Below are 108409 nucleotides of genomic sequence, written 5' to 3'. Positions count from 1 at the left end.
CGAGCACGAGCCCACGCGCCTTCGCATCGGCCACGGTGGTGGCGGTGTCGCGCGGCAGCAGCGCAAAGTCGACGATGCCTTCGCCGTGGCGTTGCAGCAGCTGCCACCAGCGTTCGGTGGGCGACGGTTCGCGCCATGCGATCAGCTCGAAGTAGCTGCCATCGCCGAACACCACCAGCGCGTTGTGCGTGGCACGGCCCGGATGGTCGCCGCCACGCAGCACGTGGAAGCCCAGCGCGCCGTAGTCGGCGATGGTGCGTTCGAGGTCGTGCACTGCGATGACGATGTGATCGAGTTTCAATGGCATATGTTTTCTCCCGTAGATGGCCGGATCAGGAAGCAGTGCGCGCCGCGCCATCGCCGCCAAGGTAGGCATCGCGAATACGCGCATCGGCCAGCAGCTCGCGCGCCGGACCCGAGAGCACGATGCGCCCGGTCTGCAGCACATAGCCGTGGTGCGCAATCTGCAGCGCGAGGCTCGCGTTCTGCTCGACCATGAACACCGACACGCCCTGGCTGTTGATACGCGCGATGAGCTCCAGCACCTTGTCGACGTACAGCGGCGACAGGCCCATGGTCGGCTCGTCCATGCAGATGAGCTGCGGGCGGCCCATGAGCGCGCGCGCCATCGCCACCATCTGCTGCTCGCCACCCGAGAGCGTGCCGGCCTGGAACTCGATGCGCTCGGCCACGCGCGGAAACAGCTCCAGCATGCGTTCGAGGTCTTCGGCCACGGCCTTGCGGTCGCTGCGTGCGTAGGCGCCCATCAGCAGGTTTTCGCGCACGGTCATTGCGGGAAACAGGCGGCGCGCTTCGGGCACCGAGCCTATGCCGCGGCGGATGATCTGCGGCGTGCTCAGGCCGAGCGTCGATTCGCCGTTGAAATTGACTTCGCCCGAACGCGGCTTGAGCAGGCCGAGCACGATCTTCATGGTGGTCGACTTGCCGCTCGCGTTGCCGCCAAGCAGGCTGACGATCTGGCCCTTGCGCACTTCGATGTCGAGGTCGAAGTGGGCCTGGACGGGGCCGTAGAAGCTGTTGATCTTCCTGAGCTGGAGCAGCGGTTGCAGCGAACCGCTGGAAGCAGGCGCTGCAGCAGCGCGTTCGGGCAGCCCTTCATCCCTGCCCTCTCCCCAGAGGGGCGAAGGAGAAAGGCCGGTGCGCGCAACGGTGGCGATCATGCGGGCACCGCCTCTCCGACATGGCGATGGCCCAGGTACGCCTCGATCACCGCCGGGTCGTTGCGCACTTCGTCTGGCAGGCCTTCGGCGATCTTGCGGCCGTCGTCGAGCACGGCCACGCGGTCGGACAGCTGCATCACGAGATCGAGCTTGTGTTCGATCAACAGGATGGTCTGGCCCCGCGCCTTCAGGCCGCGAATGATCTCCAGCATCTCCGCCGTCTCGCTCTCGTTCATGCCGGCGGTGGGCTCGTCGAGCAGCAGCAGTCGCGGCTTGAGCGCCAGCGCGCGCGCAATCTCCACGCGGCGGCGGTTGGCGTACGAGAGGCTGTAGGCGGGATGGTCGATGCGCGGCGCAAGGCGTTCGCCGAAGAGCGCGATGATTTCGCGCGCCTCTTCGCGCAGCGCCTGCTCTTCGCGGCGCACGGCACCAGGCTGCACCAGCGCGAGTGCGAGTTCGGCCAACGCGCCCAGGCCCGGCACGCCGCCAACGCGCGGTTTCACGGCGCGCAGCCGCGTGTGCGCTCCGACCAGCACGTTGTCGAGCACCGAGAGGTTCGCGAACACACGCCCATGCTGGAAGGTGCGCGCCAGCCCGCGTTGAGCGAGCTGTTGTGCCGGCAGGCCGGTGATGTCCTGTCCGTCGAACAGCACCTGCCCCGCGTCGGGCCTGTCGAGGCCGGTGACGAGGTTGAACAGCGTGGTCTTGCCAGCGCCGTTCGGCCCGATCACGCTCAGCAGTTCGCCTTCGCCCACATGCAGGTCGACGGCATTGACGGCCGTGAGCCCGCCGAAGCGGCGCGTGAGGCCGCGTATCTCAAGCAGCGATGGCATCGGCTGCTTTCTTCGCCGCTTGCGCCTTCGAGTTGACCAGCTTCACCTCAGCGCGGATGGTCTGCGGATTGCGCAGCAGGTTGAGGATCGGGCAGTTGCGCTCCACCGCCTCAAACAGCGCGTCGATGTCTTCGCGGCTCGCGGGCGAATCGATGTGCACCGTGTAGCCGATCTCGTGCGGCCAGATCGGCGTGGTCTCGTGGCCCGGCTTGCCGCCGCGCGGATCGATGATGCCGGTCACTTCCACTTCGAGGCTTTCGAGCGGCACCTGCCGTTCGGCCGCCTGAATCAGGAAGATGTGCGTGACGCAGGTCCCGAGCACGCCCAGCTGCAGTTCGGGCGAGCTGGGGCCGAGGTTGTAGCCCGCGAAGTCCGGCGGGCTGTCGCTGATGATCTGGTGCTCGCGGATGCGCAGGCGGCGCACGCCGCTGCGGCCTTCTGCCTTCACGCTGGCCTTCAATTGCACAGGCTGCGCGGTGCCGCCCGAGACAGTGGCATTGCGTGCCAGCACGGCGGCGCGTTTCTCGGCGAGGTAGTCGTTGAGGTGGCTCATGTGATGTGTTCTTTTAGACAGTGCCCAGCAAACCCTGCGGGCGGAAGCGGATCAGCAGGAGAAGTGCGACGCCGTAGATCAGCATCCGGTACTCGGCCGTCACGCGGAACAGCTCCGGCAGGCTCACGAGCGCGACCGCGCCCAGCAGAGCGCCGCTGATGTTCCCGAGCCCGCCGAGGATCACCATCGTCAGCGCGAGGATCGAGATCTGCGAGCCGAAGGTCTCGTGGTTGATGTACGAGTACATGTGCGCGGTGAAGGCGCCGCTCACGCCGGCCGCGAAGCCGCCGAAGCCGAAGGCCAGCGCCTTGTAGCGGTCGGGGCTCACGCCGTAGGCGCGCGCGGCCACTTCATCTTCGCGCACCGCGCGGAAGGTGCGGCCCAGGTGCGAACGCAGCAGGCGCCATTGCAGCAGGGCCAGCAGCACCATCGCGCCGAACGATGCCCAGTAGACGGCCTCGTTCGACGATGCGTCACGCCCGAACAGCGAGAGCGGCGGAATGCCCGACACGCCGATAGGCCCGTGCGTGAGGCTTTCCCAGTTGAGGATGGTGAGCGCCACGATCTCCCCGATGCCGAGCGTGGCAATCGATACATAGTGGCCGCGCAGCCTGAAGGCCGGAAAGATCAGCGCGGTGCCGATCAGCGAAGTCAGGATGCCCGCGAGCACGATGCCCGTGCCCACCGGCAGGTGCAGGTCGAGCACCAGCAGCGACGATGCATACGCGCCGATGGCCAGCAGCCCCGCATGGCCCAGCGAGATCTGTCCGATGGTGCCGGCAACGAGCGTGAGGCTGAGTGCGAGCGCACCGTAGAGCCACGCGTTGGTGAGCGTCTGCAGCAGGTACGGCGATGGATCGAAGAGCGGCAGCGCCACCGCCGCTGCGAACAGCGCGAGCAGCAGAGATCGCGGTACATGCCACGGCTTGCTCGGCGCAATGAAGGTGCCCGTCAACGGCTCGGGCGGCAACGCACGCTTGCGTCCGAACAGCCCATTGGGCTTCCACACCAGGATGACCAGCAGCAGTGCGAAGGCAAAGAGGTTGCGGTACGGCGTGCCGAGGATCGCCACGCCATAGCTCTCGATCAGCCCCAGCAGCAGGCTGCCGACGATGGCGCCCGGCACGTTGCCCACGCCGCCAACCACGGTGGCCACCACGCCCTTGAGCGTGGCCTGGAAGCTCATCGCCGGACTGATGTTGTTGTAGTACATGCCCACCAGCAGGCCCGAAAGGCCGCCCAGCGCGGCGGCGATGGCGAACACGGTCTGGTTCACGCGGTCGACGTCCACGCCCATCTGTTGGGCCGCGTCGCGATCTTGCGCGGTGGCGCGCACGGCCCAGCCGAGTTTCGTGAAACGCAGGAAGCCGAACAGCACGGCCGCGCTCGCGATGCCGATGCCCGCGATCAGGATGTCGAGCGCGCCGATGGTGCCGGTGCCGATCTGCAGGCGCCAGTCGGGCAGCTGCGTGGGCAGCGAGCGCGGGTCGGGGCTGAACACCAGCTGCACGACGATGTCGAGCACGAAGCTGATGCCGATGGTGGCGAGCAGCGGCGCGATGCGCGCCGCGCCCTGCAGCGGGCGCAGGCCCACGCGTTCGATCAGCATGCCGAGCGCGCCCGAGCCGAGCACGACCAGCAGGATGGTCACGGGCAGCGGCGTGTGCAGAAAGGTGATCGACGCCCAGCCGATGTACGCGCCCACCGTGTACACCGAGCCGTGCGCGAAGTTGATGAGGTGCGAGACGCCGAAGATCAATGCGAGGCCGACCGCCAGCAACGCATAGATGTTGCCGATGATCAGGCCATTGACGGTGTAGTCGAAGAAGGAGGTAAAGCTCATGGTGTCTTGCTCCCTCTCCCGCTTGCGGGAGAGGGTTGGGGTGAGGGTGCAGCGGCCGATGCAAAGGGCTGATGTCCATCGAAGGCCCCCGCCCTCACCCTAGCCCTCTCCCGCAAGCGGGAGAGGGAACAACGCGAAAAGCCGCTCATTTCGTCGAAGCGATGGCCGCCTTCTCGTCGACCTGCGCCCACTTGCCATCCTTCACGACAAGGTTGACGCTCTTCACGCCAATGATCCGGCGCGTCTGCGCATCGAAGCTCGCCTTGCCGAAGATCACGCTGGGCACGTCCTTGATCTTGTAGAACGCGTCGCGCACGGCCTTGCGATCGGCCTTCGGGCCCGCCTGGCGCAGCGCTGCAGCCGCGTACACCACTGCGTCGTAGGCATAGGCGTTGAAGGCGTCGGGCTCCTTGCCGTACTTCGCGCGGAAGCTCTTCACGAAGTCCTGCACCTCGGCGCGCGGCTCCTCAGGGTAGAAGGCGGTGTTGGTGTAGATGCCGTTCACCGCAGCGCCACCGAGCTCGATGAACTTCGGCGAATACACCGAGCCCACCGCCGCGATGGGCTGCTTGAGACCCACGCTGCGCACCTGGCCTGCGATGAGCGCACCGTCGGGGTAGTAGGAGATGAGCACCAGCCCGTCGGGGTTGGCGTCGCGCACGCGCACCAGCGTCGAGCGGAAGTCTTTCTCGTCGGCCTGGTAGCCCTCGGCAATCGCGAGCTGCGCGCCGCGCTCCTGCGCGGCTTTCACGAGCACGTCCTTGCTGGTGCGGCCCCAGTCGGTGTTGAGGTAGAGCACTGCGATGCGCTTGAAGCCCAGCGTCTTCACCGCGAGCTCGGCGAGCAGCGGCTGCGCGTCGGCCTGGCTGACCGAGGGGCTCCAGATGAAGTCGCCGCCCTTGGTGAAGTCGGGGTGCGAGTTGGTGAAGCCCAGCTGCACCAGGCCCGCGCGCTGGTAGATGGGCGATGCGGCCATGGAGGCTGGGCTCGAGAAGTCGCCGAGCTCGATGAGCACGCGCTTGTCGTTCACCAGCTTCTGCGCAATGGCCACCGACTGGCGCGGATCGCTCTGGCTGTCCTCGAAGTTGTAGGCCAGCGGCCGGCCATGGATGCCGCCCTGTGCGTTGATGTGTTCGAGCGCGAGATCGAAACCCGCCTTCCACTGCGCGCCGTACTGCGCGTTCTGCCCGGTGAGCGGCCCGCTCACGCCGAACCACACGGGCTCGCCGGTGGCGGGCGCGGCCCAGGCCACGATGGGCGCGGCCAGCAGGGCCATGGAGAGAGCGGCCACATGACGCAGGAAGCGGTGGCGAGTAAGCAGCGGCATGATGTCGGACCCCGGAGATGAATGAAGGTGCAGGGCAATGATTCTTCGCCTGCGCCCACCGCCCGGGAACGAACAAAAACGGGGAGGCTTATGCGCTTTTCGAGCAAAGGGACAAGCGCCCGTGCACCCTCAGGCTGCGTTTAAGCTGCGCGCCACATGAAGCGACGACACCTCCTCCAGCTGCTGGCCGGCGTGCCTGCCATCACACTTCTGTCGGCCTGCGGCAAGCGCAAGGCCTCGGCCACCGCACTGAAATCCGATGCCCACGTGCTGGCCCTGGGCGACAGCCTGACCCATGGCTACGGTGCGCCGCCCGACGCAGCGTGGCCCGTGAAACTGGGCGAGCTCACGGGCTGGCAGGTCGAGAACGCGGGTGTCAACGGCGACACCTCTGAAGGTGCGCTGCAGCGCTTGCCGGGGCTGCTGAGTGGCCAGAGCTACGACGCGATCCTGATCGGCATCGGCGGCAACGACATGCTGCGCGGCGTATCGGCCACGGCCACGCGCGACAACCTCACCGAGCTGATCACCCAGGCGCGTGCGCACACGCCCTACGTCGCCGTGCTGGCCACGCCGGCGCCCGACGCGATGCGCGCGGCCGTCGGCTCGCTCAGCGATGCGCCGTTCTATGAAGAGGTGGCGAAGTCGCAGCAGGCGCTGCTGGTCGCCAATGTGTATTCGAGCGTGCTGTCGGATTCGTCGCTGCGCTCCGACCGCATCCACGCCAATGCACGAGGCTATGAAAAGGTCGCGCAGCTTCTGGCCGAGCAGCTCAAGGCTGCGGGCTGGCGTTGATCAGATCGACGTAAGCGCCCTGCACCAGCTGTTCGGTACTCACGCCCAGTTGCGTCATGAGTGCATGCGCCTCGACGATGCCGGCTTCGGCGGACTCGCCCTCTTCCAGCACCACTTCGAGTTCGAGGAATTCACCGAGGCCTTCGACGCGGTCGAGATGCACGCGCGTGCGGCCGACGAGGAACAGCCGGCGCTGCTTGCGCACGCGGCCGGCCTGGCCCCATGCGAGCGTGAGCGATTCGCGCAGCACGTCGGGCGTGCTGCAAGGCGTGATCAGGTAGAACGATTCCTTCGGAGCGCTGCTGTTGGCGCGGCGGTAGAAGATCAGCTCCGCACGGTCGGGCGCGAAGGTGCGCAGCTTGAGGCGGTCGGCGGTGTCGTTGCAGCGGAAGAAGGTGTCGTCTTGCGCGATCTCGATGGGGCCCTTGTCGGCCAGCGTTGCGGCGATGCCTGCTACGCGATCTACGCTGTCGATGCGGGCCTTGATCTCGATGTTTCTCGCCATGTAATTGGGTGCTGTTGTTCGGGGTGCGTGCGAATGACACCGGGTACTCCCCTCCGCGAATGTCCCCCGCCTTCGGCTCCTCCTTTATTTCGCTGCGGGGAGCACCCGATGCCATTCGCACATGGACGCCGCTGTCGTGCTGATCGATCAACCGCTGCGCTGGACGATCACGCCGATGGGGTGCCTTGCGCAGCGAAATAAAGGAGGAGGCCGAAGGCCGGGGGACATTCGCGGAGCAAGGCACCCCGTCGGCGTGATCGCGCCCCGATCAGGGCGCGTTGCCTTGCGGACCGACAGGCGGCGGTGCCGCGCGGCCGCTGGAACCGGGTGACAACTTGCGGCCAAAGGCCTCGCCCACGTTGCGCACCGGTCGGCTGGCTTTCTCCGACACGTTGTTCACGCCGCGTCGCGTGGCAGCGTCTGCACGGTTGACTCCGCGGCCCGCGGCGTTGGTGCCGCGCTGCACGCTGCCCACGACCTTGCCGCTGCGCGAGGGCGACTTGATGGTGTGGGCGCGTTGTGCCTGCGGCGGGTTGTCTGCGCTCTGGGCTTGTGCGCCGGCCGGCAGCCACAGCGCCGCAGCCATCGTCATGGCGAGCGAGGTTTGAAGGGTGTTGATCGGGAATTTCATGGGGCCTCCTTGGTGTTGGTGTCGTCTGCTTCGGCTTCTGCAGCGGCTGCGCGTGCCATGCGCTCGCTCTTCCAGTAGACGTCGTCGCCGCCGTTCATGCGGTTGAGAACGCGTGCAAGCACGAAGAGCAGGTCGCTGAGCCGGTTGAGGTACTGGCGCAAAGCGTCGTTGAGTTCGGCGGTGGCACCGAGCGCAACCACCGCACGTTCCGCGCGCCGCGCCACCGTGCGGCACACATGCGCGAGCGAGGCCGCACGCGTTCCTGCGGGCAGGATGAATTCGGCCAAGCGCGGCAGCGCGGCGTTGTGCTCGGCCAGCGCGTTGTCGAGCTGCAGCAGCGCATCGGCCTTCAGCAGCGTGAAACCCGGCATCGACAACTCGCCACCGAGGTTGAAGAGCTGGTGCTGCACATCGACCAGCAGCTCGCGAACGGGCTCTGGCATGGGCTCGCACAGCAGCACGCCGATGTGCGAGTTGAGTTCGTCCACGTCGCCCATCGCGTGCACGCGCAAGTGATCTTTGGGCACGCGCGTGTTGTCGCCGAGGCCGGTGGTGCCGTCGTCGCCGGTGCGGGTGGCGATCTGGGAAAGTCGGTTGCCCATGGAGGCTCCTGTTCTCTTACTGATCGACGGTCGATGCGTCGATCTTGCCCGCGAGCCATTGCAGGCCTGCAAGATGCTGCTGGTCGTGGCTGCAGAGGTAGTGGATGAGGCTGCGCATCGTGAGCGGGCCGTAGCCTTCGAACACTGCCGTGCGCGCGAGCTGCGCATCGCTCAGGCTGGAGATGATCTCCATGGTCTGCACGCGCGCCATTCGGAATTCGGCCAGCACTTTCGCTGCATCGGCCGCGCCGTAGTTGCGCTCGATGGCCAGCGGTTCGCTGTCGATGGAAGCGAGCGTCGGGTGCGTCTCCTGCAGCGTGCGGCGAAAGCGCACGTGGTAGCCCTCGATCTCGATGTCGCGCACATGGCAGAGCTGCTCGATGGCGGTGAAGGCCTCGCTGGGCACGCCCTCCCACGAGGGCGGCGCCCAATGCCTGAAAGCCGTGGGAATGGCCGCGTAGTGGGCCTCCAGTTGCGAGGGGAAGGCCGCGAGAGCGCTGAGGGTCGTGGGGTTCATGTTTTTTCCGAAGCGCATTATGGTGCTCGCTCCGTAAAATGGCCGATCACCCTCACCCGCCAGGAGACTCCCGATGAACGCCCCGACCCAAACCTCGCACCTGATGCCGGAGCTTCATCTGCGCGACGTCCCGGCCAGCCTGATCGACGGGCTGAAGGCGCGCTTCGGCGCCAACTGCTCCACGGCCATGGCGGTGCGCACACAGCACGGGCGCGACGAGTCTTCCTTCGACGCACCGCCCCCCTCCGCCGTGGTGTTCGCCGAGAGCACGCAGGACGTGGCCGATGCGGTGAAGCTCGCGAGCGAGCACAGCGTGCCGGTCATCCCCTTCGGCGTGGGCTCCTCGCTCGAAGGCCACCTGCTGGCGGTGCAGGGCGGCATCAGCATCGACGTGTCGCGCATGAACAAGGTGCTGTCGATCAATGCCGACGACCTCACTGTAACGGTGCAGCCCGGCGTCACGCGCAAGCAGCTCAACGAGGAGATCAAGAGCACGGGCCTGTTCTTCCCCATCGACCCCGGTGCAGACGCCTCCATCGGCGGCATGACGGCCACGCGCGCCAGCGGCACGAACGCGGTGCGCTACGGCACGATGCGCGAGAACGTGCTGGCGCTCGAAGTGGTGACGGCTGCCGGCGAGGTCATCCGCACCGGTACCCGCGCGAAAAAGTCGTCGGCTGGCTATGACCTCACGCGCCTCATGGTGGGCAGCGAAGGCACGCTGGGCGTGGTCACCGAGATCACGCTGCGCATCTACCCGCTGCCCGAGGCGGTATCGGCGGCGATCTGTTCGTTCCCGAGCATCGAAGCTGCGGTGCGCACGACCATCGAGACCATCCAGCTCGGCGTGCCGATCGCGCGCGTGGAACTGATCGACGTGAACACGGTGCGCATGGTGAACGCGTACGCCAAGCTCAACCTGCGCGAAGAGCCGATGCTGCTGATGGAATTCCACGGCTCGCCCGCCGGCGTGAAGGAACAGGCCGAGACGGTGCAGGAGCTTGCGAGCGGCCACGGCGGCAATGCCTTCGAATGGGCCAGCACGCCGGAGGAACGCACGCGCCTGTGGACCGCGCGGCACAACAGCTACTTCGCGGCGGTGCAGTCGCGCCCCGGCTGCCGCGTGATCTCGACCGACACCTGCGTGCCGATCTCGCGGCTGGCCGATTGCCTGCTTGACTCGGTGGCCGAGGCCGATGCGAGCGGCATTCCGTACTTTCTCGTCGGCCATGTGGGCGACGGCAATTTCCACTTCGGCTATCTGCTCGACCCGAACATTCCCGAAGAGCGCGTGAAGGCCGAAGAGTTGAATCATGCGCTGGTGAGCCGCGCGCTGGCGCTCGAAGGCACCTGCACCGGCGAGCACGGCGTGGGGCTGCACAAGATGGACTTCCTGCTCACCGAGGCGGGTGTGGGCGCGATCGACATGATGCGCACGATCAAGCGCGCGCTCGACCCGAAGAACATCATGAACCCGGGCAAGATCTTCAGCCTCTAATTTTCCGCGCTCAGGCACCCAATGAAAAAGCCCAGGGCTCTTGCGAGCCCTGGGCTTTTTGTTTTGACTCGGTGCAGCCGTAATCAGTTGCTGCGGCGGCGTGCCGGTGCCTTCTCCGCAGGCACATAGGTCTGCGACGGTGCAGCGCCGCCATCCACGCCCAGGCGTCCACCACCGCCGAGGCCTTGGCCACGAACCGTCTGCGCCTTGTAGTTGCGCAGCGAACGGACCATCTGGTTGAAGGCATCCATGAAGGCCGCGGCAATCACCTTGCCCTGCGCCGTGTTGGTGTAGCCACCTACGCCACCGCCACCGCTGCGACCGGCCAGCGCACCGAAGGCGCCGAAGTCGGTCTTGGAGGCGCTGCCTTCGGCGGCTGCAACCTGCACGCCAGAGCGGTTGTCGATGAGGGTCAGCAGTGCGCTGGCTTCCTTGGTCTGCATGCTGCCGCCGATGGCAGCGAGGGCACGGCCACGGCCACCGCCCACGAGGCCGCCGAGTGCGCCGCCGACACCGCCAGCATCGCTGTTGCTGAACACGATTTCGGGCGACAGGCCGTAGTCCGAAGCCACCATCTGGCCCCGGCCGAAGTTGCTGCCGCCGCGCATTTCACCCGACTGCTGCAGCGCGCGTTCACGCGTCATGGCGTTCATGCCGGCCGCGCCGCGCTCGACCACGATGAAGCAGTTCGATTGCTGCACCAGCAAGCGCAGCAGGTTGGCCGTGGGCGGCAGGCGGTATTCGCCGGTGAGGATGGTGTACCAGCCCGCATTCACGTTCTCGATCAGCGAGACGGTGCCGAGCGGCGATTCGCAGCGCTCGAGCTGGCTGCTCGCGTTGTCGGTGGCACCACCTGCGGCGCTGCCGGTGGCCATGGTCTTAGCCGACTGGCTGCCCATTTGCATGTCGGTCGTGGCGCAACCGGTGAGTAGAACTGCGCCGACGGCGATGGCCGCGAGCGGGAACTTGGTGAGCTGCATGGTGGACTCCCTCTGTTTGTTCAGAGATCTGGGATTGAAAAAACCAGCGGTCGAGGATACGCGCAAAGGATTGCAGGAATCAATCAAACGAACGCCAGCCCCCGAGTTCACAACACTAGGCCGTTCGGCGGATGCGCTCGATCAATCCGTTGAGTGCTTCGATGGAGCCGAAGTGAATGGCGAGCTCGCCGCTTTCCTCGATGCGACCGCCGCGCTTGCTGCGCTTCTTGATGCGCACCTCGACCTCGGCAGTGAGCAGGTCGGCCAGTTCTTCTTCCACGCGCTGCAGGTCGCGCGACTTCTCGCCGTCGTTGCCGCGGCGCGTTGGCGTGAGCGTGAACTCGGCCGCGAGCTTCTTCACCAGCGCCTCGGCTTCGCGCACCGACATCTTCTTGGCGGCGATCTGGTTGGCGGCCGTGATCTGCGTACCGCGGTCGAGCGACAGCAGCGCGCGGGCGTGGCCCATGTCGATGTCGCCGGCCATCAGCATCTGCTGCGCGGGCTCGGCGAGGTTCAGCAGGCGCAGCAGATTGCTGGCCGCGCTGCGCGAACGGCCCACGGCCTGTGCGGCCTGTTCGTGAGTGAGCCCAAACTCGTTCACCAGGCGTTGCAGGCCTTGGGCTTCTTCCAGCGGGTTGAGGTCTTCGCGCTGAATGTTCTCGATGAGCGACATCGCCGCGGCGGCTTCGTTGGGCACGTCGCGCACCAGCACCGGCACGCTGTCGAGGCCCGCGAGCCTGGCGGCGCGAAAGCGGCGTTCGCCCGCGATGATTTCGTACTCGGCGTTCTTGGCTTCAGCCGATTCGGCATCGAGCCGGCGGACCAGGATCGGCTGCATGATGCCCTGCGCCTTGATGCTCTCGGCCAGTTCGTAGAGCGCGCCTTCGTCCATGCGCGTGCGCGGCTGGTAGACGCCGGCGACCATCTGGTCGAGCATCAGCGTCGTCGGGTTCCTTTGCGCGCCGCCCTCTTCCGTGCCCGAGACGCCGCCGTTGCCGTTGTTGTCGGAGGAAGGCGCGGCCGTCGGGCCGAGCAGCGCTTCGAGGCCGCGGCCCAGGCCCTTGGGTTTCTTGGTCGCCATCAGTTCTTTTCTTTCGAGATTTCGTTCAGGAGTTTCCGGCCTTCGGGCCAGTCGCCCAGGCCGGATTCGGCATTCAGGTGGCCGCCCGGGCCGGCATCGATGAAGCGTGCGCCCCAGTCTTTGGCGAGTTGCCGCGAGCGCGCGGCTTCGCAGTACGGGTCGTCGTTGGCGGCGATCAGCACCGCCGGAAACGGCAGCGGCTTGCGTACGATTGGTGCCCAGCCGGGAATCAGCTGGCGCAGGTTGTCATTCTCGACGTCGCCGGGCGCGACCAGCAACGCGCCGCGCACCTTGTGCGTGTTGCGCGAATGCGCGGCCCATGCGGCGACGAGGATGCAGCCGAGACTGTGCGCCGCAAAAGCCACCGGGCCAGGCGAGGCCAGCACTTCTTCTTCGAGCCGGGCGGACCAGTCGCCGCGCAGCGGGCGCATCCACTCGTGCTGCTCGACGCGGTGATCGCCGTACACCGACTCCCAGCGGGTTTGCCAATGGCCGGGGCCGCTGTTCTGCCAACCGGGCAGCAGCAAGATGCAGGGGACTGTCATTTGCTACTAACTTGATAGCGCCTTGCCAAGAAACGGCAAGCGTCAGGCATTGTTTTCACTGGTGGAGTCGGATGCAGGTGCCGCTGCGGGCGCCATCACGTCATCGGGAATGGGCAGGTCCGGGGCAATGCGCGTGACCGGCGCGATCGGCGGCGCCACCGCGCCCGAAGCGAAGGCGCTCGCGGGCGGCATCTTGTCGACCAGCTCCTGGGCAAAGGCGATGAAAGCCAGGCTGCCACGGGCGGCCGGGTCGAACACGACGCCCGGCAGTCCATAGCTCGGCGCCTCGGCCAGCCGCACATTGCGCGGGATCACCGTGTCGAACACCTTGTCGCCGAAGTGGGACTTGAGCTGCTCGCTCACCTGCTGCTGCAGTGTGATGCGCGGATCGAACATCACGCGCAGCAGGCCGATGATCTGCAGGTTCTTGTTGAGGTTGGCGTGCACCTGCTTGATGGTGTTGACCAGGTCGGTCAGCCCTTCGAGCGCAAAGTACTCGCACTGCATCGGCACGATCACGCCATGGGCGGCGCACAGGCCATTGAGGGTCAGCAGGCTCAGGCTCGGTGGGCAGTCGATCAGCACGAAGTCGTACTCGGCGCCGACCGCGGCCAGCGCGGTGCGCAGGCGCTTTTCGCGGCGGTCGAGCGCGACCATTTCGACTTCGGCACCCGCCAGTTCGCGGTTGGCACCCAGCACGTCGTAGCCGCAACCGCCCTCCACCAACTTGTCGGCCTTGACCCGGGCTTCGGCCACAGAGGCCGATTCGAGCAGCACGTCGTACACCGTCAGCTCCAGCTGGCGCTTGTCGATGCCCGAACCCATGGTGGCATTGCCCTGCGGGTCGAGGTCGATCATCAGCACGCGCTGCCCGACCTTGGCCAGGCCGGCCGCGAGGTTGACGGTGGTGGTGGTCTTGCCGACGCCGCCCTTTTGGTTGGCAATGCAGAAAATCTTGGCCATGTCAGTACCGGAGGATCGATCAGCGCGAGATTGCGAGCTTGACGCCGAAGGCGATCAAAAAGATGCCGGCAAGCTTCTCGAGCGTGGCGGAAATGCGGGGATTCGCGCGGATGCGCTCGGCCAGAAAGTGCGTGAGCAGCGTCGAGGTCAGGCCGTACAGGAAGGTCAGCGCGGCAATCGTCACAGCCATCGCGCCGAAAGTGACCAGGCCCTGGTGGCGAGCCGGGTCGACGAACAGCGGGAAAAAGGCCATGTAGAACACGATCGCCTTGGGGTTCAGCAGCGTGATGGCGAAGGCCTGGCGCAGGAAATGGCTGGGCTTGATATCGAGGATGGGTGCCGAGCCGGGCTTGGCCAGCAGCATCTTGAGGCCCAGCCACGCCAGGTAGGCGGCGCCCAGCCACTGCACCGCCTTGAAAGCGGTCGGGTACGCGGCCAACACGGCCGACACGCCAGCCACCGCCGCCCACATCAGGCACTGGTCGCCAATGATCACGCCGATCGTCGCAGCCAGTCCGCCACGGATGCCGCCCTTGCTGGTCGAGGTAATCAGCGCCAGATTGCCCGGGCCGGGAATCAGAAGAAACAGGATGATGGCGGCGACGAATGCGCCGTAGTCAGCGATGCCGAACATGGGATTTGCCTCGAAAAAGCGAGCCGGGAAAGGGATCAGAGGGAGGCATCGAGTCTAAGCGAGCACACCGCCGCGAGGATCGTTCGGACACCGGCTTTTACCGGTGTCGCCGCTTCTTTTGCGGATTCGAGCGCCGATTCAGGCAGCTTCTTTGCGCGCCCAGACGATGCAACGTTCGGCATCCAGGCCGGGAACCGTCAGTTGTTCCACGTGAAACACTGCCACGCCTTTTGGCAAAGCAGCGAGTTCGTCGGTCGGCACCTTGCCCTTCATGGCCAACCAGACGCCACCGGGTGCGAGCAGGCTCATCGAGCCATTGAAGAAATCCGGCAGCGACGCGAAGGCGCGCGAGCTGATGACTTCGTAGCTGCCGACCAGCGATTCAACCCGGGCGTGCAGTCCGCGAAGGTTAGGGAGCTCCAGTTCGGCAGCCACTTGCTGGACAAAGGCAGCCTTCTTGGCGACCGCATCGAGGCAGCTCACCTCGAGATCAGGCCGCATGATGGCGATCACCACGCCGGGCAAGCCACCGCCGGAACCCACGTCCAGCAGCTTGCCCTTCCCTGCCCACTCGCGCTGCAGCGGCGCGACGGCCGCCAGACTGTCGAGCAGGTGGTGCGTCAGCACGCTGGCCGGATCGCGCAGTGCCGTGAGGTTGTAGACCTTGTTCCACTTGAGCATCAGCGTGCCGTAGGCCAGCAACTGTTCGCGCTGAAGGTCGGACAGCGCCACGCCCATGGCGGCTGCGCCCGCGCGCAGCGTATCGATCGGCGCCGTCATTCCGCAGACTGCGGCTCTGTGGCTGCTTCCGTGGTGGTGCTGGCGTCGCGGGCGAAGGCTTTGTGGCCACCCTTGCGCAGATGAATCATCAACAAGGAGATGGCGGCTGGCGTCACACCAGAGATGCGCGAGGCTAGGCCTAGGGTTTCCGGCCGATGCTTGTCCAGCTTCTGCCGCACCTCGAAGCTCAGCGCCTTGACTTGGCCGTAGTCGAAATCGGCCGGTAGCTTCAGGTTCTCGAAGTGCGCGGCGCGCTCCACCTCGTCGTGCTGGCGCTCGATGTAGCCGGAGTACTTGGCCGAAATCTCGATCTGCTCGATCTCGGTTTCGCTCAGCGCCGTCTGGGCGCCGTACTTGCCGCCGTCCAGCGACATCAGTGTTTCGTAGTTCACGTCGGGCCGGCGCAGCAGGTCGGCCAGGTTGTATTCGTGGTCGATGGCCTTGCCCAGCACCCGCTCCGACTCGGCGGCCGGCAGGTTGCGCGGGTTCACCCAGATCGACTTGAGCCGCTCTGTTTCACGTGAAACAGCGTCGCGCTTGCGGCTGAAAGCATCCCAGCGCACATCGTCCACCAGGCCCAACTTGCGCCCTGCTTCGGTCAGGCGCATGTCGGCGTTGTCCTCGCGCAGCTGCAAGCGGAACTCCGCGCGACTCGTGAACATGCGGTACGGCTCGGTCACGCCCTTGGTGATCAGGTCGTCGACCAGCACGCCGAGGTACGCCTCGTCGCGGCGCGGCAGCCAGGCATCTTCGCCACGGCATTGCAGCGCGGCATTGATGCCGGCGAACAAACCTTGGGCCGCGGCTTCTTCATAGCCGGTCGTACCGTTGATCTGCCCGGCAAAGAACAGACCCTTGACCGAGCGGGTCTCGAAGCTGCTCTTGAGCTCGCGCGGATCGAAGTAGTCGTACTCGATGGCATAGCCTGCCCGCAGGATGTGGGCGTTCTCCAGCCCCGGCATCGAGCGCACCAGCTGGTACTGGATGTCGAACGGCAGGCTGGTCGAGATCCCGTTCGGGTAGTACTCGTTGGTCGTCAGGCCTTCGGGCTCCAGAAAGATCTGGTGGCTTTCCTTGTCGGCAAAGCGGTTGATCTTGTCTTCCACGCTCGGGCAGTAGCGCGGACCCACGCCGTCGATCTTGCCGGTGAACATCGGGCTGCGGTCGAACCCCGAGCGGATGATTTCGTGCGTGCGCGCATTGGTGTGAGTAATCCAGCAGGGCATTTGCTGCGGATGCATGTCCGCCCGACCCATGAAGCTGAACACCGGCATCGGCCCTGCCCCACCGGGCATGCCGTCGCCGGGCTGTTCGGTGCATTTCGAAAAATCGATGCTGCGGCCGTCGAGCCGAGGCGGCGTGCCGGTCTTGAGCCGGCCTTGCGGCAGCTTCAGCTCCTTGAGCCGCGCCGACAGGCTGATCGCCGGCGGATCGCCCGCGCGCCCAGCCTGATAGTTGTCGAGGCCGACGTGGATGCGGCCATCGAGAAAAGTACCCGCCGTCAGCACCACGGTCCGCGCACGGAATGCAATGCCCACTTGAGTGACGGCGCCGACCACGCGATCGCCCTCCACCATCAGGTCGTCGACGGCTTGCTGGAACAGGCTCAGGTTCGGCTGGTTCTCCAGCCGATGGCGAATGGCGGCCTTGTACAGAACCCGGTCCGCCTGCGCGCGGGTGGCGCGCACGGCCGGGCCCTTGCTCGAATTGAGAATGCGGAACTGGATGCCGGCCTCATCGGTGGCAATCGCCATTGCGCCGCCAAGCGCGTCGACCTCCTTCACCAGGTGGCCCTTGCCGATACCGCCGATCGACGGATTGCAGCTCATCTGCCCCAGCGTCTCGATGTTGTGGGAGAGCAGCAGCGTCTTGGCGCCCATGCGCGCAGCGGCGAGCGCGGCTTCGGTGCCGGCATGGCCACCGCCGACGACGATCACGTCGAATTCTTCGGGGTACAGCATTTGAAATGGGGAGCGCACAACTGACGCGTGCGCGGCGCAAAAGGGGCACTGATTTTAATCGTCCAGGCCGATCTGCGCCCTTTGTGTGGACAAGCTAGAGGGCCATGCCAAATTACCCGCTAACGCCCATGGAAGCTCGATAGTTTGCTATATATTTTATAGCAAACTATCCGCATCAGCCCGTCGCTTCAGCCACGTTCACCACCTGCACCACCGGCACGGGCTTCTCGATGCCGACCAGCGCGCCAGTCGGCGGCGGCGCCTTCGACGGTTCAAGGCTTTCATCCTGCAGTTCGCGAACGACGAGCTTCTTGTCCGTCATGCGCACGTTGCCGAAGATCGTGCAGAAGGCCACGTCCTTCGCGTCGCGCCCCGTGCCCACGCGCACCAGCCGGTCGACCGGCGCCATGCGCGTCGGATCGAACAGCACCCACTGCCCGCCGAGCCAGGCTTCGAACACCGCGTGAAAATCCTGCGGCGGTTCGTCGAACCACACATAGCCCACCACCAGCCGCGCCGGAATGTTGAGCGCGCGGCAGAAGGTGATGCCCAGGTGCGCGAAGTCGCGGCACACGCCCGCGCGTTCCACGAACACTTCGCGCGCAGTCGTTGTCGAGTTGCTGCTGCCCGGCTCGTACGCGATGCTGTCGTGGACCCAGTCGACGATGGCCTGCACGCGACCGATGCCCGGCGGCAGGTCGCCGAAGAGTTGCTGGGCGCAGCGCGACATCAGGTCCGACTCGCAGTAGCGCGTCGGCATCATGTAGTGCAGCACCTCGTCGGGCACTTCGCTGACCGGCGCCTCGCGCAGATCGGTCGGCACCACCATGTGCGCGCGCTGCACGCTGGCCTTGTAGCGAATCTTCAGCGGCCCGGGCTTCGCGTCGAAACGGATGAAGCGGTTGCCGCTGCCCTCGTCGCAGAACACCTGCATCTCGGTCGGCGGTTCGATCTTCAGCTCCTCGCTGAGCACGGCTTGCGCACCCGAGCGCGCCGCCTCGATGTTGAGCAGCATGTGCGCTGGCGCGACGACCTCGTAGTCGAGCTGCGCGTCGACGTGGGAGATGTGCATCAGTCGAGCGCCTTCTTCACCGCGCCTACGCCAAGCGCGGCCAGCACAACGAACAGCACGGCCAGCACCAGGAACAGGCCGAACAGCAGCTTGGCGATGCCGGCGGCGCCAGCCGCCACGCCACCGAAGCCGAGCAGGCCGGCCACGAGGGAGACGACCGCAAAAATGATCGCGTACTTCAACATTCGGCTACTCCTTGCAGCAGGCCTTGCCCACCGTGCGACGCAGCTTAGGAAGCGACCTGCCCACGCCCGATAGTCGCCTCGCGCATGCAGCCGTAGGACAAAAACGCGAGGCCACCAAACCCGCTAGCATCCGCTGCGGTCTCCCACAACAATCAATCAACCTCGTCATCCATTGGAGTTTTTCGCATGAAGCTGTATTACTCGCCCGGCGCCTGTTCGCTCTCGCCCCACATCGCGCTGCACGAAGCAGGCATCGCCGTCGAACCCGTGCTGGCCAGCACCAAGAGCCACAAGCTGCAGGACGGCACCGACTACTACGGCATCAACCCGCTGGGCTACGTGCCGATGCTCGAGCTCGACGACGGCACCCGCCTGCGCGAAGGCCCGGCCATCCTGCAATACATCGCCGACCTCGCACCCACCAAGAACCTCGCGCCTGCCGCCGGCACCCTGCAGCGCTACCGCCTGCAGGAGTGGCTGACCTTCATCGGCACCGAAGTGCACAAGGGCTTCAGCCCGCTGTTCAACCCGAACATGCCCGAAGAAGCCAAGGGCATCTTCAAGGACAAGCTGAAGTCGCGCTTCCAGTGGCTCGACGGCGAACTGGCCAACAAGCAATACCTGATGGGCGACCACTTCAGCGTGGCCGACGGCTACCTGTTCACCGTCACCAACTGGACCAAGCCCACGGGCGTGGACATCTCCGGCTTCCCCAACGTCCAGGCCTGGCACGCACGCGTGGCCGCCCGCCCCGCAGTACAAGATGCAATGAAGGCCGAAGGCCTGCTGAAGTAAGCCGAAGCACGCGAAAGCGTGCAGAAGCATTGAAGCGGCCGGGTGCCCTCTAGGGGAAAACCCGGGTCGCTTCAGCCACAAGCCGCACGATGCGGCTTTTTTTTCGGGTCACGCTACGGGCAGAACTTCAGACGACCGAAGAAGGAACCCGCGCCATGCCCGAAACCCCTCCCCCCGTCGAACTGCGCGAAGAGATGCGCGGGCCCGTCATGTGGCTCACCATCGACCGCGAAGAGCGCCGCAACGCCATAAACGGCGCCGTGCTCGCCGGCCTGAGCGACGCCCTGGCCCGCGCCAACAACGACACCGCCGTGCGCGCCGTAGTCATCACCGGCGCCGGCACGCGCGCCTTCTGCGCCGGCGCCGACCTGCAGAGCGGCACCTCCTTCAAGTTCGACTACGCCGCGCCCTACCAGGGCTTCGCCAACCTGTTCCGCCAGGCCCGGCAATCGACCGTGCCGCTGATCGCACGCGTCAACGGCGCCTGCATGGCCGGCGGCATGGGGATCATGGCGATGTGCGACATGGCCGTGGCCAGCAGCCAGGCCGTGTTCGGCCTGCCCGAGGTGAAGGTCGGGCTCTTTCCCGCGCAGGTGCTCAGCGTGCTCGGCGGCCTGCTGCCGCGCCGCGTGCTGGCCGAGATGTGCATCACCGGCGAGCCCATCACCGCCGCGCAAGCGCTCGAACTGCGGCTAGTCAACCGCGTGAGCGACGATGTCGACGAAAGCGTCGACTGGCTGCTCGGCCGCATGCTCGACAAGTCGCCCGCCGCCATCCGCCGCGGCCTCTACACGATGAAGAAGATCGAGGCGATGGCCTTCGAGGAATCGATGGCGTTCACCGAAAGCCAGATCGGCCTGTTCGCACTCACCGAAGACGCCGCCGAAGGACAACTCGCCTTCCGCGAGAAGCGCAAACCGCAGTGGAGCGGACGATGAGCAGCAGCAACAACGAACGCATCGTCCGCATCGGCGGCGCCTCGGGCTTCTGGGGCGACAGCAGTGTGGGCGCGCCGCAGCTCGTGGGCAGCGGGCAGATCGACTACCTCGTGTTCGACTACCTCGCCGAACTCACCATGTCGATCCTTGCAGGTGCGCGGCTCAAGAAACCCGAGCTGGGCTACGCGACCGACTTCGTCTCCGTCGCGATGAAGGCCGTGCTGAAGGACGTCGTGAAACAAGGCATCCGCGTGGTGAGCAACGCTGGCGGCGTCAACCCGCAAGGCTGCGCCGATGCACTTGCAGCGCTGGCCGCCGAGCAGGGCATCGCATTGAAGATCGCAGTGGTGAGCGGCGACGACGTGTCCCCGCTGCTGCCGCAACTGCGCCAGGCACAACCACCTGTGCGCGAACTGCAGAGCGGCACCGCGCTGCCCGAACGCGTGCTCACCGCCAATGCGTATCTCGGCGCACGGCCGATACAGGCCGCGCTCGATGCGGGTGCGCAGGTCGTCATCATCGGCCGTTGTGTCGACTCCGCCGTCACGCTCGGCGTGCTCATGCACGAATTCAAATGGCAACCGGGCGACTTCGATCTGCTGGCGGCCGGCAGCCTCGCGGGCCACATCATCGAATGCGGTTGCCAGGCCACGGGCGGCCTGCACACCGACTGGGACACCGTGCCGGATTGGCCGAACATCGGCTACCCCATCGTCGAATGCAGCGCCGACGGCAGCTTCGTTGTCACCAAGCCGGCAGGCTCCGGCGGCAAGCTCACACCCGCCGTGGTGGGCGAGCAGATGCTCTACGAGATCGGCGACCCTGCGGCCTATCTGCTGCCCGACGTGGTGGCCGACTTCACGCAGGTACACATCGAGCAGGCCGGCGAGCACCGCGTGCGGGTGCATGGCGCGCGCGGCCGTGCGCCGACCGCAAGCTACAAGGTCAGCGCCACGTATGTCGATGGCTTCAAGACGGCGGCGCAGCTCACCATCGTGGGCTTCGAAGCGGTGGCCAAGGCGAAGCGCACGGGCGAAGCGATCCTCGCGCGCACGGGAGCGTTGTTCTCGCAATACGGCTTCGGCCCGTACAGCGGCACGCAGCTCGAAGTGCTGGGCGCGGAGTCGTGCTACGGCCCGCATGCTCAGGCATTGCAGACGCGCGAAGCAGTGTTGCGGCTCGCGGTGACGCATCCGCGCAAGGAGGCGCTGGAACTGTTCGCGCGCGAGGTCGCACCGGCGGGCACGTCGTGGGCGCCCGGCACCACGGGTGCGGGCGGTGGGCGCGCCTCGGTGTCGCCGTCGATCCGGCAATACGCGTTCCTGCTGGACAAGTCGCAGGTCGAGGCCACGGTGGCCATCGATGGAGAACGCATCGAAATTCCGCACACCGAAGTTTCCGCCATAGCCCAGGCCCCCATTCCATCGCCTGCCAGAGCCTCAGAAACGGGGACGGCACTCCCGGCGAGCACGGACAGCATCGAAGTTCCCCTCCTGCGCCTCGCCTGGGCCCGCAGCGGCGACAAGGGCGACACCTCGAACATCGGCATCATCGCACGCCACCCCGCCCTGCTGCCGCTGCTGCGCGAACAACTCACCGAAGCGCGCGTGGCCGAATGGCTCGCGCACCTGGTCAAAGGCCGCGTCACGCGCTACGAGGTGCCGGGCATCGACGCCTTCAACTTCGTCTGCGAGCAGGCGCTCGGCGGCGGCGGCATGGCCTCGCTGCGCAACGATCCGCTCGGCAAGGGCATGGGGCAGATCCTGCTCGCCGTGCCCATGCGCGTAAGCCCTGCGCTCCTGGCGTTGCTTGCCTAACACCAATCGGGACAACCGTGCGACAGCAGGGTTGAGGCCGGGGGCTTAGCCTTGCGCCTCTTTCAACTCTGCTTTCGATCGCACGATGTCCACCCTCTTCGACCCCGTCCAGGCCGGCGACCTGAAGCTCGCCAACCGCATCGTCATGGCGCCGCTCACGCGCAACCGCTCGCCGAATGCAGTCCCGCCCGACATCGCCGCCACCTACTACGCCCAGCGCGCCAGTGCCGGTCTGCTCATCACCGAGGCCACCGCCATCAGCCACCAGGGCCAGGGCTATGCCGACGTGCCCGGCCTCTACGGCACCGAGCAGCTCGACGCCTGGAAGCACGTGACCGACGCCGTGCACGCCAAGGGCGGCAAGATCGTCGTGCAGCTGTGGCACGTGGGCCGCGTCTCGCACACCGAACTGCAACCCGGTGGCGGCAAGCCCGTCGCCCCCTCGGCCATCACCGCCAAGACCAAGACCGTGCTCATCAAGGACGGCGTGCCGACCTTCGTCGAGACCTCCGAGCCACGCGCACTCGACGCAGGCGAACTGCCCGGCATCGTGCACGCCTATGCGGTGGCCGCTCGCAGCGCAGTCGAGACCGCCGGCTTCGACGGCGTGGAACTGCACGGCGCCAACGGCTACCTGCTCGACCAGTTCCTCAAGGACGGCAGCAACAAGCGCACCGACGACTACGGCGGCAGCATCGAGAACCGCGCCCGCCTGCTGCTCGAATCCGCGCGCGCCGTGGTCGATGCCGTCGGCGGCGGCAAGACCGGCATTCGCCTGTCGCCCGTGACGCCGGCCAACGACGTGCACGACAGCAACCCGCAGCCGCTGTTCACCTACGTGGTGAAGCAGCTCGCCACGCTCAACCTCGCCTACATCCACATCATCGAAGGCGCCACCGGTGGCCCGCGCGAAATCGAGGACCGCCCCTTCGACTACGAAGCGCTGAAGGCCGCCTACCGCGAAGCCGGCGGCAAGGGCGCATGGATGGTCAACAACGGCTACGACCGCCCGCTCGCCGAAGAAGCGCTGAAGGAAGGCGACGACCTCGTGGCCTTCGGCAAGCCCTTCATCTCGAACCCTGACCTCGTGCGCCGCCTGCGCGAGAACGCACCGCTCAACGAGCTCGACAAGGCCACCATGTACGGTGGCGGCGCGAAGGGCTACACGGACTACCCCGCACTGGCGTAATCCGGAAAAGGCCATGGCAAGATGCGGCGGACGCTTTGTGTCCGCCCTCAGGAGAGAAATGCCATGGCCCGCATCGAGCAACGACTGGCCGCGCTCGGCCTCGTTCTTCCACCGACAGTGACGCCGCCACCCGGCGTCGTTCTACCCTTCCAATTCGTGCGTATCGTCGGCCGACGTGCAGTGATCTCGGGCCACGGCCCGCTCAATGCAGACGGCACCATCGCCGCGCCGCTCGGCAAGCTGGGCCGCGAGGTGAGTGTCGAACAAGGCTATGCAGCGGCCCGCCTTACGGCACTGGCAATGCTCGGCAGCCTGCAACGCGCCCTTGGAGATCTCGACCGCATCACCGCGTGGACACGCGTGTTCGGCATGGCCGCTTCGGCGCCCGGCTTCGACAGGCAGCCAGCGGTGATCAACGGCTTCTCGGACCTCATCCTCGAACTCTTCGGACCCGACATCGGCGCGCACGCACGCAGTGCCGTGGGCATGGCCGAGCTGCCGTTCAACATCCCGGTCGAGATCGAAGGCGAAGTGGAATTCGACGCATGAAGACGTGGACCATCAGGCGCGCCACCGAGAGCGATGCAACATCCGTTGCTGCCTGCGCCGTCGAGGCCTTCCGCCACTACATCCCGCGCCTGGGCCTCACGCCGATTCCGATGACCAAGGACTACGGCGTGGCCATCGCGAACGCACAGGTCTGGGTCGCCACGCAACAAGACCAGACCGTCGCCGCACTGGTGCTCGACGTCACCGACGAAGGCTTCCTGATCGACGTGCTGCCGCAACACCAGGGCACCGGCGTGGGCCGCGCGCTGCTCGAACTCGCCGAGCAGGAAGCACTGCGGCAAGGCCACGACTCGATCTACCTCTTCACCAACGAGAAGATGACCGAGAACCGCGCGCTCTACGAACGCATCGGGTACGTCGAGTACAAGCGCCTCGCCTTCGCGGAGCGCACCCGCGTCTTCCTGCGCAAGCCATTGAAGTGAGCATCGCCATGCAGCTGGCCCGCATTCACCACGTCGCGATCATCTGCGCCGACTACGCGGTGTCGAAGCGCTTCTACACCGAGGTACTCGGCCTGCGCGTGATCGCCGAAAACTACCGCGCCGCGCGCGACTCGTACAAGCTCGACCTGGCACTGCCCGATGGCTCGCAGATCGAGCTCTTCTCTTTCCCCGATGCGCCCGCGCGCCTCACGCGGCCCGAGGCGCAGGGGCTGCGTCACCTGTCCTTCGAAGTGCAAGACGTGCAGGCCGCTGCAGACGAACTCGCATCGAAAGGCATCGCTGTCGAGCCATTGCGCATCGATGAATTCACGGGCCGCCGCTTCACCTTCTTCGCCGACCCCGACGACCTTCCGCTCGAGCTCTACGAAGCCGCGCCGCTCTAGGCCACTTCACCGAACGCCACGCTCACACGCAGGCCGGTGGGCTCCGCCGCTTCGAGCCGCAGCTCGGCACCCAGCAACTCCGCATAGCGCGACACGATCGACAGCCCCAGCCCCGAGCCCTGCCCAAGCTTCTCGCCCGCGGGCCCTTGCGCCCAGCGCTGCATGAGGGCGCGTTGCGCCTCGAGCGGAATGCCGGGCCCGTCGTCGATCACGCTCAGCGTGCGGCCCGCAAGCTCGACGGTGATGGTGCGCCCGCCATAGCGCAGCGCGTTGTCGATCAGGTTGTCGAGGATGCCTTCTACCAGCGCCTCATTGGCATGCACCACCACGCCGTCGTCGAGGCCGCGGGCGCCCAGGTCGACGCCGCGTGCATCGGCGCGCGCGAGGTGCCGCAGCACCGTCTGCTCGGCCAGCACGTCGAGCCGCACCGGCACGCGCTTGAGCTCGGTGCGTGCTTCCTCGGCCAGCGCCAGCGCCAGCAGCTGGTCGATCAGGTGGCTGGCGCGCGCCTGCCGTTCCGACACGCGCTCCAGCTGCTCGCGCCACACCGTCGTGTCCTGCTGTGCCAGGCCGTATTCGGCCAGCGCGCGAATGCCCGCCAGCGGCGTGCGCAGCTCGTGTGCCACGTTGCCCACGAACTCGCGCTGCGCCTGCACGCTGGCACCGAGCCGCTCGAACAGCGAGTTGACCGCATTGCCCAGGCGCTGGAGTTCGCGCGAAGTCTGCGCCACCGCCACCGGCGAGAGGTCGCGCACGTCGCGCCGGTCGAGCGCGCGCTGCAGGTCGCCGAGCGGACGCAGATCGCTGCGGATGCCGTACCAGAGCCAGATCGCGAGCAGGATCAGGAGCAGGATCTGCGGCGCCAGCGCATAGCCGAGCAGCTGCCGCACCAGCGCGGTCCGGCTCAGCGTGGTCTGCGCAATGATCACGCGGTAAGGCATGCTGATGTCGGGCTCGGCGTCATGCTCGAGCACCACCGCGCGCAGCGTGCTGCCTTCATAGTGGACGTCGGAGAAGCGGTAGCGCGAGCCGTCCACCGGCAGCGGCGCCTGCAGGCCCGATTGCCCCGAGATCAGCGAGCCGTCGAGCCGCTGCACCGCGAAGTACACCTTGTCGACCTGATCGAAGAGCACGGTGGCCACTTCACGCGGCGTCAGCAGCAGCTCTATGCCGCGTTCACCGGCTTGCACGTTGGCCGACAGCGCATAGGCATCGTCGAGCATGCCGCGGTCGAAGGCCTGCTCGGAAAAGTAGTTGGCAATGACCAGCGCGATGACGGCGCCGACCATCCACGTGAGCGCCAGCGGCACCAGCACGTTGCGCAGCACGCGCCGCGTGAGCGAGGGCGCGCGCACCACGGTCGCGGCCACGGGCTGCGGTTCTATCGGCTGCTGCTGCTCGGCCACGCGCGGATCAAACCTCGGCTTCGAGCAGGTACCCGATGCCGCGCAGCGTGCGGATGCTCGCGCCCGTGCCCTGCAGCTTCTTGCGCAGGCGGGAGATGAAGGCCTCGAGCGCGTTGTCGCCGAGTGATTCGTCGAAGCTCGACAGCTTGTCGGACAGCGCACGCTTGCTCACCGTGCGGCCCGGCGGACTCATGAGCTCCCACAGCACTTCGAATTCGCGCGCCGGCAGGTCGAGCGGACCGCTCGCCGTCGAGAAGCGGCGTGCCTTGCGGTCGAGCTTCAGCTGACCCAGCAGCACGATGTCTTCGGTGCCCTTGGCGCGGCGCACCAGTGCACGCAGGCGCGCTTCGACTTCGGCCAGGTCGAAGGGTTTGCCGAGGTAGTCGTCGGCGCCCGCATCGAGCCCGGCGATGCGCTCCTCGGTGCGGCCGCGCGCGGTGAGCACCAGCACAGGCGTGCGGTCGCCGCGCGCACGTGCCTGTCGCAGCGCGGTAAGGCCGCTCGCAAGGCCGCTGGTGGGGCTCGCGGTGGCGGGCAGGTTGAGGTCGAGCAGCACGGCATCGAAGGGCTGCACGCGCCACAGGTGATCGGCATCTTCGACGTTGGTCGACACGTCGACGCGATGGCCGGCATCCGCGAGGCTGCGCACCATCACATCGCGCAGAACGGCGTCATCTTCGACAAGCAGAATTCGCATGGTTATTGAGTGGTTGGGGGTGATCTGCCTTGCGAACGACGGGTCAGCGGCCGGTCAGTCGCTCCAAGCGATAAACGCAACATGAGCATACGACAGCAAGATGAAATACGGGCCATTTTCATGGCCGACGCCACACGATGAGCGCGCGTGAACCCTCCGATCTTTTGAGCCTGGTGCCTCCGGAGGTGCAACGCACCGCCGTGGTCCTGCTGCATGGTTTATGCAGCACGCCTGACGAGTTGCTGACCGTGCAGTCCGCCCTGCGCAGCCGCGGCTATTCGGTGCACCCGCTGTCGATCGAGGGTTACTCGTTCGACGCCAATGCGCCGCTGCAGCGCGCGGCGCCGTACGAACGCTGGCTCGACGAGATCCAGGCGCAGGTGAAGGCACTGCGCGCGCAGCACGACCGCGTGATGCTGGTCGGCATCTCCGCCGGCTCCTCGCTGGCCCTTGGCGCGGCCATCCGCTGCGGCAGCGAAGTCGATGCGCTGGTGCTCATGTCGACCACGCTGCGCTTCGACGGCTGGGCCATTCCGCGCACGCAGTTCCTGCTGCCGCTGGCCTTCTACACGCCGCTCGGCCGGCTCTGGCAATACCGCGAACGCCCGCCCTACGGCGTGAAGAACGAACGCGTGCGCGCCTGGATCGAGCGCGAGCTGCGCCACCGCAAGGTCTCGCGCGCCGGCAGCTCCGTCATCGGCGTGGGCCACCTGCGCGAGCACGACCGGCTCATCCGCCACGTGCGCCGCAACCTCAACAGCGTGCAATGCGACAACGTGCTCGCGCTGCACGCCCAGCAGGACGAGGTGGCCAGCGTGGCCAATCTCGACATCCTCGCGCGCGGCCTGCGCTGCCGCGCCTTCCGCACCGTCGTGGTCGCCAACAGCTACCACATGATCACAATCGACAACGATCGTCAACAGGTTGTGCGCGAAACAGTGTCGTTCGTCGACGCCGTGGCGCATGGCACGATGCCCGAGCATCCGCTGTACGCCTGACACCTTCGACAACGTTCGATCACGCCTGAAAGGAAAGCATTTCCATGTCTTCTTCCAACGCTTCTTCGCCCACCTTCAACAGCATCGCCGCGATCCTGGAGACCGACTTCCGCGTTGAGCGCTCGGCCATCTCGCAGGCCACCGCGCTGACCGACCTCGGCCTCGATTCGCTCGCGCTGATGGAATTCGTCTTCGCCGTCGAAGACGCCTTCCACCTGCGCATTCCCGAAGACCGCCTTGACCCGCGCGAAGCCGGCATCACGCTGCAGCGGCTGTGCGAGGTGATCGATGCGGAAAGCTCCGGCGCCGTTGCGGCCCAACCCGCCGAAGCCACTGCATGAGCAGCGGTGCAGCCCACGCCGTGCTCGCCGCTTCGGCCGCGCGCGCCGCCTCCGCGCCGGTGCGCGTGAGCGGCATCGGCTTCGTCACGCCCATCGGCCGCACTGTCGAAGCCTTCGACGAGGCATTGTTCGCGGGCCGCTCGGCCGTGCGCGCGCAGACGCTGGAGATCAAGGGCATGGACCCGATGCTGCTCGCCGTAGCTGCCTGCGACTTCGATTCGAACGGCGTGCGCAGCACATCGCGCCTGCCACTGGACCGAGGCACCGCCATGGCGCTGGCCGCCGCGCAGGACGCCGCGAGCGAAGCCAGGCTCGACCTCGACACCATCGACCGCGACCGCCTCGGCATCTTCTGGGGCAGCGGCCTCGCGGGCGCCGGCACCTTCGACAACACCACCAGCGCGCTCTACGGCGAACAACGCCGCATGCGCCCGACGACCGTGCTCACCGTGATGCCCAACGCCGCCGTGGCCGAGCTCGCGCTGCACTTCGGCGCGCGTGGCTCGGCCATTGCCTACGCCTGTGCCTGCGCCTCCTCGGCCGTGGCCATCGGCGAGGCGATGCGCGCCATTCGCGGCGGCTGGATCGACGTGGCCATCGTCGGCGGCCACGACGCCATGCTCACGCCCGGCGTGATGGCCAGCTGGCACGCCATGCGCGTGATGGCGCCACCACCGGCCGATGCGCCCTCTTCGGCCTGCCGCCCGTTCTCGGGCGACCGCGCGGGCTTTGCCATCGGCGAAGGCGCGGCCGCACTGGTGCTCGAATCCGAAGCGCATGCAGCCGCACGCGGCGCCGAAGCCGCGCCCTTCGTGCTCGCGGGCTACGCTACCAACTGCGACGGCACGCATATCACCAACCCCGATGCGCCGGGCCAAGTGCGTGCAATGCGCGCCGCACTGCGCGACGCAGGCATCGAGGCCTCCGACGTCGGCCACATCAACGCGCACGGCACGGCCACCTCCGCCGGCGATGCAGCCGAGGCCGCATCGATCCGCGAAGTGTTCGGCAACGGCACGCCCGTCAGCGCGACCAAGGCCATTCACGGCCACGTGCTCGGCGGCGGCGGTGCCATCGAGCTCATTGCAGCGCTGCGTGCACTGGCGCGCGAGACGCTGCCGCCCATTGCCAACCTGCAGACGCCCGACGCCGCATTCGACCTCGACTTCGTGCAGGTCGAGGCGCGCGAGGCCAAGGGCATCCGCTATGCGCTGTCCAACTCCTTCGCCTTTGGCGGCACCAACGCGGTCATCGTGGCCGGCCGCGCGTCCTGACGCTGAAGATTCGCTGAACCCTTCCTGAAAAACGAACGCGGTGCACCGGCTGGTTGTTTTCGTCGTGCCCGTGTTCGCGCTGCTCATGGCGTGCGAGTTCGCATGGGGTTGGCTCAAGCGGCGCAACACCTACCGCTTCAGCGACACGCTCGGCAGCCTGAGCCAGGGGCTGCTGAGCCAGGCACTGTCGGTGTGCACGCAGCTGTTCCAGATCGGCCTCTACGCGATGGTCTATCCGCTGGTCGCGATCTGGACGCGGCCCGGCTTCTGGGACAGCGTCATGGGTTGGATCGTCGCTGTGCTGCTGTTCGACTTCTTCGATTACTGGCTGCATCGCGCGGGACACGAATCGGCCGTGTTCTGGGCCGCGCACTCGGTGCACCACCAGAGCCAGCACTTCAATTTTTCCACTGCGCTGCGGCAGGAAAGCACCGTGGCCTTTCTGGGCTGGGCTTTCTACCTGCCGATGGCGGTGGTGGGCGTACCGCCCGAGCAGTTCGGCCTTGCGGGGCTGATCGTGCTGGTCTACCAGTTCTGGATCCACACCGAGCACATCGGCAAGCTCGGCTGGTTCGATCGCGTGTTCTCTTCACCGTCGAACCATCGCGTGCATCACGCGGTGAACGACGGCTATGTGGACCGCAACTACGGCGGCATGCTCGTGGTGTGGGACCGCATGTTCGGCACCTTCGCCGAAGAGAAAGAGCGCTGCGTCTACGGCACGCGCAAGGCACTCGCGAGCTTCGACCCGATGCGCGCGATCCTCGGTCCCTACTTGCCGCTGCTGCGGGACGCCTGGCACACGCGGCGCTGGCAAGACAAGATCGCCGTGTGGTTCAAGCCGCCGGGCTGGCGACCGGCCGACGTGGCGCAGCAGTTTCCCGATGCACCCTTTTCGCTGGAAGAAGCGATGCACATTCACGATCCGGCGCTGACGCGCCCGCAGGTGGCTTCGGCCTCGATTCATTTCGCGTGCTGGGTCGGCGTGACGCTGGCCTTTCTGTGGCGCGCCGACGACCTCGCTTTCCAGACGGGACTGGGATTGCTTGCGCTGGCCGTGGGCGGCTTCTGGTCTATTGGCGCTGTGCTCGACTCTCAACTGCGCCTGCGATGGGCCTGGTGCGCGCAGCTGGCCTTGCTGGGAATTTCGGCGGTACTGCTGACCTGAGCTTCGCTATGTATGCTCGGCGCTCTCATCGCACCGGGAACATTCGATCATGCACAGGCTGGCCACACCTGAAGACATCGACACCGTCTTCACCCTCTACATGCACGAGAAGGTCGTGCGCTTCCTCGGCTACGACCCGATGCCGCTCGAGGACTTCCGCGCTGTCTACCAGGCACTGCTCGACACCCGCTGCTTCTACGTCTACGAACGCGAAGGACGCATCGCGGGCTTCTATCGCGCCACGCGCTACCCGGGTCGTATTCAGCATGTGGCCGGCCTCGGCACGCTCGCAGTCGATCCCGCATTCCATGGCCAGGGCATTGCGCTCGCCATGGTCAGCGAAGCCATCGACGCACTGAAGACTGCTGGCGTCAAGCGCATCGAACTCTTCGCCGAAAGCGACAACGCGCCCGCGCTGCGCTTCTACGAGAAGTTGGGCTTCGAGCGCGAAGGCACGCTGCGCAAGTACTACAAGCGGGCCGGAGAAGAGAACTACGTCGACGAGTACGTGATGGCGCTGCTGTTCGACTGAAAAGGCATCGTCAAGGCTTCCAGCGCCGCAGCAGCAGCGCATTGGCCATTACGCTCACGCTCGACAGCGCCATGGCCGCACCGGCCACTACCGGGCTCAGCAAACCGAAGGCCGCCAGCGGGATGCCGGCCACGTTGTAGGCAAAGGCCCAGAACAGGTTCTGCCGGATCTTCGCGACCGTCCGTGCAGAGAGCTCGAAAGCCTGCGCCACCAGGGCGAGATCGCCGCGCATCAGCGTGATGCCGGCCGCTTCCATCGCCACGTCGGTCCCGCCGCCCGAAGGCGCCATCGCGATGCCCACATCGGCCGCGGCCAGCGCGGGCGCATCGTTCGCGCCGTCGCCTACCATCGCCACGATGTGCCCGTTCTTCCTCAATGCAGCGACCTGCGCCGCCTTGTCGGCCGGCAACACATCGGCACGCACGTCTTCGGCCGCGATGCCCAGCCGCGCCGCCATGGCCTGCGCCGCGCGCAGGTTGTCGCCCGAGATCATCACCACGCGCAGGCCCCGCGCTCTCAGAGTGCGAATGGCTTCGGCAGCCTGCGGCTTGGGTTCGTCGGCGAAGGCGAGCAATGCATGCACATGCGCGGCGCCGGCTTCGTCGAAACGCAGCAGAGCGGAGACTGTTGCGCCCTGCGACTGCAAATGATCGACTTCCGCAGCGTCGGGCATCGCGTCGAGTTCACGACACCAGCGCAGGCTAGCGATGGCCCAGTGCACGCCGTCGACTTCGCCACGCACACCGCGACCCGGCCACGCCTGCATCACACCCAGCACAGGCACCTGGACGTTGCGCTGCACCGCAGCGGCCAGCACAGCCTTGGCCAGCGGATGCTCGCTGCCGCTCTGCAGACTGGCGGCCGTCGCCAGCAATTGGTCTTCACTGGCATCGGAGCCTGCCACGGGCACCAGCGCAGTGAGCACCGGCCGGCCGATCGTCAGCGTGCCGGTCTTGTCGAATGCAACGGTATCGACGCGGTGCGCAATTTCCAGCGCACGCGCGTCCTTGATCAGGATGCCGTGCCGCGCCGCCACGCCCGTGCCCGCCATCACCGCGACAGGCGTTGCAAGGCCCAGCGCACACGGGCAGGCAATGACAAGCACCGCCACGGCATGGATCAGCGCGGTCTCGATGCCCGCACCCGCAATCAGCCAACCCGCCAGCGTGAAGAGCGCAATCACCAGCACCACCGGCACGAACACGGCCGCGACCTTGTCCACCAGCCGCTGGATCGGTGCCTTCGCGGCCTGCGCGTCTTCGACCAGCCGGATGATCCGCGCGAGCACGCTCTCGGCACCGACCGCGCTCACCTCGATGACCATGCGTCCGTCGCCGTTTACCGCCCCGCCGGTCAGTGCATCGCCCGGTCCTTTGGCCACGGGCAGCGGCTCGCCGGTGAGCATCGATTCATCGACTTCGGATTGCCCTTCGATCACCCGTGCATCGGCCGGCACTCGTTCGCCGGGCCGCACCGCGAGGCAGTCGCCCACCATCACCTCGGCCAGCGGCACATCGCTTTCCTTGCCGCGCGCGCCGACCAGGTGCGCCACTTCGGGCCGCAGCTGCTGCAACGCGCGGATCGCCGAGGTCGCCTGGCGCTTGGCGCGCGCTTCCAACCACTTGCCGAGCAGCACCAGCGTGATCACCACCGCCGAAGCCTCGAAGTACAGATGCGGCATCGCACCGTGGCCCGCATGTTCGCCGGTGGCCGCGCGCCACCAGAGCCAGAGCGACAGCCCGAAGGCCGCGCTGGTGCCGAGTGCCACCAGCAGATCCATGTTGCCGGTGCGCGCTTTTGCCGCATGCCAGCCCGCGCGATAGAAGCGCGCACCCAGCCAGAATTGCACCGGCGTTGCGAGCAGCAGTTGCAGCCATGGCGGCAGCATCCAGTCTTGCCCGAAAGGATCGCCGAGCATCGGCGCCAGCAATGGGATCGATAGCGCCAGGCCGACTGCGACCGGGCCGAAACCGTGCCATGGTGACAGCGCAGCTTCGTCGGCCGCAGTGCTCGCCGCGCGCGGCTCGTAGCCCGCGGCACGCACGGCTCGGCGCAGCAGGGCGTCCATGTCTTCGTTGCCGCCAGTCACCACGCGGGCCGATTCGGTCGCGAGATTCACGCTCACGTCCTGCACGCCCGGCACGTTTTTCAGCGCACGCTCGACGCGCATCACGCACGAGGCGCAAGTCATGCCGCCGACCGAGAGATCGAGCGTGGTGGTGCCGGGTATTTGTTGCTGCTGCAGAACTTTTTCCATGTGCCAAGGCTAAAGCCTCACACCGTGGCAAGGTCAAGCGGAGAAATTCAGTGCCCCTGCGCTGGACATTGACATCGTGAGAGGGTTCAAACTTGCGCCCTCTGTTCAGTTACTTCAATCACTTTCAAGGAGCTACCACGATGAGCCAGAAATTCCAGGTCACGGGCATGAGTTGCGGCCACTGCGTGAGCGCAGTACAGAACGCGGTGCAAACGGTGGACCCCGAAGCGCAGGTCACGGTCGATCTGGAAACGGGCCATGTCGACGTGTTGAGCGAACAGCCACGCAAGGACATCGTGGCCGCGATCGAGAACGCGGGCTACGCGGTTCAATGACGACGGGCCACGTCGCCATCGGCGAGGCGGCGCAGCGCTCCGGCGTGTCGGCCCGCATGGTCCGCCACTACGAAGGGCTGGGCCTGCTGCCGGCAGTGGCGCGCACCGAAAGCGGCTACCGCCAATATGGAGAAGCCGACATCCACACGCTGCGCTTCATCAAGCGCTCACGCGACCTGGGCTTCTCTATGGAAGAAATCGCGGAACTGGTCGGGCTGTGGAACAACCGTCGGCGCGCAAGCTCGAGCGTGAAGCGCATCGCCGAGAAACACCTCGGTGAACTGGAGCAGCGCATTGCCGACATGCAATCCATGCGCAACACGCTGGCCCACCTGGTTCATTGCTGCCACGGCGATTCGAGGCCGGACTGCCCGATCCTCGACGACCTGAGCAAGGTCTAGGCGCTCAAGCGCCCCGCACCAGCGACAGCACCTTGCCCGCATCCAGCGTGCGGGCCTTTTCCTGGATGGCCGGCAGGTACTGCGTCTGCAGGCTCTGCCCTTCCTTCACCACGCCCGAGAACGCGTCCTTCAGCATCTGCGTCGAGAGCGTGCGGCCGCCAGCGTAGTAGCGCTTGGCCACATGGCCCAGCGCATAGGTCGAGGCAAAGCTCATCCCCGAACTCACGGCCTGGTTGCCCAGCCCGCGCAGCAGGCCACCGCCGACCTTGCCGAGCAGGCCGCCGAGCAGCTTGCGCCCGGCCTGCTCCAGGTACTGCGAGGTCAGGCCCACGCCGACCGTGGCCAGGAAATCCTTGATATGGCCGCTGTCGAGCTGGTAGCCGTACGACTGGCCGATGCGGTAGACCAGCTTCATCTGCAGCGGAATGATTGCCATGGTCGAGAGCGTCTCGGGCAGCAGCTCCAGCGCGCCGTTGAGGATGGCGGCGTTGAGGATCGACTTGTCGAGCTCAGCCGTGTCCGGCGTGTTCGGTGCTGAGGGAGCCGCGACCGCGGTGCCGGCAGCGGCAGCAACAGGCACCGCCGCAATCTCTTCGGCCTGCTGCGAAAACGCAGCCGCCGAAGCATCCAGCCCCAGCGACGTGCGCACATCCGCCAGGAACATGCGCTCCGCCTCCGACTGCGTGCCGTCCGCATCGCACACGCACACCGCCATTTCGTAAGCCAACTGCCTCGACTCGGGGCTTTTCAGCTCCCCGGCCACTGAGGCCAGCGACACGCGCTTCATCAGCACGTCCTGGTAGAGCGTCGGCAGGTTCAGGCCGTCGGCCTGCGACAGGCCCTCCGCAATCCGCTTGATCTCGGCGCGTTCGCGCTCATGCTTTTCGCCATCGACAAAGGCAGCCAGCAAGCTCAGGGTCACGATCGACTTTGTTTCTGAAGGTGTCATGTTCAACATTTCGCAATATGAATGATCTCGTTCGGTCGCCGAAGGGGCCGGAAGGTTCCGGCGAGCTTCTCCCCACAAACCTTGAGTAACTCTGTGGATAACGTTGGTACTTCTGTGTAGCGGCGTTGCAAGTCATTGATTTAAAAGGGAAATCTACAGATCGCCCAAATTTTCAGCAATGAATTTCTCCGAGGAAAAACCGCCTTTCGCAGATTTTCCGGAAGGAGTCAAAGCACAACTCTGGGGACAGTTTTTGAACAAGCCATGGCTTATCCACAGGCCGGATCGGTTACCCAATGTTGTTCATGTGGCGGGTACAAACCGGAAGCGCAGCTGCGCACAGTGACAGAGCCATGACAAGTGCTTGTCACATAACGAAAAAAGCGGCATGTCCACAGAAGAGGGCAACCCTTATCTACTACTACTAATTTGAATAAGAAGAATAAGAAGACAGGGAAAGGGAAAGCTGCGCGCGAAAAAAAGCCGCGAACGGCCGCGCCGGTCGACGGCGCCTTTGAACAAAACCGGTCCTCCCGGCCCGCTCCCCTCGGTAACATTCGTGGATGAGCTTCAAACCCCGGATCCTGATCGCCGAAGACGAATCGGGCATCGCCGACACGCTGCAGTACGTCCTGAAGAGCGACGGATTCATCCCGGTCTGGTGCGCCACGGCCGAAGAAGCCATCGCCCAATTCGCGCAGGAACCGCCGGCGCTGGCCATCCTGGACATCGGATTGCCCGATCTCAACGGCTTCGAGCTCTTCAAGCGCCTCCAGGCGCTGAACCAGTCCATGGGCGGCCCGGAGGTGCCCATGGTGTTCCTGACGGCCCGCAGCGACGAAATAGACCGCGTGGTGGGCCTCGAACTGGGCGCTGACGACTACATCGCCAAGCCGTTCTCACCGCGTGAACTCGTCGCACGCGTGCGGACCATCCTGCGGCGCAGCGCCAGAAACGGCGCAGGAGCTCCCACAGTGGGTGCGGCTCCAAACCATGGGATACCCCATCAAATCCCGGTCCAGACGCCTCCAGCGAGCTCTCAGGCACCCGCAATGCCCTTCTCGCTCGACAACGAGCGCATGCAGATTCGTTATTACGGACGTCTGCTGGAACTCTCCCGCTACGAATACGGCCTGCTGAGACTGCTGGTGCAACGGCCCGGCCGCGTCTTCACACGCGACGAATTGCTCGAACTGGTCTGGGACGATTCCAGCGACAGCTTCGACCGGACGGTGGACGCGCACATCAAGACCCTGCGCGCCAAGCTCAAGGCGATAGCGCCAGACGTGGAGCCGATCCGCACGCTCCGCGGCACCGGCTACGCACTGAACGAAGAACTGCCCGCCAAGGCGTCGTGACCCGACGCACGCGGATCTTCATCGGCATCCTGCTGATCTACACGGCGGGCATCGCCTTCCTGCTGTACCGCGTTGTTTCCGACATCGATCCGCGCTACCGCGAATCGGCCGAGGAATCGCTGGTCGAAACTTCGCAGCTCGTGGCCAGCCTGGTCGAGCAGGACGTGATCGCCGGTGCCATCAACACGGCGCGGCTCGAGCCGCTGTTCCGCACGGTCTACGCGCGCGAGTTCTCTGCCCAGATCTACAACCTGCACAAGAGCCGCGTCGAACTGCGCGTGTACGTCACCGACCGCAATGGCCGCGTGATGTTCGATTCGCTCGGCAGGCATCTCGGCTCCGACTATTCGCAGTGGGCCGACGTGAGCCGCACGCTCGCCGGCCTGTACGGCGCGCGCACCTCGCGCGATGTCGACGGCGACCCGCGCACCTCGGTCATGTACGTTGGCGCGCCGATCCGCTGGAACAACGAAATCGTCGGCATGGTCAGCGTTGGCAAGCCTGTGCAGAGCTTCGGCCAGTTCGTGGAAGACGCACGCGTGCGCACCATCTGGGTGGGCGTCGGCTCGGCGCTCGCGCTGCTGCTGCTCACGCTCATCGTCTCGATCTGGCTGGTGCGGCCCTTCGGCCTGATTCGCGACTATTGGGCCTGGGTGCGCGCGCAGCGCAGCCTGAGCCTGGCGCGCATGGCGCGGCGCGCGGTCGACGGCGTGCGCACCGGCTTCAGCGAAATGCGCGACGCGCTCACCGGCCGCAACTACGTGGCCGACTACGTGCAGACTTTCACGCACGAAGTGAAGAGCCCGCTCTCGGCCATTCGCGGCGCGGCGGAGCTGCTGCAGGAGCCGTCGATGCCGCACGCCGAGCGTGAGCGTTTTCTGAAGAACATCGAACGCGAGACACAACGCATCCAGGAAATCGTCGACCGCATGATGGAGCTCACCGCGCTCGAAACGCGGCGCACGCTGGACCGCACCGAGCCGGTGGCGTTGGCTTCGCTGATCGAAGACATCGCCATCAGCGCACAGCCCGCGGCGGCCAAGCGCAACATCAAGCTGCTCGTGAACATCCGCGACGATGCCCGCACCGAAGGCGACCCCTTCCTGCTGCGCCGAGCGATCAGCAACCTGCTCGACAACGCCATCGATTTCTCACCGCGTGACAGCGAAGTGCTGCTCACGCTGGAAACGACCTCGAAGCTCGCCCGCGTGAGCGTGCGCGACCACGGCCCGGGCATTCCGGAGTACGCGCAGGAAAAAGTCTTCGAGAAGTTCTATTCGCTAGCCAGGCCGCACAGCCAGAAGAAAAGCACGGGGCTGGGGCTGGCCTTCGTGAAGGAGATCGCGGCATTGCACCGCGGCCGGATCGATCTGGGCAACGCGTCGCGCGGCGGTGCCGTGGCGACGCTCACGTTGCCATTGCTGTCACATCATTGAGGGCGCCCGATCAGCGCGCAATAGGCGCTGCGCGTCTCCGGACTCACGGCCCCGAGTGCCTGCAGATACTGCGTCTGGTGCTGCCCGATCATGCGAGCCGATGCCACCGTCTTCGACCGGCAGTACCAGTGGCAGGTGTGCTGCATCAGGAACAGCTCGGCCGACATGGTGAAAGCTTTCGATTTGGGCGTGCGTCCGGCTTCGTTGCGCATCACGCCGGCAACGCCGCGTGCATGGATGAGCAAAGCCTGGCGCACGTCGAAGGTCGAGCCCGGAAAGAACTGTGTGAACAGCGGAATGGCCACCGGCAGCTTGCTTACGCGCGTGGCGGGTTCGGGCATGCGAGAGAACTCGGCGGCGAAGCTGTCGAACTGGGCAGACAGCTTTTCCTCGGTGGCGTCGAGCAGGTGCCATATCTGCTGGCGGCGCTCGGCGTCGTCTTCGCCGAGGCAGCGCATGTAGCCGGAGGTGAGGCTCTCCATCAGCCTCTCGATCTGGTAGCGGCCGAGGTGGCTGGCCAGCAGCGCGATGCGCATGCGCTGTTCTCTGGACTTGAGGATGTAGAAGCCGGCGGCAAAGAGAGCCACCAGAGTAAGAATTTCCATGGATGCGTGGAGAAGAAAAAAAGAAGGCGGGAAGCAGCACCGAGTGTAGGCACCGCGACCCGCCTTCTCTTTTCAGCTTCGAGACACTTACCGGAAGAAATCGAGGATCTTGTTGCGTTCTTCCGGCACCGGCGGCGCTCCGATGGGCGCACCCGTAAGTTCTTCAGCCGGCGGTGGCGGCGCTTCGCTTTCCAGACCCAGACTCGCCACGTTGTGGCCCGGCGTGAAGTCGTCGAAGTACCACTCGCCGTCGACGTTCACCACGCCAGGCGGTTCTGCGGGCTGCGTCACGGGCACGCCCTGCAGCGCGGTCTGCATGTAGCCGATCCAGATCGGCAGGCTCAGGCTGCCGCCGGTTTCACCGCGCACGCCGAGCTGGCGCGGCGTGTCGTAGCCGATCCACGCGATGCCGACCATGGTCGGCTGGAAGCCAGCGAACCAGGTGTCGAAGGAATCGTTGGTGGTGCCGGTCTTGCCGTAGAGGTCGTCGCGCTTCAGGGCCTGGTGCGCCTTGAAGCCGGTGCCGTTCTTCACCACGCTCTGCAGCAGCGAATCCATGATGAAGGCGTTGCGCTGCGGAATGGCGCGACGCGCTTCGTCGAGCACCGGTGGCTCGGTCTCCATGATGACCTTGTCCTTCATGTCGGTGACGCGCGTGACCAGGTACGGATTGACGCGATAGCCGCCATTGGCGAACACCGAGTAGCCCACCGCCATCTGCATCGGCGTGACCGAGCCCGCGCCCAGGCCCATCGGCAGGTTGGCGGGATGCTTGTCCTTGTCGAAGCCGAACTTGGTGATCCAGTCTTGCGCATACGGCGTGCCGATCGACTGCAGCACGCGCAGCGTGACGAGGTTCTTCGATTTCATCAGCGCGGTGCGCAGCGGCATCGGACCTTCGTAGGTGCCTTCGAAGTTCTTCGGCTCCCACGGCTGGCCGCCGTTGGCACTGGCATCGAAGTACAGCGGCGCGTCGTTCACCACGGTTGCGGGCGTGAAGCCCTTTTCGAGCGCGGCCGAGTAGATGAAGGGCTTGAAGCTCGAGCCCGGCTGGCGCCAGGCCTGTGTCACGTGGTTGAACTTGTTCTTGCCGAAATCGAAACCGCCCACCAGCGCCTTGATGGCGCCGCTGCGCGGGTCCATGCCGATGAAGGCGCCTTCGACCTCGGGCAGCTGGGTGATCTCCCAGGTGTTCTTCGGCGTCTTCGCCACGCGGATCACCGCGCCGCGACGGATCTTGATATTCGGCGGCGCCTTTGCTGCGAGGCCCGACTGCGCGGGCTTCAGGCCATCGCCCGTGATCTGGATGGTTTCGCCGTTCGCGCGCACGGCGCTGATTTCTTTTGCGTTGGCGTCGAGCACCACGGCCGCGACCACGTCGCCGTTGTCCGGGTGTTCGGCCAATGCATCGTCCACGGCCTCGTCGATTTCCTTCTGCTCTGTGGGCAGGTCGACGAACCTTTCGGGGCCGCGGTAAGGTTGGCGCCGTTCGTAGTCCATGATGCCCTTGCGCAGCGACCTGTAGGCCGCGGCCTGGTCGGCCGCAACGAGCGAGGTGTAGACCTTCATGCCGCTGGTGTAGATGCTGTCGCCGTACTGCGCGTACATCATCTGGCGCACCGTCTCGGCCACGTACTCGGCATGCAGGCGGTTCGGGTCGGCAGCGTCGCGCAGGTGCAGTTCTTCCTTCTTGGCTTCTGCAGCCTGGTCGGCGGTGATGAAGCCGGTTTCCTGCATGCGATCGATCACGTAGAGCTGGCGTGCCCGCGCGCGGCGCGGATTGGCCACGGGGTTGTTGGCACCGGGCGCCTTCGGCAGGCCGGCCAGCATCGCGGCTTCAGCGATGGTGACGTTCTGCAGCGGCTTGCCGAAATACGTTTCGGAAGCAGCAGCAAAGCCGTAGGCGCGGTTGCCGAGGTAGATCTGGTTCAGGTAGATCTCGAGGATCTGGTCCTTGGTGAGCTGTCGTTCGAGCCGCAGCGCCAGCAGGATTTCGTAAGTCTTGCGACTCATCGTCCGCTCCGAGCTCAGATACACGTTGCGCGCCACCTGCATCGTGATGGTCGACGCGCCTTGCTTGCGGCCGCCCTTCAGGCTGGCGACCGCGGCGCGCAGGAAGCCTTTGTAGTCCACACCGCCGTGGTCGTAGAAGCGCGCGTCTTCAACGGCCAGTACGGCGTCTTTCATGACCTTCGGAATGTTGGCGAAGGGCGTGAGGTTGCGGCGCTCCTCACCGAACTCGCCGATCAGCTGGCCTTCGGTCGAGTACACGCGCAGCGGCAGCTTGGGGCGGTAGTCGGAAAGCTCAGACACATCGGGCAGCTTCGGATAGATGGCGACCACCGCGACGATGGCCGCGACCAGCACCACGAGCGCGCCGGAGCCGACCGCGATGGCACCCCAGCCGGCGACGCGCTTCCACGGCGCGCGGGGTTCGTTGGACGCCGCGTTGCCGTCGTCGGAAGGTTTGGAGCTTGAGCGTTTGAACATAAGAGTTGGCTGCTTACTGGCTAGCGAAAGGATTGGAGCCGCCGCGCGCTGCTGCGTTCCAGCATCGGGAGGTCAAGCGTGCCGTTTCGCGCAGCCTGCTGCGCGCAATGCATGGCATCGAAATACTTGTCGTGGTCGAAGGCGATCAGCAGCAGGTCCACGCCGGCGCCGAGGGCGCGAACGGTGGCATCGCAAAGACCGCGGTTGTAGGCTGCGCCCATCGTGAGATCGTCGGTGACGAGCAGGCCCTGGTAGCCCCATTCGCCTCGAATCACCCGCTGCACGATTTTGCGCGAGAAAGAGACCGGATATTCGGCGTCGAACTCTACAAGGATGACATGGCCCAGCATGATTGCGGCATCCGAATGTTTCGACACGTCTTGAAACGGCTTCCAGTCGTGCGCCGCAAGTTGGGCGACCGGCGTGCGCAGTTCGGCGGCGAAATGATGGGTGTCCTCGACCACGCCGCCCAGTCCGGGAAAGTGCTTCAGCGTGCCGCGAACGCCCGCAGATTCAAGGCCCAGCTCGTAAGCGAGCGCCACCTGCGCAGTGACAGCGGGGTCGGCCGAGATCGCGCGTTCGTCGATGCGGGTGTGAAAGTCCCAGTGGCCCGGCACGCGGCCGGGGCGCAGGTCGACCACCGGGCTGAAATTGAGTGTGATGCCAAGAGCCGCGAGCGCCTTGCCCTGCTGCGCGCCGTAGGCACGGGCGCGTTGCGTGAGTTCGTCGTCGGGCACGTCAGCATCGAGTAGCGAAGCGAGCGCGGGCTGGCGCTCGACCAGCGGAGACAGGCGCGAGACAGCGCCGCCTTCCTGGTCGGTCGCGACGATCAGCGGTGGCAGGCCGGCTTCGCGGCGCAATGCCTGCAGGCCTTCGATTTCATTGCGCAGTTCAGCGGCCGTTCGGCCCTTTACATTGCGGCCGGTTACGAAGATTCCGCCGATCAGGCCCTTCCTGGTTAGCTCGCGCAGGTTTTTCGCATCGTCGTACCCGACGATGAAATGCGTGCCCAACGCCTGCGCGAGCGGGCCCTCCGACGCATTCACTTCGGCACGGTGCTGGCGCGAGGCGGCTTCGTTGCACAGAGCAGTCAGCATGGCAGCGAATGCCAGGCCCAGCGCTACTGGACGCAAGTTGCCCCGTGCAAACCTCCAGGCGATTGCGATGCTGGTCACCAGCACGGCCAGCAGCAAAGGCAGTTCCCACGCGCGCATGAAGCGGAGGTGCGGGTCCTTCAGATGCCAGGCCCAGAACCACAGCGTGGCCAGGGCCAGCCAGCCCGATGCACTCGCGATGACCCGCAGCAGCCTCATGCCGCCTGCGCTTCCGGTGCCGGTTCCACGCGGCGCGAGAGCGCATACCAGTCGACCTTGCGCGTGACGAGCATCAGCGTGGCCAGCATGCCGAAGATCAGCAGTGCGCCGAGCAGCAGCGCGTTGCTTTCGGAAGCCAGCAGGCCGTAGAGCGCGCCATAGAGCAGCGCCACGAAGGCGCCGAAGGACAGGCCGCGCTGCCAGCCTCCCAGCACCGCGCTGAAGTAAACGGCCATCAGCGCAACGCTCGCCGTGGCGGCACCCGCATATGCCATCCAGAACGCGAACTTCTCCGACAGTGCAAGCAACAGCAGGAAGAACAGCGCGATCGACAGGCCGACCAGGCCGTACTGAATCGGATGCAGGCGCAGCTTGCGGAACAGCTCGAACATGAAGGCCACCATCAGCACGAGGCCGATGAACAGTGCGCCGTACTTGCCGGCACGCGTGCTCATCGAATACACGTTGATGGGCTGTGCGAGCGACACGTCGAAGGTCTGCGGCGGACCGATGTTCTGGCGCGCCTGGGTGGTGGCGGCTTCAGCGGCGTTGCCGCGACCCGAGAGACCCGCACGAACCTGCTCTCGAGCCGAAGTCACGAGCGACGACACGCGCCAGTGCGCGTCGAAGCCCTGCGGCGTCACGCTGCGCTCGGCCGCGAGAAAGCGACCGCCGAAGCTGGGGTGTGCCCAAGGCGAGGTCAGGTGCGCGGTCGTTTCTTCGGCGATGGGCGCGATGGAAAGCGTGTCCTGCCCGACCAGGCCGAGCTTCATTTCGAACGTGATCGGCGTGTTGGCCTGCCATGCATTGAGCGCCGCACCGGTGACTGGCGCATGGATGCCGTCTGCAAACCATGCACTGTCGGCCAGGCCCGGCACGCGCTGCTTGAAGCGCAGTGCCTCGCCGCCCATCGTCATCGCGGGCGAGCCGTCGAGGCCGCGAAGGTCGCTCACGTTGAAGGCGATGAAGGGCGCCTTGAATTCGATGTTCGAGTCGGACTCGCTGTGCGGCACGGCCTTCGGGTCGAAGGCCGTGAAGCCGCCAGTGAGCGTGGCGTTGAGCGTGTAGAACGGAATCTTGAAGATGCCGCGGTAGCGCTCCTGCGGCGCCATCGTGCCTTCGATGTGCAGCTTGTCGGGGAACACCACGTGGGCCATTTCCTTGCTGCGCGGCTCCTGGCCGATCACCTTGCCCTGCGCGTCGCGCAGCGGCTCCATCCAGCGCTCCACATACGGCACCAGCAGCAGCGGGCCGACCATCATCTGGCGGCCCGCGTAGGTGGCGGCGAGCTCGTCGGCCGCTTCGCGTTGGCTCTCGCCGCGGGCGCGGTTGATCGAGTCGATCTCGCCCAGCGGAATGCACAGGAGCAACAGCAGGAAGAACAGGCCGGCGACCTTGGCCAGCACAGAGCTCTGAAGGGCCTTCAACAACTGAAGCATGTTTTCTCTCCTCGTCTGTAGCGAAGCCGCGATGCTCGCCGCGCGATCCGAAGGCCGTGTGAAGCGTGCGTGCCGCTTCGCTTCACACAGACTTCACAGAGCCAGGCACGGGTGTTTTCGACTTCAAGAAGCCTTCCAACTGCCTTCTCGTGTGGTGCCGACAGTTGCGGCTGTGCAAGTTCGCACGGACAAGGACCCCCGCCATGGATGCCCACATCACCACCCCACGTCCCGGCCGCTGGCTCTGGCTCGCCACCGTGAGCCTGGCGACCGCGGGCTTCATCGCCATGGGCGTGCGCCCGGCGCATGCGCAGGAAGCGCCCGCCGGCCCGCGCTTGAAGACCGAGAGCCCGTATTTCTTCGTGAAGAGCGACGACCCCTCGGTCGACCGCCTGCCCCTGAAGGGCACCGAGGTCTCGGTGAAGATCTCGGGCGTGATCGCCGACGTGACGGTCACGCAGACCTACCGCAACGAAGGCCAGCGCGCCATCGAAGCGAAGTACGTCTTCCCAGGCTCGACCAAGGCCGCCGTGAGCGGCCTCAACGTGCGCCTGGCCGACCGGCTCATCACCGCGCAGATCCGCGAGAAGCAGCAGGCGCAGATCGAATACGACACCGCCAAGAAGGAAGGCAAGACCGCCGCGCTGCTCGAGCAGCACCTGCCCAACGTGTTCCAGATGAACGTCGCCAACATCCTGCCCGGCGACGACGTGAAGGTGGAGCTGCGCTACACCGAGCTGCTGGTGCCGCAGTCGGGCAACTACCAGTTCGTGTTCCCGACCGTGGTCGGGCCGCGCTACAACTCGCCGCAATCGGAGAACGCTCAGGCCAAGTGGGTCGCGCAGCCGACGCTGCCCGCGGGCGTGGCGCCGAGCACCAGCTTCAGGCTCAAGGCCAGCATCGACACGCCGATGGGCATCAAGGAAATCCGCTCAGTCACGCACACCATCGACGTGAAGAAGAGCGACGAAGACCAGCACGCCGACATCGCGCTCAAGGCCGACGGCCGCCCCGCCGACAACCGCGACTTCGTGCTCGACTACCGCCTGGCGGGCGAAAAAATCGAATCGGGCCTGATGCTCTACAAGGGCCAAGGCGAGAACGCGGAGAACTTCTTCCTCGCGATGGTCGAGCCGCCGAAGGCCGTGGTCGCCAGCGCCATCTCGCCGCGCGACTACATCTTCGTGGTAGACATCTCGGGCTCGATGCACGGCTTTCCGCTCGACACCGCGAAGACGGTGCTCGAACGCCTGATCGGCGGCCTGCGCCCGAGCGACACCTTCAACGTGCTGCTGTTCTCGGGCAGCAACAAGATGCTTTCGCCCAAGTCGGTGCCGGCCACGCGCGCCAACATCGAGCAGGCGCTTGCCACCATTCAGAACTACAGCGGCAGCGGCAGCACCGAACTCATTCCCGCGCTGAAGCGTGCGTATGCCGAGCCCAAGGAAGAGAACGTATCGCGCAGCATCGTGGTGGTGACCGACGGCTACGTGACGGTCGAGCGCGAAGCCTTCGAGCTGGTGCGCAACAACCTCTCGAAGGCCAACGTGTTCGCCTTCGGCATCGGCTCGTCGGTCAACCGCAGCCTGATGGAAGGCATTGCGCGCGCTGGCATGGGCGAGCCCTTCATCATCACAGACCCGGTGCAGGCGCCTGAGCAGGCCGCGCGCTTTCGCCGCATGGTCGAGTCGCCGGTGCTCACCAGTGTGAAGGCCACCTTCGGCGGGCTCGATGTGTACGACGTGGAACCACAGGCCCTGCCCGACGTGCTCGGCGAACGCCCGGTGATCGTGTTCGGCAAATGGCGCCCGGATTCGAATGGACAAGCAAAAGGCCGCGTGATCATCGAAGGCCAGAGCGCCAGCGACCCCTACCGCCAGGAAGTGCGCATCGACGACCGCACCCGCCAGGACACGGCCGCGCTGCGCACGCTGTGGGCCCGCCACCGCATCCAGAGCCTGAGCGACCAGGAAACGCTGGAAGGCGGCACGGCCTTCAAGGAACGCATCACCGAGCTTGGCCTGAAGTACAGCCTGCTCACGCAGTACACGAGCTTCATTGCCGTCGACAAGGTGGTGCGCAACGTGGCGCCGCAAGACAGCGTGGGCGTGAACCAGCCGCTGCCGATGCCGCAGGGCGTGAGCAATCTGGCGCTGGGCGCCGAAGTGCCGAGCACGCCCGAACCCGAATCGCTAGGCGCCATCGCCGTGGTGCTGTCGATGCTCGCGATGCTGCGCCGCCGTGCGCGCCGCAGCGATGCGCGTCGTTTTACTGCCTGAACAAAACAAAAAGAGAGAACAAAAATGTCTTTGGCAACGCTCGCCCACCGCCACCCGCGCATCGTGGATTGGGGCATCCACATCGATCGCACGCCGGCTGCCGGCTGGCTCGGGTTGCAGTTTCTTGCGCTGATGCCGACCTGGGTCTGGATGGTGCAGCGCATGCGCGACGGCTCCGACGATCCGATGGGCCTGCTGGCGCTGGTTGCCCTCGCGGCGCTGACCTGGAGCCGCCGGCATGAACTGCGCGCCTCACCGCGCCTGGGATGGCTCGCGCTGGCGGGCGCGGGCACTGTGCTCGCGACGCTGCTGCGCACAGGGCTCGGCTTTGTGCCCGCGCTGCCGCCGCTTGCGGCCGGGCTGGTGGCCGTGCTGGCGTTGGCCTGTGGGCTGCTGGCTTTCCTGCCGCGCCGCGTGGCGGCGTTTCCGGTGGCCGGGCTTGCGGTGCTTGCGTTGCCGCTGCTGTCGTCGCTGCAGTTCTACGCCGGCTATCCGCTGCGCGTGCTGACGGCCGAAGTCAGCCGCTGGCTGCTGGCGCCGGGTTTCGACGTGGCGCGCGAAGGCACGAGCCTGATGGTCGATGGCCGCCTGGTGATCGTCGATGCGCCCTGCTCGGGCGTGCAGATGGTGTGGCTCGGCTACTTCACGGCCTGCGCCGTCGCGCTGTGGGCGCGCCGCAGCGACCGCGCCTTCATGCGCCGCCTGCCGATGGTCGGCCTCTTCGTGCTGGCCGGGAACATCGTTCGCAACAGCGTGCTGATCGCCTTCGAAGGTGCCGGCCATCCGCTTGCGCCATGGGCGCACAACGCGCTGGGCCTGCTGGTGCTGGCCGTAGCGTGCGGCGCCATCGCCCGCCTCATGGTGCCGGCGCAGTCCGAACCCCAAGCTGCCGAACATCCCATTCCAGGCCTCATCACCACCCAAGGAAGCCGCCATGTCGACACCGTTCTTTGAACGCTGGTTTGCAAACCATTTCATCAATCGCATCGGCCACAAGACCGCCTTTGCGCTGGCGATGGTGCTGTGCGTGCTGTGGTCGGCAACCGCGGCCATGCGGGCACCGGCGGAACCGGTTGCTGCAGTGATGTCGCACGAATGGCCTAGCGAGTGGGATGGCGTTCCGTTGCGCCCGCTGGCCCTGAGCGACGTGGAACAGCGCTTTGCCGACCGCTTCCCCGGCGCCATCGGTCGCATGACCGACGGCACGCAGACCCTGGTGATGCGCGAGGTGGCGCAGCCCACGCGCATGCTGCACCCGGCCACCGACTGCTACCGCGCGCTGGGCTACCGCATCGAACAGGCGCGCCTGGAACGCGATGCGCAGGAGCGCATGTGGCGCTGTTTTGTTGCGCAACGGCACGGCGCGCAAAAAATCCGTGTTTGCGAGCGCATCGTCGATGCCCGGGGCACTGCTTTCACAGACACTTCAAGCTGGTACTGGGCAGCGGCCAGCGGCCAATCCCATGGGCCGTGGCAAGCTGTCACGGTGGCAAAACCGATCTGACGATCCGAGAACGTGCCTTGAAGAAGATCCTGCGATTCGTGCTCTATGGCCTGCTGGCCTTGGTCATTACAGCGTGTGTAGCTATCTTTTTGATAGTCAAGCTGGCGCTCGCGCCGGCTGCGGGTGAGTGGAGCACCACGGTGAAGGCGGGGCCATTGAATTTCGAGATCGGCATTCCGACCGCAGTGCGCGTGGCCACCTCGTCGTGGTTCGCGCCTTATCTCGACGGGCGCTCGCTCGACACCAGCTTCGGCACCGTGCGCTTCGCCTGGAAGCCGGCCGGCGAGTTGCTGGAGATGCAGTGCGCGCCCTGCAGCGCGGAGGTGCCGGCGCTCGGCACCCAACCGATCCGGGTCGAACGCCTGATTGCCACCGTGAAGCGCGACGGCAACACGCTCAACGGCACCTTCGAAGCCACGCCCCAGGGCACCGACACCACCCGGCTGCAAGGCAACTGGGACGGCAGGCTCGCGCCGAAGAACATCCATCTGAACGCCAGCGTGCAGGACGCGCCCATCGCGCGCTGGTACGCGGTGCTGGTGCCCACCCTGCCCGAGCTGCAGCGCGCGCGCATCGGCGGCACGCTGGCGCTGCGCGGCCAGTTCGTGCTGCCCGAGGCCACCTTCGCCGTGCAGCCCGTTATCAGCCAATTCACGGTCGAGGGCTTGGGCACCGAGGCCATGCTCAACGCGCGCACCAGCTGCGGCCCTTCGGCCAAGCTCGCCAACGACAGCTGGCTGGCGCGCGCCGTCATCGCCGCCGAAGACCAGCGCTTCTTCACCCACAGCGGCTACGACCTGACCGAGATCCTCGCGTCGATCGACAACAACCAGAAGCCCGGCCAGATCCGGCGCGGCGGCAGCACGCTCACGCAGCAGCTGGCCAAGCTGCTGGTGACGGGCAGCGACCGCACGGCCGAGCGCAAGCTGCGTGAGCTGCTCTACGCGGTAGAGATGGAGCAGACGCTGGGCAAGGCCCGCATCCTGCAGCTGTACCTGGACAACGCGCCCTGGGGCGGCAACATCTGCGGCGCCGAGGCCGCGGCGCGCCGCTACTTCAAGCGCAGCGCACGCACGCTCGAACCGGCGCAGGCCGTGTGGCTTGCCGCCATGCTGCACAAGCCGCAGGCCGTGCTCGAGCAATGGCGGCGCGATGGCCACATCGACGCCGACCGCATCAAGTGGGTTGCCGAGGGCATCCGCGGTATCAGCCGGAACCAGCGCGAAGCGCTGCTCAAGGGCGTGGCCGCGGCGAAGTTCACGGCGCCGGAGGCCACGCCATGAACACCACGACACTGAACGTCACCGACATCGAAGCCATCGAGCGCGCCACCATCGCGGCGGTCTCGCCCGACCTGACCGAGGAGCTCGACGGCTGGCTGCTGCCCTTTGCCGGCGGCACCGTGAAGCGTGCCAGATCGGCCGTGCCGCTGCATCGCAGCGCGGTCGATCACGCAACGCTGGACCGCATCGAAGACCGCTACGACAGCCGTCAGGTCGTGCCCGCGCTGCGGCTGGCCGACGCGCCCTGCTTCGACGGGCTGCGCACCGAGCTGGAGCGGCGGCACTACATCGGCGACAGCCCCACCTGCGTGCAGATCGGGTCGATGCAGCGCATGCGGCAGGTGGTCGCGCCGGGCGGTGCATTGGCCGATGTCGACCGCGCGCCCGACGACGCCTGGTCGGCGCTGTTCCTCGGCGAGGGCTTCGATCCGGTGGACGGCGCCCATCGCGTGCGGATGCTGTCGCGGGCCAAGGGCACGCTCTATGCCAGCGTGCGCGAAGGCGGCCGCACGCTGGCGGCCGGCGCAATGGCGTTCGGCCACGGCTGGGCCAGCGTGCACGGCATGCGGACCGACCAGGCGCAACGCGGGCGCGGCCTTGCGGGGCGCGTGCTCGCCGGGCTGGCGCAGGCCGCATCGGCGCGCGGCTTCGAGCGGGTGTTCCTGCAGGTCGACGCACACAACCACCCGGCGCTGTCGCTCTACCGCCGGGCCGGCTTCGAAACGCAGTGGAAGTACAGCTACTGGCAGCGCCAGCAGTGGCCTTGACGGGCGGGTGGCGCGGCAGGCGCGTTAGTGCCACCATGGACGCATGACGAATGCCAACCACCACGCCAACCACCCCACCGATCCCGTCGCCACGCCGCGTGGCATCGACCACATCGTGGCCGGTGTTTCCACCAGCGATGGCGACGGCGTGAAACTCACCCGCGTGCTGCAGCAGCCCCTGCAGAAGCGGCTTGACCCCTACCTGATGCTCGACGCCTTCGGCAGCGACAACCCGGGCGACTACATCGGCGGCTTCCCCAACCATCCGCACCGCGGCTTCGAGACCGTCACGTACATGATCGCGGGCCGCATGCGCCACCGCGACAGCGCGGGCCACGAAGGGCTGCTCGAGAACGGCGGCGTGCAGTGGATGACCGCCGGCCGCGGCCTCGTGCACAGCGAGCTGCCCGAGCAGGAAGAAGGCCTGATGGAAGGCTTTCAGCTGTGGCTCAACCTGCCTGCCAAAGACAAGATGCGCGAGCCCTGGTATCGCGACGTCCAGAGCGAAGAGATTCCCGAGTTCACCACCACCGGCGGCGCCCACGTGCGCGTGATCGCGGGTGCGAGCCACGGCATCGAGGGCGCGGTGCGGCGCGAGCACACCGAGCCGCTGTACCTCGACATCACGCTGCCGCCGGGTGCCGAGTTCGCGCAGCCGCTGCCGGACGATCACAACGCGCTGGTCTATGTGTTCCGCGAATCGCTGTGGATCGCGGGCAGCGAAATCCCGACGCGGCGCATGGCGATCCTGGCCAACGACGCGGGCAGCGACGGCGTGGTGCTGCGCGCCGGTGCAACCAACCACAGCCCGGCGCGCGCGCTGCTCATCGCCGGCAGGCCGCTGCACGAGCCCATCGTGCAATACGGTCCCTTCGTGATGAACACGCAAGAGCAGGTCAAGCAGGCGGTGCACGACTTCCAGAACGGCAAGCTGGGCTGATCGGGCCTGTAGTCGCCCACCTACCGAAAGTCGGCATCGGGCACGGGTCCCGGCCGCAGCAGGAGCCGCCTAGATTGCGGACATGCCCCCCACGATCCGGAAAGGACAGGCGCCCGACACGCTGCAACGCGCCCAGTTCCACGAACGCTTCATGCAGCCCTTCCAGGACCCGGCTTTCCAGGCCGAGACAGATTCGCTGCGGCGCATCGAGCTGATCGCATGGGAGGCCTACCAGCAAGGTCGCAAGGCGCCTGTCACTCGCAAGGCCGGGCCCGGCTACGCGGACCCCGAATACGAACTTTCCGTCGACTGGCTCGAAGCGAAGGCGCGTATCGACGCGGCACAGGCCGCGTGGAGCCAGCCGCAGACGCCTTCGCGCGTGCTGCTGGTCAACGGCTCGCCGCGCAACGACGGCACCTGCCCCGGCGAAATCTCCAAGACCTGGCGCCTGGCCGAGCTCGCGCGCGAGGTGCTGGATGGCCATGGCATCGAAACCGACCTGCTCGACCTGAGCCTGATCACCTCCGAATACGGCCTGCAGATCCACCCCTGCAAGGGCTGCGCCTCCACCGCCATGCCGCTGTGTCACTGGCCCTGCAGCTGCTACCCGAACCATTCGTTGCGCCAGACCGGCGACTGGATGAACGAGATCTACGAACGCTGGGTGTCCGCGCACGGCGTGATCCTGCTCACGCCCACGCACTGGTACCAGGCCACGAGCCCGCTGAAGCTCATGATCGACCGCCTAGTCTGTGCCGACGGCGGCAACCCCGACCCCACCAGCACGCACGGCAAGAAACCAGACGAAGCCAAGGCGCTTGAGCTGGAAGGCTGGGGCTATCCCAAGCACCTGGACGGCCGTGTTTATGGCGTGGTGGTGCACGGCGATGTGGCCGGCATCGAGAGCCTGCGGCGCAACCTCTGCGACTGGCTCGACTGGATGGGGCTGGTCGATGCCGGCACGCAGGCGCGGCTCGATCGCTACATCGGCTACTACGAGCCCTATGCCACCAGCCACGACGCGCTCGATGCCGACGCCGACGTGCAGGAAGAAGTGCGCAACGTGGCGCGCGCCGTTGCCCGGGCGGTCGATGACCTGCGCGCCGGCAGGCTGCAGGTGCCCGATCGCGGGCTGAAGCGGCCGCGGCCCAAGTAGGACGAGTGATCCAGGAAAAAAGTCACGCCGAGCGGCTGCTCTGGCGGTCGCGGTTCACCATTCTTTACGCAAGCTCACGCAGGGCTAACTGGCGCGACACAGAGCTCTTTCACACTTCGTCTCACCTGCTGCCCATCGGTGGCGGGCTTCTTCGAAAGGAAGCAACTCTCATGATTTCTCTTCGCCAACGCATCGTCTGGGCCAGCCTGCTGGGTTCGGCCGCCCTCGCCTCTTCGGGCGCCTTCGCTCAAGCGCCGGCCGCCGCTCCAGCCGCACCCGCCGCCGCGGTGGCCCAGGCCGACAACGCTGCCGCGCCCAAGGCGCAGCACAAGCGCATGGACCCCGCCAAGCGCATGGAGCGCATGCAGGAGCACCGCGCCAAGCGTCTTGCCGCCCTGAAGGAAAAGCTCAAGCTCACTTCGGCACAGGAAGGCGCATGGAGCTCCTTCACCACCGCGACGCAGCCGCCCGCCGGTCCGCGCCCGCACATGGACCGCGCCGAGTTCGCCAAGCTGACCACGCCGGAGCGCCTGGAACGCATGCAGACCCGCCAGGCCGAACGCAGCGCGATGTTCGCCAAGCGTGCCGACGCCACGAAGACCTTCTATGCCGCGCTGACGCCCGAGCAGCAGAAGACCTTCGACGCTGAGACCGCGCACTTCGGCGGCCCCCGTGGCCACGATGGCCATCGCGGTCATGACGGCCACCGCGGTGCACCGGCACCCGCCAAGGGCTGACCCCCGCCCCCGACGCGCCGGTGACGGCGCCGTCGAAGAAAAAGCCCGCAACGCTTCCGCGCTGCGGGCTTTTTCATTAACGGACTGACCTTGTCAATCCGGCGTGCCGGTGCCGGTCTTGTCCGTCGGGTTGGTCACCACGTTCGGGCGCTCGCCCTTCTGGCCGAACTGCGGCTTGACCTTGCGCCCTGTCTGGCTGACTTCCGCGCGAGACATCTCGCCGGTCGGCTGCGGCATGGCGTTGGGCTGGTGATTGATCATGGTGGTTGCCTCGCCCTTTGGCACCATCGTGGTGGCGTTGCTGCGGTTCTGCGCGCGGGCCTCGGCCTTCACCGCCTCGCGCGATGCGGGCATCGAGTTGTCGGGGCGCTGCGGCGGGTTGGCGACGCCGGCCGGCGTCATGGTGCTGGCCTCGCCGCCCACCGAGGCATCGGGCTGGGCGGGAATGGACGTGGTCTGGGCCAGGGCGATGCCTGCCGTGCCCAGCAGCGCGGCGAGAACCGTGGCGCGAAAAGTGACTTGCTTCATGACTTTCTCCTTGTGGCTTGTATCGATGTCGATGGATGAAAATGCGGGCTGCTTGTCTCGAGCCCTGAATTCACCGTAGGAGCGGTGAAATTCCTGCCGTGTGGGGGTGCGGCAGGCCTGCCTGTAGGAGCCGGCCGCCATGGGAGCCCGCCGCCACGCAGCGAAAGGGGCGAATGGGTCCCAAGAAGGTGGCGCGTTCCTACAGTCAGCGCGCGCAGGGCCACGTACAACCCGCACAACGATGTCTTCTTCGCCCATTCCCGACGCCGCGGCGGCCACGCCAGTCTTGCCGACCTCGCTCAAGGTCATGACGGTGAACACCCACAAGGGCTTCACCGCGCTCAATCGCAAGTTCATCCTGCCCGAGCTGCGCGATGCCGTGCGCACCGTGGGGGCCGACGTCGTGTTTCTGCAGGAAGTGCTGGGTACCCACTCGCGCCATTCGCGCAAGGTGAACAACTGGCCTGAGGCGCCGCATTACGAATTTCTGGCCGACACCATGTGGCCGCAGTTCGCCTACGGGCGCAACGCGGTGTACCCGAAAGGCCACCACGGCAACGCGGTGCTCTCGAAATTCCCGATCGTGCATTTCCGCAACCACGACGTGTCGGTGAGCGGTCCCGAGAAGCGCGGCCTGCTGCATTGCGTGCTGCGGCTGCCGGGCCGCGTCGTCGACGTGCACGTGATCTGCGCGCACCTCGGGCTGGCCGAGGGGCACCGGGAGCAGCAACTGGAGCTGCTGTGCCACATCGTGCGCGACGAGGTGCCGTCCGATGCGCCGCTGATCGTGGCGGGCGACTTCAACGACTGGCGCGGCCGCGCGCACGACATCCTGGAAAAAGGTGCCGCGCTGCGCGAGGTGTTCGTGCATGCCAACGGCCGCGCGGCCAGGACCTTCCCGGCGCGTTTCCCGGTGCTGCAGCTGGACCGCATCTACGTGCGCAATGCCGGCGTGCACGCGCCCGTGGTGCTGCCGCGCCGGCCGTGGTCGCACCTGTCGGACCACGCCCCGCTGGTGGCGGACATCGACCTGTGAGCGGGCAAGCCATGAGCAACAACAACCACTGGATCGGCGGCAACCGCATCGAACTGCTGGAGAACGGCGAGGAGTTTTTTCCGCGCGTGTTCGATGCCATCAGGCAGGCGCAGCGCGAGGTGATCGTCGAGACCTTCATCCTGTTCGAGGACAAGGTCGGCATGCAGCTTCATGCTGCCATGCGCGAAGCGGCGCAGCGCGGCGTGAAGATCGATGTGCTCATCGACGGCTTCGGCTCGCCCGATCTCTCGCGCGAGTTCATCGAGGGCCTGAGCGCGGCCGGCGTGAAGGTGCGGGTGTTCGACCCAGGGCAGCGCTTTTTAGGCCAGCGGCTCAATGTGTTCCGCCGCATGCACCGCAAGATCGTGGTGATCGACGGCGAGCGCGCCTTCGTCGGCGGCATCAACTATTCGGCGGACCACCTGCTCGACTTCGGCCCCAAGGCCAAGCAGGACTACGCGGTCGAGCTCGCGGGGCCGATCGTGGCGGAGGTTCATCAGTTCGTGCTGCGCGCCATCGCGCTCGGCGGCAAGGGCGCGGGCTGGTTCCGCCGCCGGCTGAAGCAGGCGCCGCGCGCCGGGCAAGTGCACGCCGGCGAGGCCGATGCCATGTTCGTCACGCGCGACAACCGGCGCCACACCAACGACATCGAGCGGCACTACCGCGCCGCGATCCGGGCGGCGCGCGAGCGCATCGTGATCGCCAATGCGTACTTCTTTCCGGGCTACCGCTTCATCAAGGAGCTGCGGCGCGCGGCACGGCGCGGCGTGGACGTGCGGCTCATCCTGCAGGGCGAGCCCGACATGCCGATCGTGAAGACCGCCGCGAGCATGCTGTACCACCACCTCATGCACGCCGGCGTGCGCATCTACGAGTACTGCGACCGTCCGCTGCACGGCAAGGTTGCGCTCATGGACGACAAGTGGAGCACCGTGGGCTCGAGCAACCTCGACCCGCTGAGCCTGTCGCTCAACCTAGAGGCCAACGTGATCGTGCGCGACGAAGCCTTCAACAAGGTGCTGTGGGAGCGCATGGACCAGCTGATGCAGCACAGCTGCAAGCAAGTGGAGGCGGCCGACCTCGCCAGCGAATGGAGCGGCTGGCGGCTGGTGCGCAGCTTCTTCGTCTTCCACATCCTGCGCTGGTATCCGGCCCTGTTGGGCCGCCTGCCGCGCCACGTGCCGCGCCTGACGCCGGCCGAGGCCACCGACCTTGCGAGCCGGCGCGACACCAGCCGCAGCAATCCGGCCGGCGGTGCGACGCAGACGGAAACCGCCTGAGCGGAAAGGCCGCATCGCAATGAGCACGATGGCACTCTCCCGCCACAGCTGGTGGCCCTGGGCCCGCCGCGCGGCGATGTGGGGCTTCTTCGCGCTGATCGCGTGGCTGCTCGTGCGGCAGGCGCGCACCATCGACTGGGAAGAGGTGCTCGACGCCATTCGCGCGCTGCCTCTCATCTTCCTGCTCGCGGCCGGCGCGCTGGCGGCCTGCAGCTTCGCGCTCTACAGCACGTACGACCTGCTGGGCCGGTACCTGACGCGGCACCGGCTCGGCACCGGCACGGTGATGGGCGTGACCTTCATCAGCTATGCCTTCAACCTCAACCTCGGTTCGCTGGTGGGCGGCGTGGCATTCCGCTACCGGCTCTATTCGCGCCTGGGGCTCGCGAACGACACCATCACGCGCGTGCTCGGCTTCAGCATGCTGACCAACTGGCTCGGCTACCTCGTGGTGGCCGGCGCGGCCTTCTGCTTCTGGCCGATGACGCTGCCGCCCGACTGGAAGATCGACAGCGGGGGCTTGCGCATCCTCGGCGCGGTGCTGCTGATGGCGGCACTGGCCTATCTGGTGCTGTGCGCCACGGCACAGGGGCGCACCTGGCGCGTGCGCGGCCATGCGTTCAAGGTGCCCGGGCTGTCGATGGCGCTGCTGCAACTGGCCATGTCGTGCACCAACTGGTCGCTGATGGGCGGCGTGATCTGGTTCCTGCTGCAGGGGCAGGTCGGCTACGCGCATGTGCTTGCTGTGCTGCTGGTGGCAGCGGTGGCCGGCGTTATCACGCACGTGCCGGCGGGGCTCGGCGTGCTCGAGGCGGTGTTCGTGGCGCTGCTTGCGCACGAGGTGCCACAAGCGAAGCTGCTCGGCGCGCTGCTGGCCTATCGCGGCCTGTATTACCTGCTGCCGCTGGTGGTGGCCACGCTGGGCTACCTGGTCACCGAAGCGAGGGCCAGGCGGCTGCGCGTGCCGGCGAGGCCAAGGCGCTAGAAGTGGTAGGTGTAGCGCAGCTTGACGAAGTTCTCGCCCGGGTTCGGCTTCTTGATGCCGCCATTCGAGAAGTGCTGCAAGCGCAGTGACAGTTCGTGCTCGCCCTGCTCGCCAAAGCTGCGTCCCACGCCGAGCACTTCGGTGAACTGGAAGGCGGTGCTGAAGCTGCGGTCGGGCGTCTTGTAGACGTGGTCCATCACGCTGCCGCCGACGCCGCCTTCGGCAAACCAGGGCGAGCTGCCGTGGTCGAAGCGGTAGCGCCAGGTGTAGATCGCGCCGATCTGCGCGTAGTCGTGCGGGCCGTCGCCCAGCGCGGGCGCGTGCCAGTTGCTCAGGAACACGTCCCAGTAGGTTGTGAGCGCGCCTTCCTGCACCGGCTGGCGCAGTGACCACGGGAAGGTCATGCCCACCGTGGCCGAGTTGGTGCTGCCCATTTCGCCGTGCGGGGCGCGGCCCCCTTCGACATAAATACCGCGTGCGCTGTCTTCGAACGCATGGGCCACTGTGCCCAGCAGGCTGAAAAGGCCCGCGAACACGGCAGCCCGCAGGGGCGCGGAAGCGTGGAATCTCATGATGCGACTTCTAGATGCATGAAGTGGAAATAAGTCGACATCATTAATTTCTGCCGCGTTCGATATTCGATCAGCACGTAATTTCCACATCGGAAAGTGGGACTTGATCAACAAAAATGCAGAGTCAGATTTGTTGCGCTGCAGCATTTGCAGCCGGCGAAGCCTATAGTGGTCCGACCCCCTACAACCGCCTTCGAGCGCACCGCCCCACATGTCGTCTCTTACCTCCGCCGCCCGTCTGGCCAATCCGCTCATGCAGTGGCTCGACTTGGCGCTCAAGACCAACGAGATGCTGCTGTCCTCCGGCTCGGTGATCCGCATCCGGACCGAGCGCATCGCCAAGGCCGGGCTCGCGCCCAGCGCGGCCGACCTGGCGGAATTCCAGCTCATGGGCGACGAGAAGCTCGCGGCCGCGAGCGAATCGGGCATTGCCATGGTGAAGCAGTGGCACCGCAGCCATTTCTCTCTCGCCAACCGCGTGCTTCAGCAATGGGTTCAGAGCACGACGGCTTTCTTCTCGCTCGCAGGCAGCGTCACGCCGGCCCAGGCGGCAGCGCATGGCGACGCATTCGTGCAGTCGGCAGCCGGCACGGTCAACGCCGCGAGCCAGTTCCCGGGCATTGCGGTACGCATAGCGCGCGAAGGCCTCAAGCCGATCCACGCAGCAGCCACCTCTAACGCCCGCCGGCTGGCTGAGCTGGAATCCTGACCGAGGAAGCCGGAAAGCCGCTCAGGGCTTCGCCGGCACCAGCGTCAGCAGCGTGATTTCAGAAGGCGCGCCAAAGCGCTTCGGCGGGCCCCAGTAGCCGGTGCCCCGGCTCACGTACACCCACATGTCGTGCAGGCGGTGCAGGCCCGCCGTAAAGGGCTGCTGCATCGGCACGAACAGGTTCCACGGGAAGAACTGGCCGCCGTGCGTGTGGCCCGACAGCTGCAGCTGGTAGCCGGCGGCTGCCGCCAGCACTGCGCTGCGCGGCTGGTGCGCGAGCAGCACGCGCGTGTGCACCAGCGGCGGCGCGTCGTGCAGCGCCAGGTGCGGATCGCTGGCATGCGCAGCGTCGAAGTGCCCGGCGGTGAAGTCGGTCACGCCGGCCAGCACCAGCGCGCTTTCGAACAGCTCTTCGTCGGTCTGCGCGCCGCGCACGTTGCGCGTCTGCAGCACCACGTGTTCATTGAGCAGCACCTTCAGGCCCAGCCGGCGCAGCTCGTCGATCCAGGCGTGCGCGCCTGCGTAGTACTCGTGGTTGCCCGTAACCACGAAGGTGCCGTGGCGCGCGCGCAGCCCGGCCAGCGGCGCGATGTGCTCGCGCAGTTCGGGCACCGTGCCGTCGACCAGATCGCCGGTGATCGCGATGGCGTCGGCGCCGAGGCGGTTCACCGCGTCGACGATGCGCTGGATGTAGGCGCTGCGAATCGTCGGCCCCACGTGGATGTCGCTGAGCTGCGCGATGGTGAAGCCTTCGAGCGCCTGCGGCAGGCCCTGGATGGGCACGTCCACCCGCTTCAGGCTGGCCGTGCGGCGCGCATTGAGGAAACCGATTGCCGACGTGGCCGTGGCCATCGCCAGCACCGCCAGCGCGCTCCATGGCTGCAGGGCGTTCCAGTGCACCTGCACGCCGCCCAGCGCGCTCGCGAGCCAGGCCAGCAGCAGGCCCGCGTCGCGCACCAGCGTCAGCACGAACATCGACGAGAACCAGCCCATGCTGATCAGGCCGACCCACTTGAGCACCTCGCCCGCCGAGGCATCGCGCCCGATGCGGCGCGATGCAAAGGGCAGCGGAATCGTCACCGCTGACACCACCAGCGCGAGCAACGCCAGCGGCCATGCGGGCGTGAGCATGGCCAGCGCGGGCAGCAGGCGCAGCGCTATATAGACATGCAACAGCGCGGTCAAAGCGCTCAGGGGACGGATCGGCATCGGGGCAATGGGGTCGGGCACTGCCCGGGATACACCACCTGCAAGGCGCATGCCGCGCATTCAAGATACCGGAAGGCGCCGCAATCGCTATTTTTTCTATAGCGCAAGGCGCCCGGATAGCAAGCGTTGTGGCCCAGTGGAGTTAACAAAGCAGGTGCCGGCCGGATGCGGTGCCGGCGCCCACTTTCGCCGCGCTACTGCACCGTGCGCGTGCTGGCCGAAGCCATGTCGGTGCCCGCCGGCCAGACGAAGGTCGCCTTGGTCGGCGCACCCTGCAGCACGTGCAGCGGCTGCTTCAGCACCTGGCTGCCGATCCGCGCCTCGACCTCGTAGTTGCCCGGGTCCAGGCGCGCCACCATGAACGGGCCGCCCGACACCACGTTGTCGAGCAGCGCGACGCCGCCGCTGTCGCGCACCGTCACGTGCACGTTGGCCGCGAATTCGGCGCCCTTGCTGTCCTTGACAGCGAACTCGAAGGTGGCGGGCCAGCGCGGCGATACCGTCTCCATCAGCTGGGCTTCGTCGCTGCCGATGCCGCCGCTCATGTACTCGACGCCGTGCGCCATGTAGATTGGCGGGTTCACCGCTGCCTGCGCCGACGAAAGCGCGCCGAGCAGAACGGCGCCGCAGAACACCGCGGCCGCCAGCGGCCGCATCGTGCGCGATGATGGAAAACGGGGGGTCATGATCTGAATCCTTTCCTGGTCGTCGTGGCGAGAAGCCACGGTGCCACTGTGCGGCGCGTGGCTTAGGAAAGGCTGACCGGCCCGGCAGGCCGGAGCGGCCGACCGCTCAGCGGGCGGCGGAAGATTGCGCGAGAGCCTGCGTCTGCGGCAACGATGGCGTCACCGAAGCCATGTCGAAATTCGACGGCCAGACGAACGACGTGCGCGCCGGCATGCCGGCAATCACCACCAGCGACTGCGTCAGCGTGAGACCGCCGAGCGTCACGTTCACGTCATAGGCGCCCGGATTGAGGCGCGCCAGCATGTAGGGGCCTTGCGACTGCACGTCCATCACGACCTGGCCGGTGTATTTCTGGCGCACCTCGATCAAGGCCTTGGCCGGAAAGCCGGCCACCTGCGCGCCTTTGCCGTCGCTCACGCCGAATTCGATGGTCGCGGCCCAGCGCGGCGACACCATTTCCATGAATGCGGCTTCATCCCTGGCGGCGCCACCGCACATGTATTCGATGCCCTGCGCCACCTGGATGGGCGGGTTCGAGAACGCGTGGGCCGAAGTCACGGCCCCGAGGAATGCTGCTGTACCGCCCAATACCAGCGCGGCCAGGGGCCGGCGGAGACGCGTAGGGTTCATTGCTGTGTGGTCCTCGATCTTGCGTGACGTGAAATCCGTCGAGGATTTTGCTTAGCAAGAGTCGGGCTAGATATAGCGTTTACGAGGAACGATCTTCGGATTGGAACTGAATGCTATTGTTTTCATAGCTGATGACGGCCGTGTGACGCGCGTGTAGGCTACTTTTATTAACAAACCCCACGGAAACCCTGATCCGTGCCTTTTCGCTGCGTTATGCGGCGTTTTGGCGTCTGAATCCGCAAACGTGCAGGGGTGCGCGCCTACAGCGGTGCATCGCGGCGCGCGATATGAACTGCTGAACGGACACAAGGAGCTTCAGCCATGACCCTCGAATCGACGATCCAGGAGTTCAAGAAAGTGGACGCCCAGCGGGCCGATTACCCGGGCGAGCACTTCGTGGTGCTGGGCGCGGGCGTATTGCTGCTGCTGGCGGCGGGCCGCAGCCGCTCGTTCCTGACGCGCATCGTGGCGGGCGCAGCGGGCGGTGCGTTGATCGGGCGCGCGGCCAGCGGCACCGGCGGAATCGCGAAGCTGGCGGGGGCGTTGCACAGCGGGGGCCTGGCATGGCCGCGGCGCTGAGCGGGCGGGCGGGAAGCGGTCTCGGGTCGCAACGCTATTGGGCGCCGTGCCTGGCGTTGGCGTTGCTGGCGGTGTTTCTCTTCTACGTGGCACTGACGGACTTGCTGAGGGAGCGCGCTGCGCGAGCGCCTGTCCAGGCGACCGTGGCCCCTGCGGTCGTTCAGCCGTCGCTGGCAACCGCTCGCTCCGGCGATGCGCTACCGGCGAGCACGGCCGCCCTGCCCGTTCGGGCACCCACCGCGCCGGCCGCGCCATCCGTCGCCTCCGATGTGTTGCCCGTAGCGGTAACGCCTGCCCGTTTTGCGGTGACCAAGTGCGTCACGTCTTCCGGCACGGCCGAATATTCAGACGGTCCCTGCGCCGAAGGATCGCAGGCCTCGACTCTGCATCTCCAATGACAAACGCCCGGCAGGACGTGTCCACGGCGCCCGAAGCTAAGGGGAAATCGCTTCGCAAAACTCCGTCGCGTTGGTCACGGTCGCCTGTCTTGGAAAGATCTCGCGCAACAGGAACTCGTTCACCTTGGCATCCGGATCGGCGCACGCGTCCGACAGGACGATGACCCGATAGTCGAGGTCGTGCGCCTCGCGAACCGTGGAAAGCACAACGCCACTGGTGTGTACGCCGGCGAGCACCAGGGTCTCGATGCCCGCGCGCTGCAGTTGGGCATGGAGGTCGGTCGTCGAGAAGGCGCCCACCCGCGTCTTGCGAACAATGATGTCGCCTGGCGCGACGCCCAAATCCGGATGGACGGCGGTCGATGGGGAGTCGAGATGCATATGGGCTCCCGCCGCTTTGACGCGCGCGCCCATGGCGCTGTGCGCGGGGAAGCGCTCGAGGTCGGCCGCATCGAAAGCCACGCGCACGAAGCCCACCTTCGCGCCTCGCGAGCGCATCAACTGCTGCGCCGGCATGACCTGCGCGGCAACCTCGTGAGCACGACCCAGCCGCTGGGCCAGGTCAAGCTCGCGGCCTTCGATTCGATGAACCGCAAGATGGCTGAGGTCGGCGCCAACGGTGCGCTGGCGTTCTGGAGCTACAACTACTTCGGCCAGCTCACGGGCCATCGCGACATCGGCGGCTTCATCTACAGCTACAGCTACGACAACGCCCGCCAGCTCACGCAGCAGACCAACTCACGCGGCCAGGACCTCCGCTACTCGTACGACAAGGCAGGCCAACTGCTGCGCATCCGCGAGCCCACCGTGCAGGGCGGGGTCACCTACCAGGACAACCAGATGGCCTACGATGCGCTGGGCCGCCTGCGCTGGGTGGCCGACACCAACGCGTACATCACCATCGACTACGACAAGGTCGGCAACCGCACGTACATCCACACCAAGCTGAACTACGGCGGAATGACCTCCCAGGGAATGCAGGTGGAGGCCGGCGAGGAGACAGACCGCTACTTCGCCTACGACAAGATGAATCGCCAGATCCTGGTCGATTCAGCCACCGCCGACGGCAGCGTGCTGGGCGCCGAGGGCCACAGGCTGAGCTACGACTGGAACGGCAACCGCACGCGCGACGAGCACGCGGGCATCCGCATCGTGCAGCAGCCCGACGACCAGTGGGCGGCCGTGGCCGGCAACATCGTCGAGGAGTACAGCTACGACAACCTCAACCGCCTGAGCACCACGGTGCGCAACGGCGCGCTGGTGGCGGCGCGCGGCTGTGAGGGCGACGCCAATGGCGGCCTTGTGAAGATCCGAGCGAAGCCCTAATTCACCCGAACCAGAATCTCCGACAGATTCAGAGTGGCCCCCGAGCCTTCCTCCAATAGACGCTCCGCATAGACTCCTGACGGACTCTCGGCATTCAGGTTTCTGCAGCTCAACAGACTGCCTCGTGCTTCAGGCTCCCGCCGCTGTATGAGCAACGACACGGCCAATCCTCCGTGGCTTTCCGGGTGCTGATCATCCAGACGCAATGCAGACTGAAAGCTCTGTTCCGCGACAGCAGGCCTTCCAAGGAATATCTGCGCCCAACCTAGTCCGCGCCAAGCCAGCCCGTAGCGAGGTGTAGCGGCGCGTCGCGCGCTCAAGGTCGGTGTTGGCACCCTCCATATTTCCGGTCAGAAGCTTGATGAGCCCTCTCGCTGCCCAGGTCCGTCCATCGTCTGCCCATCGGGAACAGGCTTCATCAACAAGCCTTCCCGCTTCAGCCAAAGATGCTCGGCTAGCCATTGCCATATGAGCAGCAGCCACCAGGCATTCCGCGGATGCGCTGCCATTGCCGCGGCGTCCCATCGCGATCCAACGCTTTGCCGATGCAAGATCGCCCCGCTCCCACATGGCCAGGCTCGCAACGCCAGCAACCTGGGGATCGAGTTGCCCGAGCGCATCCAACTGCGCCGCCCAGCGATGAAGCCGATCAGTCGCATGCGAACGATGCAGTGCCCTCACCCACAGGATCTCCGCAGTCCGAAATCCTTGAGGAAGAGCATTTGCGACTCCATCGACCTCAAGCAGCGGAGACAGCCATGCCACGCAGCCCGCATCGTCATTGCGCATGAAGGCGATCGAGCCCAACTTGTGGCGCACGATGGTCTGGAACAACCCGGCCGGCACGCCCTCGGCAAACAAGCCCTTGAGATGGGTTTCTGCCTCGTACCAGCGTTGCTGCGCAAGGTACCAGTCGCTTTTGCGCAGGGCCCAGGCATCGGCGTTCTCGCCCGCGCGGCCCGATCCCGCGCGAAGCTGGCGCTCAACCTCGTTCCAGTCAGCGCGACGAAGCGCGGCTGCGAACGCTTCGGCCGGATCGTCGGCTCGTAACGAAGAATCCTGGCTTTGCAAGGTGGCCAGAGAGTACGCGGTACCGGTGTTCATCAGACAAGTCATCCAGCGTTCCCGCAATTTGTTTAGTCGGCGCGCCGATGTCCCCTCGCGCGACTCCGCATCCTCCCGGCAAACGCCTTGCGGCGCGACAATGCGCGGATGAGCGGCAATGCCGCCTTTCTTGGCGCATTGCGCGTCACCGCACGGAGGTTGTTTGAGATGAAAAGCCCGGACCCGACTTCATTTGATGCCCTCATGTCCAACGGCATGAGGGCGAGCCAGGCCAACGACGGGGCGCAGGCCATCGAATGGTTTCAGAAAGCCAGCGCAGCCGAGCCGAGTGCCGGCTTGCCGCAGTTCCTGCTGGGCGCAGAGTTCGCCGCGCTCGGCGACATGAACCAGGCCGAGACCGCTTTCGCCAACGCAACACTGCTGGCCCCGGGTTTTCCGATGGCGCGCTATCAACTGGGGCTTCTGCAATTCAGTTCAGGCCGCGCAGGTGTGGCGCTGCTGACATGGCAGCCGCTGCTCGAGCTGCCCGAGGCCGATCCGCTACCGCACTTCGTCCAAGGCTTTGCTGCCTTGGCACAAGACCACTTTGATGAAGCCTTGCAGCACTACCGGCGAGGCCTGGAACTCAACACGACCAATGCCGCGCTATCGAGCGACATCGAGAAGGTCATCGCGGGCATCAACGCCTTGGGAGCCCATGCAGCGCCTCATGGCGAACAGCCTGCCGAGCCTGAGACAGAGGCAGAAGCGGAGTCCAGTAACCACGTGCTGCTGGCCAACTATCAGCAGCAAGGCCGCCCTCATTGATGTCGCGAAGGCTCCGTACGCCTTTCATAGCCGGTATGCCTGCCCATGATTGATCCGTCGACGCAATTGGCCGCGATGATTCGCGCCCAGTTCGCTGCGCAATTCCGGGCGCAAACGAAGGAGCGCCCGCTTGCCGGTCGGGAGGCCCAGCGCGATGTATATGCGGCACGGGGCGGCACCGAGCATTCGTCGGGAATGCAGGAAGGCGCAGCGAAAGAACTCGCGGGCGATCAGGCGCAGATCCAGCAGATGGTGGCGCTGCGGGTGCGCTCGCTTTCCCCGGACGATCCCCAGCGCCAACGCAAGGCGTTTCGGCTCTTCCTGGAGTCGGTGTTGATGCAGGCATTCGGCCGCGATCGGTTGGACGACCGCGGCTTCGACCAGATGGTCGATGCGGTGCTGCAACGCATGGAAAGCGATCCGCAGCTCCATGCGGCATTGCGCGAAGCGGGTGACCTGCTGCTTGCGGATGCCGGAGATCCAAGCACCGGCAAGGTGCCCTCGAATCGCTAGTGCTTGGCGTTGCCGCCGCCTGGCTCCGCTTCCGGTGCGGCGTCTATATCGGGTGACTTGAAGATGTCGCCCATGTCTTCGCCCAACGGCCCCACGCGCCCGCCGAGCAGGCGCCGCGCAAAGCGCTGCACGTCCTTGGCATCCTTCACTTCGCCACTCAACAAGGCCTGGGCATAGCGGCCCGACAAGTTGGCCTTGTCCAGGCGCAGGGCCAACTCGGCGTGCTCCTGCGCGGCTTGACGCTGCGACTGCATGGCCAGTACGACAGCCAGTCCGCCATGGCTTTCCGCAAAGTTGCGGTCGAGCGCGAGCGCCGTGTCGAAGCTGCTGCGCGCGCCTTCGAGGTCACCTTGCAGGATTTGCGTCCACCCCAGGCCATGCCAGGTGCCGATGTGTTGCGCCATGTAAGACACCGCCTTCACGAAAGCAGCGTGTGCCGCGGAAAGGTCGTTGGCGAGCAACGCAGCAAAACCACGTGTCGACCACGCGCGGCCATCGCCGGGTTGCCGCTGCAGGGCCGCATCGGCGAACTGAACGGCGCGGACCGCATCGCGTGCCGCCAGCGCAATCGAGGCCTGGGTCACCAGGCTCTCGACAGGATGCTCTGCCGGCGAACCTTCGCTGAGGCTGCCCGCCGACCAGCGTTGGGCCGCTGCGAAATCGGACGCGTCGATGGCAATCAGGCTTGCGATACCGGCTGCTTGTACATCGAGGCTGCCCTGCTGCTCGGCCTGTTGTGCCCAAGCCATCGCGCGATCAATCTGACCGTCGTGGTGCAGCGCTCTCAACCAGAGCTGCTGCAATGCGCGGGCTGCAATCATGGGGTGGTTGTCCGGGCCTTGCCCTGCTCTTCCATGCGATTCCAACGTCGGCGCCAGTCGTGCGATGCAGTCGGCGTAGCGGCCGCGCCTCAACTCGATGAACGCCAGGTTGTGGAGCAGCACCTCTGTGAAGCCCGGGGGTGGGGCTGGCGTGTTGGCCAGGGCTTCGAGAACCTCGAGAGCCTGGTCGTAACGCTGCTGCGCAAGCCAGAAATCGCCTTCGCGCAAACGCCACGCCAACGGCTCGTCCAACAGCGTCTGGCCGTGCTGCAGATGGAAGCGCGCGCGCTCCCATTCGCCGCACGACAGCGCGGTTTCGAATGCGTCGATCAGCAGCGCATTGTTGGAGGGGTCATCGCGCAGGAAGCCGTCGAGTCGGTCCAGGCGCTGGCGCGCGGCGGACAAAGGGGATGCGTTCGAATCGGTCATGGAAAGAAGAATGTAGGTTGCCGACCAGAGGAAAAATTGCGCGTCACCAGGACACGTCACAACGGGCGTCCTTGCCCAGCAGTTCACGCAGCCGCAGCAGGCCCTGGCGATGCAACTGCGAAACACGCCCGCGTGTCACGCCCATGATCTTGGCGATTTCGTCGAAGGGAATCTCCTGGAGGTAGTGGTGGCGTATCACCATCTTCTGCTGGTCGCTCAGCTGCCCCACGAGATCGCGCAGTACGGTGCGCAGCTGAATGATCTCGGTCTTGCGAAAGTAGCTCACCTCCGGCGAAGGCGCCTGGCCGTTGCCATCGAACGCTTCAGCGTCGACCATGCCCGTGTCTTCGAGCAGCACGCCCAAGGCAAGGCCGATGCCCACCTCGGCAAGGTATTTGAAGAGCTTGTCGGAGCTGCGCGAAGAGGCCGCGGCAGAGGCGCTGCTGTCCTGGCTTTTTTCGGAGGCTTGCGCGGCTGCTGCCTCCTTGACCGCTTCGAGGCGCTCCTGGCGCAGCCGCATGCTGACGCTGATCTGCTGGTTCTTCTCCGTCAGGCGCGTGAGCCCGTTGAGCACCGCACCTTGCACGCGCTTGGCCGCGAAGGTCTTGAACTGCGCGCCCTGCCCCGGTACGAAACGGTCCACTGCTTCGAGCAGGCCCATGCGGGCCAGCTGAAGGTAGTCGTCGAACTCCACGTCGTTATGGGTGCGCCGGCCATAGACGGTGGCGGCCACCATCCGCGCGTAGGGCAGATAGTGGCCAATCAATTGCTCCCTCGCCGCTTCGTCCTGGTCTTTGCGCCAACGAACCCATAGCGCGGCCGTCAGGTCCGGTGCCTCGGCCACCGCGTCGTCGGCCTTGGCCGACTCCGTCGGTGGCTCGAAAAACGGCTGGGGCGGCGTTGGCATTGCTGAAGAACTCAGGCGAGGCATGGTGTTCGGCAACGTCAGTGAAAGCTACCGACGAGGGCCTTGAGTACGAGGCTCCAGCCATCGACAAGGATGAACATGAGGATCTTGAGGGGAAGTGCGATGGTGGTGGGCGGCATCATCATCATGCCGAGCGCCATGAGGATGCTGGAAACGATCAGGTCGATCAAGAGGAACGGCAGGAAGATGACAAAGCCGATCTGGAACGCCGCGCGCAACTCCGAGAGCATGAAGGCCGGAATGAGCTGCAAGTTGCCGATGTCGTCCATCGACCGCGGCATGGGTGCCTTCGAAAGTTCCACCATCAACGCCAGGTCGGCCTCGCGCGTTTGCCGCACCATGAACTCGCGCAGCGGCGCAATGCCCTTGCCGTAGCCCTCTTCCATCGAGAGCTTGCCGGCCATGAAAGGCTCGAAGGCATCGTGATTGACCTTCTGCAACACCGGCGACATCGTGAAAAGCGTGAGGAACAGCGCCAGCCCGATCAGCACGGTGTTGGGCGGCGTCTCGTTCATGCCGATGGCGTGGCGCAGCATCGAAAGCACCACGATGATCCGCAGGAAGCTGGTAAGGCAGACCAGCAGCGCCGGAAGAATGGCCAGCACTGTGAGGCCGAGCACGACGCGCAGGGCCTGAGCGGTTTCTGTTGCTGGTGTGATGGGAGAGAGGGGCGATGACGGCGTCGTACTCGCGGCGGGCGCGGCTGCCTTGGGCCGGACCGGGCTCGTTGCAGCAGCCGGTGCTTTCGGTGTTGCAACAGGAGGAGCCGCGGCAGCAGGCACTTCCGGCGCGGGCAGCACAACGGTTGGTGGCGCAGCCAGCGGAACATTGCCGGGAGCCGTTTCCGAAGAGGTGTCTTCCTGCGGCTGCGACCACGCCTCTTTCACGGGCCAGCCCAGCATGGCAACGGCCAGCAATACCAGCGCCAGCAGCATGCGCCAGGGAAGTTTTACGCACAGCCCTGCTCCGTTGGTGCTGCGCGTCATTGCTGCCCCTCCTTCATGGAAGAGATCGGTTCCGGAACTTCGGGGGAAGACGGTGTTTCGGCCAGCAACTGGATGGACTGGTCCGTGCAGCCGAGCAACAGCCGTCTGCCGTTCCAGACCACCACATGCAGGCTGTGGCGCGGCGACAGCGGCATGCTCGACACGCGCTGGATCTCGTGTGACGGCACCGCGTCCAGCAAGCCACCGAGTTGCTTCCACCAGGCGCCCGTGGGGGCGCGGGCCGAGGTGATGGGTCGGGCGCGCCGACGTGCAACGACGACTGCAATTGCAATCAGGCCCATGGCGAGCACGATGGCAATCCACCCGACATCGTTCGCTGGCGTGGCTCCGTGACCAGGCTGTTCCCGTTTGACGGGGATGTTGGAAGGCAGGCTTCCGCTCTGCACCGACTCGGTCGTGCTGGTTCGTGGCGTTTCCTGCGCGGTGCCGGGCACGGCAAACAACATCCCTGCCGCCATGGCAAGGCCCGCAAGAAACAATCGGCAGGCGAACCCCGTCCGTATCTGCCGCAACACTGCGTTCATCCTTCAGGATCCCGACGCCAGGCCCAGTGCAACAGGCAGCTCAGTGATGCGCACTGCAAAGTGGCCGTCGACTGCCACCAGTTGGCCGCGCGCCACTACCTTGCCTTCTATGGTGAGGTCCACCGGCTGGTCGAACGCGCGGTCCAGGCGCAGCACCTGGTGTTCCTTGGCGCCCAGCAACTCGCCGACCGAGATCGTGGCCTCGCCCACGCACACCTGCAGCTTGGCCTTGATCTGGTGCAGCGGATTCCAGTCTTTCAGGATCGGCGTATCGACCGATCGGTCGACTGCGTCGCCTTCCGGCCCGGCATGCAGATCGGGTAGCGCGATGATTTGCGCGGTGGGCAGTCCGGCGCCTTGCTGGGCGCGGGTACGTGTTTCGCCGCGGCTCTCGGCCGCGGTGCTTGATGCGCCGGCGCGGTTGTCGGCGACGATGCCTTCCAGGGCTTTCGTCATGATGTGTTTTCCTTCAATGGTGAACGTTCGAAATTCGGGGGGCCAGCTCGACTGCAAGACGGCCTTCGCTTTGTCCCAGCCAACCCTGGCACACAGGCATGCCATCGGCGGCAACGACCAGCGCGGGCGCATCGAGCAAATGGGTGAGCGGCACGATGTCGTCGAGCCGCAGTTCCTGGAGTTGTCCCAGGTTCAATTCGGCGCCGTCAAGCACCACGCGCAGGGCCAGGGGCTCTGCGGCCAGGGCCTGATCCAGGCGCTCTTTCGGCAGCTTTTGCGTTGGCGGCACAGGCGCAGATTTGGTGGTGGCCTCGCTGCCCAGGAGTGCCGTCACCACGTCGTGCGGCAAGCCGAGGCGCCAGACTCCACCGCACCATGTCCAGCGCACACAGAGAACGCCCGACCAAGGGTCGGCAGGTGCATGCGTGCCGTGCGTGCCTTTGGGCTGTTGCGGTTCGAGGGCAAAGCCGGGCCACAGCGCGTCCAGGCGTCGGAGCCAGTCGGCCCACGCCGCCCGCACCACGGCGGGCGCAATCGTTGGCGCAGCGGGAGCCGAAGAGGCCGAGGCCATGTCGAACGCGAACATGCGGTCGCCGATTGCCTGCAAGGCCGACTGGGTGCCATCTCGGCCACTGCGCGACAGCATGTCGAGCACCAGTGCCGCGGCGCGACGCGATGCCTCGGCGAACGACCAGCAGGCGGTTTCGTCGGAGGTCATTGCCACTGTGCCGTCCGGTTCGGCTACTTCGACGTCGACCGGTGTCGTCGCGGTCCCGCGTTCAGGCAGCCACTCGGCGCACCAGTCGCGGTACACGGCGGCAAGGCGCGCGCGCACGGCCTCCTTTTGCGCGGCTTGCCAGCTGCGCAGCGGACGCGCCCTGAGCACCGACTCGGCGGGGTCGAGCAGCGCCGATGTTGCCGCGCTGAAAACAGGAGACGCGCTCATTTGCTCTTCATCGAGAACAGTTCCTGCAGCATGTCGTTGGCGGTGGAGATCACCTGCGAGCTGGCCTGGTAGCCGCGCTGCATGATCACCAGGTCGCTGAACTCCTGCGACAGGTCGACGTTGGAAATCTCGATCTGGCCCGCGCGCACTGTGCCGAATGCGCCCTCGCCGGCCTTCCCAAAGTGCCAAGCATTCTTGTTGAGTATCTCGAACTGGTTGTTGCCCAACGCACCGACTGCATCGGGCGAATCGAAACGGGCGAGTGCCAAGCGTGCACCTTTGACGGTCTGGCCGTTCGAGTAGGCAATTCGGAGCACTCCACCCCCATCGAATGCGGTGCTGCTCAATGAGCCTGGTCCGACGCCATCTTGCGAAGCCACTTTGAACTCGGTCGTGGTGCTTCCTTGCGCAAAATTCGTGACGTCCGTGCTGAAGTCCAAGGTCAAGGCCATGGTTCGCTGACCAGCCGGCGTGTACGCAACTTGCATCAGGGAGGTTTCGGCCGTGGGCTTACCGCCAACAAAGACTACATCTGAGCTTCCCAGGACGATCGTGCCGTCCAGGAGTTCGGCCTTCATGGTGTTGGAGGTGTTGGCCACGGCCGACATTCTGAGCGTCAAGGTATGGGGGTTGCCCATCTCGTCCAGCACCTGCACCGGGCCGTTGAACGGCTGCGTCGCGGTGTTGGACAGGTTGCCGGCAAATTTGATACGAGACGTCGGCCTGCCCTGATTCAGCATTTGGCCCGCCAGGCCGATCTCGACGAGGTTGCCGCTATCGTCCATGCCCATCACTTTCTCGCCGTTGGCCCGGCTCACCAGAACCCCGTTGTCGTCGAACTTGAACTGTCCCGCCCGGGTGTAGGTGGTCTTCCCCTCCGCATCCTGCAGGATGAACAATCCTTGCCCATCCACTGCCATGTCGAGGTCGTTGCCCGTCTGGCGTAGCTCGCCCTGCTTGAACGACATGGCCGTGCCGGTGGTGTTCAGCCCGAAGCCGACCTGATCGTAGTTCTGGCTGGCATTGCCACCGCTCAGGTTGCCGCCGGTATAGAACATGTCGGCAAACTGGAGGCTGGAGCTCTTGAAGCCCGGCGTGTTGATGTTGGCCGTGTTGTTGGCAATCACACGCAGGCCGCGCGAATAGCCGAGCAAGCCGGTCATGCCGACGTAGATGGATTCAAGCATGGGACGTCCTTTGCGAATTCAGGTCGGGCCGCTGGGGGCCAAGCTGCATGGCGGTCACCGCACGGATACCAGTTGGCTGAGGGAAATGTCGCTCAGCGTCGCGCCCGCCGCCGTGCGCACCGTGAGCAATGGCGAGTCGCCGGACAGCGAGAGCGCGCTCACCGTTCCCGTGACGTTGCCGCTCGAGGTCGTGATGTCGACCGTCTTGCCGATCAGGCCGACCGACTGCAGCGCTGCCTGGTTGGTGATCAGCGTGGCGATCTTGTTGTTGAGCTGCTGCGTCTGCTCCAGGCTCGTGAACTGGGCCATCTGCGCCATGAACTGCTGGTTGTCCATGGGCTTGAGCGGATCCTGGTAGGTCAGCTGAGTCAGGAGGATCTTGAGAAAGTCCTCCATGCCCAGGCTGTTCGCCTGCAGGTTGGTAGTGCCGGAACTGCCGATTGCATCGATGGCCATCACGCCCCCTTTGATTGAAGTGAGTCGAACACGTTTGTAGGGCGGCGCTCGCCGCCCGGAATGGATGTGGCGCTGTCGGCCGCCACGGCGGTGCCGTCACGCCAGACCAGGCGGCCGTTGCACACGACCTGGTGCAGACGTTGGCCGCGTGCTTGCTGCATGTCGCGCTGGAGGTCCGACACGATGCGCGGCAGCATGGCGGCCAGCGCATCGTCGTCGGCGCGCATGGCGATCCACACGGCCTGGCCTTCGGGCATGGCCTCCTCGTGCAGGCGCAACGGTGCCTGGGCTTCAGTGCTCGGCGAGGTTTGCGAGCGAGGCTCCGCGACCGCATCGGCCTGGGTGTCCGCTGTGCCATCGGGCATGGTTTCGACCGCGTGTTGCACCGGACCGCCTGCGCGCCGGATTTGCGCGTCTGCCGGGGCGCGCGCTTCGGGCGCAGCCTCCACAAGCGCAGCCGCGCGCATTCCCGCGAAGGCATGTGCCGGTGCACCCGACGCCCGTGCCGGACCTTCGGACACCGAGGACTCGACCATCGGCATGCCCGCTGTGAGCGATGCGCCAGGCAACGCAGGCACGCCTGGAACATTGACACCAATAGGGCCAACGACGTCCGGTGTCGCCGCGCGCGCGGCATGGCGAGGCGGAGCCGAGGGCGCGGGGCTTGGTGCGGGGACGGTGCTGCCCGGGCGGGCCGTGACGGGCGGCTTGAACCACGTCGCCATCTGCGCGCGTTCCATCTCCCGCTGCCAGGCAACCTGCTGCCGGGCCTCATCGTTCGGCGCGGCGAGCGAGCCTCGGCGCGCGAGCGGAGTTGCCGCGCTCGGCGTGGTGGCCGATGTGTCGCCGGTGCTCATCGCGGCGCTTCCATGGCGCGGTTGCGCCCTGTGGCTGAGCGGGCGAGCCAGTCGCGATCTTGCTCGTTGCTGTTGCGCTGGCGAACTTCGTCGGCGAACTTCGTCAAGGCGTCCTCCTTGTGTTGTGTCATTCCGTCCTGACGTAGTTGAAGCGCCATGCATTCCTTCTTCAGCCGGTCTTTTTCGGCGAGTTGCTCTTGCCGCAGAGCGTCCAGCTGCTTCCGTTGGTCGCGCAAGTGCATCAGGAAGCCAAGCGCATGCCGATGGGTACGAGGGTCCATGCGCTGCTGTAGTGCCTGGCCCGCATTGCGCGCCTGCTCGTCGTGCGCGGCCTGCACGCTGTCGATACGTGCCTCGGTGTCGCGCAGGGCTTGCTGCGCGCGCGCGAACGCCGACATCAGCTTGTCCAGGCGCCATTGCTGTCGCTGACGCACCGGCTCGAGCGCATAGACGAAACCACGCACATCGACGTCGCGCGCCGCCAAGGAGGGCTTTTCGTTGGGTGCGATGTTCATGGCTTGCGTGCGGCCGGCGTCACGGCCGTTGAAGTTGCCGGAGCCAGAGCTGGGGCGGGGTTGGGGCTGAGGATGTCGCGCAACCCTTGAACCGCTTCCGTTCGGGACACACCGCCGGTGCTCTGCCGAAGCCACGACTGCAAGCCGGCTTCGAGGTCGATTGCCCGGTCGAGCTCGGGGCTGTTGCCTTTTTCATAGGCGCCGATGTCGATCATCTGCCGGTTGCGCTCCAGCACCGCCAGTTGCTGCACCGCGGAGACCGCCAGCGCACGCTCCTCCTTGCTGGCCAGCTCGGGCATGAGTCGGCTCACGCTCTTGAGCACGTCAATGGCGGGGTAGTGCCCGCGGTGTGCCAGGTGCCGCGAGAGCACTACGTGGCCGTCGAGGATGGCGCGCAACGCGTCCGACACGGGCTCGTTGAGGTCGTCCCCCTCCACCAGCACGGTGAGCAGCGCGGTGATCGAGCCGCCGCCCGGCGCGGTGCCGCAGCGTTCGCACAGTTCCGGCAGCTCGGCAAAAACCGACGGCGTATAGCCGCGGGCCGTGGGCGGCTCTCCGGCCGACAGACCAACTTCGCGCCGTGCCATCGCGAAGCGCGTGATCGAGTCCATGGTGAGCAGCACATGGTGGCCTTCGTCGCGAAAGAACTCGGCGATGGCCAACGCGGCATAGGCAGCGCGCAAGCGCGCCAGCGCCGGCTGGTCAGACGTGGCGACCACGACCACCGAGCGTGCCAGCCCCTCGGGCCCGAGTTGCTTCTCGATGAACTCCCGCACTTCGCGCCCCCGCTCGCCGACGAGGGCGATGACGTTGAGGCCGGCCTGCGCGCCGTCGTCCGCCTGCGTCTTGACGTGCCTGGCCAACAGACCGAGCAAGGTGCTCTTTCCGACGCCGCTGCCAGCGAAGATGCCAATACGCTGCCCCCGACCCAGAGTGAGCAGGCCGTCGATGGCGCGGATGCCGGTTTCGAGGACGTGATCGATGGGCGGGCGCTTCATCGGGTTGATCGGAGCGGCCTTGAGCGGCTTGCGCGCATGTGTCGGCGGCCGGGGCTTGCCATCCAGAGGATTGCCGAATCCATCGACCACGCGGCCGAGCAACGCGTTGCCGACGCCGATCTGGGACTCGGCACCGAGCGCCTGCACTTCGCAGCCGACGGCAATGCCTTCGACCGACCCGTAGGGCATCAGGGTGACGCGGCCCTGCTTCAGCCCGACCACCTCCGCGAGCACGCCGGCCGGCGCCGCACCATCGGAGGCGCCATGCGTCCTGACCATGATTCGGCAGAGTTCGCCCACCGCCGCATCGGGGCCGAGCGCGTCGATGGCCAGCCCCTGCATTTCCTTGACCCAGCCGATGCGTCGATGCAAGTCGGCACCCCGTACGGCCTGGCGGTAGATGTCCAGTGTGCTCACATCACACTCCCTGGAGTCGGACCGCTGCACGAGTTTGCAGCAACAGTTCGCGCAAGGCGCTCAACTGTGTCTCGAAGCGGGCGTCAAGCCCGCCTTCGGGCGATTGCAGGATGCAGCCGCCCAACGCCACCTCGGTGCTGGCGATCCATTGCACGTCGGGGCCACCCGGCAAGCCCTGCTCCGGCCCTTGGCTCTTCTGAAGCATTGCCAGGTCTTCGGGGTGCATGTGGATTGCCGTCAACTGCCGGCTGCGCAGCTTTTCCATCGCCTGTGCCAGTTGTGCCCGCAGCGCCTTGGGCTGGGCGACGCTCTCACCGAGCGTGCTGCAGATCACCTCGAAGCACAAGGCGAGCATGTCGTCTTCCGCGGCTGCCAGCCGCGCATCGAGCTTCGCTGGCAAGGAGGCGATCAAGCCATCGAGAACCTGCACTCGCGCCTGGTAACCGGCCTGGGCCTGTTGCTTCAGTTCATGCGTCATGCGCTCGGCTCTGTCTTCCAGGTCACGCGCAGCCTTGTCGGCTGCCTGCGCCGCCAGTTGGCGAGCTTCCTCGTCGCCGCGTGCGCGGCCTTCGATGCTTCCCTTGGCAAAGCCCTCTTCATAGCCCCGTCGGCGGGCCTCGTCTTCCGCCTGGGCAAGTTCGGAGTGGACCTGCGGCGCCTGCCTGCGCGAATCGCTCTGTGCTGCAACGTTCGTGTCCCACACTGACGCGCGTGATGCAGACCTCGGCCCTGTGGGCAGTTGCACCAGGCCAGGACCGGCGATCGGCACGGCGCGGGATGCACGACCGTCCCGCGTATGAGGGCGCGTCAAGGCAACCTGTCCCTGCATCACCACGTCACGCAGCACGATAGCCGGTGTGCGAGATTCGGCATCCGCAGCAGTGGGTCCGTTGCCGGAAGGGGGCAAAGCGTTCACCGGCTTGCTCCCCGCCGTGCACCCTGAATGGCGTTGACAAGCGAATGCCGCAGCTTGCGCCAGCGCGAAGACGACGGCCCGTCGGCCGACGGGCGCCCACGTAGCCGGGCAGCCACCATGGAAATCAATGCCGCGCGCAGGCCGGGCGGGGTTTGAGATGCGGGAGTCGTGGCGGCAAGGTGGGCCTCGATCTTGCGCCGCTGCACGGGTTCCATGGCCTGCAGCAAAGCCTCGCGCCAGGGCCAATCGGCAAGACTCAGCAACTCGGCGACGAGGCCAGCGGGCTCGGTGCGAAAGATGTCGGCAAGCGTGGGCACTTGCTCGACATCGAGCGCATGGAGCATCGCCTCGTCCGACGTCGCGGCCGGACGCGGCGTGCCGACGACGATCTCATAAGCAGGCGCGGCGAGCTCATCGCCCGAGGTGGCGGCATCGATCAGCGCTGGATCTCTTTCGATGCCCAGCGCTTCCAGTTCCTCCAGGAGCGGCGCGAGCTCGGCGCGCTCCTGTTGCGGCAACGCGTCGAGCATCCAGCTTCGGTCGGCCGGCGCCATCGCATGCAGCAGCAGTGCCGCGTGGCGGACACCACGCGGCTCGGATTGGCGAGGCATGGGCATCATCAGTTGCCCCTGCGGATACCCGCGGCGCCGAGCGGTGGGGCAACGGGCATGCCTGGTGCCACGTTGCCAACGGAAGAGAGCGTGCCGGGAGCGGGTTCGCGCATCCAGTCGCGTACCTTTCGCAATGCAGCCGCGCGCTCTGCTTCCGACAGAGGTGCGCGGCCTGATTGCGTGCCTCGCGAGACGGCGCCGCGGCGGCTCGCTCGGAAGAGCAGCGCGGCCAGCACGGCAAGCAGAAGGCCTCCCAGCAGCAGTTGCGGCCACGAGAGAGGTGCCTTGCCGAGTGCGTGTGCGTCGACGGCATCGGTTTGGTTCTCCGTGGCAATTGCTGTCTCGGACCCGCTCGCAAGCGTACCGACCTCAGGTGCCTGGATAGCGCCGCCCGCCAGCGACTGCACGACCACTGCATCACCACGGTCGGGCGAAGCGCCCACCGCCGCCGCAATCACCTTTCGCAGTTGATCTTCCTGCGTTGCATCGAGGGCCTTGCGCACCACCGCGACGACCTGGATGCGTCGGATGGAGCCCGGTTGACTGACGACTTGCTCGACGCGACGGCCGACGGCGTACTCGACGTCGCGCTGTGCGCTTCCGCTGCGCGAGCTTCCGGCGTCGCTGACCTTGGTGTCGAGCGCCGCGCCGTTGTCGCGAAGAACCTCGCGCTCGCGTACCACCACCCCGGTGGCCTGCAGGCCGGTGCGCGATGCCGCGGGCAGCACGTCTTCGGTGGTGGTGCGGATCTGGTCCATGTTCAGCGTCACGTCCACGCTGGCAAGGGCCTGTCCCGCGCCGAAGCTGCGATCGAGCACGGCTGTCACCTTGCGCGAGAGGTAGGTCTCGGTGTCGCGCTTGAGTTCCAGCCTGGCGCTGTTCACTTCGGCGTCGGCGTTGCTGCCCTCCGCACGGGTCAATGCAACGCCGTGGCCATCGACGATCGTGACGTCCTGCGTGGCCATGCCGGGGACTGCGGCGGCCACCAGGCGCTGGACGCCGACCACCTGCTCCGCGCGCAGTGCCTGGCCCTGCCGCATGGTGAGGGTGATGGAGGCCTTGGCCTTCGACGTCGCCTGCTTGAACAATCCCTGCTCTGGTAGTGCTAGCAGCACGCGAACTTCGCGGACTTCCGAGAGCGACTGAATGGTGCGGGTGAGTTCGCCCTGCAGCGCGCGCTGGTAGTTGATCTTCTGCGCGAACTCCGTCATGCCGAAGTCGGTGTTGTTGAACAGCTCGAGCCCGACCGCGCCTTGCAGCGGCAGCTCCTTGCCCATCAGCTTGATGCGGGTGGCGTGCACCGTTGCCTTGTCGACCAGGATCGAGGTACCGCTGTCGCCGAGGCGGTAGGGGATCTTGAGCCGCTCGAGCTCGGTCGTCATCGCCTGCGCGTCCTGCGGCTTCAAGTCGGTGAACAGCGCCTGGTACTCCGTGTGGAACACCCACCATGCCAGGCCGGCCGTCACCAGCAGGATGACAACCGCCCCGCTAATGAAGCCGGCGCGCGCGCGCTGCGTGAGTCCTTGCCAGAAATTCATATCGGCATCTTCATGATGTCTTGGTAGGCCTCAAGCAGGCGGTTGCGCACCTGCATCATCAGCTGGAAGGAGACACGGCTTTCTTCCAGATTGATCATGATCTGGTGCAGGTTCTGGGCATCGCCCATCGCGAGCTTCTGCAGGTCGACCTGGCTGCCGATCAACTGGCCGTTGATCTGGGAGAGACCATCGGATACCAACTGGCCGAACGAGCCAATCGCAGGCTCTGACGCGATGGCGGATGGCGCGGCGCCTTGCAGCGACTGCGCGTTGACTGCCGCCACCATGGACTGCGACTGTTGCGACAGCGAGGACAGCGCTTCAACGGGAAGGAAGGCACTCATGCGTTGCTACCGATGTCGAGCGCCCTGAGTGCCAGGGTGCGGGCCGTGTTCATCGCCGACACATTGGCCTCATAGGCACGGGTGGCACTCATCATGCTGACCATTTCGGTCGCGGTATCGATGCTCGCGTAAGCCACGAAGCCGCGCTCGTTGGCAAGCGGGTGGCCCGGCTCATACACCAGCCGTGGCGCGACATTGGCGGGAACGATGCGTGCCAGGGGAGCGCCCTGCGAAGCGGCGTCCGAGCCTTCCAGCCCCTGGCTGACCAGAGCACCGAAGCCGCCGGAAGTGCCACCAGCCAGGTCTCCAACCGCCGAACGAGCCTCTGCCACCACGCGCAGCGGCTGGTAGCTGGCGCCGCCCACGCCCTGCACCGTGTTGGCATTGGCCAGATTGAGCGCTGCAACGTCGACACGCATGCGTTCGATGTTCATGCCGGCCGCGCTGACGGCAAAGGATTGCATGTAGTTCATGGTTACTTCCTGCCGTCGCCGGCAGCCATTGAAAGAATTGCGAAATGACGCGACAAGCCTTTGACGAGCGCCTGGTACTGCACTGCGTTGCGGGCCATGTCGGCGGCCTCCATGTCGAGCTGCACCGGCATGGGTACGCCCTGGCTGTCCACCACGGCTTCGATGCGAGGGCGGACCTGGCTCAAGGCGAACGCATCTGCCCGGCCGCTCTGTTCCATGCTGCGGCGCGCGTCGACGAGTTGCTCCTCGAAACTCACGCGCTGCGGCACGTACCCGATCGCGTTGGCATTGGCGATGTTGGTTGCGATCGCCTGCTGCCGCAGGCTCGCGGCGTCCAGCGCCAAGGCAAGCGCCGATCGGGTCACGGCTTCGATTCCGTCTGTCATGTCAGTCTCCGCAAGCTTTCAGGAGGGGTGGATTGGTGTGTTGTTGTGGCGCTGCCGGGGTGCACTGTTACTGGACGACCAGCTCACCGTGCAGCGCGCCCGCGGCCTTGACTGCGCGCAGGATCGAGATCACGTCGCGCGTGCTGGTCTTGAGCCGTGCCAGCGACTGCACGAGGTCGGACACTGTGTTCGAGCCGGTCACGAAGCCGGTGCCGCTCTGCTCGTCGACGTCGACGCGCGTGTTGGTCACGATGGCGGTGCGGATGTCGGGGCCGCCGTTCCAGATGTTGAGCGGCTGCGAGGCTGTGTTCTGGCTGGAAATCGCGATCTTGATGTCGCCGTGCGAGATCGCCACCTTCGAGATGCGCACGTCGCCGCCCGACACCACGGTGCCGGTGCGCTCGTTGATGACCACCTTGGCGCGGCGGTCGGGTTCGACCATCACGTTCTCGATACGCGTGAACAGACTCACCAGCTCACCACGCTGTGCCGGTGGCACGGCAATCTCGATGCCCGAGGCATCCTTTGCCTTGGCCAGGCCGCCGCCCAGTTGGCTGTTGATGGCTGCTGCGACCCGGCTGGCAGTGGTGTAGTCGGGCTCCGAGAGCACGAAGGTGACGCTTTGCTGCTCGTCGAGCATTGCCGCGTTGACGCCTACTTCAACCGTGGCGCCGTTGGGCACGGAACCAGTCGTTGGGTGGTTCTTCTGCACGACATTGCCATTCGCGTCGTAGCGATAGCCGCCCACGGAAAGACCCCCCTGCGCCAGCGCATAGACCCGGCCGTTGGCTCCTTTCAGTGGTGTGATCAGCAGCGTGCCACCTACCAGGCTGCGGGCATCGCCGGCCGAACTCACGGTGACGTCGAGGGTGTCGCCTTCGCGGGCGAAGGTCGGCAGGCTCGCGCTGACCATCACGATGGCGACGTTGCGGCTCTGCACCGCTTCGGGTGCGATCGTCAGGTTGAACTGCGACAGCACATTGGCAAGGGATTGGCGGGTGGTGCGGTTCGCTGGTGAGTCGCCAGTACCTGCCAGGCCGGTCACGATGCCGGTACCGAACAGCGCGTTGTCGCGCCAACCCTTGAGCTTGCCGAGGTCCTTGACGCGAATGGCGTCAGCCGCGTGCGCGGTACTGAAGCCGACGAACAGGAACGCCAAGGCCAACGCGCGGCACAGCGACAGGTTTGAAATCATGCGGTGCATCACAGCCCCAGCCAATCGAGAATTCGCCGCCATCCGCTGCGGCGCGCGCGGTCGGATACGTCGCCTTCGCCCACGTAGGTGATGCGGGCGTCGGCCAGTCGTGTCGACAGGACCACGTTGCCGTCGGAGATGTCCTGGGGGCGCACGCGTCCTTCCAGGTTGACCTTCTGCAGCTCGTCGTTGACGGTGAGCAGTTGTTCGCCGGCCACGCGCAGTTCACCGTTGGCGAGTACCTGCTGCACAGTCACGGTGAGCGTGGCCAGCAGCTTGTTGGCCCGCTGGGTACGGCCGCCGCCATCGAACTCACCGGTCACACCGATGCCGAGCTGGCCCACCACCTTGTTGCCGGTGTGCGTGACTGAGCCCGTGATGTCGTTGCCGCGCCGCGTGCCGGTGTTGGCGCTGGTAGAGGCTGACGAGTTCTCGAAGACCTGGATGGTGAGCGAGTCGCCAACGCGGAATGCCTTGTTGTCTGCCGTAAGCGGGCGGAAACTGCCTTCCTGGTAGAGGCTTTCGGCCGCAACCGGTACTGCAGCGGACAGTGCCAGGGCAAGCGCAAGGACGTACCTGCGGGCACGCCCCTTTGGGATGGAAGCTCTCATGGTTGCACCTCGACCTGTCCGGGGCCGGTCACGCGCGCCAATACCTCGCCGCTCGATCCTGGCACCTTGACACGCACGAGTTGCCCTTCACGGCCGTCCTGCAGCACTTCGACCCTGCTTTCCACCGACACATCGCCGCTGCGCGCGAGCAGGTGCGCGGTGTTGCCGCGGGTGACGGCGGGCATGGCCTCGAGGTGTGCGCTGGTCAGCACTTCGCCCGGGCGCAATGGCCGTCGCAGGCGCTGGCTGCCGTCGGCCAGCCCGCTCCCATTCCTGGCATTGGCAGCCACGGGCGTGCCTTGCCGGAGGGTGGTGAGATCGACCTCACGGGCTTCCATCGTGCCGCGCAGCACGACCGGATCGACGTTCACCCCGCGCTCGACGCCGGTGGTGGCAACCGCGAGCGGTGCCCAGGCGCCAACCTCGAAGGTCACGGCCGTGGTCCGTACGAAGCGGTCGCCGACCCAGGCGTCGACCCACACCAGCATGCGCCGGGTCGGCTGCGCTTGCCCGGCGAGCGGGCGCACTCGCAAGGTTGGCGTACCGGGCGGCAAGAAAATGTCGCGTGCGGTGGAAACCGGCTCGACTTCGGCGCGCACGCTTCGCTGAGACAACCAGTTCAGCAGCGCCGAGCGCGCTGCATTAACCACCGTTTCACCGGACAGCTGCTGCGCGGCGCTTTCGATCTCGGTCTCGCCGGCGCCGCTCCATCGGATGGCAGGCTGCTGCACGCGCAAGGCGCTGTCCACCGTCTGCAGGCCGCTGCGCGCCTCGACCCACCGTACGATGGTTTCACGGTCCAGCAGGGCTGATGATCCAGGTTTGGGCGCCGGACCAAGCGGAAGGGCCATCAACCGGCGCAGCGTTGGAAGATCGCGAGCGGTCAGGAAGGCGACGTCGCCCAGGCGAACGTTGCTCTGATCGACCGTGACCTGCGGGCGCAATTCGATCGAGACCAGTGGGTCGGGTGCGGACTGCCCGGCGGTGGCCGTTGGTGGCGCGAAGACGGTTGCACACAGGGCCAACATGGTGGCCTGCACGCTGCTACTTGCGCAGGCCATTGATCATTCCCAGCATCTCGTCCGATGCCTGCATGACCTTCACGTTGGCCTCGTACACCCGCTGGGCCACCATGAGGCTCACCATCTCTTCGGTCAGCTTGACGTTCGATCCCTCCAGAAAACCCTGAGCCAGGCTGCCCATGCCGTCTTCCGCCGCCTTGCCGGAGATTGCCTCGCCTGAATTGGGACTCACGCGATACAGGTTGTCACCCTGTGCCATAAGCCCCGCCGGACTCGTGAAACGCACCAGCTCCAGTTGACCCACTTCGACCGGCGTGGCCTGCCCCGCGACTTGGACATGCACGCGTCCATCACTGGCGATCTGCATGTTCTGCGCGTTGTCAGGAATGGCAAGGTTGGGTTTGAGCGGAAAGCCGCCCGACGTAGCCAGCAGGCCGTCGCGGTTGATCTTGAATGTGCCGCCGCGCGTGTAGGCGCTCGAGCCGTCGGGCATCGTCACCTCGAGGAAACCTTCGCCCTGGATCGCGATGTCGAAGGCCGACTCGGTCTTCTTGAGATCACCCATGTCGAACAGCTTCGAGGTGGAGGCGATCCCCACGCCGGCCCCCAGGCGGCTGCCGCCGCCGAGGAGGCCTGCCTCCTCTTGCGTTGGCACCATGCGGCCGGCCTCCTGCACCATGAGGTCGGTGAAGCTGATCTTGCTTTTCTTGAACCCGGTGGTGTTGACGTTGGCCAGGTTGTTGGCAATGGTGTCGACGTTCAGTTGCTGGGCTTGCATGCCAGTGGCACTGATGTAGAGGGCATCGAACATGGTGTGTCCCTGTTGAAGAATGAGGGGGGAGAGATGAGGCTCTTACGACAGGTCGCCGAGCTTGCGGACGGCGCCGCCGATCATTTCGTCGTAGCCGAGTGCGACTCGCTGCATCGACTCGAAATGGCGCATCGACTGGATCAACTGCACCATCTCCTGCATCGAACTGACATTCGAGTTCTCGAGAAAGCCTTGGCGCAGCTGTACTTCGCTGTCGGTGAGTTGCGAGGGGATCTGATCGGTGCTCATGAGGCCGTCGCCCATGCGCCGAAGATCCTTGGCGTTGTCGAACCGGACCACCTTCAGCTGTGCGACCGGCGCGGTCTCCGTGCCACCGCCGGGCTTGGATTCAAACACCTGTCCCGTCGCGTCGATCACGGGGTTGGGGCGTGAAAGCACGATCTCTCCTCCCACGCCCATGACGGGATTGCCTTGTGCCGTGACCAGCCGGCCACGCGCATCGAGCTGCCAGCTGCCCTGGCGCGTATAGGCCAGCCCTGCTTCAGTGGATATTTCGAAGAACCCTGGCGTGGTCAGGGCGACGTCCAGGCTCTGGCCGGTCGACTTCAGGGTGCCGGGGCGTGCATCTGTCTGGATCAGAAGCATGCCAGCAACGCCGGCGGCACCCGACGGCTCGGCCTGCGGCGATAGTCTGGCACCCAGCATCGCGTCGGAGAAAGCGGCGGCATTCGACGGCAGCGACGTCGCGACTTCTCGCTTGTATCCCGGCGTCGTGGCGTTGGCCATGTTCATGCTGATGCGCTCAAGGCGCGCCATGTCCTGTTGCATGCTTTGCAAGCTGATGGCGAGTACATCGGTCATAGGGTCTCCCGGAATCTCAGAGCTGGACGACGCTGAAGGACTTCAGCTCGATCGTGTGCGGTACTTCGGACATGGAGAGCACGCGCAAATGCGGCATCACACGCTCCGACAGCGAGCGAACATGGCGCCGCAGTTCGGGCGCGCACAGCAGCACGGGCAGCAGGTTGCTTTTCATCATGCGTTCGGCTTGCTGTACCAGCCGCTTCATCAATTGCTCGGTGAGGCGAGGATCGAGCACAAAGGGCTGGGCGCCCCCGGATTCGGTGGCGAGATGGACGCTTTGCATGAACTGGCTTTCGATGGCAGGGTCGAGCGTCAGGACCTGCAGTGAAGTGGCTTCGCCGAGAAGTCCCTGGCAGATGGCGTGTCCCAGGCGCTGGCGAACGATCTCGGTCAGTTGATTGGCGTCGCGGGTGGTGCGTCCGGCATCGGCGAGCGTTTCCAGGATCGCTTCCACGTGGCGGATGGAAACCTTCTCCTTGAGCAGGTTCTGCAACACCTTCTGCACGTCGCTGGACGACAGGACGGTCGGAATCAGTTCCTCGACGAGCCCCGGCTGGCTCTGCCGGACGCGGGCGAGCAACCTGTCGACTTCGGCACGCGTGAGCAGCGTCGCCGATTCGCGGCGGAGCATTTCTGTGAGGTGCGTCATGAAAACCGTGGGAGCGTCGACCAATGTGTACTTGGCATGGCTTGCCGCATCGCGCTGGCTTTCTTCGATCCACAGGGCTGGCAGGCCATAAGTTGGGTCGCGCGTGGGCTCGCCCGGAATGGACTTGGTGTCGCCGGCCGGGTGAATGGCCAGCAATCTGTCGGCACGTGCTTCTCCTTTGCCGACGAGCACGCCGTCCAGGTGAATTTCGTAGCGGTCAGCCGACAGGCGGGCGGAGTCCTTGAAGCGCACGCGCGGCAGCACGAGGCCGAACTCCTGCGCATGCTGCTTGCGGAAGGTGGAGATGCGCTCCATGAAGACGCTGCCGGGCTGGTTGATCACGGGCACCCAGTTGGCGCCGAGATAGATCTCGATCGGCTCCACCTGGAGCAGGCTGTAGGGATCGTCGCTTGCCGGCTGGGAAGCGCCGTCGGCCACGGATGCATCGCCAGCTGCAGTTGTGCCGGGGGACTGGCCGGAGGCGGCCTCTGCAGCCTTTGATTTCGCGGTGCGGTAGAGCATCGTGGCAGCCAGAAGGAAGCACACGGTGAGCGCCAATGTGGGGAGCGCGGGAATACCCGGCAACAGCAGCAATCCGCCCAGCGCCATGGCCACGAGCAGGAGCGTCTTCGGAAATGAGCTCACCTGTCGCAGCGCTTCGCGGCTCAGGTTCGCATCGGAGGCCGAGCGGGTCACGATGATGCCGGTGCCCACGGCGATGACGAGCGCGGGCACCTGAGTCACGATGCCGTCCCCGATGGTCAGCAGCGTGTAGGTCTGCAGGGCCTGGCCCCAGGGCATTCCATGCTGCATCACGCCGATCACGAGGCCGCCGATGATGTTGATGAGCAGGATGATGATGCCCGCGATCGCGTCGCCCTTGACGAACTTGCTGGCACCGTCCATCGCACCGTAGAAGCCGGCCTCCTTCTCGAGGTTCTTGCGCCGGCGCTGGGCCTCCGCCTGATCGATGAAACCCATGTTGAGGTCTGCGTCGATGCTCATCTGCTGTCCCGGCATGCTGTCCAACGTGAAGCGCGCGGCCACCTCCGAGACGCGTTGCGCGCCGCTGGTCACCACCACGTACTGCACCACGATCAGAATCAGGAACACGATGAGGCCGATGACGTAGTTGCCGCCCACTACGAATGCGCCGATGGCACCGATCACGCGCCCCGCGTCGCCGTCGGACAGGATCAACCTGGTGGCCGCCACGTTGAGCGAGAGGCGAAACAGCGTTGCGATCAGCAGCAAGGACGGAAAGGTCGAGAACTCCACCGGCCTGGCCATGTAAAAGGTCAGGAGCAGAACCAGGAACGCGAAGCTGAAGTTGCTCAGGATCAGGAAGTCGAGCAGCCCGCTGGGAATGGGGGCGAACAGCACGACCAGCACGCCGAGCACGAGCAGCACCAGCGCAATGTCGCTGTGCTTGCCGAGGACGCGAGCCAGTGCGTTCACGACGCGGCTCCCGTCGCCGGGCGAGCCGGCTGCCGCTGCTCGCGCATCGCGAAGACCCAGACGATGATCCGAGCCACCTGTGCATAAAGCTCGGGAGGCACGGGGTGATCGACCGGGAGCTCCTTGTAGATGCGCCTCGCCAATGCCGGGTTCTGCACGACCGGTATGCGATGGCGCGCCGCTATCTCGCGCATGGCGGCCGCCATGTGCCCGGCGCCCTTGGCCAGCAATTGCGGCGAGGCCATGCGTCCGTGGTCGTACTTCAATGCCACCGCCAGATGGGTGGGATTGGTGATCACAACGTCGGCGTTGCGTGTCTGACGCAGGGCCTGGCTGCGCTTGAGCATCTCGCGTCGGAGTTCTCGCAACCGCGAACGGATTCGCGGGTCGCCTTCGCGGTGCTTGGCCTCGTCTTTCTGCTCGCGCTGGCTCATGCGCATCTTCTTGGCGAACTCACGCCGCGTGTACATCAGGTCGACCAGAGCGATCAAGCCTAGAACCAGTGCCATCTTGAGTCCGATGCTGGCGAGGTCGTCCAGCAGGACGTGCAGGTAGCCGATGGCAGACAAGGAGGCCAGCGCGTAGAACTGGCTTGTCAGTGCCTTGAGTCCAAGGACGGCGACCAGGGTCAACAGCGCCAGTTTGACGAGTGCGCGCGCGGCATCGAACAGAACGCGCATCGAGAACAGCTTCTTCAGCCCATTGACCGGGTTGATACGGTCGAAGTCGATCTTCACTGGATCGAAGGAGAGGATCGGGCCGGTCTGCATCATGTTGCCGATGACAGCCGAAAGCATCACCGCGGCGAAGAAGGGAGCACATAGCGCGAGCATGGCGCGCACCGCACGCTCAATCATCGGCCAGAGGCCGGCACCGGAAGCATCCATGCGTCCGGCTTGAATGAGCAGCGCCTGATCGAAACGGAACTGATTCGATACGGTGGAGAACCCGCGCCAGGTCAGGTAGACAACGGCGACGGCGAAAACGACTGCCGCGACGACGTCCGTGCTCTTTGCGGTTTGCCCTCGCTCGCGCGCTTTCTGGAGCTTGTAGGGTGTGGCCGCTTCGTTGCGATCAAGGTCCTGTTCAGCCATCAGCGCCCCCGTTCCTGCGACGCAGGAGCGGCAACGAAGATGCCCTCCCAAGTGGAGGCAATGCTGGCGTAGGTGCGTGTCATGACGCCACCAATACCCATGAACCACAGCGACAACGCCACCAGGCCGGCGATGATTTTCACGGGGATGCCCATCGTGAACATGTTCATCTGAGGCAAGTTCCGGCCGATAACGCCCAAGGCGAACTCGACGAGCAATATGCAGAAGACAACAGGTGCGGCCAACGCGAACCCCAGGCTAAAGAGCCCGGCGGCTTGCTTCATCACGGGTGCGACCGAATCTGATATCGACCACGCCGCGCCGACAGGAAAGCGATCCAGGCTGTAACTGATGCCGCGCAACAGGGCGTGATGTCCATTGACCAGGAAGAACATCAATACGGCGAGATAGCCGAACGCCGAGGTCAGAATGGGAACCGGACGTTTGGTGACTGGGTCGACGATTTGCGCGATACCGAAGCCGAGTTGCACATCCAGCAATTGGCCGGCAACGGAAAACGCGCCAAACGCCAGCAGGATGCCAAGGCCCAGCATGGCACCCAATGCAAGTTCGGACATGGCGGCCACCACCAAGGCATCCCACCCCATCCATGGAGCCGGATGAGCTGGTAGACCTGCTGCCAGTGCCAACGACAGTCCAACTACCAGCAGGGTCCGAATGGAAGCTGGCAAGGGCATGGCATAGAAGACGGGGGTCATGAGCAAGGTGGCTGCAACCCGCAAGGCGAGCAAGCCAACAAAGACCATCCAGGTCGAGTCAAACGGCAACACATTCAATTCGGTCCCTCGATTCAGAACATCGACGGGATGCCGCTCCAGAGTTGGACCGTGAATTGAGTGAGCTTGCGAAGCATCCAGGGGCCCGCAAGGATCATCACGGCGCCAGCTGTGAAGAGCTTGGGAACAAATGTCAGCGACATTTCCTGGACTTGAGTGACCACTTGAAGCACGCTGATCACGATGCCAACCAGCATGGTCAGCCCCAGCAAAGGGAGGCAAACCAAGAGACCTGTCCAAAACAAGTCGGACATCATCTTTAGTGCTAGATCCGCGTGCATCATCCCCCCTGTTATTCGCCCGTACTTCAGAAAAATTGACTAACTGAGTTCGGGCAGCGGAGTGTACCGTTGACTAACAAATTGGAACAATGGTAAGAAATATGATACTTATGTATTAAATAAATTCTACTGTTCGTATTTAAGTGCTAATTTGCTATTGAGGTGAAGCGGTCAAGGCATAAAAAGTGAGGATTAATTCACAAGGTAGGGACGCACAGTTCTTGGATTTTTTCTTCATCCCTAGCTGAGCGCAGAAGAGATTCGTTGTCTTTCGGAAACACCGCTTAGGCTGCCCCGAGGCCAAGGCGGTCGTTCATGCGATCAAGAAGCTCGGCTAAGGCGAAATCGCTTCGCAAAACTCCATCGTGGTGGCCACGGTCGCCTGTCTTGGAAAGATCTCGCGCAGCAGGAACTCGTTCACCTTGGCATCCGGATCGGCGCACGCGTCCGACAGGACGATGACCCGATAGTCGAGGTCGTGCGCTTCGCGAACCGTGGAAAGCACAACGCCACTGGTGTGTACGCCGGCGAGCACCAGGGTTTCGATGCCCGCGTGCTGCAATTGGGCATGGAGGTCGGTCGTTGAGAAGGCGCCCACCCGCGTCTTGCGAACAATGATGTCGCCCGGCGCGACGCCCAAATCCGGATGGACGGCGGTCGATGGGGAGTCGAGATGCATATGGGCTCCCGCCGCTTTGACGCGCGCGCCCATGACGCTGTGCGCGGGAAAGCGCGTCAGGTCGGCCGCATCGAAAGCCACGCGCACGAAGCCCACCTTCGCGCCTCGCAAGCGCATCAGCTCCTGTACCGGCATGACCTTCGCGAACAGCGGCGCCGGATCAGGAAGGAAGCCGAGGATGCCGGGCTGGTAGTCCATGATCAGCAGCGCCGATCGCTGGATGTCTGCGGTTGAAAGCCTGTTCATGACACTCACACTGCCCAGACCTAGATGTAGAGACGCTCGAGCGCATCCCATTGGGGCTTGCCGACGAGGCGCTGGCGCTCGGCGAAAGGGGTTACCAGCGCGGGATCTTCCTCCAGGCGCTTGTCGTCGCGCAGGGCGGTGAGCGCTTTCTGCATGCCGACCACAGCGCCCTGCAATGCGGCGTTGGCGTAAAGCACGAAGCCGTAGCCTAGCGCGCCCAACTCCTGCGCACCGAAGGTCGGCGTCTTGCCGCCGATCACCATGTTCATGAGCTGGGGCTTGTTCAGCCGCTGGGGCAGCGCACGCACTTCGTCGGCCAGCGTCACGGCTTCCACAAACAGGATGTCGGCGCCGGCCTCGCTGAACTTCTGAGCGCGCTCGATGGCGGCCTCGAAGCCGTGCACGGCGGCCGCATCGGTGCGGGCCATGACGAGCAGGTCGCTGTCTTGCCGGGCGTCGACAGCGGCCTTGATCTTGCCGAGCATCTCGTCGGTGTCGATCACCGCCTTGCCCGAGAAGTGGCCGCAGCGCTTGGGGCTGACCTGGTCTTCGAGCTGGATGCAATCGGCCCCTGCCCGCTCGAGCACGCGCACGGTGTGGCGCACGTTGAGCGCATTGCCGAAGCCGGTGTCGGCATCGACCAGCAGCGGCAGGTTCACCGCATCGCGGATGCGCGCCGTGTGCTCGGCGATCTCGTGCAGGCCCATGAAGGCCTGGTCGGGCAGGCCAAGGTACATGTTGGTGACGCCCGCGCCGGTGATGTAGATCGCCTCGAAGCCGAGGTCTTCGACCACGCGCGCCGACATCGCGTTGAACGCGCCTGGCACCAGCACGCCACGGCGCGCATCGGCCAGCCGGCGCAGGGTTTTCTTCGGAGATTCGTTGGACGTGCTCATTGGGTTCTCAGTCTTCCTTCATGCCAGTGGCCTTCACGACGCTACCGAGCCTTGCGCGCTCTTCGTCGACGAACTTGGTGAAGCTCGCACGCGTGCCGCCGATGGGCTCGATGCCCATGTCCTTCAGGCGCTTGGCTGTCTCCGGCGATTTCATGGCCGCATCGATCGCAGCAGCCATCTTGTCGAGGATGGCGTCTGGCGTGCCGCGCGGCGCATGCACGCCGGCCCAGTGCGCGATGCGGATCTCGGGGAATCCCTCTTCAGTTGCCGTCGGCAGCTCGGGGTAGGCCGAGATGCGCTGCGTCCATGTGCCCGCCAGCGCCTTCAGCTTGCCGCTCTTGATGTACGGCAGCACCACGATGCTGGCCTCCGACGTCGCCTCGACCTGGTTGCCGAGCACTGCGGTGATCGACTCCGAGCCGCTCTTGTAGGGCACCACGTCGAGCTTGCTGCCGTACTTGGTTTCGAGAATGCCTTCGACGAAATGCGGCGTGCTGCCCGTGCCCGCCGTGGCCCAGTGAAAGCCGTTGCCGGCCTTCTTCGACGCGGCAACGAACTCCTTCAGGTCCTTGTACGGCGCATTGGCCGGCACCACCACCACCGAGGGCGCCAGCGCGATCATGGCCACCGGCACCAGTGCGTCGTCTTTGTACGGCATGTTCTTCTTGATCATGCTGTTCGACACCACGCCGGCCGCGCTCACCAGGAAGGTGTAGCCGTCGGGCGCGCTCTTGGCGACCACGTCGGCGCCGAGGATCGCGCCCGCGCCGGGCTTGTTGTCGATGATCACCGGCTGGCCGAGCTGCTTCGACGCCCCTTCGGCCGCGGCGCGCGCCATCAGGTCGTTGGCACCGCCCGCAGAGAACGGCACGACGAGCCGGATCGGCTTGGTGGGCCACGTTTGTGCCTGGACGCTCAGAGGTAGCGTGCAAGCCAGGGCGGCGGCGGTTGCGCATGTCACTGCAGAAAGGCGACGGAAGTTCACGGTTGGCTCCTGGTTATTTGGGAAGACAAGACCACGGGAGGTCTTGTCCAGGGTGCGCAAGCGCTATGCCACAGACCTGATTGGCAAGTCGTTGGATATAAGTCATTGATTTAAAAGGAATTTATGACTTTCCTCGGCAGCTTTTTCATGCGTGATGTTTCAAATTCATTTCACATTTGAAACCATAAAATTCGTCGAATGAATGCACTCGTCCTGCCACCTGCCCATTCGCCCGCCGTGCCTCGCCGGCCTCGCATCGTGGCCGTAGCTCGCCACCGACTGGGCCGCGTGCTGGTACGACTGGTACCCGAGGTGGCGGCGCAGGCGCAGATCGAACTGGTAGGTCTTGCCTTCGACGAGGCCGTCGAAGCGGTGCGTGAGCTGCATGCGCGCGCACCGGTCGACGCGGTGGTGGCGGCAGGTGCCAGCGGCGAATGGCTGCGCCAGCATCTGGACATCCCGGTGGCCATGGTGGAGGTACGCGGCTTCGACCTGATGCGTGCGCTGGCGGCCGCGCGCGCCCTCTCGCCCCGGGTGGGACTGGTGTCGTTCGACGGTCCCTCAGAGCATCTGGCGCAACTCGACGCCCTGTTCGGCATGGGCATCGCCCAGTTCAGCTATCGGGGCGCCGACGACGCTCCCGCCTGCGTGGAGGCGTTGCGCGCGGCTGGCGTCCAGGCAGTGGTTGCGCCTGGCCTGGTCTCCGACCTGGCCGAGCAAGCCGGCATTGCCAGCGTGCTGATGTACTCGGACGATGCCGTGCGCCAGGCGCTGCAAGACGCCATCCATCTCGCGCGCCACAGCCTTGCCGAACGGGCGCGCCACGAACGGCTGAACACCGTCCTCGGCCAGTTGCAGGACGGCGTGGTCGCGGTGGACTTGCAGCAGCGCATCGAGGCGCTGAACCCGGTCATGGCGGAACTGCTGGGTGCCTCTGTCCAGGAACTGGCGGGCCGCGTGCTGGGCGAGGTGGAGCCCGTGCTGGACCTCGGCGCCACGCTGCGCCTGCGCGAGGCCCCGGCCGAGGAGGTGCTGCAGATCGGCATGCGTACGCTGGTGGTTCGGCGCGCGCCCGTCATGGAAGGCGGCGAGGTCACGGGGGCGCTGCTCGTGTGCCGCGACCCGGCGGTGATCCAGCGCGCGGACCGCCACCTGCGCGCCAACCAGCGGCAGCGGGGCGCACCCACGCGATACCGGCTTGAAGCATTCACAGGCGACAGCCCTCTGGCGCAACGCGTGCGCGAGCTTGCCGCGCAATGCGCCTCGAGCGAGGCCACGGTCCTCATCGTCGGGGAGAGCGGCACCGGCAAAGAGCTTGTGGCGCAGGGCATTCATACCGCCAGCCGGCGAGCGACGCAGCCGTTCCTGGCCGTGAACTGCGCCGCTCTGGGCGAGAGCCTGCTGGAGAGCGAGCTGTTCGGCTACGAGGAAGGTGCCTTCACTGGTGCGCGGCGCGGCGGCAAGACAGGTCTGGTCGAGGCCGCCCACACGGGCACTCTGTTTCTCGACGAGATCGGCGACATGCCCCTGGCGCTGCAGACCCGGCTGCTGCGCGTGCTGCAGGAGCGGGAGGTGCTTCGCCTCGGGGCGACCGCTGCCGTTCCGGTGGACCTGCGCGTGATCGCGGCCACCCATGCCGACCTCGCATTACAGGTGGAGCGCGGCCTCTTCCGGCGCGACCTGTACTACCGGCTCGCGGTGTTGCGCATCGAGATGCCGCCTCTGCGCGATCGCGGAGCCGACATCGCGCTCATGGCTGCCGAACTGATGGCTCGCCGCGCCGGCAGGGCTGGCGTACCGGCAGTGCAGGCATCGGCCTGGCTCGCCGCTTTGCTGGAGCTGGCCGCGGGCTACGGTTGGCCTGGCAATGTGCGCGAGTTGGAGAACCTGGTCGAGCGCCTGCTGGCATGCCACAGCTACCTGGCGCCCGCCGGCAACCTGGACCGGGCCCGCCTGCTGGAGGTATTTCCCGAATGCACCCAAGCTCGCCCGGCGCCCGTGCGAGAGCGCCTGCTGAAGGGCGCACGGCGCGCCGCCGAACTCCGTCGCGTGCGCGAGGTGCTTCAATCGGTGCAGGGCGACCAGGCCAAGGCCTGCGTCGTCCTCGGCATCAGCCGCGCCACGCTGTGGCGGCGGCTGCGCGACGAAGAGTCGGCGAAGGACCCCGGTCCCGCGCCAAAGAAAACGCGCGCCTAGCGGCTTACACGTCGATATTCGCCGCCCGCAACGCGTTCTGCTCGATGAACTCGCGGCGCGGCTCCACCTCGTCGCCCATCAGCATCGTGAACACGCGATCGGCCTCGATCGCATCGTCGATCTGCACGCGCAGCAGGCGGCGCACGGTCGGGTCCATCGTGGTTTCCCACAGCTGCTCGGGGTTCATCTCGCCCAGGCCCTTGTAGCGCTGGCGCGAGGTGGCGCGCTCGGCTTCGCCGATGAGCCACTTCATGGCTTGGCGGAAGTCGTCGACCTTTTCTTCCTTGGCGCGTTCGCCTTCGCCGCGCTTCACCAGCGCGCCTTCGGGGCTCAGCAGGCCTCGGAAGGTGTTGGCGGCTTCGGCGAGCGCGGCGTAGTCGGCGCCGTGCACGAAGTCTTGCGTGATCACGCTGCTCTTGATGTTGCCGTGGTGGCGACGGCTGATGCGCAGCAGCGGCTTGTCGGTGCGCGCGTCGAACTCGTTGCTCACCTCGGCCGGAATGCCGGTGGTGTTGAGCTCGCGCAGCTTGGCTTGCAGCGCGACGGCCGAGGCCTCGGCGGCGGGCGTGGTGTCGAGGTCGAGCGCCACGCCGTCAGCGATGGCGCGCAGCGCCTCGGCGTCCATGAAGTTGCGCAGGCGCGCGATCACGGCCTCGGCCACCTGGTGCTTGCGCGCCAGCTCGCCCAGGGTGTCGCCGCTCAGCGTGGTGGAGTTGGCGCCGCCTGTCTGCAGGCTCGCATCTTTCAGCGCCACCTTGAGCAGGAAGGCGTCGAGCGCGGGGCCGTCCTTCAGGTACTGCTCTTCTTTGCCGACCTTCACCTTGTACAGCGGCGGCTGCGCGATGTAGATGTGGCCGCGCTCGACCAGCTCGGGCATCTGGCGATAGAAGAAGGTGAGCAGCAGCGTGCGGATGTGGGCGCCGTCGACGTCGGCGTCGGTCATGATGATGATGCGGTGGTAGCGCAGCTTGGCGACGTTGAAGTCGTCCGCGCCGCCGCCCGCCGTGGTCGCGCCGGCGCGGCCGATGCCGGTACCCAGCGCGGTGATCATCGTGAGAATTTCGTTGCTGGTGAGCAGCTTCTCGTAGCGAGCCTTCTCGACGTTCAGGATCTTGCCGCGCAGCGGCAGGATGGCCTGGAACTTCCGGTCGCGGCCCTGCTTGGCGGAGCCGCCGGCGGAGTCGCCCTCCACCAGGTAGACCTCGCACAGCGCCGGATCTTTTTCCTGGCAGTCGGCCAGCTTGCCGGGCAGGCCCATGCCGTCGAGCACGCCCTTGCGGCGCGTCATTTCGCGGGCCTTGCGGGCGGCTTCGCGGGCGCGGGCGGCCTCGACGATCTTGCCGCAGATGATCTTGGCGTCGTTCGGGCGTTCCTGCAGGTAGTCGGTGAGCAGCTTGCCGACGATGTCTTCCACCGGCGCGCGCACTTCGCTGGACACCAGCTTGTCCTTGGTCTGGCTCGAGAACTTGGGCTCGGGCACCTTCACGCTCAGCACGCAGCACAGGCCTTCGCGCATGTCGTCGCCGGTGACTTCGACCTTCGCCTTCTTCGCGAACTCGTTCTCTTCGATGTACTTGTTGATGACGCGGGTCATCGCGGCGCGCAGGCCGGTGAGGTGGGTGCCGCCGTCACGCTGCGGGATGTTGTTGGTGAAGCACAGCACCTGCTCGTTGTAGCCGCTGTTCCACTGCATCGCCACTTCGACGCCGATGTGCGTGCCGGGGATGCCGCCATAGGTGTCGGCCGGGCGCTCGCCTTCGGCATAGAACGAGTTCGGATGCAGGACGGTCTTGCCCTTGTTGATGAACTCCACGAAGCCGCGTACGCCGCCGGCGCCGGAGAAGTCGTCTTCCTTGCCGGTGCGCTCGTCCTTCAGGCGGATGCGCACGCCGTTGTTCAGGAAGCTCAGTTCGCGCAGGCGCTTGCTGAGGATCTCGTAGTGGAAGTCCGAGTTCTCCTTGAAGATCTGGGTGTCGGGCAGAAAGTGCACCTCGGTGCCGCGCTTGTCGGTGTCACCGATGATCTTCATGGGCGAGACTTCGACGCCGTTCACCGTCTCGAGCAGACGGTTCTGCACGAAGCCGCGGCTGAATTCGAGTTCGTGGATCTTGCCTTCGCGGCGCACCACCAGGCGCAGCATCACGCTCAGCGCGTTCACGCAGCTCACGCCCACGCCGTGCAGGCCGCCCGAGACCTTGTAGCTGTTCTGGTTGAACTTGCCGCCGGCGTGCAGTTCGGTGAGGGCGATTTCGGCAGCCGAGCGCTTGGGCTCGTGCTTGTCGTCCATCTTCACGCCGGTGGGGATGCCGCGGCCGTTGTCGGTAACGCTGATCGAGTTGTCGCTGTGGATGGTCACGACGATGTCGTCGCAATGGCCAGCCAGGGCCTCGTCGATGGAGTTGTCGACGACTTCGAACACCAGGTGATGCAGGCCGGTGCCGTCGGAGGTGTCGCCGATGTACATGCCGGGGCGCTTGCGCACGGCTTCAAGCCCTTCGAGGATCGTGATGGAGCCTTCGCCGTAGCTGGTGTCGGGGGCCACGGTGTCGATCTCGGGGATGTAGACGGGCTCGGTGTGGGGCACGTCGGGCTTGTTTTCTTCAGCACTCATTCGGATATTCCTCTAACTCTCACGGCAACCGGGCGGTACGCTGTTCCATACTGGAAATACCGCGGAACCGGCTTTGCCGGGCCGCTGGTATTGCCCCCTGCAAGGGGGTTGGCGGCCACACGAAGTGGGCAAGCCTGGGGGTGAATCAAGCTCTTTCTAGATACGCATCGGCATCACGACGTACTTGAAAGATGCGTTCTCGGGGATGGTTAACAAGGCCGAGCTGTTGGAGTCGGCAAGGTCCAGCTTGACCATGTCCTGGTCCATGTTCGACAGCGCGTCGATCAGGTAGGTCACGTTGAAGCCGATTTCGATGGCGTCGCCGCCGTAGTCGATGTCGAGCTCATCTTGCGCTTCTTCCTGCTCGGCATTGTTCGATGCGATGCGCAGCGTGCCCGGCTCGATGTTCAGGCGCACGCCCTTGAACTTCTCGCTGGTCAGGATGGCGGTGCGCTGCAGGCTGGCCAGGAGCGGCGCGCGGCCCAGCGTGACGGTGTTCTTGTGGTTCTTCGGGATGACGCGGTTGTAGTCGGGGAACTTGCCTTCGACCAGCTTGGTGACGAACTCCATGCCGCCGAAGCTGAACTTGGCCTGGTTGTTCGCAAACTGCATCTCGATGGCGCCTTCGGCGTCGGACAGCAGGCGCTGCATTTCGAGCACGGTCTTGCGCGGCAGGATGACTTCCTGGCGCGGCACTTCGACGTCGAGCGTGGCCGACGAGAACGCCAGGCGGTGGCCGTCGGTGGCCACCAGGCTCAGCTGCTTGCCTTCGGCGACGAACAGGATGCCGTTCAGGTAGTAGCGGATGTCGTGCACGGCCATGGCGAACGACACCTGCGAGAGCAGGTCTTTCAGCGTCTTTTGCGGCACGCTGAACACGGGGCCGAAATTGGCGGCTTCCTGCACCAGCGGAAAGTCTTCGGCGGGCAGCGACTGCAGCGTGAAGCGGCTCTTGCCGCCCTTGAGCACCAGCTTGCTCGCGCTCGATTCGAGGCTCACGGTCTGGTCGGCCGGCATGGTGCGCAGGATGTCGATCAGCTTGCGCGCGCCGATGGTGGTGGTGAAGTTGCCTTCGTCGCCGCCGAGTTCGGCAGTGGTGCGGATCTGGATTTCGAGGTCGCTGGTGGTCAGCTGCAGCTGGCCGCCGGTCTTGCGGATCAGCACGTTCGCCAGGATCGGCAAGGTGTGACGCCGCTCCACGATGCCCGCCACCGACTGCAGCGCGGCGAGGACCTTGTCTTGGTTTGCCTTCAAAACGATCATGTCTTCTTCCTCTTCTCTATCTCTTTGAATCAGCTTGTAAGACGCCATTCTCCGCTGTCGCGAGGGGCACCCTTGATGACATTCGGCGGTCAGCCCTTGAGCGTCTGTTCGAGCACGTGGAGCTGCTGGTTGAGCTCGGTGAGCTGCTGGCGCTCGCCCGAGATCTTGCGCACCGCGTGCAGCACCGTCGTGTGATCGCGCCCACCGAACAGCTCGCCGATTTCCGGCAGGCTTTTCTGCGTGAGCTCCTTGGCCAGGTACATCGCGATCTGCCGCGGCCGCGCAATGCTGGCCGGGCGTTTCTTGCTGTACATGTCGGCGACCTTGATCTTGTAGTAGTCGGCCACCGTCTTCTGGATATTCTCGACGGAGATCTGCCGATTCTGGATCGACAGCAGGTCGCGCAGCGCCTCGCGCGCCAGGGCGATCGAGATCTCCTTCTGGTTGAAGCGCGAGTACGCCAGGATCTTGCGCAGCGCGCCTTCGAGCTCGCGCACGTTCGAGCGCACGTTCTTGGCGACGAAGAAGGCCACTTCTTCCGGCATTTCGGCCGATTCGGCGCGCGCCTTGTTGATCAGGATGGCCACGCGCATTTCGAGCTCGGGCGGCTCGATGGCGACCGTCAGGCCCGAGTCGAAGCGCGAAACCAGCCGCTCGTGGATGTCCGCCAGCCCCTTCGGATAGGTGTCGCTGGTCATCACGATGTGCGACTTCTTGGCGAGCAGGGCCTCGAACGCATTGAAGAATTCTTCCTGCGTCCGGTCCTTGTTGGCGAAGAACTGCACATCGTCGATCAGCAACAGATCGAGCGAGTGGTAGCGCTCCTTGAACTCATCGAAAGTCTTGCGCTGATAGGCTTTGACCACATCCGAGACGAATTGCTCGGCATGGATGTAGAGAACTTTGGAATCTGGCTTGTCGGCCAGCAGCCGGTTACCCACAGCGTGCATCAGGTGGGTCTTGCCCAGGCCGACGCCGCCGTAGATGAAAAGCGGGTTGTAAAGATGGCCCGGCATGCCGGCCACGTGCATAGCCGCGGCGCGCGCCATGCGGTTGGCCGTGCCCTCGACCAGGGTGTCGAAAGTGAGGCCGGAATTCAGGCGGTTCTTGAAGCCGGCCGCGGCCGGCTCCTCGCCCGGACCGGCCACGTCGCGGGGCACGTCCGTTTCGGTCATGACAGCCATGGGTGCAGAGCGCACGGGCACTTCGCGAGGAGCGAGTGCTAACTCGATGGCAACCGGTTGGCCGTACATCTTCTCGGCCATGGCGGCGATCTTGCCGGCGTACTGGGCCCGGATCCAGTCGAGCTTGAAGCGGTTGGCGACGAACACCGTCATGCGCGACAGGTCGTCGGCGACCTGCGCTGTCAGGGGCTTGATCCAGGTGTTGAACTGCTGCTCGGACAGCTCCTGCGCGAGCTGGTCGACGCAGGCCTGCCAGAGGCTTTCGCCGATGCCGTCAGTCGACATGGGCGCTTGAAAAAGTGATGAGACCCTCGGGCATTTTTGGTATAGGTATTGTGGATATTCTCTGCTGGAAGGCGCTCGGCATTCTAACTTGTCAAAACCTTATCCACACGCTGGCCGACATGTCGAAAGGCCCGCAAATCTGCTCAAAGATTGTTCCGGCGGCCAATGTTTGCGATAATTGCGGGTTTCCCTGAAAACCTCATTGCGTCTTTCGGGGGCCATCCGAAACACGCTCCCCAGCGCCCGCAGGTTTTTTCATGCGGAAATCAGGGAATCTGGAACCATCATGAAACGCACATACCAAGCATCCAAAGTCCGCCGCGCCCGTACCCACGGCTTCCTGGTCCGCATGAAGACCCGCGGCGGCCGTGCCGTCATCAACGCACGCCGCGCCAAGGGCCGCAAGCGCCTGGCCGTCTGACGGCAGACCACCTGCCGTTGCCAGCAGCCGACACGTCAGCGCAGGCTCCCGCAGCCAGCGCTTCCGGCCCGACCGGCAATGACGTGCACAGCCCGGCTTCCATGCAGCGGCTCAAGACCCGCGCGCAATTCCAGGCCGTCCTCGCAGGTGCCACCGTGGCGCGCACTGCTCATTTCGCATTGCATCGCTGTGCGCTCGATCTCGCATCGAGCGCACAGCCGTTGTTCGCGTCCGACGACGTCTGGCTGGGTGCCATGGTGCCCAAGCGCTGGGCGCGTCGCGCTGTCACGCGCAATGCCATCAAGCGTCAGATTTACGCCGTGAGTGCTGCTACCGGCGTTGCCTTGCCGCGTGCTGCGCACGTGGTGCGCCTGCGCGCCGGTTTCGACCGCAAGGAATTCGTGAGCGCCACCTCGGACAAGCTCAAGGCCGCCGTGCGCGCCGAGCTCCAGCAACTGCTGGCGCGGGCTGCGCGCACCCCAGCGGCGCCTGCGGCTCCCTCCTCTTCGCCATGAAACGCCTGCTGATCGGCCTCGTGAAGGCCTACCGCCTGCTGCTGAGCCCTTGGCTCGGCCAGTCGTGCCGCTTCACGCCGACCTGCTCCGTGTATTCGATCGAGGCGCTCGAGGTGCATGGCGCGCTCAAGGGCAGCTACCTGACTCTGCACCGCATCGCGCGCTGCCAGCCCTGGTGCCAGGGCGGCCACGATCCGGTTCCACCGAAATCTCAGCGTCGCACTGACAAGTCAGGATCGCTGTTTTCGTCTCTTCTCTCCTCCGACAAGAAGTCTTCGTCATGAACGATATCCGCCGCACGATACTGTGGGTGATTTTTGGGTTCTCGCTGGTGCTGCTGTGGGACCAATGGCAGGTCTTCAACGGCAACAAGCCGACCTTCCTGCCGTCGACCAAGCCGGCCGCCACGGCTGCCGCTCCAGCCAACGCACCTGCAGCCAACAACGGCGTGCCGACCGCATCCGGCACCAGCGGCAACGCGGGCGCCGTGCCCACGCAAGCCGCCGCGGCCGCGCCGCGCGAGCAGGTCAACGTGACCACCGACCTGTTCAAGGCAACGATCGACAGCGAAGGCGCCACGGTCAACCAGCTTGAACTGCTGAAGTACGACGAAGCCGACCGCACCAAGCACGTGGTGCTGTTCGAAAACGGCTCGCCCGCCACCCGCTACGTCGCGCAGACCGGCCTGCTGAACCAGGTCGACACCGGTGACCGCTTCCCCAACCACCTGACGCCGATGACGCCGAAGGCCGGTCCGCGCGAGATGGCCGATGGCCAGAACACGCTCGAAGTGGGCTTCGAAAGCGCCCCGGTCGGCGGCCTGAAGTACATCAAGACCTACGTGTTCCACCGCGGCGACTACGTCATCGGCGTACGCCATGAAGTGGTCAACGTAAGCGACCAGCCGCGCGACGCCCAGCTCTACATGCAGCTGCTGCGCCACGGCACCGTGGCCGCCGGCACCATGTTCGGCACCAACACGTTCACCGGTCCGGCCGCGTACACCAACGAGAAGAAGTTCCACAAGCTCGACTTCAAGGACATTGCCAAGGGCAAGATCGAACCACCGCCACCGGCCAACGACGGCTGGATCGCGATGGTGCAGCATTACTTCGCGTCGGCGTGGCTGCTCAAGGGCGACCCGGCCAGCGAACAGCTGCGCCGCGAGTTCCGCGTGAAGGACCTGGGCGACAACCTCTTCACCGTGGCCATGGTGGCCACGCTGCCGAAGATCGCCCCGGGTGCCACGCTGGTCGTGAACAGTGCGTTGTTCGCCGGCCCCGAGGAAGAAAAGAAGCTCGAAGCCATCGCCCCGGGCCTGGACCTGGTGAAGGACTACGGCATCTTCGCGATCATCTCCAAGCCGCTGTACTGGCTGCTCACCCAGCTGCACGGCATCCTGGGCAACTGGGGCTGGTCGATCGTCGCGCTGGTGGTGCTGCTGAAGGCGGCCTTCTACTGGCTCAACGCCAAGGCCTACGCCAGCATGGCCAAGATGAAGGCCATCAATCCGAAGATCATGGAAATGCGCGAGCGGCTGAAGGACAAGCCGCAAGAAATGCAGCAAGAAATGATGCGGATCTACAAGACCGAAAAGGTCAATCCAATGGGCGGCTGCTTCCCCATCGTGATCCAGATCCCGGTGTTCATCGCGCTCTACTGGGTGCTGCTGTCGTCGGTCGAAATGCGCCACGCACCGTGGATCGGCTGGATCACCGACCTGTCGGCACCGGACCCCTGGTACATCCTGCCGGTCGTGATGACGGCCACTTCGCTGTTCCAGACCTGGCTCAACCCGACGCCGCCCGATCCGATGCAGGCCAAGCTGATGTGGATCATGCCGCTCGCGTTCAGCGTAATGTTCATCTTCTTCCCGGCCGGCCTGGTGCTGTACTGGATCACGAACAACGTGCTGTCGATCGCGCAGCAGTGGTTCATCAACAAGCGCCTGGGCGTGCTGGGCAAGTAAGCCCCGCAAGCACCTCCGCCACCGCAAAGGGCCGCATCCGCGGCCCTTTTCCTTTTTGCTGAAAGAATCCGCCCCATGCTCGCCCGCACCACCGATCCCATCGTTGCCATCGCCACTGCCTCGGGGCGCGGGGCGGTTGGTATCGTGCGGGTTTCGGGCGCAAAGCTGGCGCCGTTGATCGAAGCCCTCTGCGGCCGCGCGCTCAAGCCGCGCGAGGCCACCTACCTGCCGTTCCGCGATGCGGACGGCGAGCCGGTCGACCACGGCCTGGCCATTCACTTCCCTTCGCCGAACTCCTTCACCGGCGAGGACGTGCTCGAACTCCAGGCCCACGGCGGCGCGGTCGTGCTGCAGCTGCTGCTGGCGCGCTGCCTCGAAGCCGCGTCCGAAACCGACCCCGTCACCGGACGCCCGCGCCTGCCGGGCTTGCGGGTGGCCGAGCCCGGCGAGTTCAGCCAGCGGGCGTTTCTCAACGGCAAGATCGATCTGGCGCAGGCCGAGGCCATCGCCGACTTGATCGACGCCAGCACCGAGGCCGCCGCGCGCAGCGCCGGGCGTTCGCTGTCGGGCGCTTTCTCGCGCGAGATCCACACGCTGCGCGATGCGCTGATCCACCTGCGCATGCTGGTGGAGGCCACGCTCGACTTTCCGGAAGAGGAAATCGACTTCCTGCAGAAGGCCGATGCCACCGGGCAGCTGGCAAGGCTGCAGTCGCAACTCGCTGCCGTGCAGCAGCGCGCGCGCCAGGGTGCGTTGCTGCGCGAAGGCATCAAGGTCGTGATCGCGGGCCAGCCCAACGCGGGCAAGAGCTCGCTGCTCAACGCGCTGGCCGGCGCCGAGCTGGCCATCGTGAGCGCGGTGCCGGGCACCACGCGCGACGTGGTTTCGCAAACCATCCAGATCCACGGCGTGCCGCTGCACGTGGCCGACACCGCCGGCCTGCGCGAGAGCAGCGACGAGGTCGAGCAGATCGGCGTGGCGCGCGCCTGGGGCCAGATCGAAAGCGCCGATGCCGTGCTGTTCCTGCACGACCTGACGCGCGCGCACCTGGGCGACTACGCCGCCGCCGACGCGGAGATCCTGGCCGGCCTGCGGCAGAAGCTGCCCGCGAGCGTGCCGGTGCTCGATGTCTGGAACAAGCAGGACGCGGCGCCCGCTACCCACCCCGAACAAGGCATTGCTCTGTCCGCCAAAACCGGCCTGGGCATCGAGGCCCTGCGCGAACAGTTGCTGGCCATGGCTGGCTGGCAGGCCGTGCCCGAGGGCGTGTACCTCGCGCGGGCGCGCCACGTGCAGGCGCTGGTCCGGGTCGAAACGCACCTGGCGCTGGCCGCCAGCCACCTGGCGGCACAGGCCCAGCTGCTCGATCTGCTGGCCGAAGAACTGCGGCTGGCGCAGAACGCCCTGAACGAGATCACCGGCGAATTCGGCGCGGACGACCTGCTGGGGGTCATCTTTTCGCGCTTCTGCATTGGTAAATAACTACAGGCGGCCTGAAAAACGTAAACAGTTGTAGCCGAATCTCGCGGCCATCGCGGATACTTCGGCTCACATGCGGGGGCCGAAGTAAACATGTCTATCCAGAACCTGAGCCGCGCCATCGCGGAGAACATGAACATCGACGCGTTCGCGTTGACGTTCAATGTCCAGCAGTGGGAAACGCTGGCGGGCTATCTGCAGCCCATCGATACCGGCGTCGGCGACGTGCTGATCGAGCAGGGCACGCCGGACCGCTCGGTGTTCTTCGTCGAGAGCGGCGCCATCAGCGTGCATCGCGTCAGCAGCAAGGAGCAGATGAAGCTTGCCGTGCTCACGCCCGGCTCGGTGGTCGGCGAAGGCTCGTTCTTCTCCCGGCAGCCGCATTCGGCCAACGTGGTGATCACTGGCGCGGGCCGCGTGTGGCGGCTCACGGCGATCCGTTTTGCGGAAATGTCGAACCGCCAGCCCAACATGGCGCTGGAGATCGCGATGGCGCTCGGCGCCGTGATCGCCAAGCGCATGGCGCATCGCTCCAAGCGCGTTGCCGTGACCTGACGAAACCCCGATCGCCCGCCGCCGGATCGTCGACCAGCCAGCCAGTTTTTCGTTCTGGACCCCGAGAGTAGAGAGTAGTCAGCAAGTAAGCCATGGCCTTGATATGTCCGGTCTGCAGCACGGAAAACCGTGACGGCGCGAATTTCTGCAGGAGTTGCGGCGTCAAGCTGTCCGCCGCGGGAGACCGGATTCCGCCGCCCCCCAGCCCCGAACGCGAATGGGCCACCACCGCCCCCGCCCAGTTGCGCGCGCCCACCATTCCGGCACCGCTGTTCGATCCGGAGGAGCCACCGCCACCCGCGCGCGCCTCGTTCTTCAGCAGGACGCCCGCCGCGCGGCAGAACGACGAGCATGAACAGACCGTGTTCATGGTGCACGACGACGGATTGCCGCATTCGTCCGCGCCGCCCGTCGCACCGCCGGGGCTGGAATCGACCTGGGCCCCGCAGCACGAAATGAAGAAGAGAAGCCGGGCCAAGGTCCGGCAGTCTGTGTCGGTCGACCGCCCGCCACGCAAGCGCGTGATCCTGCTGTGGCTCGGTCTGCTGGTGGTCGCGGTGGCGATGATCGTCGCGGGCTGGTACGGCTACGGAACGCGCAAGGCACCCGCCGCCGAAGGGGCTGCGCCGGCCGTCGAGGCTCCCGCGGCCCCGCCGCTGCCGCCGCCGACCGAGTCGTCACCGCCTGCAGCGCCCTCGGCGCCAGCGGACCCCCAGCCCGTCGAGCCAGCCGAGACACCGCCTGCCGCGGAAGCCGCACCGGCGCTCAAGCCCGTTGCCAAGCCGCGCAAGCAGGCGCCCGCCTCCGTGCAGCAGCCGTCGAACGCGCCTGAACCCGCTGCCCCGGTCGCCGCTCCCGCCCCGCCGCCGGCACCTGCCGCTCCGGCCGAGCCGCAGGCCATGTGCGGCGACCGCAACTTCATCGCCAAGGCCCAGTGCATGGCGGCCCAGTGCCTGAAGCCCGAGTTCAAGGCCCATGCACAGTGTGAAGCGGTACGCCGCCAGCAGCGCCTCGAAGAAGAAAAGCGCAACCCGAGCCTGATCAACTGATCCGTCGGGACCGAAGCGAAGGCTGCCGGATCGTCAGCCTTTTTGCAGCCGCTCCACGGCCATCGCCAGCGCGGCGGGCTTGCCAGACAGCACCAGCGTGTCGCCGTCCGACAGCACCGGGTTGTCGGCCAGCGCGCGCGGCTGGCCGTCTTGCCGGCGCAGGCTGGCGACGCGCACGCCCAGCGTGTGCAGCGCCATCTGTTCCAGCGTCTGGCCGACCGCGCGCGCGCCGGCATTGAGGGTGAAGCTGTTGAGGCGCTCGTGGTCGATCTCGTCGGCGTTGTCGTCGTCGGCGCCGTGGAAGTAGCCGCGCAGCAGGTTGTAGCGGGCATCGCGCTGGTCCTGCACCACGCGGATCACGCGCCGCATCGGCACGCCGACCAGCGCCAGCGCATGGCTTGCGAGCATCAGCGAACCTTCGATGGCCTCGGGCACCACCTCCGTGGCGCCTGCTGCCTGCAGCTTTTCGAGGTCGTGATCGTCCTGCGTGCGCACGATGACTGGCACGTGCGGCGCATGGGCGCGCGTGTTGGCCAGCACCTTCATCGCGCCCGGCACGTCGAGATAAGTGACGACCACGGCGCTGGCGCGTGCGAGGCCCGCGGCCATCAGGGCCTGCAGCCGGGCCGCATCGCCGAACACCACCGAGTCGCCGGCGGCGGCGGCCTGGCGCACGCGGTCGGGGTCGAGGTCGAGCGCCATGTACGGGATGCCCTCGCGCTCGAGGATGCGTGCCAGGTTCTGGCCGCAACGCCCGTAGCCGCAGATGATCACGTGCTGCGCGGTGTTGATGGTCTTGCGCGCGATGCTCGTCATCTGCAGCGATTGCTGCAGCCAGTCGCTGGCCACGAGCTTTCGCACGATGGCGTTGCTGTACATGATGATGAAAGGCGTGGCCAGCATCGACAGCACCATCGACGCCAGCACCGGGTTGGCCAGCCACGGCGGCAGCAGGCTGCGCTCTTGCGCCAGCGTCAGCAGCACGAAGCCGAATTCGCCCGCCTGCGCAAGGTAGAGGCCGGTGCGCAGCGACACGCCCGAGGTGGCGCCGAGCACCCGCGCCAGCACCGTCACCAGCCCCAGCTTGAACGCCAGCGGCACCAGCAGCAGCACGCCCACCAGCAGCCAGCGCTCGACCACGATGTGCCAGTCGAGCGACATGCCCACCGTGATGAAGAACAGCCCCAGCAGCACGTCGTGGAAGGGCCGGATGTCGGTCTCGACCTGGTGCTTGTATTCGGTTTCCGACACCAGCATGCCCGCGATGAACGCGCCCAGCGCCAGGCTCAGGCCGGCCAGCTCGGTGAGCCAGGCAAGGCCCAGCGTGATCAGCAGCACGTTCAGGATGAAGAGCTCTTCGCTGCGCCGCCGCGCCACCAGCGTGAGCCACCAGCGCATGATGCGCGGGCCGCCGTAGAGCAGCACGCCGATCAAAAAGCTCGCCTTCAGCAGCGCCAGGCCCAGCGCCTTGGCCAGTGCCTCGGGTGGCGCGCCCAATGCGGGGATCAGCACCAGCAGCGGCACCACGGCCAAGTCTTGAAACAACAGCACGCCCATCACGCGCTTGCCGTGTTCGCTCTCGAGCTCGAGCCGCTCGGCCATCAGCTTGACCACGATGGCCGTGCTGCTCATGGTGAGCGCGCCCGACAGCGCCAGCGCAGTCTGCCAGCCCAACTGCCATGTCGGGGGCAGCAGCAGCCGCGCGATCAGCAGCGCGCCGACCGTGGCGATGGACATCGTCAGCAGCACCTGCAGCAGGCCGAGCCCGAACACGTGCTTTCGCATTGCGCGCAGCTTGGGCAGGCTGAACTCCAGCCCGATCACGAACATGAGGAACACCACGCCGAATTCGCCCAGGTGCTGGATGCCTTCGGTGTTCTGCGCCAGCGCGAAGGCGTGCGGCCCGATCAGCACGCCGGCCGACAGATAGCCCAGCATCGGCGGCAGCTTGAGGGAGCGGCACGCCACCACGCCGATCACCGCGGCCAGGAGATACAACAGCGTGAGATCGAACGAAGACATAGGCGCCGATGCTAGAGCAATGTCCGTGCCCCGGGCTTCCCCGGGCCATGTGATCCCGGGTGCCGGCCGGCCCGTAAAATCCGGCGATGAGCTCCCGCCCCGTTCCGGCCCCAGTGGTCGACCCCGAAGCCATCCTCGCTCGGGCACGCCTGACCTTCGACATCGAAGCCGAAGCCGTCACCGGTCTGAAAGACCGCGTCGGCCTGAGCTTTGTCGATGCCGTGCGCAAGATCCTCGAAGTGCGCGGCCGTGTGGTCGTGATGGGCATGGGCAAGAGCGGCCACGTCGGCCGCAAGATCGCCGCCACCCTCGCCTCCACCGGCACGCCCGCGATGTTCGTGCACCCGGCCGAAGCCAGCCACGGCGACCTCGGCATGATCAAGGCGGTCGACCTGGTGCTGGCCATTTCCAACAGCGGCGAGGTCGACGAGCTCACCGTCATCCTGCCGGTCGTCAAGCGCCAGGGCGTGCCCCTGATCGCCATGACAGGCCGCCCTGAATCCACCCTCGCCCGCCATGCCGACATCGTGATCGACGCGGGCGTGTCCAAGGAAGCCTGTCCGCTCAACCTCGCGCCCACCGCGAGCACCACCGCCCAGATGGCAATGGGCGATGCGCTGGCCGTGGCGCTGCTCGACGCGCGCGGCTTCGGCTCGGAAGACTTCGCGCGCTCGCACCCGGGCGGCGCGCTCGGGCGCAAGCTGCTCACCCACGTAAGCGACGTCATGCGCTCAGGCGACGAAGTGCCGCGCGTGCCGCCGTCGGCCAACATCAGCGAGCTGATGCGCGCGATGAGCATCAAGGGCTTCGGCGCCGCCGCGGTGATCGAGCCCGACGGCCGCGCCTCGGGCATCTTCACCGACGGCGATCTGCGCCGGCTGATCGAAGCGGGGGCCGACTTGCGCACACCCAAGGCGGTCGACGTGATGCACCGCGACCCGCGCACCATCCGCGCCGATGCGCTGGCGGTGGAAGCCGCCGAGCTGATGGAGCAATGCGGCATCACCCGCCTGTTCGTGATCGACGGCGCGGGGGTGATCGTCGGCGCGATCAACACCAACGACCTGATGCGCGCGAAGGTCATCTGATGCCGCTCGAGTTCCAGGCCGAGACCTTGCTCGCCGCGCAGGACGTGCGCATTGTTTTCTTCGACATCGACGGCGTGCTGACCGACGGCGGCGTGTACTTCACCGAGCACGGCGAAACGCTCAAGCGCTTCAGCATCCTCGACGGCTACGGCCTGAAGCTGCTGCGCAAGGCCGGCATCGTGCCGGCCGTGATCACCGGACGCGATTCCAAGCCGCTGCGCGTGCGGCTCGAGGCGCTGGGTATCGAGCACGTGCGCTACGGCACCGAAGACAAGCTGCCCGCTGCACAGGCCATGCTCGACCAGCTCGGCTATACGTGGGCGCAGGCCGCGGCCATCGGCGACGACTGGCCCGACCTCCCGGTGCTCACGCGCGTCGGTTTCGCGGCGGCGCCAGCCAATGCCCATGCGGAAGTGCGCGGCATCGTGCGCTACGTGACCCAGGCGCGTGGCGGCGAAGGCGCGGCGCGCGAGTTCTGCGACCTGCTGCTCACGGCTTGCGGCCAATACCGCGCGATGCTCGATGCTGCCCGAGGCCCGACCACATGAACAACGCGAAACGCGCATGGGGCATGGTGCGCGACGTCCTCGACCGCGCCACGATCTACCTGCCGATCATCCTCACGGCCGCCGTCGCGCTCGGCACCTACTGGCTGGTGCGCAACGCGCCCAAGCTGCTGGAGCCCACGGCCAAGGTCGCGCCCACGCATGAGCCCGATTACTTCATGCGCGACTTCGTCATCAAGAATTTCCTGCCCAATGGCGACCTGCGCAGCGAGCTGCACGGAGTCGAAGGCCGGCACTACCCCGACACCGACACAATCGAGATCGACAAGGTGCGCATGCGCAGCGTGTCGCCCGAGGGCCTGGTGACGCGCGGGTCGGCCGACCGCGGCCTGTCGAACTCCGACGGCAGCGAGGTGCAGCTGTTCGGCAATGCGATCGTCATCCGCGATCCTTCGGTGGGACCGAACGGCAAGCCTGCGCCGCGCCTCGAGTTTCGCGGCGACTTCCTGCACGCCTACGTCGACACGGAACGCGTCACGTCGAACAAGCCGGTCACGCTCATTCGCGGCACCGACCAGTTCACCGGCGATACGCTCGACTACGACAACCTGAGCGGCGTGGCCAACCTGAACGGTCGGGTGCGCGGCGTGCTGATTCCGTCGGCGGCTCCGGCCGCTCCTGCCAAGCGCTGAAGAAGACATCTCCTGCATGACCACGTCCCCGCTTGTCTTCATCACCGGCGCATCGAGCGGCATCGGCCAGGCGCTGGCCGCGAGCTTCTACGACGCGGGCTATCGCCTGGCGCTGGTCGCTAGGCGCACGGCGGAAATCGAAGCGTGGGCGAATGCCCGCCAGCTGAGCGCAGACCGCTACCGGATCTACAGCGCTGACGTGGCGCAGACCGACAGCATCGTCGCCGCCGGCAACGCCTGCATCGCGCAGCAGGGGCTGCCCGACGTGGTGATCGCCAATGCCGGCATCAGCGTTGGCATCGACACAGCCGAGCGCTCCGACCTCGACGTGCTGGCGCAGACCTTTGCCACCAACAACGTCGGCTTGACCGCCACCTTCCACCCGTTCGTGCGGGCGATGGTGCAGCGCGGCAGCGGGCGGCTGGTGGGCATCGGCAGTGTGGCGTCCATCCGCGGATTGCCGGGGCATGGCGCGTACTGCGCCAGCAAGGCCGGCGTAGTGGCGTACTGCGAGAGCCTGCGCGGCGAACTGTTCAATAGCGGCGTCAAGGTCGTCACCCTCTGCCCGGGCTACATCGACACGCCGCTCACGCAGGGCAACCGGTA

The 108409-nt window shown here is 66.0% G+C and carries 114 protein-coding genes (2 of these 114 cut by a window edge); 46 read left to right on the top strand and 68 right to left on the bottom strand.

Going from position 1 to position 108409, the window contains the following annotated elements:
• From ACSFBF_RS19620 to ACSFBF_RS19595, 6 genes are all read right to left on the bottom strand, one after another.
• Positions 1–307, bottom strand: partial view of a VOC family protein gene (locus ACSFBF_RS19620; RefSeq protein WP_435469815.1) — the 5' end (the start) only. The gene continues 596 nt to the left of window position 1, outside the view; only the first 307 of its 903 coding nucleotides appear in the window; the start codon lies at positions 305–307; the stop codon falls past the left edge of the window.
• Positions 308–332: 25 nt separating this feature from the next.
• On the bottom strand, positions 333–1181 hold the full coding sequence (locus ACSFBF_RS19615; RefSeq protein ID WP_435469813.1) for an ABC transporter ATP-binding protein: 849 nt from the start codon (positions 1179–1181) through the stop codon (positions 333–335).
• Positions 1178–2014, bottom strand: a complete 837-nt coding sequence (locus ACSFBF_RS19610) for an ABC transporter ATP-binding protein (RefSeq protein WP_435469811.1) — start codon at positions 2012–2014, stop codon at positions 1178–1180. The genes ACSFBF_RS19615 and ACSFBF_RS19610 overlap by 4 nt, the downstream gene beginning before the upstream one ends.
• Positions 1998–2567 carry an OsmC family protein gene (locus tag ACSFBF_RS19605; protein WP_435469809.1) on the bottom strand — a complete coding sequence of 190 codons (570 nt, stop codon included), beginning with the start codon at positions 2565–2567 and terminating at the stop codon, positions 1998–2000. The genes ACSFBF_RS19610 and ACSFBF_RS19605 overlap by 17 nt, the downstream gene beginning before the upstream one ends.
• 13 nt (positions 2568–2580) lie before the next feature.
• Positions 2581–4410, bottom strand: coding sequence for an ABC transporter permease (locus ACSFBF_RS19600; protein ID WP_435469807.1), 1830 nt, complete (start codon positions 4408–4410; stop codon positions 2581–2583).
• Between the two features lie 145 nt (positions 4411–4555).
• Positions 4556–5737, bottom strand: coding sequence for an ABC transporter substrate-binding protein (locus tag ACSFBF_RS19595; RefSeq protein WP_435469805.1), 1182 nt, complete (start codon positions 5735–5737; stop codon positions 4556–4558).
• A gap of 156 nt (positions 5738–5893) precedes the next feature.
• On the opposite strand from ACSFBF_RS19595, the gene ACSFBF_RS19590 reads away from it, so the two are divergent.
• Positions 5894–6532, top strand: coding sequence for a GDSL-type esterase/lipase family protein (locus ACSFBF_RS19590; protein WP_435469803.1), 639 nt, complete (start codon positions 5894–5896; stop codon positions 6530–6532).
• Here ACSFBF_RS19590 and ACSFBF_RS19585 read toward each other — a convergent pair.
• The 4 genes from ACSFBF_RS19585 to ACSFBF_RS19570 form a co-directional block, all read right to left on the bottom strand.
• Positions 6510–7037 (bottom strand): class IV adenylate cyclase, encoded by a 528-nt coding sequence (locus ACSFBF_RS19585; RefSeq protein WP_435469801.1) that lies wholly within the window; start codon positions 7035–7037, stop codon positions 6510–6512. The two genes, ACSFBF_RS19590 and ACSFBF_RS19585, sit on opposite strands and share 23 nt — an antisense overlap.
• Positions 7038–7305: 268 nt before the next feature.
• Entirely contained in the window at positions 7306–7668 is a 363-nt protein-coding gene (locus tag ACSFBF_RS19580; RefSeq protein WP_435469799.1) for a hypothetical protein, read from the bottom strand.
• Positions 7665–8270, bottom strand: coding sequence for a cob(I)yrinic acid a,c-diamide adenosyltransferase (locus ACSFBF_RS19575; RefSeq protein WP_093174702.1), 606 nt, complete (start codon positions 8268–8270; stop codon positions 7665–7667). The genes ACSFBF_RS19580 and ACSFBF_RS19575 overlap by 4 nt, the downstream gene beginning before the upstream one ends.
• 16 nt (positions 8271–8286) lie before the next feature.
• Complete coding sequence (locus ACSFBF_RS19570; RefSeq protein WP_435469796.1) at positions 8287–8787, bottom strand: DinB family protein; 501 nt, start codon at positions 8785–8787, stop codon at positions 8287–8289.
• A 73-nt stretch (positions 8788–8860) separates the two neighbouring features.
• On the opposite strand from ACSFBF_RS19570, the gene ACSFBF_RS19565 reads away from it, so the two are divergent.
• Complete coding sequence (locus ACSFBF_RS19565) at positions 8861–10285, top strand: FAD-binding oxidoreductase (RefSeq protein ID WP_435469794.1); 1425 nt, start codon at positions 8861–8863, stop codon at positions 10283–10285.
• Positions 10286–10368: 83 nt separating this feature from the next.
• Here ACSFBF_RS19565 and ACSFBF_RS19560 read toward each other — a convergent pair whose 3' ends face one another.
• The 9 genes from ACSFBF_RS19560 to ACSFBF_RS19520 all read right to left on the bottom strand — a co-directional run bounded on the left by ACSFBF_RS19560 (position 10369) and on the right by ACSFBF_RS19520 (position 18486).
• Positions 10369–11265 carry a CsgG/HfaB family protein gene (locus tag ACSFBF_RS19560; protein ID WP_435469792.1) on the bottom strand — a complete coding sequence of 299 codons (897 nt, stop codon included), beginning with the start codon at positions 11263–11265 and terminating at the stop codon, positions 10369–10371.
• A 115-nt stretch (positions 11266–11380) separates the two neighbouring features.
• Complete coding sequence (locus ACSFBF_RS19555) at positions 11381–12346, bottom strand: ParB/RepB/Spo0J family partition protein (protein ID WP_435469790.1); 966 nt, start codon at positions 12344–12346, stop codon at positions 11381–11383.
• The gene (locus ACSFBF_RS19550) at positions 12346–12891 is read right to left on the bottom strand and encodes an RBBP9/YdeN family alpha/beta hydrolase (protein WP_435469788.1); all 546 of its coding nucleotides are present in this window, start codon (positions 12889–12891) and stop codon (positions 12346–12348) included. Before ACSFBF_RS19550 ends, ACSFBF_RS19555 begins: the two co-directional genes overlap by 1 nt.
• Positions 12892–12933: 42 nt before the next feature.
• Complete coding sequence (locus ACSFBF_RS19545; RefSeq protein ID WP_435469786.1) at positions 12934–13854, bottom strand: ParA family protein; 921 nt, start codon at positions 13852–13854, stop codon at positions 12934–12936.
• Positions 13855–13873: 19 nt separating this feature from the next.
• Positions 13874–14488 (bottom strand): LysE family transporter, encoded by a 615-nt coding sequence (locus tag ACSFBF_RS19540; RefSeq protein ID WP_435469784.1) that lies wholly within the window; start codon positions 14486–14488, stop codon positions 13874–13876.
• Between the two features lie 138 nt (positions 14489–14626).
• Positions 14627–15268, bottom strand: coding sequence for a 16S rRNA (guanine(527)-N(7))-methyltransferase RsmG (gene rsmG, locus ACSFBF_RS19535; protein WP_435469782.1), 642 nt, complete (start codon positions 15266–15268; stop codon positions 14627–14629).
• The gene (gene mnmG, locus ACSFBF_RS19530; protein WP_435469780.1) at positions 15265–17229 is read right to left on the bottom strand and encodes a tRNA uridine-5-carboxymethylaminomethyl(34) synthesis enzyme MnmG; all 1965 of its coding nucleotides are present in this window, start codon (positions 17227–17229) and stop codon (positions 15265–15267) included. The genes rsmG and mnmG overlap by 4 nt, the downstream gene beginning before the upstream one ends.
• 175 nt (positions 17230–17404) lie before the next feature.
• Complete coding sequence (locus ACSFBF_RS19525; RefSeq protein WP_435469778.1) at positions 17405–18301, bottom strand: transglutaminase-like domain-containing protein; 897 nt, start codon at positions 18299–18301, stop codon at positions 17405–17407.
• Positions 18301–18486 (bottom strand): DUF1328 family protein, encoded by a 186-nt coding sequence (locus ACSFBF_RS19520; protein ID WP_206176433.1) that lies wholly within the window; start codon positions 18484–18486, stop codon positions 18301–18303. Before ACSFBF_RS19520 ends, ACSFBF_RS19525 begins: the two co-directional genes overlap by 1 nt.
• Positions 18487–18672: 186 nt before the next feature.
• On the opposite strand from ACSFBF_RS19520, the gene gstA reads away from it, so the two are divergent.
• From gstA to gloA2, 7 genes are all read left to right on the top strand, one after another.
• Entirely contained in the window at positions 18673–19281 is a 609-nt protein-coding gene (gene gstA, locus ACSFBF_RS19515; RefSeq protein WP_435469776.1) for a glutathione transferase GstA, read from the top strand.
• 155 nt (positions 19282–19436) lie between these two features.
• On the top strand, positions 19437–20219 hold the full coding sequence (locus tag ACSFBF_RS19510) for an enoyl-CoA hydratase/isomerase family protein (protein WP_435469774.1): 783 nt from the start codon (positions 19437–19439) through the stop codon (positions 20217–20219).
• On the top strand, positions 20216–22036 hold the full coding sequence (locus tag ACSFBF_RS19505) for an acyclic terpene utilization AtuA family protein (protein ID WP_435469772.1): 1821 nt from the start codon (positions 20216–20218) through the stop codon (positions 22034–22036). The genes ACSFBF_RS19510 and ACSFBF_RS19505 overlap by 4 nt, the downstream gene beginning before the upstream one ends.
• An 85-nt stretch (positions 22037–22121) precedes the next feature.
• Positions 22122–23225 carry an alkene reductase gene (locus ACSFBF_RS19500; protein WP_435469770.1) on the top strand — a complete coding sequence of 368 codons (1104 nt, stop codon included), beginning with the start codon at positions 22122–22124 and terminating at the stop codon, positions 23223–23225.
• 63 nt (positions 23226–23288) lie between these two features.
• Complete coding sequence (locus tag ACSFBF_RS19495; RefSeq protein WP_435469768.1) at positions 23289–23774, top strand: RidA family protein; 486 nt, start codon at positions 23289–23291, stop codon at positions 23772–23774.
• Positions 23771–24217: a GNAT family N-acetyltransferase gene (locus ACSFBF_RS19490; RefSeq protein ID WP_435469766.1), complete on the top strand. Its 447-nt coding sequence runs from the start codon at positions 23771–23773 to the stop codon at positions 24215–24217. Before ACSFBF_RS19495 ends, ACSFBF_RS19490 begins: the two co-directional genes overlap by 4 nt.
• An 8-nt stretch (positions 24218–24225) precedes the next feature.
• A complete protein-coding gene (gene gloA2, locus ACSFBF_RS19485) occupies positions 24226–24621 on the top strand; it encodes an SMU1112c/YaeR family gloxylase I-like metalloprotein (protein ID WP_435470065.1) in 396 nt (131 codons plus the stop codon).
• Here gloA2 and ACSFBF_RS19480 read toward each other — a convergent pair.
• Both ACSFBF_RS19480 and ACSFBF_RS19475 read right to left on the bottom strand, forming a co-directional pair.
• Positions 24618–26027 (bottom strand): sensor histidine kinase, encoded by a 1410-nt coding sequence (locus ACSFBF_RS19480; RefSeq protein ID WP_435469764.1) that lies wholly within the window; start codon positions 26025–26027, stop codon positions 24618–24620. The genes gloA2 and ACSFBF_RS19480 overlap by 4 nt on opposite strands.
• Positions 26028–26034: 7 nt before the next feature.
• On the bottom strand, positions 26035–26724 hold the full coding sequence (locus tag ACSFBF_RS19475) for a response regulator transcription factor (RefSeq protein ID WP_093057118.1): 690 nt from the start codon (positions 26722–26724) through the stop codon (positions 26035–26037).
• 137 nt (positions 26725–26861) lie between these two features.
• Between ACSFBF_RS19475 and ACSFBF_RS19470 the strand changes: the two genes are divergently transcribed.
• The 5 genes from ACSFBF_RS19470 to ACSFBF_RS19450 are packed head-to-tail and all read left to right on the top strand — an operon-like array spanning position 26862 to position 31037.
• A complete protein-coding gene (locus ACSFBF_RS19470; RefSeq protein WP_435469762.1) occupies positions 26862–27722 on the top strand; it encodes an alpha/beta hydrolase in 861 nt (286 codons plus the stop codon).
• 44 nt (positions 27723–27766) lie between these two features.
• Positions 27767–28063, top strand: a complete 297-nt coding sequence (locus tag ACSFBF_RS19465; protein ID WP_435469760.1) for a phosphopantetheine-binding protein — start codon at positions 27767–27769, stop codon at positions 28061–28063.
• Entirely contained in the window at positions 28060–29337 is a 1278-nt protein-coding gene (locus ACSFBF_RS19460; protein ID WP_435469757.1) for a beta-ketoacyl-[acyl-carrier-protein] synthase family protein, read from the top strand. Before ACSFBF_RS19465 ends, ACSFBF_RS19460 begins: the two co-directional genes overlap by 4 nt.
• Before the next feature lie 40 nt (positions 29338–29377).
• Entirely contained in the window at positions 29378–30505 is a 1128-nt protein-coding gene (locus tag ACSFBF_RS19455) for a sterol desaturase family protein (protein WP_435469755.1), read from the top strand.
• Between the two features lie 49 nt (positions 30506–30554).
• Positions 30555–31037: a GNAT family N-acetyltransferase gene (locus ACSFBF_RS19450; protein ID WP_435469753.1), complete on the top strand. Its 483-nt coding sequence runs from the start codon at positions 30555–30557 to the stop codon at positions 31035–31037.
• Positions 31038–31047: 10 nt separating this feature from the next.
• Here the strand turns inward: ACSFBF_RS19450 and ACSFBF_RS19445 are convergent, their stop codons facing one another.
• A complete protein-coding gene (locus tag ACSFBF_RS19445; RefSeq protein ID WP_435469751.1) occupies positions 31048–33294 on the bottom strand; it encodes a heavy metal translocating P-type ATPase in 2247 nt (748 codons plus the stop codon).
• 140 nt (positions 33295–33434) lie between these two features.
• Between ACSFBF_RS19445 and ACSFBF_RS19440 the strand changes: the two genes are divergently transcribed.
• Together ACSFBF_RS19440 and cueR are read left to right on the top strand one after the other, a co-directional pair.
• Positions 33435–33629, top strand: coding sequence for a heavy-metal-associated domain-containing protein (locus ACSFBF_RS19440; RefSeq protein WP_007833622.1), 195 nt, complete (start codon positions 33435–33437; stop codon positions 33627–33629).
• Positions 33626–34030, top strand: coding sequence for a Cu(I)-responsive transcriptional regulator (cueR, locus tag ACSFBF_RS19435; RefSeq protein WP_435469749.1), 405 nt, complete (start codon positions 33626–33628; stop codon positions 34028–34030). The genes ACSFBF_RS19440 and cueR overlap by 4 nt, the downstream gene beginning before the upstream one ends.
• Positions 34031–34034: 4 nt before the next feature.
• Here cueR and ACSFBF_RS19430 read toward each other — a convergent pair whose 3' ends face one another.
• Complete coding sequence (locus ACSFBF_RS19430; RefSeq protein ID WP_435469747.1) at positions 34035–34979, bottom strand: YcjF family protein; 945 nt, start codon at positions 34977–34979, stop codon at positions 34035–34037.
• A gap of 563 nt (positions 34980–35542) precedes the next feature.
• On the opposite strand from ACSFBF_RS19430, the gene creB reads away from it, so the two are divergent.
• Both creB and creC read left to right on the top strand, forming a co-directional pair.
• Positions 35543–36337: a two-component system response regulator CreB gene (gene creB / locus ACSFBF_RS19425; protein ID WP_435469745.1), complete on the top strand. Its 795-nt coding sequence runs from the start codon at positions 35543–35545 to the stop codon at positions 36335–36337.
• Entirely contained in the window at positions 36334–37773 is a 1440-nt protein-coding gene (gene creC, locus ACSFBF_RS19420; RefSeq protein ID WP_435469743.1) for a two-component system sensor histidine kinase CreC, read from the top strand. The genes creB and creC overlap by 4 nt, the downstream gene beginning before the upstream one ends.
• On the opposite strand, the gene ACSFBF_RS19415 is transcribed toward creC, so the two are convergent.
• From ACSFBF_RS19415 to creD, 4 genes are all read right to left on the bottom strand, one after another.
• A complete protein-coding gene (locus ACSFBF_RS19415; RefSeq protein WP_093057128.1) occupies positions 37767–38378 on the bottom strand; it encodes a hypothetical protein in 612 nt (203 codons plus the stop codon). The two genes, creC and ACSFBF_RS19415, sit on opposite strands and share 7 nt — an antisense overlap.
• 87 nt (positions 38379–38465) lie before the next feature.
• A complete protein-coding gene (locus tag ACSFBF_RS19410) occupies positions 38466–40868 on the bottom strand; it encodes a penicillin-binding protein 1A (RefSeq protein ID WP_435469741.1) in 2403 nt (800 codons plus the stop codon).
• A gap of 20 nt (positions 40869–40888) precedes the next feature.
• Positions 40889–42181: a glycoside hydrolase family 3 N-terminal domain-containing protein gene (locus ACSFBF_RS19405; RefSeq protein WP_435469739.1), complete on the bottom strand. Its 1293-nt coding sequence runs from the start codon at positions 42179–42181 to the stop codon at positions 40889–40891.
• Complete coding sequence (gene creD, locus ACSFBF_RS19400; RefSeq protein WP_435469737.1) at positions 42178–43620, bottom strand: cell envelope integrity protein CreD; 1443 nt, start codon at positions 43618–43620, stop codon at positions 42178–42180. Before creD ends, ACSFBF_RS19405 begins: the two co-directional genes overlap by 4 nt.
• 203 nt (positions 43621–43823) lie before the next feature.
• Here creD and ACSFBF_RS19395 point away from each other — a divergent pair, with 203 nt between their 5' ends.
• The 8 genes from ACSFBF_RS19395 (at position 43824) to ACSFBF_RS19360 (ending at position 52286) form a co-directional block, all read left to right on the top strand.
• Entirely contained in the window at positions 43824–45899 is a 2076-nt protein-coding gene (locus tag ACSFBF_RS19395) for a VIT and vWA domain-containing protein (RefSeq protein ID WP_435469735.1), read from the top strand.
• A 24-nt stretch (positions 45900–45923) separates the two neighbouring features.
• Complete coding sequence (gene xrtQ, locus ACSFBF_RS19390) at positions 45924–46853, top strand: exosortase Q (protein ID WP_435469733.1); 930 nt, start codon at positions 45924–45926, stop codon at positions 46851–46853.
• Entirely contained in the window at positions 46834–47403 is a 570-nt protein-coding gene (locus tag ACSFBF_RS19385) for a hypothetical protein (protein WP_093057134.1), read from the top strand. The genes xrtQ and ACSFBF_RS19385 overlap by 20 nt, the downstream gene beginning before the upstream one ends.
• Positions 47404–47420: 17 nt before the next feature.
• Positions 47421–48686, top strand: a complete 1266-nt coding sequence (locus tag ACSFBF_RS19380) for a biosynthetic peptidoglycan transglycosylase (protein ID WP_435469731.1) — start codon at positions 47421–47423, stop codon at positions 48684–48686.
• The gene (locus tag ACSFBF_RS19375) at positions 48683–49453 is read left to right on the top strand and encodes a GNAT family N-acetyltransferase (protein WP_435469729.1); all 771 of its coding nucleotides are present in this window, start codon (positions 48683–48685) and stop codon (positions 49451–49453) included. The genes ACSFBF_RS19380 and ACSFBF_RS19375 overlap by 4 nt, the downstream gene beginning before the upstream one ends.
• Before the next feature lie 43 nt (positions 49454–49496).
• Positions 49497–50393, top strand: a complete 897-nt coding sequence (locus ACSFBF_RS19370) for a pirin family protein (protein ID WP_435469727.1) — start codon at positions 49497–49499, stop codon at positions 50391–50393.
• A gap of 82 nt (positions 50394–50475) precedes the next feature.
• Entirely contained in the window at positions 50476–51549 is a 1074-nt protein-coding gene (locus ACSFBF_RS19365; protein ID WP_435469725.1) for a flavodoxin family protein, read from the top strand.
• A gap of 170 nt (positions 51550–51719) precedes the next feature.
• The gene (locus ACSFBF_RS19360; RefSeq protein WP_435469723.1) at positions 51720–52286 is read left to right on the top strand and encodes a Spy/CpxP family protein refolding chaperone; all 567 of its coding nucleotides are present in this window, start codon (positions 51720–51722) and stop codon (positions 52284–52286) included.
• Positions 52287–52379: 93 nt separating this feature from the next.
• Here the strand turns inward: ACSFBF_RS19360 and ACSFBF_RS19355 are convergent, their stop codons facing one another.
• Positions 52380–52814, bottom strand: coding sequence for a serine/threonine protein kinase (locus ACSFBF_RS19355; protein ID WP_435469721.1), 435 nt, complete (start codon positions 52812–52814; stop codon positions 52380–52382).
• 241 nt (positions 52815–53055) lie between these two features.
• Here ACSFBF_RS19355 and ACSFBF_RS19350 point away from each other — a divergent pair, with 241 nt between their 5' ends.
• The 3 genes from ACSFBF_RS19350 to ACSFBF_RS19340 are packed head-to-tail and all read left to right on the top strand — an operon-like array spanning position 53056 to position 56115.
• Entirely contained in the window at positions 53056–53850 is a 795-nt protein-coding gene (locus ACSFBF_RS19350; RefSeq protein WP_435469719.1) for an endonuclease/exonuclease/phosphatase family protein, read from the top strand.
• 11 nt (positions 53851–53861) lie between these two features.
• Positions 53862–55130 carry a cardiolipin synthase ClsB gene (gene clsB / locus ACSFBF_RS19345; RefSeq protein WP_435469717.1) on the top strand — a complete coding sequence of 423 codons (1269 nt, stop codon included), beginning with the start codon at positions 53862–53864 and terminating at the stop codon, positions 55128–55130.
• A 19-nt stretch (positions 55131–55149) separates the two neighbouring features.
• The gene (locus tag ACSFBF_RS19340) at positions 55150–56115 is read left to right on the top strand and encodes a lysylphosphatidylglycerol synthase domain-containing protein (protein ID WP_435469715.1); all 966 of its coding nucleotides are present in this window, start codon (positions 55150–55152) and stop codon (positions 56113–56115) included.
• Here ACSFBF_RS19340 and ACSFBF_RS19335 read toward each other — a convergent pair.
• Positions 56112–56687, bottom strand: a complete 576-nt coding sequence (locus tag ACSFBF_RS19335; protein WP_435469713.1) for an acyloxyacyl hydrolase — start codon at positions 56685–56687, stop codon at positions 56112–56114. The two genes, ACSFBF_RS19340 and ACSFBF_RS19335, sit on opposite strands and share 4 nt — an antisense overlap.
• A 211-nt stretch (positions 56688–56898) precedes the next feature.
• Here ACSFBF_RS19335 and ACSFBF_RS19330 point away from each other — a divergent pair, with 211 nt between their 5' ends.
• The gene (locus ACSFBF_RS19330; RefSeq protein ID WP_093057143.1) at positions 56899–57396 is read left to right on the top strand and encodes a polyhydroxyalkanoate granule-associated phasin; all 498 of its coding nucleotides are present in this window, start codon (positions 56899–56901) and stop codon (positions 57394–57396) included.
• A 21-nt stretch (positions 57397–57417) separates the two neighbouring features.
• On the opposite strand, the gene ACSFBF_RS19325 is transcribed toward ACSFBF_RS19330, so the two are convergent.
• From ACSFBF_RS19325 to ACSFBF_RS19315, 3 genes are all read right to left on the bottom strand, one after another.
• Entirely contained in the window at positions 57418–58665 is a 1248-nt protein-coding gene (locus ACSFBF_RS19325; protein WP_435469709.1) for a metallophosphoesterase, read from the bottom strand.
• A gap of 134 nt (positions 58666–58799) precedes the next feature.
• Entirely contained in the window at positions 58800–59291 is a 492-nt protein-coding gene (locus tag ACSFBF_RS19320) for a hypothetical protein (RefSeq protein WP_435469707.1), read from the bottom strand.
• Positions 59292–59397: 106 nt separating this feature from the next.
• On the bottom strand, positions 59398–59922 hold the full coding sequence (locus tag ACSFBF_RS19315; protein ID WP_435469705.1) for a hypothetical protein: 525 nt from the start codon (positions 59920–59922) through the stop codon (positions 59398–59400).
• 321 nt (positions 59923–60243) lie between these two features.
• Here ACSFBF_RS19315 and ACSFBF_RS19310 point away from each other — a divergent pair, with 321 nt between their 5' ends.
• Positions 60244–60501 (top strand): hypothetical protein, encoded by a 258-nt coding sequence (locus ACSFBF_RS19310; RefSeq protein ID WP_435469703.1) that lies wholly within the window; start codon positions 60244–60246, stop codon positions 60499–60501.
• 434 nt (positions 60502–60935) lie between these two features.
• Here ACSFBF_RS19310 and ACSFBF_RS19305 read toward each other — a convergent pair whose 3' ends face one another.
• Complete coding sequence (locus tag ACSFBF_RS19305; RefSeq protein WP_435469701.1) at positions 60936–61415, bottom strand: cysteine hydrolase family protein; 480 nt, start codon at positions 61413–61415, stop codon at positions 60936–60938.
• Positions 61416–61433: 18 nt separating this feature from the next.
• Here ACSFBF_RS19305 and ACSFBF_RS19300 point away from each other — a divergent pair, with 18 nt between their 5' ends.
• A complete protein-coding gene (locus tag ACSFBF_RS19300; RefSeq protein WP_435469699.1) occupies positions 61434–62225 on the top strand; it encodes a hypothetical protein in 792 nt (263 codons plus the stop codon).
• Here ACSFBF_RS19300 and ACSFBF_RS19295 read toward each other — a convergent pair.
• Positions 62222–62479 carry a hypothetical protein gene (locus ACSFBF_RS19295; RefSeq protein WP_435470063.1) on the bottom strand — a complete coding sequence of 86 codons (258 nt, stop codon included), beginning with the start codon at positions 62477–62479 and terminating at the stop codon, positions 62222–62224. The two genes, ACSFBF_RS19300 and ACSFBF_RS19295, sit on opposite strands and share 4 nt — an antisense overlap.
• On the bottom strand, positions 62418–63329 hold the full coding sequence (locus ACSFBF_RS19290) for a hypothetical protein (protein ID WP_435470077.1): 912 nt from the start codon (positions 63327–63329) through the stop codon (positions 62418–62420). Before ACSFBF_RS19290 ends, ACSFBF_RS19295 begins: the two co-directional genes overlap by 62 nt.
• A 108-nt stretch (positions 63330–63437) precedes the next feature.
• Here ACSFBF_RS19290 and ACSFBF_RS19285 point away from each other — a divergent pair, with 108 nt between their 5' ends.
• Together ACSFBF_RS19285 and ACSFBF_RS19280 are read left to right on the top strand one after the other, a co-directional pair.
• Complete coding sequence (locus ACSFBF_RS19285; RefSeq protein ID WP_435469698.1) at positions 63438–64097, top strand: tetratricopeptide repeat protein; 660 nt, start codon at positions 63438–63440, stop codon at positions 64095–64097.
• Positions 64098–64142: 45 nt separating this feature from the next.
• Positions 64143–64610, top strand: a complete 468-nt coding sequence (locus tag ACSFBF_RS19280; protein ID WP_435469696.1) for a hypothetical protein — start codon at positions 64143–64145, stop codon at positions 64608–64610.
• Here the strand turns inward: ACSFBF_RS19280 and ACSFBF_RS19275 are convergent.
• From ACSFBF_RS19275 to ACSFBF_RS19135, 29 genes are all read right to left on the bottom strand, one after another.
• Complete coding sequence (locus ACSFBF_RS19275; RefSeq protein WP_435469694.1) at positions 64607–65947, bottom strand: tetratricopeptide repeat protein; 1341 nt, start codon at positions 65945–65947, stop codon at positions 64607–64609. The genes ACSFBF_RS19280 and ACSFBF_RS19275 overlap by 4 nt on opposite strands.
• On the bottom strand, positions 65904–66767 hold the full coding sequence (locus ACSFBF_RS19270) for a sigma-70 family RNA polymerase sigma factor (RefSeq protein WP_435469692.1): 864 nt from the start codon (positions 66765–66767) through the stop codon (positions 65904–65906). Before ACSFBF_RS19270 ends, ACSFBF_RS19275 begins: the two co-directional genes overlap by 44 nt.
• 38 nt (positions 66768–66805) lie before the next feature.
• Complete coding sequence (fliP, locus tag ACSFBF_RS19265; RefSeq protein WP_435469690.1) at positions 66806–67774, bottom strand: flagellar type III secretion system pore protein FliP; 969 nt, start codon at positions 67772–67774, stop codon at positions 66806–66808.
• Entirely contained in the window at positions 67771–68319 is a 549-nt protein-coding gene (locus tag ACSFBF_RS19260; protein WP_435469688.1) for a flagellar biosynthetic protein FliO, read from the bottom strand. Before ACSFBF_RS19260 ends, fliP begins: the two co-directional genes overlap by 4 nt.
• Before the next feature lie 3 nt (positions 68320–68322).
• Entirely contained in the window at positions 68323–68775 is a 453-nt protein-coding gene (locus tag ACSFBF_RS19255) for a FliM/FliN family flagellar motor switch protein (protein WP_435469686.1), read from the bottom strand.
• 13 nt (positions 68776–68788) lie between these two features.
• Positions 68789–69721, bottom strand: coding sequence for a FliM/FliN family flagellar motor C-terminal domain-containing protein (locus ACSFBF_RS19250; RefSeq protein ID WP_435469684.1), 933 nt, complete (start codon positions 69719–69721; stop codon positions 68789–68791).
• Positions 69718–70908 carry a flagellar hook protein FlgE gene (locus ACSFBF_RS19245; protein WP_435469682.1) on the bottom strand — a complete coding sequence of 397 codons (1191 nt, stop codon included), beginning with the start codon at positions 70906–70908 and terminating at the stop codon, positions 69718–69720. Before ACSFBF_RS19245 ends, ACSFBF_RS19250 begins: the two co-directional genes overlap by 4 nt.
• 54 nt (positions 70909–70962) lie before the next feature.
• The gene (locus tag ACSFBF_RS19240) at positions 70963–71364 is read right to left on the bottom strand and encodes a flagellar hook capping FlgD N-terminal domain-containing protein (RefSeq protein ID WP_435469680.1); all 402 of its coding nucleotides are present in this window, start codon (positions 71362–71364) and stop codon (positions 70963–70965) included.
• Positions 71364–72221 carry a hypothetical protein gene (locus ACSFBF_RS19235; RefSeq protein WP_435469678.1) on the bottom strand — a complete coding sequence of 286 codons (858 nt, stop codon included), beginning with the start codon at positions 72219–72221 and terminating at the stop codon, positions 71364–71366. Before ACSFBF_RS19235 ends, ACSFBF_RS19240 begins: the two co-directional genes overlap by 1 nt.
• A complete protein-coding gene (locus ACSFBF_RS19230; RefSeq protein WP_435469676.1) occupies positions 72218–72736 on the bottom strand; it encodes a hypothetical protein in 519 nt (172 codons plus the stop codon). Before ACSFBF_RS19230 ends, ACSFBF_RS19235 begins: the two co-directional genes overlap by 4 nt.
• Positions 72733–74151, bottom strand: coding sequence for a FliI/YscN family ATPase (locus tag ACSFBF_RS19225; RefSeq protein WP_435469674.1), 1419 nt, complete (start codon positions 74149–74151; stop codon positions 72733–72735). The genes ACSFBF_RS19230 and ACSFBF_RS19225 overlap by 4 nt, the downstream gene beginning before the upstream one ends.
• A 1-nt stretch (position 74152) precedes the next feature.
• Positions 74153–75067: a FliH/SctL family protein gene (locus ACSFBF_RS19220; RefSeq protein ID WP_435469672.1), complete on the bottom strand. Its 915-nt coding sequence runs from the start codon at positions 75065–75067 to the stop codon at positions 74153–74155.
• Positions 75064–75678, bottom strand: a complete 615-nt coding sequence (locus ACSFBF_RS19215; protein WP_435469670.1) for a hypothetical protein — start codon at positions 75676–75678, stop codon at positions 75064–75066. The genes ACSFBF_RS19220 and ACSFBF_RS19215 overlap by 4 nt, the downstream gene beginning before the upstream one ends.
• Positions 75679–75686: 8 nt before the next feature.
• Positions 75687–77216 carry a flagellar basal-body MS-ring/collar protein FliF gene (gene fliF / locus ACSFBF_RS19210; protein ID WP_435469668.1) on the bottom strand — a complete coding sequence of 510 codons (1530 nt, stop codon included), beginning with the start codon at positions 77214–77216 and terminating at the stop codon, positions 75687–75689.
• Entirely contained in the window at positions 77213–77560 is a 348-nt protein-coding gene (gene fliE, locus ACSFBF_RS19205) for a flagellar hook-basal body complex protein FliE (RefSeq protein ID WP_435469666.1), read from the bottom strand. Before fliE ends, fliF begins: the two co-directional genes overlap by 4 nt.
• Positions 77557–78033 (bottom strand): flagellar basal body rod protein FlgC, encoded by a 477-nt coding sequence (gene flgC / locus ACSFBF_RS19200; protein ID WP_435469664.1) that lies wholly within the window; start codon positions 78031–78033, stop codon positions 77557–77559. Before flgC ends, fliE begins: the two co-directional genes overlap by 4 nt.
• Before the next feature lie 2 nt (positions 78034–78035).
• Positions 78036–78419 carry a flagellar basal body rod protein FlgB gene (locus ACSFBF_RS19195; protein WP_435469662.1) on the bottom strand — a complete coding sequence of 128 codons (384 nt, stop codon included), beginning with the start codon at positions 78417–78419 and terminating at the stop codon, positions 78036–78038.
• A gap of 67 nt (positions 78420–78486) precedes the next feature.
• Positions 78487–79614: a flagellar basal body P-ring protein FlgI gene (locus ACSFBF_RS19190; protein WP_435469660.1), complete on the bottom strand. Its 1128-nt coding sequence runs from the start codon at positions 79612–79614 to the stop codon at positions 78487–78489.
• A gap of 8 nt (positions 79615–79622) precedes the next feature.
• Positions 79623–80225 (bottom strand): flagellar basal body L-ring protein FlgH, encoded by a 603-nt coding sequence (locus ACSFBF_RS19185; RefSeq protein ID WP_435469658.1) that lies wholly within the window; start codon positions 80223–80225, stop codon positions 79623–79625.
• Positions 80222–81265: a flagellar basal body P-ring formation chaperone FlgA gene (gene flgA, locus ACSFBF_RS19180; RefSeq protein WP_435469656.1), complete on the bottom strand. Its 1044-nt coding sequence runs from the start codon at positions 81263–81265 to the stop codon at positions 80222–80224. The genes ACSFBF_RS19185 and flgA overlap by 4 nt, the downstream gene beginning before the upstream one ends.
• Positions 81266–81269: 4 nt before the next feature.
• Positions 81270–82058: a flagellar basal-body rod protein FlgG gene (flgG, locus tag ACSFBF_RS19175; protein WP_435469654.1), complete on the bottom strand. Its 789-nt coding sequence runs from the start codon at positions 82056–82058 to the stop codon at positions 81270–81272.
• 42 nt (positions 82059–82100) lie between these two features.
• Positions 82101–82880, bottom strand: coding sequence for a flagellar hook-basal body protein (locus ACSFBF_RS19170; protein WP_435469652.1), 780 nt, complete (start codon positions 82878–82880; stop codon positions 82101–82103).
• Between the two features lie 16 nt (positions 82881–82896).
• The gene (flhA, locus tag ACSFBF_RS19165) at positions 82897–84990 is read right to left on the bottom strand and encodes a flagellar biosynthesis protein FlhA (protein ID WP_435469650.1); all 2094 of its coding nucleotides are present in this window, start codon (positions 84988–84990) and stop codon (positions 82897–82899) included.
• Entirely contained in the window at positions 84987–86084 is a 1098-nt protein-coding gene (locus ACSFBF_RS19160) for an EscU/YscU/HrcU family type III secretion system export apparatus switch protein (RefSeq protein WP_435469648.1), read from the bottom strand. The genes flhA and ACSFBF_RS19160 overlap by 4 nt, the downstream gene beginning before the upstream one ends.
• Positions 86084–86875 carry a flagellar biosynthetic protein FliR gene (locus ACSFBF_RS19155; protein ID WP_435470061.1) on the bottom strand — a complete coding sequence of 264 codons (792 nt, stop codon included), beginning with the start codon at positions 86873–86875 and terminating at the stop codon, positions 86084–86086. The genes ACSFBF_RS19160 and ACSFBF_RS19155 overlap by 1 nt, the downstream gene beginning before the upstream one ends.
• Before the next feature lie 20 nt (positions 86876–86895).
• A complete protein-coding gene (locus tag ACSFBF_RS19150; protein WP_435469646.1) occupies positions 86896–87135 on the bottom strand; it encodes a flagellar biosynthetic protein FliQ in 240 nt (79 codons plus the stop codon).
• 361 nt (positions 87136–87496) lie between these two features.
• Complete coding sequence (locus ACSFBF_RS19145) at positions 87497–88087, bottom strand: cysteine hydrolase family protein (RefSeq protein WP_435469644.1); 591 nt, start codon at positions 88085–88087, stop codon at positions 87497–87499.
• A 20-nt stretch (positions 88088–88107) separates the two neighbouring features.
• On the bottom strand, positions 88108–88983 hold the full coding sequence (locus ACSFBF_RS19140) for an isocitrate lyase/PEP mutase family protein (protein ID WP_435469642.1): 876 nt from the start codon (positions 88981–88983) through the stop codon (positions 88108–88110).
• A gap of 7 nt (positions 88984–88990) precedes the next feature.
• A complete protein-coding gene (locus ACSFBF_RS19135; protein WP_435470059.1) occupies positions 88991–89944 on the bottom strand; it encodes a tripartite tricarboxylate transporter substrate binding protein in 954 nt (317 codons plus the stop codon).
• Positions 89945–90166: 222 nt separating this feature from the next.
• On the opposite strand from ACSFBF_RS19135, the gene prpR reads away from it, so the two are divergent.
• Positions 90167–92164 carry a propionate catabolism operon regulatory protein PrpR gene (gene prpR / locus ACSFBF_RS19130; protein WP_435469640.1) on the top strand — a complete coding sequence of 666 codons (1998 nt, stop codon included), beginning with the start codon at positions 90167–90169 and terminating at the stop codon, positions 92162–92164.
• Between the two features lie 4 nt (positions 92165–92168).
• Here the strand turns inward: prpR and gyrB are convergent, their stop codons facing one another.
• The 3 genes from gyrB to dnaA all read right to left on the bottom strand — a co-directional run bounded on the left by gyrB (position 92169) and on the right by dnaA (position 97507).
• On the bottom strand, positions 92169–94775 hold the full coding sequence (gene gyrB, locus ACSFBF_RS19125; protein WP_097197559.1) for a DNA topoisomerase (ATP-hydrolyzing) subunit B: 2607 nt from the start codon (positions 94773–94775) through the stop codon (positions 92169–92171).
• Between the two features lie 156 nt (positions 94776–94931).
• A complete protein-coding gene (gene dnaN / locus ACSFBF_RS19120) occupies positions 94932–96038 on the bottom strand; it encodes a DNA polymerase III subunit beta (protein WP_093054972.1) in 1107 nt (368 codons plus the stop codon).
• Between the two features lie 89 nt (positions 96039–96127).
• Positions 96128–97507, bottom strand: a complete 1380-nt coding sequence (dnaA, locus tag ACSFBF_RS19115) for a chromosomal replication initiator protein DnaA (protein ID WP_435469638.1) — start codon at positions 97505–97507, stop codon at positions 96128–96130.
• Positions 97508–97793: 286 nt separating this feature from the next.
• On the opposite strand from dnaA, the gene rpmH reads away from it, so the two are divergent.
• From rpmH to ACSFBF_RS19080, 7 genes are all read left to right on the top strand, one after another.
• The gene (rpmH, locus tag ACSFBF_RS19110) at positions 97794–97928 is read left to right on the top strand and encodes a 50S ribosomal protein L34 (protein ID WP_007834827.1); all 135 of its coding nucleotides are present in this window, start codon (positions 97794–97796) and stop codon (positions 97926–97928) included.
• Positions 97929–98029: 101 nt separating this feature from the next.
• Positions 98030–98443 (top strand): ribonuclease P protein component, encoded by a 414-nt coding sequence (locus ACSFBF_RS19105; protein ID WP_435470057.1) that lies wholly within the window; start codon positions 98030–98032, stop codon positions 98441–98443.
• On the top strand, positions 98440–98727 hold the full coding sequence (yidD, locus tag ACSFBF_RS19100) for a membrane protein insertion efficiency factor YidD (RefSeq protein ID WP_093054976.1): 288 nt from the start codon (positions 98440–98442) through the stop codon (positions 98725–98727). The genes ACSFBF_RS19105 and yidD overlap by 4 nt, the downstream gene beginning before the upstream one ends.
• The gene (yidC, locus tag ACSFBF_RS19095) at positions 98724–100412 is read left to right on the top strand and encodes a membrane protein insertase YidC (protein WP_435469635.1); all 1689 of its coding nucleotides are present in this window, start codon (positions 98724–98726) and stop codon (positions 100410–100412) included. The genes yidD and yidC overlap by 4 nt, the downstream gene beginning before the upstream one ends.
• Positions 100413–100487: 75 nt before the next feature.
• Positions 100488–101894 (top strand): tRNA uridine-5-carboxymethylaminomethyl(34) synthesis GTPase MnmE, encoded by a 1407-nt coding sequence (gene mnmE, locus ACSFBF_RS19090; RefSeq protein WP_435469633.1) that lies wholly within the window; start codon positions 100488–100490, stop codon positions 101892–101894.
• A gap of 90 nt (positions 101895–101984) precedes the next feature.
• Positions 101985–102446 (top strand): Crp/Fnr family transcriptional regulator, encoded by a 462-nt coding sequence (locus tag ACSFBF_RS19085; protein WP_435469631.1) that lies wholly within the window; start codon positions 101985–101987, stop codon positions 102444–102446.
• Between the two features lie 92 nt (positions 102447–102538).
• Positions 102539–103495, top strand: coding sequence for a zinc ribbon domain-containing protein (locus ACSFBF_RS19080; protein ID WP_435469629.1), 957 nt, complete (start codon positions 102539–102541; stop codon positions 103493–103495).
• A gap of 33 nt (positions 103496–103528) precedes the next feature.
• Here the strand turns inward: ACSFBF_RS19080 and ACSFBF_RS19075 are convergent, their stop codons facing one another.
• Positions 103529–105517, bottom strand: a complete 1989-nt coding sequence (locus tag ACSFBF_RS19075; RefSeq protein WP_093076438.1) for a monovalent cation:proton antiporter family protein — start codon at positions 105515–105517, stop codon at positions 103529–103531.
• A gap of 86 nt (positions 105518–105603) precedes the next feature.
• Here ACSFBF_RS19075 and ACSFBF_RS19070 point away from each other — a divergent pair, with 86 nt between their 5' ends.
• The 4 genes in view from ACSFBF_RS19070 to ACSFBF_RS19055 are tightly spaced (at most 16 nt apart) and all read left to right on the top strand, a layout consistent with a single transcriptional unit that may run on beyond the window.
• The gene (locus tag ACSFBF_RS19070; RefSeq protein WP_435469627.1) at positions 105604–106605 is read left to right on the top strand and encodes a KpsF/GutQ family sugar-phosphate isomerase; all 1002 of its coding nucleotides are present in this window, start codon (positions 105604–105606) and stop codon (positions 106603–106605) included.
• Entirely contained in the window at positions 106605–107153 is a 549-nt protein-coding gene (locus tag ACSFBF_RS19065; protein ID WP_435469625.1) for a KdsC family phosphatase, read from the top strand. Before ACSFBF_RS19070 ends, ACSFBF_RS19065 begins: the two co-directional genes overlap by 1 nt.
• A complete protein-coding gene (lptC, locus tag ACSFBF_RS19060) occupies positions 107150–107803 on the top strand; it encodes an LPS export ABC transporter periplasmic protein LptC (RefSeq protein WP_435469623.1) in 654 nt (217 codons plus the stop codon). The genes ACSFBF_RS19065 and lptC overlap by 4 nt, the downstream gene beginning before the upstream one ends.
• A 16-nt stretch (positions 107804–107819) precedes the next feature.
• Positions 107820–108409, top strand: the 5' portion of a protein-coding gene (locus ACSFBF_RS19055; RefSeq protein ID WP_435469621.1) for an SDR family oxidoreductase. Its footprint extends 193 nt past the window's final position; 590 of the gene's 783 nt are visible here — the first part of the coding sequence; the start codon lies at positions 107820–107822; the stop codon falls past the right edge of the window.

This window comes from Variovorax nivicola (genome assembly GCF_051216475.1).
GTDB lineage: Bacteria > Pseudomonadota > Gammaproteobacteria > Burkholderiales > Burkholderiaceae_C > Variovorax.
The sequence above is the reverse complement of the archived record's forward strand: the minus strand, read 5'-3'. Positions and strand labels throughout refer to the sequence as shown.

Bases quoted from the DNA above. Each gene is read 5' to 3' on its own strand.
- ACSFBF_RS19465 (WP_435469760.1), top strand. From the start codon at position 27,767: ATGTCTTCTTCCAACGCTTCTTCGCCCACCTTCAACAGCATCGCCGCG.
- ACSFBF_RS19580 (WP_435469799.1), bottom strand. From the start codon at position 7,668: ATGAAATTCCCGATCAACACCCTTCAAACCTCGCTCGCCATGACGATG.
- ACSFBF_RS19545 (WP_435469786.1), bottom strand. From the start codon at position 13,854: ATGGCCAAGATTTTCTGCATTGCCAACCAAAAGGGCGGCGTCGGCAAG.
- ACSFBF_RS19250 (WP_435469684.1), bottom strand. From the start codon at position 69,721: ATGAGCGCGTCTCCTGTTTTCAGCGCGGCAACATCGGCGCTGCTCGAC.
- xrtQ (WP_435469733.1), top strand. From the start codon at position 45,924: ATGTCTTTGGCAACGCTCGCCCACCGCCACCCGCGCATCGTGGATTGG.
- yidD (WP_093054976.1), top strand. From the start codon at position 98,440: ATGAAACGCCTGCTGATCGGCCTCGTGAAGGCCTACCGCCTGCTGCTG.
- rpmH (WP_007834827.1), top strand. From the start codon at position 97,794: ATGAAACGCACATACCAAGCATCCAAAGTCCGCCGCGCCCGTACCCAC.
- ACSFBF_RS19550 (WP_435469788.1), bottom strand. From the start codon at position 12,891: ATGACAGTCCCCTGCATCTTGCTGCTGCCCGGTTGGCAGAACAGCGGC.
- ACSFBF_RS19145 (WP_435469644.1), bottom strand. From the start codon at position 88,087: ATGAACAGGCTTTCAACCGCAGACATCCAGCGATCGGCGCTGCTGATC.
- ACSFBF_RS19360 (WP_435469723.1), top strand. From the start codon at position 51,720: ATGATTTCTCTTCGCCAACGCATCGTCTGGGCCAGCCTGCTGGGTTCG.
- creB (WP_435469745.1), top strand. From the start codon at position 35,543: ATGAGCTTCAAACCCCGGATCCTGATCGCCGAAGACGAATCGGGCATC.
- ACSFBF_RS19350 (WP_435469719.1), top strand. From the start codon at position 53,056: ATGTCTTCTTCGCCCATTCCCGACGCCGCGGCGGCCACGCCAGTCTTG.
- ACSFBF_RS19395 (WP_435469735.1), top strand. From the start codon at position 43,824: ATGGATGCCCACATCACCACCCCACGTCCCGGCCGCTGGCTCTGGCTC.
- ACSFBF_RS19570 (WP_435469796.1), bottom strand. From the start codon at position 8,787: ATGAACCCCACGACCCTCAGCGCTCTCGCGGCCTTCCCCTCGCAACTG.
- ACSFBF_RS19560 (WP_435469792.1), bottom strand. From the start codon at position 11,265: ATGCAGCTCACCAAGTTCCCGCTCGCGGCCATCGCCGTCGGCGCAGTT.
- ACSFBF_RS19505 (WP_435469772.1), top strand. From the start codon at position 20,216: ATGAGCAGCAGCAACAACGAACGCATCGTCCGCATCGGCGGCGCCTCG.
- ACSFBF_RS19475 (WP_093057118.1), bottom strand. From the start codon at position 26,724: ATGCGAATTCTGCTTGTCGAAGATGACGCCGTTCTGCGCGATGTGATG.
- ACSFBF_RS19270 (WP_435469692.1), bottom strand. From the start codon at position 66,767: ATGCCAACGCCGCCCCAGCCGTTTTTCGAGCCACCGACGGAGTCGGCC.
- ACSFBF_RS19285 (WP_435469698.1), top strand. From the start codon at position 63,438: ATGAGCGGCAATGCCGCCTTTCTTGGCGCATTGCGCGTCACCGCACGG.
- ACSFBF_RS19575 (WP_093174702.1), bottom strand. From the start codon at position 8,270: ATGGGCAACCGACTTTCCCAGATCGCCACCCGCACCGGCGACGACGGC.
- ACSFBF_RS19385 (WP_093057134.1), top strand. From the start codon at position 46,834: ATGTCGACACCGTTCTTTGAACGCTGGTTTGCAAACCATTTCATCAAT.
- mnmG (WP_435469780.1), bottom strand. From the start codon at position 17,229: ATGCTGTACCCCGAAGAATTCGACGTGATCGTCGTCGGCGGTGGCCAT.
- dnaN (WP_093054972.1), bottom strand. From the start codon at position 96,038: ATGATCGTTTTGAAGGCAAACCAAGACAAGGTCCTCGCCGCGCTGCAG.
- fliF (WP_435469668.1), bottom strand. From the start codon at position 77,216: ATGAATTTCTGGCAAGGACTCACGCAGCGCGCGCGCGCCGGCTTCATT.
- ACSFBF_RS19605 (WP_435469809.1), bottom strand. From the start codon at position 2,567: ATGAGCCACCTCAACGACTACCTCGCCGAGAAACGCGCCGCCGTGCTG.
- ACSFBF_RS19195 (WP_435469662.1), bottom strand. From the start codon at position 78,419: ATGACAGACGGAATCGAAGCCGTGACCCGATCGGCGCTTGCCTTGGCG.
- ACSFBF_RS19150 (WP_435469646.1), bottom strand. From the start codon at position 87,135: ATGTCCGACTTGTTTTGGACAGGTCTCTTGGTTTGCCTCCCTTTGCTG.
- ACSFBF_RS19555 (WP_435469790.1), bottom strand. From the start codon at position 12,346: ATGGCGACCAAGAAACCCAAGGGCCTGGGCCGCGGCCTCGAAGCGCTG.
- ACSFBF_RS19500 (WP_435469770.1), top strand. From the start codon at position 22,122: ATGTCCACCCTCTTCGACCCCGTCCAGGCCGGCGACCTGAAGCTCGCC.
- ACSFBF_RS19075 (WP_093076438.1), bottom strand. From the start codon at position 105,517: ATGTCTTCGTTCGATCTCACGCTGTTGTATCTCCTGGCCGCGGTGATC.
- gstA (WP_435469776.1), top strand. From the start codon at position 18,673: ATGAAGCTGTATTACTCGCCCGGCGCCTGTTCGCTCTCGCCCCACATC.
- ACSFBF_RS19495 (WP_435469768.1), top strand. From the start codon at position 23,289: ATGGCCCGCATCGAGCAACGACTGGCCGCGCTCGGCCTCGTTCTTCCA.
- ACSFBF_RS19460 (WP_435469757.1), top strand. From the start codon at position 28,060: ATGAGCAGCGGTGCAGCCCACGCCGTGCTCGCCGCTTCGGCCGCGCGC.
- ACSFBF_RS19245 (WP_435469682.1), bottom strand. From the start codon at position 70,908: ATGCTTGAATCCATCTACGTCGGCATGACCGGCTTGCTCGGCTATTCG.
- ACSFBF_RS19190 (WP_435469660.1), bottom strand. From the start codon at position 79,614: ATGATTTCAAACCTGTCGCTGTGCCGCGCGTTGGCCTTGGCGTTCCTG.
- rsmG (WP_435469782.1), bottom strand. From the start codon at position 15,268: ATGACGGCGCCGATCGATACGCTGCGCGCGGGCGCAGCCGCCATGGGC.
- ACSFBF_RS19070 (WP_435469627.1), top strand. From the start codon at position 105,604: ATGAGCTCCCGCCCCGTTCCGGCCCCAGTGGTCGACCCCGAAGCCATC.
- ACSFBF_RS19290 (WP_435470077.1), bottom strand. From the start codon at position 63,329: ATGAACACCGGTACCGCGTACTCTCTGGCCACCTTGCAAAGCCAGGAT.
- ACSFBF_RS19355 (WP_435469721.1), bottom strand. From the start codon at position 52,814: ATGAAGCAAGTCACTTTTCGCGCCACGGTTCTCGCCGCGCTGCTGGGC.
- ACSFBF_RS19585 (WP_435469801.1), bottom strand. From the start codon at position 7,037: ATGGCGAGAAACATCGAGATCAAGGCCCGCATCGACAGCGTAGATCGC.
- ACSFBF_RS19610 (WP_435469811.1), bottom strand. From the start codon at position 2,014: ATGCCATCGCTGCTTGAGATACGCGGCCTCACGCGCCGCTTCGGCGGG.
- ACSFBF_RS19440 (WP_007833622.1), top strand. From the start codon at position 33,435: ATGAGCCAGAAATTCCAGGTCACGGGCATGAGTTGCGGCCACTGCGTG.
- dnaA (WP_435469638.1), bottom strand. From the start codon at position 97,507: ATGTCGACTGACGGCATCGGCGAAAGCCTCTGGCAGGCCTGCGTCGAC.
- ACSFBF_RS19325 (WP_435469709.1), bottom strand. From the start codon at position 58,665: ATGCGCGGCATGCGCCTTGCAGGTGGTGTATCCCGGGCAGTGCCCGAC.
- ACSFBF_RS19065 (WP_435469625.1), top strand. From the start codon at position 106,605: ATGCCGCTCGAGTTCCAGGCCGAGACCTTGCTCGCCGCGCAGGACGTG.
- ACSFBF_RS19255 (WP_435469686.1), bottom strand. From the start codon at position 68,775: ATGACGAAAGCCCTGGAAGGCATCGTCGCCGACAACCGCGCCGGCGCA.
- ACSFBF_RS19310 (WP_435469703.1), top strand. From the start codon at position 60,244: ATGACCCTCGAATCGACGATCCAGGAGTTCAAGAAAGTGGACGCCCAG.
- ACSFBF_RS19520 (WP_206176433.1), bottom strand. From the start codon at position 18,486: ATGTTGAAGTACGCGATCATTTTTGCGGTCGTCTCCCTCGTGGCCGGC.
- ACSFBF_RS19540 (WP_435469784.1), bottom strand. From the start codon at position 14,488: ATGTTCGGCATCGCTGACTACGGCGCATTCGTCGCCGCCATCATCCTG.
- ACSFBF_RS19450 (WP_435469753.1), top strand. From the start codon at position 30,555: ATGCACAGGCTGGCCACACCTGAAGACATCGACACCGTCTTCACCCTC.
- clsB (WP_435469717.1), top strand. From the start codon at position 53,862: ATGAGCAACAACAACCACTGGATCGGCGGCAACCGCATCGAACTGCTG.
- ACSFBF_RS19410 (WP_435469741.1), bottom strand. From the start codon at position 40,868: ATGTTCAAACGCTCAAGCTCCAAACCTTCCGACGACGGCAACGCGGCG.
- ACSFBF_RS19340 (WP_435469715.1), top strand. From the start codon at position 55,150: ATGAGCACGATGGCACTCTCCCGCCACAGCTGGTGGCCCTGGGCCCGC.
- ACSFBF_RS19470 (WP_435469762.1), top strand. From the start codon at position 26,862: ATGAGCGCGCGTGAACCCTCCGATCTTTTGAGCCTGGTGCCTCCGGAG.
- ACSFBF_RS19185 (WP_435469658.1), bottom strand. From the start codon at position 80,225: ATGAGAGCTTCCATCCCAAAGGGGCGTGCCCGCAGGTACGTCCTTGCG.
- ACSFBF_RS19305 (WP_435469701.1), bottom strand. From the start codon at position 61,415: ATGCCGGCGCAGCAGTTGATGCGCTCGCGAGGCGCGAAGGTGGGCTTC.
- cueR (WP_435469749.1), top strand. From the start codon at position 33,626: ATGACGACGGGCCACGTCGCCATCGGCGAGGCGGCGCAGCGCTCCGGC.
- ACSFBF_RS19445 (WP_435469751.1), bottom strand. From the start codon at position 33,294: ATGGAAAAAGTTCTGCAGCAGCAACAAATACCCGGCACCACCACGCTC.
- ACSFBF_RS19490 (WP_435469766.1), top strand. From the start codon at position 23,771: ATGAAGACGTGGACCATCAGGCGCGCCACCGAGAGCGATGCAACATCC.
- ACSFBF_RS19335 (WP_435469713.1), bottom strand. From the start codon at position 56,687: ATGAGATTCCACGCTTCCGCGCCCCTGCGGGCTGCCGTGTTCGCGGGC.
- prpR (WP_435469640.1), top strand. From the start codon at position 90,167: ATGAATGCACTCGTCCTGCCACCTGCCCATTCGCCCGCCGTGCCTCGC.
- ACSFBF_RS19170 (WP_435469652.1), bottom strand. From the start codon at position 82,880: ATGACCGATGTACTCGCCATCAGCTTGCAAAGCATGCAACAGGACATG.
- ACSFBF_RS19405 (WP_435469739.1), bottom strand. From the start codon at position 42,181: ATGAGGCTGCTGCGGGTCATCGCGAGTGCATCGGGCTGGCTGGCCCTG.
- yidC (WP_435469635.1), top strand. From the start codon at position 98,724: ATGAACGATATCCGCCGCACGATACTGTGGGTGATTTTTGGGTTCTCG.
- ACSFBF_RS19415 (WP_093057128.1), bottom strand. From the start codon at position 38,378: ATGGAAATTCTTACTCTGGTGGCTCTCTTTGCCGCCGGCTTCTACATC.
- ACSFBF_RS19080 (WP_435469629.1), top strand. From the start codon at position 102,539: ATGGCCTTGATATGTCCGGTCTGCAGCACGGAAAACCGTGACGGCGCG.
- ACSFBF_RS19365 (WP_435469725.1), top strand. From the start codon at position 50,476: ATGCCCCCCACGATCCGGAAAGGACAGGCGCCCGACACGCTGCAACGC.
- ACSFBF_RS19615 (WP_435469813.1), bottom strand. From the start codon at position 1,181: ATGATCGCCACCGTTGCGCGCACCGGCCTTTCTCCTTCGCCCCTCTGG.
- creD (WP_435469737.1), bottom strand. From the start codon at position 43,620: ATGCTTCAGTTGTTGAAGGCCCTTCAGAGCTCTGTGCTGGCCAAGGTC.
- ACSFBF_RS19235 (WP_435469678.1), bottom strand. From the start codon at position 72,221: ATGAGCACCGGCGACACATCGGCCACCACGCCGAGCGCGGCAACTCCG.
- ACSFBF_RS19510 (WP_435469774.1), top strand. From the start codon at position 19,437: ATGCCCGAAACCCCTCCCCCCGTCGAACTGCGCGAAGAGATGCGCGGG.
- ACSFBF_RS19525 (WP_435469778.1), bottom strand. From the start codon at position 18,301: ATGCACATCTCCCACGTCGACGCGCAGCTCGACTACGAGGTCGTCGCG.
- ACSFBF_RS19215 (WP_435469670.1), bottom strand. From the start codon at position 75,678: ATGCCTCGCCAATCCGAGCCGCGTGGTGTCCGCCACGCGGCACTGCTG.
- gyrB (WP_097197559.1), bottom strand. From the start codon at position 94,775: ATGAGTGCTGAAGAAAACAAGCCCGACGTGCCCCACACCGAGCCCGTC.
- ACSFBF_RS19320 (WP_435469707.1), bottom strand. From the start codon at position 59,291: ATGACCCCCCGTTTTCCATCATCGCGCACGATGCGGCCGCTGGCGGCC.
- ACSFBF_RS19370 (WP_435469727.1), top strand. From the start codon at position 49,497: ATGACGAATGCCAACCACCACGCCAACCACCCCACCGATCCCGTCGCC.
- ACSFBF_RS19430 (WP_435469747.1), bottom strand. From the start codon at position 34,979: ATGACACCTTCAGAAACAAAGTCGATCGTGACCCTGAGCTTGCTGGCT.
- ACSFBF_RS19590 (WP_435469803.1), top strand. From the start codon at position 5,894: ATGAAGCGACGACACCTCCTCCAGCTGCTGGCCGGCGTGCCTGCCATC.
- ACSFBF_RS19230 (WP_435469676.1), bottom strand. From the start codon at position 72,736: ATGAACATCGCACCCAACGAAAAGCCCTCCTTGGCGGCGCGCGACGTC.
- ACSFBF_RS19600 (WP_435469807.1), bottom strand. From the start codon at position 4,410: ATGAGCTTTACCTCCTTCTTCGACTACACCGTCAATGGCCTGATCATC.
- fliP (WP_435469690.1), bottom strand. From the start codon at position 67,774: ATGACGCGCAGCACCAACGGAGCAGGGCTGTGCGTAAAACTTCCCTGG.
- mnmE (WP_435469633.1), top strand. From the start codon at position 100,488: ATGCTCGCCCGCACCACCGATCCCATCGTTGCCATCGCCACTGCCTCG.
- ACSFBF_RS19105 (WP_435470057.1), top strand. From the start codon at position 98,030: ATGCAGCGGCTCAAGACCCGCGCGCAATTCCAGGCCGTCCTCGCAGGT.
- ACSFBF_RS19595 (WP_435469805.1), bottom strand. From the start codon at position 5,737: ATGCCGCTGCTTACTCGCCACCGCTTCCTGCGTCATGTGGCCGCTCTC.
- ACSFBF_RS19140 (WP_435469642.1), bottom strand. From the start codon at position 88,983: ATGAGCACGTCCAACGAATCTCCGAAGAAAACCCTGCGCCGGCTGGCC.
- ACSFBF_RS19160 (WP_435469648.1), bottom strand. From the start codon at position 86,084: ATGGCTGAACAGGACCTTGATCGCAACGAAGCGGCCACACCCTACAAG.
- ACSFBF_RS19260 (WP_435469688.1), bottom strand. From the start codon at position 68,319: ATGAACGCAGTGTTGCGGCAGATACGGACGGGGTTCGCCTGCCGATTG.
- fliE (WP_435469666.1), bottom strand. From the start codon at position 77,560: ATGAGTGCCTTCCTTCCCGTTGAAGCGCTGTCCTCGCTGTCGCAACAG.
- ACSFBF_RS19280 (WP_435469696.1), top strand. From the start codon at position 64,143: ATGATTGATCCGTCGACGCAATTGGCCGCGATGATTCGCGCCCAGTTC.
- gloA2 (WP_435470065.1), top strand. From the start codon at position 24,226: ATGCAGCTGGCCCGCATTCACCACGTCGCGATCATCTGCGCCGACTAC.
- ACSFBF_RS19085 (WP_435469631.1), top strand. From the start codon at position 101,985: ATGTCTATCCAGAACCTGAGCCGCGCCATCGCGGAGAACATGAACATC.
- ACSFBF_RS19240 (WP_435469680.1), bottom strand. From the start codon at position 71,364: ATGGCCATCGATGCAATCGGCAGTTCCGGCACTACCAACCTGCAGGCG.
- lptC (WP_435469623.1), top strand. From the start codon at position 107,150: ATGAACAACGCGAAACGCGCATGGGGCATGGTGCGCGACGTCCTCGAC.
- ACSFBF_RS19330 (WP_093057143.1), top strand. From the start codon at position 56,899: ATGTCGTCTCTTACCTCCGCCGCCCGTCTGGCCAATCCGCTCATGCAG.
- flgC (WP_435469664.1), bottom strand. From the start codon at position 78,033: ATGAACTACATGCAATCCTTTGCCGTCAGCGCGGCCGGCATGAACATC.
- flgG (WP_435469654.1), bottom strand. From the start codon at position 82,058: ATGTTCGATGCCCTCTACATCAGTGCCACTGGCATGCAAGCCCAGCAA.
- ACSFBF_RS19565 (WP_435469794.1), top strand. From the start codon at position 8,861: ATGAACGCCCCGACCCAAACCTCGCACCTGATGCCGGAGCTTCATCTG.
- ACSFBF_RS19315 (WP_435469705.1), bottom strand. From the start codon at position 59,922: ATGAACCCTACGCGTCTCCGCCGGCCCCTGGCCGCGCTGGTATTGGGC.
- ACSFBF_RS19375 (WP_435469729.1), top strand. From the start codon at position 48,683: ATGAACACCACGACACTGAACGTCACCGACATCGAAGCCATCGAGCGC.